This window comes from Paenibacillus sp. J22R56, assembly GCF_056269375.1.
In genome coordinates, this window is sequence record NZ_JBWDNV010000012.1 from 1 (window position 1) to 115,343 (window position 115,343).

Annotated in this window: 74 protein-coding genes, 1 pseudogene and 2 other annotated features (1 of these 77 running past the window's edge); of the genes and pseudogenes, 67 read left to right on the forward strand and 8 right to left on the reverse strand. The window is 45.7% G+C overall.

Features of this window, described 5'->3' with window-relative positions; genetic code table 11:
* Positions 1-246: 246 nt before the first annotated feature.
* Complete coding sequence (locus AC0YNT_RS26130; protein ID WP_475807244.1) at positions 247-1,137, reverse strand: helix-turn-helix domain-containing protein; 891 nt, start codon at positions 1,135-1,137, stop codon at positions 247-249.
* 120 nt (positions 1,138-1,257) lie between these two features.
* Here AC0YNT_RS26130 and AC0YNT_RS26135 point away from each other — a divergent pair, with 120 nt between their 5' ends.
* The 4 genes from AC0YNT_RS26135 to AC0YNT_RS26150 are packed head-to-tail and all read left to right on the forward strand — an operon-like array spanning position 1,258 to position 6,397.
* Positions 1,258-2,202 (forward strand): aldo/keto reductase, encoded by a 945-nt coding sequence (locus tag AC0YNT_RS26135; protein WP_475807245.1) that lies wholly within the window; start codon positions 1,258-1,260, stop codon positions 2,200-2,202.
* Between the two features lie 16 nt (positions 2,203-2,218).
* Positions 2,219-3,235, forward strand: a complete 1,017-nt coding sequence (locus AC0YNT_RS26140; RefSeq protein ID WP_475807246.1) for a zinc-binding alcohol dehydrogenase family protein — start codon at positions 2,219-2,221, stop codon at positions 3,233-3,235.
* A gap of 28 nt (positions 3,236-3,263) precedes the next feature.
* Complete coding sequence (locus AC0YNT_RS26145) at positions 3,264-4,106, forward strand: amidohydrolase family protein (RefSeq protein WP_475807247.1); 843 nt, start codon at positions 3,264-3,266, stop codon at positions 4,104-4,106.
* 2 nt (positions 4,107-4,108) lie between these two features.
* Positions 4,109-6,397 carry a glycoside hydrolase family 95 protein gene (locus AC0YNT_RS26150; RefSeq protein ID WP_475807248.1) on the forward strand — a complete coding sequence of 763 codons (2,289 nt, stop codon included), beginning with the start codon at positions 4,109-4,111 and terminating at the stop codon, positions 6,395-6,397.
* 69 nt (positions 6,398-6,466) lie between these two features.
* Here AC0YNT_RS26150 and AC0YNT_RS26155 read toward each other — a convergent pair whose 3' ends face one another.
* Both AC0YNT_RS26155 and AC0YNT_RS26160 read right to left on the reverse strand, forming a co-directional pair.
* Positions 6,467-7,645, reverse strand: coding sequence for a glycoside hydrolase family 130 protein (locus AC0YNT_RS26155; protein WP_475807249.1), 1,179 nt, complete (start codon positions 7,643-7,645; stop codon positions 6,467-6,469).
* 33 nt (positions 7,646-7,678) lie between these two features.
* A complete protein-coding gene (locus tag AC0YNT_RS26160) occupies positions 7,679-8,884 on the reverse strand; it encodes an AGE family epimerase/isomerase (RefSeq protein ID WP_475807250.1) in 1,206 nt (401 codons plus the stop codon).
* Positions 8,885-9,143: 259 nt separating this feature from the next.
* Between AC0YNT_RS26160 and AC0YNT_RS26165 the strand changes: the two genes are divergently transcribed.
* The 5 genes from AC0YNT_RS26165 (at position 9,144) to AC0YNT_RS26185 (ending at position 18,527) form a co-directional block, all read left to right on the forward strand.
* Entirely contained in the window at positions 9,144-10,202 is a 1,059-nt protein-coding gene (locus AC0YNT_RS26165) for a LacI family DNA-binding transcriptional regulator (protein ID WP_475807251.1), read from the forward strand.
* A 424-nt stretch (positions 10,203-10,626) separates the two neighbouring features.
* Positions 10,627-11,667 carry an NAD(P)-dependent alcohol dehydrogenase gene (locus tag AC0YNT_RS26170; protein ID WP_441894516.1) on the forward strand — a complete coding sequence of 347 codons (1,041 nt, stop codon included), beginning with the start codon at positions 10,627-10,629 and terminating at the stop codon, positions 11,665-11,667.
* Between the two features lie 99 nt (positions 11,668-11,766).
* Entirely contained in the window at positions 11,767-12,147 is a 381-nt protein-coding gene (locus AC0YNT_RS26175; protein WP_167277006.1) for a MerR family transcriptional regulator, read from the forward strand.
* 276 nt (positions 12,148-12,423) lie between these two features.
* Positions 12,424-16,095, forward strand: coding sequence for a glycoside hydrolase (locus AC0YNT_RS26180; protein ID WP_475807252.1), 3,672 nt, complete (start codon positions 12,424-12,426; stop codon positions 16,093-16,095).
* Between the two features lie 236 nt (positions 16,096-16,331).
* Positions 16,332-18,527 carry a carbohydrate-binding protein gene (locus AC0YNT_RS26185; protein WP_475807253.1) on the forward strand — a complete coding sequence of 732 codons (2,196 nt, stop codon included), beginning with the start codon at positions 16,332-16,334 and terminating at the stop codon, positions 18,525-18,527.
* Between the two features lie 54 nt (positions 18,528-18,581).
* On the opposite strand, the gene AC0YNT_RS26190 is transcribed toward AC0YNT_RS26185, so the two are convergent.
* Positions 18,582-19,073 carry a pyridoxamine 5'-phosphate oxidase family protein gene (locus tag AC0YNT_RS26190; RefSeq protein WP_475807254.1) on the reverse strand — a complete coding sequence of 164 codons (492 nt, stop codon included), beginning with the start codon at positions 19,071-19,073 and terminating at the stop codon, positions 18,582-18,584.
* A 198-nt stretch (positions 19,074-19,271) separates the two neighbouring features.
* Between AC0YNT_RS26190 and AC0YNT_RS26195 the strand changes: the two genes are divergently transcribed.
* The 8 genes and pseudogenes from AC0YNT_RS26195 to thyA all read left to right on the forward strand — a co-directional run bounded on the left by AC0YNT_RS26195 (position 19,272) and on the right by thyA (position 29,265).
* Entirely contained in the window at positions 19,272-21,656 is a 2,385-nt protein-coding gene (locus AC0YNT_RS26195) for an alpha-L-arabinofuranosidase C-terminal domain-containing protein (RefSeq protein WP_475807255.1), read from the forward strand.
* Between the two features lie 33 nt (positions 21,657-21,689).
* Entirely contained in the window at positions 21,690-22,625 is a 936-nt protein-coding gene (locus tag AC0YNT_RS26200; RefSeq protein ID WP_475807256.1) for a glycosyl hydrolase, read from the forward strand.
* 60 nt (positions 22,626-22,685) lie between these two features.
* Positions 22,686-22,938: a binding site (T-box leader), on the forward strand.
* A gap of 143 nt (positions 22,939-23,081) precedes the next feature.
* On the forward strand, positions 23,082-24,755 hold the full coding sequence (locus tag AC0YNT_RS26205; protein ID WP_475807257.1) for a glutamine--tRNA ligase/YqeY domain fusion protein: 1,674 nt from the start codon (positions 23,082-23,084) through the stop codon (positions 24,753-24,755).
* A gap of 94 nt (positions 24,756-24,849) precedes the next feature.
* Positions 24,850-25,487, forward strand: a pseudogene (locus AC0YNT_RS26210) (DUF2332 domain-containing protein).
* Positions 25,488-25,505: 18 nt separating this feature from the next.
* Positions 25,506-26,765 (forward strand): serine hydrolase domain-containing protein, encoded by a 1,260-nt coding sequence (locus tag AC0YNT_RS26215; RefSeq protein ID WP_475807258.1) that lies wholly within the window; start codon positions 25,506-25,508, stop codon positions 26,763-26,765.
* A 194-nt stretch (positions 26,766-26,959) separates the two neighbouring features.
* Positions 26,960-27,724, forward strand: coding sequence for a hypothetical protein (locus AC0YNT_RS26220; RefSeq protein ID WP_475807259.1), 765 nt, complete (start codon positions 26,960-26,962; stop codon positions 27,722-27,724).
* Positions 27,725-27,991: 267 nt separating this feature from the next.
* Entirely contained in the window at positions 27,992-28,396 is a 405-nt protein-coding gene (locus AC0YNT_RS26225) for a hypothetical protein (protein ID WP_475807260.1), read from the forward strand.
* Positions 28,397-28,431: 35 nt separating this feature from the next.
* Positions 28,432-29,265 carry a thymidylate synthase gene (gene thyA, locus AC0YNT_RS26230; RefSeq protein ID WP_475807261.1) on the forward strand — a complete coding sequence of 278 codons (834 nt, stop codon included), beginning with the start codon at positions 28,432-28,434 and terminating at the stop codon, positions 29,263-29,265.
* An 87-nt stretch (positions 29,266-29,352) separates the two neighbouring features.
* Here thyA and AC0YNT_RS26235 read toward each other — a convergent pair whose 3' ends face one another.
* Positions 29,353-30,183 (reverse strand): alpha/beta fold hydrolase, encoded by an 831-nt coding sequence (locus AC0YNT_RS26235; protein ID WP_475807262.1) that lies wholly within the window; start codon positions 30,181-30,183, stop codon positions 29,353-29,355.
* Between the two features lie 148 nt (positions 30,184-30,331).
* On the opposite strand from AC0YNT_RS26235, the gene AC0YNT_RS26240 reads away from it, so the two are divergent.
* From AC0YNT_RS26240 to AC0YNT_RS26355, 24 genes are all read left to right on the forward strand, one after another.
* Positions 30,332-30,775, forward strand: coding sequence for an Lrp/AsnC family transcriptional regulator (locus AC0YNT_RS26240; protein WP_475807263.1), 444 nt, complete (start codon positions 30,332-30,334; stop codon positions 30,773-30,775).
* Positions 30,776-30,934: 159 nt separating this feature from the next.
* The gene (locus AC0YNT_RS26245) at positions 30,935-31,438 is read left to right on the forward strand and encodes a phosphotransferase (protein WP_475807264.1); all 504 of its coding nucleotides are present in this window, start codon (positions 30,935-30,937) and stop codon (positions 31,436-31,438) included.
* A 98-nt stretch (positions 31,439-31,536) separates the two neighbouring features.
* Entirely contained in the window at positions 31,537-32,640 is a 1,104-nt protein-coding gene (locus tag AC0YNT_RS26250) for a stalk domain-containing protein (RefSeq protein WP_475807265.1), read from the forward strand.
* A 341-nt stretch (positions 32,641-32,981) separates the two neighbouring features.
* Positions 32,982-34,700: a cache domain-containing sensor histidine kinase gene (locus AC0YNT_RS26255; protein ID WP_475807266.1), complete on the forward strand. Its 1,719-nt coding sequence runs from the start codon at positions 32,982-32,984 to the stop codon at positions 34,698-34,700.
* Positions 34,697-36,298, forward strand: coding sequence for a response regulator (locus AC0YNT_RS26260; RefSeq protein ID WP_475807267.1), 1,602 nt, complete (start codon positions 34,697-34,699; stop codon positions 36,296-36,298). The genes AC0YNT_RS26255 and AC0YNT_RS26260 overlap by 4 nt, the downstream gene beginning before the upstream one ends.
* A gap of 106 nt (positions 36,299-36,404) precedes the next feature.
* A complete protein-coding gene (locus AC0YNT_RS26265) occupies positions 36,405-37,754 on the forward strand; it encodes an ABC transporter substrate-binding protein (RefSeq protein ID WP_475807268.1) in 1,350 nt (449 codons plus the stop codon).
* Between the two features lie 128 nt (positions 37,755-37,882).
* Positions 37,883-38,818: a carbohydrate ABC transporter permease gene (locus AC0YNT_RS26270; RefSeq protein ID WP_475807269.1), complete on the forward strand. Its 936-nt coding sequence runs from the start codon at positions 37,883-37,885 to the stop codon at positions 38,816-38,818.
* Positions 38,819-38,822: 4 nt separating this feature from the next.
* A complete protein-coding gene (locus AC0YNT_RS26275; RefSeq protein ID WP_475807270.1) occupies positions 38,823-39,668 on the forward strand; it encodes a carbohydrate ABC transporter permease in 846 nt (281 codons plus the stop codon).
* Between the two features lie 94 nt (positions 39,669-39,762).
* Positions 39,763-40,116, forward strand: a complete 354-nt coding sequence (locus AC0YNT_RS26280; protein ID WP_475807271.1) for a hypothetical protein — start codon at positions 39,763-39,765, stop codon at positions 40,114-40,116.
* Positions 40,117-40,568: 452 nt separating this feature from the next.
* Positions 40,569-40,877 (forward strand): hypothetical protein, encoded by a 309-nt coding sequence (locus AC0YNT_RS26285; RefSeq protein ID WP_475807272.1) that lies wholly within the window; start codon positions 40,569-40,571, stop codon positions 40,875-40,877.
* Positions 40,878-41,225: 348 nt separating this feature from the next.
* Entirely contained in the window at positions 41,226-42,662 is a 1,437-nt protein-coding gene (locus AC0YNT_RS26290; RefSeq protein WP_475807273.1) for a glycosyl hydrolase family 28 protein, read from the forward strand.
* A 316-nt stretch (positions 42,663-42,978) separates the two neighbouring features.
* A complete protein-coding gene (locus tag AC0YNT_RS26295) occupies positions 42,979-44,106 on the forward strand; it encodes a glycoside hydrolase family 88 protein (RefSeq protein WP_475807274.1) in 1,128 nt (375 codons plus the stop codon).
* Positions 44,107-44,150: 44 nt separating this feature from the next.
* On the forward strand, positions 44,151-45,113 hold the full coding sequence (locus tag AC0YNT_RS26300) for an ABC transporter permease (RefSeq protein ID WP_475807275.1): 963 nt from the start codon (positions 44,151-44,153) through the stop codon (positions 45,111-45,113).
* Positions 45,114-45,131: 18 nt separating this feature from the next.
* A complete protein-coding gene (locus AC0YNT_RS26305) occupies positions 45,132-46,004 on the forward strand; it encodes a carbohydrate ABC transporter permease (RefSeq protein ID WP_475807276.1) in 873 nt (290 codons plus the stop codon).
* Between the two features lie 74 nt (positions 46,005-46,078).
* The gene (locus AC0YNT_RS26310; RefSeq protein WP_475807277.1) at positions 46,079-47,662 is read left to right on the forward strand and encodes a type 2 periplasmic-binding domain-containing protein; all 1,584 of its coding nucleotides are present in this window, start codon (positions 46,079-46,081) and stop codon (positions 47,660-47,662) included.
* Positions 47,663-47,754: 92 nt separating this feature from the next.
* Positions 47,755-48,657: a glycoside hydrolase family 43 protein gene (locus AC0YNT_RS26315; protein WP_475807278.1), complete on the forward strand. Its 903-nt coding sequence runs from the start codon at positions 47,755-47,757 to the stop codon at positions 48,655-48,657.
* 102 nt (positions 48,658-48,759) lie between these two features.
* Complete coding sequence (locus AC0YNT_RS26320; protein WP_475807279.1) at positions 48,760-50,268, forward strand: response regulator; 1,509 nt, start codon at positions 48,760-48,762, stop codon at positions 50,266-50,268.
* 5 nt (positions 50,269-50,273) lie between these two features.
* Positions 50,274-52,010 (forward strand): sensor histidine kinase, encoded by a 1,737-nt coding sequence (locus AC0YNT_RS26325; RefSeq protein ID WP_475807280.1) that lies wholly within the window; start codon positions 50,274-50,276, stop codon positions 52,008-52,010.
* A gap of 33 nt (positions 52,011-52,043) precedes the next feature.
* Positions 52,044-53,594, forward strand: coding sequence for a DUF3502 domain-containing protein (locus tag AC0YNT_RS26330; protein ID WP_475807281.1), 1,551 nt, complete (start codon positions 52,044-52,046; stop codon positions 53,592-53,594).
* A 268-nt stretch (positions 53,595-53,862) separates the two neighbouring features.
* Complete coding sequence (locus AC0YNT_RS26335) at positions 53,863-59,433, forward strand: galactose-binding domain-containing protein (RefSeq protein WP_475807282.1); 5,571 nt, start codon at positions 53,863-53,865, stop codon at positions 59,431-59,433.
* A 271-nt stretch (positions 59,434-59,704) separates the two neighbouring features.
* Positions 59,705-61,087 carry a glycoside hydrolase family 30 protein gene (locus tag AC0YNT_RS26340; protein WP_475807283.1) on the forward strand — a complete coding sequence of 461 codons (1,383 nt, stop codon included), beginning with the start codon at positions 59,705-59,707 and terminating at the stop codon, positions 61,085-61,087.
* A 15-nt stretch (positions 61,088-61,102) separates the two neighbouring features.
* Complete coding sequence (locus tag AC0YNT_RS26345) at positions 61,103-63,868, forward strand: beta-galactosidase (protein ID WP_475807284.1); 2,766 nt, start codon at positions 61,103-61,105, stop codon at positions 63,866-63,868.
* A 188-nt stretch (positions 63,869-64,056) separates the two neighbouring features.
* On the forward strand, positions 64,057-65,898 hold the full coding sequence (locus tag AC0YNT_RS26350) for an RICIN domain-containing protein (protein ID WP_475807285.1): 1,842 nt from the start codon (positions 64,057-64,059) through the stop codon (positions 65,896-65,898).
* A 126-nt stretch (positions 65,899-66,024) separates the two neighbouring features.
* Positions 66,025-67,065, forward strand: a complete 1,041-nt coding sequence (locus AC0YNT_RS26355; RefSeq protein WP_475807286.1) for a LacI family DNA-binding transcriptional regulator — start codon at positions 66,025-66,027, stop codon at positions 67,063-67,065.
* Between the two features lie 59 nt (positions 67,066-67,124).
* On the opposite strand, the gene AC0YNT_RS26360 is transcribed toward AC0YNT_RS26355, so the two are convergent.
* The gene (locus AC0YNT_RS26360; RefSeq protein ID WP_475807287.1) at positions 67,125-67,730 is read right to left on the reverse strand and encodes a TetR/AcrR family transcriptional regulator; all 606 of its coding nucleotides are present in this window, start codon (positions 67,728-67,730) and stop codon (positions 67,125-67,127) included.
* A 232-nt stretch (positions 67,731-67,962) separates the two neighbouring features.
* Between AC0YNT_RS26360 and AC0YNT_RS26365 the strand changes: the two genes are divergently transcribed.
* The 6 genes from AC0YNT_RS26365 (at position 67,963) to AC0YNT_RS26390 (ending at position 78,307) form a co-directional block, all read left to right on the forward strand.
* A complete protein-coding gene (locus AC0YNT_RS26365; RefSeq protein WP_475807288.1) occupies positions 67,963-69,471 on the forward strand; it encodes a DHA2 family efflux MFS transporter permease subunit in 1,509 nt (502 codons plus the stop codon).
* Between the two features lie 189 nt (positions 69,472-69,660).
* Positions 69,661-71,925: an AraC family transcriptional regulator gene (locus AC0YNT_RS26370; protein ID WP_475807289.1), complete on the forward strand. Its 2,265-nt coding sequence runs from the start codon at positions 69,661-69,663 to the stop codon at positions 71,923-71,925.
* Positions 71,926-72,191: 266 nt separating this feature from the next.
* Complete coding sequence (locus tag AC0YNT_RS26375) at positions 72,192-73,823, forward strand: ABC transporter substrate-binding protein (protein ID WP_475807290.1); 1,632 nt, start codon at positions 72,192-72,194, stop codon at positions 73,821-73,823.
* Between the two features lie 74 nt (positions 73,824-73,897).
* Positions 73,898-74,812, forward strand: a complete 915-nt coding sequence (locus AC0YNT_RS26380) for an ABC transporter permease (RefSeq protein WP_475807291.1) — start codon at positions 73,898-73,900, stop codon at positions 74,810-74,812.
* Between the two features lie 29 nt (positions 74,813-74,841).
* The gene (locus AC0YNT_RS26385; protein WP_167277132.1) at positions 74,842-75,741 is read left to right on the forward strand and encodes a carbohydrate ABC transporter permease; all 900 of its coding nucleotides are present in this window, start codon (positions 74,842-74,844) and stop codon (positions 75,739-75,741) included.
* Between the two features lie 31 nt (positions 75,742-75,772).
* Positions 75,773-78,307, forward strand: coding sequence for a LamG-like jellyroll fold domain-containing protein (locus AC0YNT_RS26390; RefSeq protein ID WP_475807292.1), 2,535 nt, complete (start codon positions 75,773-75,775; stop codon positions 78,305-78,307).
* A gap of 263 nt (positions 78,308-78,570) precedes the next feature.
* Here the strand turns inward: AC0YNT_RS26390 and AC0YNT_RS26395 are convergent, their stop codons facing one another.
* Positions 78,571-80,565 (reverse strand): beta-galactosidase, encoded by a 1,995-nt coding sequence (locus tag AC0YNT_RS26395; RefSeq protein WP_475807293.1) that lies wholly within the window; start codon positions 80,563-80,565, stop codon positions 78,571-78,573.
* Positions 80,566-80,810: 245 nt separating this feature from the next.
* Between AC0YNT_RS26395 and AC0YNT_RS26400 the strand changes: the two genes are divergently transcribed.
* The 15 genes from AC0YNT_RS26400 to AC0YNT_RS26470 all read left to right on the forward strand — a co-directional run bounded on the left by AC0YNT_RS26400 (position 80,811) and on the right by AC0YNT_RS26470 (position 105,240).
* Positions 80,811-81,782: an ABC transporter permease gene (locus AC0YNT_RS26400; protein WP_475807294.1), complete on the forward strand. Its 972-nt coding sequence runs from the start codon at positions 80,811-80,813 to the stop codon at positions 81,780-81,782.
* A gap of 128 nt (positions 81,783-81,910) precedes the next feature.
* Positions 81,911-82,795, forward strand: a complete 885-nt coding sequence (locus tag AC0YNT_RS26405; RefSeq protein WP_167277146.1) for a carbohydrate ABC transporter permease — start codon at positions 81,911-81,913, stop codon at positions 82,793-82,795.
* Positions 82,796-82,934: 139 nt separating this feature from the next.
* Positions 82,935-84,527, forward strand: coding sequence for an extracellular solute-binding protein (locus tag AC0YNT_RS26410; RefSeq protein WP_475807295.1), 1,593 nt, complete (start codon positions 82,935-82,937; stop codon positions 84,525-84,527).
* A 166-nt stretch (positions 84,528-84,693) separates the two neighbouring features.
* Positions 84,694-87,030, forward strand: coding sequence for a helix-turn-helix transcriptional regulator (locus AC0YNT_RS26415; protein ID WP_475807296.1), 2,337 nt, complete (start codon positions 84,694-84,696; stop codon positions 87,028-87,030).
* Positions 87,031-87,250: 220 nt separating this feature from the next.
* A complete protein-coding gene (locus AC0YNT_RS26420) occupies positions 87,251-89,851 on the forward strand; it encodes an exo-rhamnogalacturonan lyase family protein (RefSeq protein WP_475807297.1) in 2,601 nt (866 codons plus the stop codon).
* Positions 89,848-90,537 (forward strand): DUF1961 family protein, encoded by a 690-nt coding sequence (locus tag AC0YNT_RS26425; protein WP_475807298.1) that lies wholly within the window; start codon positions 89,848-89,850, stop codon positions 90,535-90,537. The genes AC0YNT_RS26420 and AC0YNT_RS26425 overlap by 4 nt, the downstream gene beginning before the upstream one ends.
* A 30-nt stretch (positions 90,538-90,567) precedes the next feature.
* On the forward strand, positions 90,568-91,365 hold the full coding sequence (locus tag AC0YNT_RS26430; protein ID WP_475807299.1) for a polysaccharide deacetylase family protein: 798 nt from the start codon (positions 90,568-90,570) through the stop codon (positions 91,363-91,365).
* A 110-nt stretch (positions 91,366-91,475) separates the two neighbouring features.
* Positions 91,476-92,741: an FG-GAP-like repeat-containing protein gene (locus tag AC0YNT_RS26435; RefSeq protein ID WP_475807300.1), complete on the forward strand. Its 1,266-nt coding sequence runs from the start codon at positions 91,476-91,478 to the stop codon at positions 92,739-92,741.
* A gap of 19 nt (positions 92,742-92,760) precedes the next feature.
* Positions 92,761-93,867 carry a rhamnogalacturonan acetylesterase gene (locus tag AC0YNT_RS26440; protein ID WP_475807301.1) on the forward strand — a complete coding sequence of 369 codons (1,107 nt, stop codon included), beginning with the start codon at positions 92,761-92,763 and terminating at the stop codon, positions 93,865-93,867.
* 327 nt (positions 93,868-94,194) lie between these two features.
* A complete protein-coding gene (locus AC0YNT_RS26445) occupies positions 94,195-98,643 on the forward strand; it encodes a fibronectin type III domain-containing protein (RefSeq protein WP_475807302.1) in 4,449 nt (1,482 codons plus the stop codon).
* 131 nt (positions 98,644-98,774) lie between these two features.
* Positions 98,775-99,587 carry a helix-turn-helix transcriptional regulator gene (locus AC0YNT_RS26450; protein ID WP_475807303.1) on the forward strand — a complete coding sequence of 271 codons (813 nt, stop codon included), beginning with the start codon at positions 98,775-98,777 and terminating at the stop codon, positions 99,585-99,587.
* 77 nt (positions 99,588-99,664) lie between these two features.
* The gene (locus AC0YNT_RS26455) at positions 99,665-100,609 is read left to right on the forward strand and encodes a proline dehydrogenase family protein (RefSeq protein ID WP_475807304.1); all 945 of its coding nucleotides are present in this window, start codon (positions 99,665-99,667) and stop codon (positions 100,607-100,609) included.
* Between the two features lie 32 nt (positions 100,610-100,641).
* Positions 100,642-101,559, forward strand: coding sequence for a sugar phosphate isomerase/epimerase family protein (locus tag AC0YNT_RS26460; RefSeq protein ID WP_475807305.1), 918 nt, complete (start codon positions 100,642-100,644; stop codon positions 101,557-101,559).
* A gap of 249 nt (positions 101,560-101,808) precedes the next feature.
* Positions 101,809-104,475, forward strand: a complete 2,667-nt coding sequence (locus AC0YNT_RS26465; RefSeq protein WP_475807306.1) for a discoidin domain-containing protein — start codon at positions 101,809-101,811, stop codon at positions 104,473-104,475.
* A gap of 108 nt (positions 104,476-104,583) precedes the next feature.
* Positions 104,584-105,240 (forward strand): DUF2238 domain-containing protein, encoded by a 657-nt coding sequence (locus AC0YNT_RS26470; RefSeq protein ID WP_475807307.1) that lies wholly within the window; start codon positions 104,584-104,586, stop codon positions 105,238-105,240.
* Positions 105,241-105,283: 43 nt separating this feature from the next.
* Here AC0YNT_RS26470 and AC0YNT_RS26475 read toward each other — a convergent pair whose 3' ends face one another.
* Complete coding sequence (locus AC0YNT_RS26475) at positions 105,284-106,135, reverse strand: helix-turn-helix domain-containing protein (protein WP_475807308.1); 852 nt, start codon at positions 106,133-106,135, stop codon at positions 105,284-105,286.
* Between the two features lie 124 nt (positions 106,136-106,259).
* On the opposite strand from AC0YNT_RS26475, the gene AC0YNT_RS26480 reads away from it, so the two are divergent.
* The 5 genes from AC0YNT_RS26480 to AC0YNT_RS26500 all read left to right on the forward strand — a co-directional run.
* Positions 106,260-108,569: a beta-galactosidase gene (locus tag AC0YNT_RS26480; RefSeq protein WP_475807420.1), complete on the forward strand. Its 2,310-nt coding sequence runs from the start codon at positions 106,260-106,262 to the stop codon at positions 108,567-108,569.
* A gap of 361 nt (positions 108,570-108,930) precedes the next feature.
* Positions 108,931-109,194, forward strand: a binding site (T-box leader).
* Between the two features lie 73 nt (positions 109,195-109,267).
* Positions 109,268-111,007: a biosynthetic-type acetolactate synthase large subunit gene (ilvB, locus tag AC0YNT_RS26485; protein WP_475807309.1), complete on the forward strand. Its 1,740-nt coding sequence runs from the start codon at positions 109,268-109,270 to the stop codon at positions 111,005-111,007.
* A gap of 109 nt (positions 111,008-111,116) precedes the next feature.
* Positions 111,117-111,476, forward strand: coding sequence for an IDEAL domain-containing protein (locus AC0YNT_RS26490; RefSeq protein WP_475807310.1), 360 nt, complete (start codon positions 111,117-111,119; stop codon positions 111,474-111,476).
* 607 nt (positions 111,477-112,083) lie between these two features.
* On the forward strand, positions 112,084-113,811 hold the full coding sequence (locus AC0YNT_RS26495; protein ID WP_475807311.1) for a sensor histidine kinase: 1,728 nt from the start codon (positions 112,084-112,086) through the stop codon (positions 113,809-113,811).
* Positions 113,812-115,343, forward strand: the 5' portion of a protein-coding gene (locus tag AC0YNT_RS26500; protein ID WP_475807312.1) for a response regulator. 121 nt of this gene lie beyond the right edge of the window; 1,532 of the gene's 1,653 nt are visible here — the first part of the coding sequence; the start codon lies at positions 113,812-113,814; the stop codon falls past the right edge of the window.

A 115,343-nucleotide genomic window follows, 5' to 3' on the forward strand; every position in this document is an offset into this window, starting at 1 on the left:
CTTCGAAAGCATGGGCTTAAATGAATTGCCACACAAAAGGTAGGGCATCTACCGTTTGTGGTGATTCATGCTTCGAAAGCATGGGCTTAAATGAATTGCCACACAAAAGGTAGGGCATCTACCGTTTGTGGTGATTCATGCTTCGAAAGCATGGGCTTAAATGAATTGCCACACAAAAGGTGGGCATCTACCGTTTGTGGTGATTCATGCTTCGAAAGTTAATGTTTAATAAATGTTATGGCTAAATTACCGATGACTGCGCTTATAATCTGACGGCGTCATGCCAGTGACCAGCTTGAATTTCTTATAGAAATAGGACTCGCTTTCGAACCCGCATTGGATACAAATCGTGCTGATCGTGTCCTCAGTATCCATAAGCAGCTCCTTCGCAAGCATGATCTTTTTCACGAGAATATATTCGGTTACGTTCATACCTGTCCATTGTTTAAACACTCTGGAGAAGTGGGAAGAGGTGATTGCTGCCTTGGAAGATAAAGCGGCAAGATTCAACTCATCAGACCCAATATTTGCTTCAATATAGCCTAATATGGATCTGATCCAGGCAGGCTCCGAGCTTGAGTCACGACGACGGTGGCCTTCAGGTTCTGAATCGGATAAAACCATACGGTTTAAGGTTAATAGAAAATCATGAAGCCGAATTAAGATAGCTACCCGGTAATTCGGAAGCTGCTGATTCTGTTCTTCTTTCATCGCCTCAATGTGCTGGATAAGCACAGCTTGCTGATCATGCGGCGGTTCCATCTTATAGCTTTTTGTCTTTCTAACTTGCTCGAAGCAGCGCAGCAACGAATAAGATTCACCAAGCTCCATCGGCTGAATTAATTGCGGAGCAAAAAAGATTGCGCTAGATGTTACAGGGCACTGCTCATCAGGAAATGCCCGATGCACGGTGTTGCCTGGAATGAGGAACAGGGCTCCGGGGTTCATTTCATAGAAAGTATGGTTGATGAAAAAGGTTCCTGTACCCGCATAGACATAGACGATCTCATACCAGTCATGCAAATGATCCGGCAGCTCCGTCTGTGGTGACTTGGTGTCTTGATACACAAGGCTGAACGGGAATTTGGCCGGGTCCTCGAATCGTTTCTGTACAGCTTTCACAGCTGTAATCACCATCCTTGTTATAACCTCTCTTTAGATGATAGCAAATAAGAGCATAAAATAACAGAATTAGAGCGTTATCATGTGTGATTATGCTAGTGTAAAATGGAATTAATTCATCTTGGAGGTACCAATATGCAATATAGAAAACTAGGTAAGACAGATCTTGACGTATCAGTGCTTAGCTTTGGCGCTTCATCGCTTGGCTCCGTATTCCGTGAGACGGACGAAAGCGAGAGTATTCGTACCGTTCATGCAGCACTGGATTCAGGTATTAATTTCATTGATGTGTCCCCATATTATGGGCTTACGAAGGCAGAGGCCGTACTGGGCAAAGCGATTCAATCGGTTCCGCGTGACCGGTTCTATTTGTCAAGCAAGGCCGGCAGATATGGAGCTGACAGCTTTGATTTCTCCAGCGGCAAAATAACGGCGAGTGTAGATGAAAGCTTGCGCCGATTGAATACGGATTATTTGGATATTCTCTTCCTGCATGATATTGAGTTCGTGGAGCCCCGGGTCATCTATGAGGAAGCGATTCCGACACTTCATAGGCTGAAAGCAGAGGGGAAAATCCGTCATACAGGCATTTGCGGCTTGCCGCTGAACTTGTTCGAAGAGTTCCTGCCCAAGGTGGAGATTGATGCCATCATCTCGTATTGTCATTATTCCTTGAATGATACAACACTGGAGCGGCTGCTGCCTCTCTTGGAAAAGCATCGGATTGGACTTGTGAACGCCTCTCCGTTATCGATGGGGCTGCTTAGTACACGCGGCACTCCGGAGTGGCATCCAGCAAGCCCGGAGGTGAAGGCGGTATGTAAGCGAGCGGCCGACTATTGTGCAGAGCAGGGCGAGGATATCGCGAAGTTAGCCGTTCAATTCTCAACGATGAACAGTCGGATTCCAACTACCTTGGTAAGTACAGCTAATCCTTCGAACATTGTGAACAATGCCCGTTGGATTGATGAATCTATTAATTCGGAGCTGCTCACAGAAGTTAGGGGAATCTTGGAGCCTGTATTTGATCGGACTTGGGAAAGCGGCATTGCTAGATATAATACTAATCTGAAGTTGTAACAAGGAGATGCAGGCTGTGAAAGGGATTGTATGCGAGGATATTGAAAGATTTACATTCACTGAGCTCGAAGAGCCGACGTTTGCTCAAGGCGAGGCAATTGTCCGGATTAAACGGATTGGCATTTGCGGGACAGATCTGCATGCCTTTAAAGGGAATCAGCCTTTTTTTACATACCCGCGTATTCTTGGTCATGAGCTTTCTGGGATTATTGAACAGATTGGAGCGAATGAAGCGGGATTACAAGCCGGAGATCAGGTAAGCATTATTCCTTATTTGCATTGCGGCTCCTGTGTCGCTTGCCGATGCGGGAAGACAAACTGCTGTACCTCTATTCGGGTGCTTGGTGTACATACTGATGGAGGGATGAGGGAGAAAATTTCTGTTCCAATCTCCCATCTGCTCCTGACAAACGAGTTAACACTTGAGCAAGCTGCAGTCATCGAGCCATTAAGTATTGGGGCACATGCCATCCGTCGCTCAGGACTTTCTGCAGGAGAAACAGCGCTTGTCATTGGAGCGGGTCCTATTGGATTAGGCGTCATGGCGCTAGCGAAGCATCTTGGTGCAAAGGTCATCGCTATGGATATTAATGATGAGAGATTAAGCTTCTGTAAGCAGTGGGCGCAGGTGGATCATACGGTTAATGCGCTGCAAAATCCGGCTGCTGAGCTGGAAGCTTTAACAAGTGGAGATTATCCAACTGTTGTATTTGATGCCACGGGTAATGCTCAGTCGATGTCTGGTGCCGTTCAATATGCTGCCCATGGTGGGACTCTTGTCTATGTTGGGCTGGTAAAAGGTGATCTTTCGTTTAATGATGCAGAGTTTCATAAACGTGAGTTAACGATCATGGGGAGCCGTAATGCAACTAGAGAGGACTTCAATCACGTGCTTGCTGTGATTAAGGATGGCGGTATCGACTTAGACCGTTATGTCACTCATCGGGTACCGTTTGAGCAGATGATTAATCAATTCGAGAGCTGGCTAGATCCAGCCTCCAAAGTGATAAAAGCGATGGTTGAACTAGACTAAAGCCTTTGCGTACAGGGAGGACAACAGGATGAGAATCGACGCCCATCAGCATTTTTGGATCTATAATGAACATGATTATAGCTGGATGTCTGAGAAACATATGGCCATTCAACAGGACTTTCTTCCACAGCAGTTAAAGCCGTTATTACAAGAAAGTGGATTCGACGGCTCTATCACCGTTCAAGCCAGGCAGTCACTGCAAGAAACCGAATGGCTCCTTTCACTGGCCGGCGAGCATCCCGAAGTGAAAGGGATAGTCGGCTGGCTGGACTTATGCTCCCCACAAGTGGAACAGCAGCTGGAGCGATATGCCCGTAATTCGCTGCTGAGAGGAGTGCGTCATGTTGTACATGACGAGCCAGACGATGCTTTTTTGCTAAGGGAAGATTTCCGCAGAGGTATTGCCGCACTTGAACGGTTTGGCTTAACTTATGATCTGTTGATCTTCCCTAAGCATCTCCCCTATGCCGTAGATCTTGTGAAGGCATTTCCTAAGCAGCGTTTTGTCTTGGATCATATCGCGAAGCCGGATATCGCTCACCGAATTGTATCGCCGTGGGGGGAAGAGCTGGCTCAACTAGCTGCTCACCCGAATGTCTATTGTAAGCTTTCTGGCATGGTGACAGAGACCGCTTGGGGGAATTGGGAAGAAGAAGATTTCAAGCCTTACTTGGATCTTGTATTCGAATGCTTCGGAACAGAACGGGTGATGATTGGCTCTGATTGGCCGGTCTGTACACTTAGCGGAACCTATGAGGGAACGATGAACATCGTCAAGCATTATATCAATCGGTTCACAGCCAAAGAGCAAGCTCAAATACTAGGCGGGAACTGCGCCGAATTTTATGGAATCGGTCAGGGGGAAAATTAAAGATGAGGAATCGATTATGTTACGACAAGCCGGCGAAAGAGTGGAATGAGGCCCTTCCGGTCGGGAACGGCTATATCGGCGGGATGATTTTTGGAGATCCATTAACGGAACGGATTGCTTTGAATGAGGATAGTGTCTGGTACGGCGGACCTCGAGATCGGAATAATCCGGATGCCTTGCAGAATCTTGATCGTATACGGGAAGCACTTCAGGCAGGACGTTTAAAAGAAGCGGAAGATCTGTCGGTGATGGCGTTAACTGCAACTCCTGATACCCAGCGGCATTATTTGCCCCTTGGTGATCTTCGGTTAAAATTAGATCATAGCGGTCCAATCTCGGACTACCGTAGAGAGTTAGATGTGGATCAAGGGATTGCTTCGGTATCCTACCGTGCTGGAGAACAAGCCTTCAAACGGGAAATCTTCTGCAGCTACCCCGATCGGATCATGGCTATTCGCTGCGAGGCGGAAACGCCAGGAAGCTTGAATCTTACTGTTCGGTTAACCCGTGGGAATAACCGGTACATGGATGAGATTGGCCGGGCGAATGAGAATACCCTAGTTATGCGCGGAGAAAGCGGCGGGGCTGGCAGCCTTTCCTTCCGGGCTGCTGTACAGGCGGATGCGATTGGTGGAGAGGTTCGTATTATCGGGGAATATATGGTAATCAGCGGTGCAGATGCGGTTACTCTACTATTCTCGGCTGCTACAACTTTCCGCGAAGAGGATCCTGAACAATGGTCCATTGCTAGGCTGCATGATGCTGCGGAGCTCGGCTATTCACAGCTGCGTGAACGCCATATCCAAGATTTTATTTCCTTAATGAATCGGTTCTCCATTCGTCTGGGAGATGCCGTGCAAGCGGAAGAACTGGACAACCAGCCCACCGATGTGAGACTGGAGCGGATGAAGCAGGGCTTGGAGGATAACAGTCTGTTAGCGTTATACGTACAGTATGGTCGTTACCTTTTGCTCTCGAGCAGTCGTCAAGGATCACTTCCTGCAAACCTGCAAGGTATATGGAATGATCAGATGCTGCCGCCTTGGGACAGTAAATTTACGATTAATATTAATACACAGATGAACTATTGGCCGGCTGAACCACTAGCTTTGTCCGAATGTCATCAACCCTTGTTTGAGCTGATTGACCGCATGCGTGAGCCAGGAAGGCATACGGCGCAGGTGATGTATGGCAGCAGAGGCTTCACGGCCCACCATAATACAGATATTTGGGCGGACACGGCTCCTCAAGATATATGGCTGCCGGCAACGTACTGGCCGATGGGGGCTGCTTGGTTATCTCTTCATTTGTGGGAGCATTATGAATTTGGCCGCGATAAGGACTTTTTAAAGTTTGCGTTCCCGATCTTGCAGGAGGCCGCTTTGTTCTTCGAAGATTTCCTTACCGAAACGGAGGATGGGAAGCTAGTTACCTCTCCGTCCCTCTCTCCTGAGAATACGTATATTCTTCCAAATGGAGAATCCGGCGTATTATGTATCGGCCCATCAATGGACAGCCAGATTTTATACGAGTTATTCTCCGCTTGTATAGAAGCAGGGCGCCTAACCGGACATGAAGAAGAAGTCAGCAAATGGTCGCAGCTGCGGGACAAGCTTCCGAAGCCAGCTATTGGCAAGTATGGTCAACTTCAAGAGTGGCTTGCTGATTACGAAGAGGAGGAGCCGGGTCATCGCCACATCTCTCACCTGTTCGCTCTGCATCCGGGCAGCCAAATTACAACCAGAAGGACACCGGAATGGAGCGCTGCCGCAAGGGTAACCTTGGAACGGCGTCTAGCGAACGGAGGTGGACATACCGGCTGGAGCCGAGCTTGGATTATTAATTTCTGGGCAAGACTCGAGGATGGAGAGAAGGCATTCGAGAATTTGCAGGCGCTGCTTACTCATTCTACACTGCCTAATTTATTCGATAATCATCCGCCATTCCAGATCGATGGCAACTTTGGCGGAGCAGCCGGTGTATCCGAGATGCTGCTTCACAGCCATGCCGGCGAGCTGCACTTGCTGCCTGCTCTCCCATCCGCCTGGAAAGAAGGAGAGGTCAGCGGCCTTCGTGCCCGCGGCGGATATACGCTTCGTCTGCGATGGGAAGATTCTGCGTTTGCCGAGGCAGAAGTTCATGCTGCACACTCTGGTGTATGTGCACTCCGAACAAAGGCTCCTGTCCAGGTGTTATGTAATGGGCAGGTCATCTTAGCAGAGGACGGTCCAGATGGAACAACGAAATGGGAAGCGGAGAAGGGCTGTACGTACCGAATCGTTCCGGTGTAGGTGACGGTCGTAACATAAAAATGGGCTATCTTAACGTCATATTCATGACGTATAAGATAGCCTTTTCCATTAGTTCTTCAACTGTAGATTACGGTCAATTAAAGCCATTCTCTGCTCGACACAAGCATACGAGCGAAGCGGGTCTTCTGGCGTATGCATAGCATAATCCAGCAACTGATCAACCGTTGTTGTTGCCACATGGCAGCGAGTATCCGAGGAAGCGTAATAGATAAACACATCACCATTATCCTGCGCAATGACACCGTTGCAGAATACAACGTTCGAAACGTCGCCTACACGCTCAATGCCTTCAGGTGCGATGAAATGGCCGCCTGGACGATGAGTGACAATATTCGGACGTTCCAGCTCAGACAGGAATACATACAGGACATAACGTAAGCCAGCAGCGGTGTTGCGGACACCGTGAGCAATATGCAGCCAGCCTTTGTCTGTCTTAATTGGTGCAGGACCTTGGCCGTTCTTGACTTCCTTAATGGTGTGATAATGACGCTGGTCAACAATTGTCTCCTTCTCGATAACAGCATTCTCGATCGAATGGGACACCCCCCAGCCAATCCCGCCTCCAGAACCGGCATCAATAAATCCGTCCTGCGGTCTTGTGTAGAAGGCATATTGACCATCAATAAATTCGGGATGGAGAACAACATTACGCTGCTGATTGGAGCTGGTTTTTAAGTCTGCAAGACGCTCCCATGATTTTAAGTCCTTGGTACGGACAATGCCGCATTGGGCGATTGCACTGGAGAGATCGCCGGGAGGAGCTTGCGGGTCCTTACGCTCCGTGCAGAACAGGCCGTAAATCCACCCGTCCTCATGCTTGACCAGACGCATATCGTATACGTTCGTATCAGGCACTTCCGTTTCTGGCAGCACAACAGGATGGTCCCAGAAGCGGAAGCCGTCTACGCCAGTAGAGCTTTCGGCAACGGCAAAGAACGATTTTCGATCATTGCCTTCCACACGGGCTACCAAATAAAATTTACCGTTTAACGCGATAGCACCAGGGTTGAATACACAGTTAACGCCAATGCGCTCCATGAAATAAGGATTGGTCTCCGGATTAAAATCATATGTCCAGATGAGAGGAGCATGTTCCGCTGTTAGTACGGGATTCTCGTAACGGTCGAAGATACCGTTGCCAAGGGCGGCCTTCTTGTTCGGAAGGGAGATTAGTGCTTCATACTGGGAAGTAAGGTTTTCTTTGCGGCTCGTAAACAGATTGTTCATGATAGGATTCCTCCAGATTATATAATAGTTGGATTAATGGGCAAGGCGTTCAATCATCTCAAAGCAAGCTCTTCCGTTGTGATAAGGACATTTCCAAGCGCCAACCTTCTGGTGACCATCGGTTGGAGTACCGTCCTTTGTGACGCTCCAGTACCATTCGCCATTCACTCGGTCGATCAGGAAGTTCTGGATGAATGTCCAAGAAGCTTTCGCCGCCTCGGCATATCGTTCATCTCCTGTTAATTGGTAGGCATTGTAGAAACCAACAACGGCTTCTGCCTGCGGCCACCAATCTCTATTTGAGTCGATTAAGCCAGAGCTGTCAGCTTCATTAGGGACACCGCCGTCTTCATCGATTCCTTCACGAAGTGTTGCTTCGGCCATCTGTACGGCAACCGCTTTAACCTTCTCGAGTAAAGCTTCATCACCAAGCACTTCTGCTGCTTCATGCAGCAGCCAGCTGCCTTCAATATCGTGGCCATAGGAAATATGCCCGGATTTGCTATCCCATTTTTCGTTGAAAAAGAGCTTGAAATGGCCTGTGCTTTGATCTACGATGTGGTCCATTGTGACCACAATAAGCTCGCTGAGCGATTGACGAAGCGCTTCGTCCGGCCATACTCGGTATAGATTCGTATACCCTTCGAGCACGTGGAGATGAGTATTCATCGATTTCTTCTCATTTAAGTCTTTGTTGCTGAGGCTGAGCTCGCTGGTCTCGCTCCAATCCTCGGCAAGTGCTTCAATATAGCCAAGATGTACGGAATCCCGTCCATACTTTTCGATAAGTTGATACAAGCTAACTGCTTCTTCCAGCGCTTCTGTGTTCCCAGTTGCCCGGTAATACTCAGACCAGGCGTAGATCGCGAAGGCTTGGCCATAGATCTGCTTCTTGGAAGATACTGGATTTCCTTTTCTATCCAGCATCCAATAAAGCCCGCCATGAGACCGATCGATAAAATGTTCTTTAATATACTGATAAGCCCGATTAGCAGCAGCTAAATATTCTTTTTTTCCGAACAGTCGATAAGCAGAAGAGAAGGTCCACAGAATTCTTGTATTTAAGACAAGGCTTTTATCAGCCTCAGCTGTAAAAGTCATATCCTGCATGATTTCTCCAACAAATCCTCCGAATTGCTCATCAGACGTATGCTTCAGCCAGAAAGAGAGGATATTCTCGTCGAGTTCCTTCTGAATCTCGGCCGCCCATTGCTGTTTCTTCTGTGTTGATAAGGTCATGCTTTTGATTCCCTCCTAAATTTGTTAGCATAACAAAAATATATTTGTTATTATGATTAAACCGTATAAAATAAGGTTTGGCAATAGGTTTTAAGAAAATTTAACGAGTGGATTGATAAACTGAGGTTGGTTCGTTATTATTTGTTATTATTATCATGCTAACGAACTAACTTTGCTAACAGTAATAACAAAATCCTTTGAATACTAACAACTTATCGTATAATGGAAAGAACGGATTAAGCGACGGGGGAAAGTGAAAGTGACGAAAAAAGTTACGATGCAGCAAATAGCGGATCATATAGGGGTATCTAAATATGTGGTTTCCAAGGCGCTCTCTGGTAAAGGAGGCGTCAGCGAAGCGACGAAGGAGCGGGTTATTGAGGTTGCTTCCCAGCTTGGATATTTTGCTCAGAACAGTGGGTATGTAAAGCCTGGCAAGCCGGGGCAAGAGGATAACAAGTCTTCAGAGGCAACGCTTAAACAGTCCGTACTTGTGCTTATGCCTAATATCCGATTCCAGACAAGAGAGTCGGTATACTGGGGGCGTATTCTGGACGGGATAGCAAGCCGGCTGGAGGAAAAGGATATTGGTGTCGTGATCGTAATGGAGCAGAAAGTCGAAGGTTTTATGCAACTGCTGAAGCCGGAAGGTATTCTAGGCATGATTGGGGTTGGCGAGATTGCTTCATCCATGTTGTTAGAAGTTCATCGCCTTGGCGTACCGATGGTGCTGGTCGATCATGAGGATGCACTAATCCCGACCGATACGGTATATGTGAACAATTATGATTGTATGTACCGGATGACCAAGCATCTGATTGGTCTTGGTCACCAAAGGATCAGTTTTATCGGCAATGAACGATACTCCCGCAGCTTCTTCGACCGCTGGAACGGGTTCCGCCAAGCGATGGAGGAATTTAATCTTTGGGACAAGCAGGATCATCTGACCGAGCTGGAGATCATGGAGCATTATGACGAGCCTATCCAAGCATGGCTGCATCGCCGCAAGAAACAGCAGCAGCTGCCAACTGCCTTGGTCTGTGCTAATGACTCCATTGCAATTGACTCTTATAGAGCGATGCGTGAGCTGGGAATTGAGACGCAAAGTCAGATCTCTGTGACTGGCTTTGATAATATTGATGATTCCGCAAGGCATTCCCCTACTATTACAACCGTAAATGTACCAAAGGAATGGCTTGGGTCACGTGCTGTCGATAAGCTGCTTGAACGAATAGAACGGCCGAAGGATCCGCTTGAGAAGCTTATGATCCTTGGCGATCTGGTCTATCGGCAGTCTATAAGTGCGGTGAAACCATAGTTAGCATTGATGGGGCTGTCCCAAAAGCCGTTTACGGCATTGGAGCAGCCCCTTGTGCGTGTAGAGAAACACTTGCTTACGCACCAATGCAGCTAACGAATCTACATCACGCTATTTGCTCAAAATAGCTGGTTTCGAAATTCTAACGAATCCTCATAACGCTATTCTCTGCACAAGTCCAACTTTTTACCACTAACTAGCCAAATAGCGATACCAGGATTCGTTAGATCTGTGAAGCCGCTGTTTTTCGCCAAATAAGCATCTGACGATTCGTTAGCGTGGGTGACGACTATACCAGGACAAGTGGTCCCTGAGTCGCTATTTTTGCTAATCGGCTTGACTTGGAGTTCACTCCAGCATATATACTTCATCTGTAACACTTTTCGATGCAGTTATTCTTAAAAAATAGAGGAGTAGTGAAACCATGTGTCAATCTCATGTATTAAGTGTCTCACATTCAAAAGCACCATTTGAAAAAACGACCATCGAGCGCAGAGCCTTGCGTCCAGATGATATTCTTATCGATATCAAGTTCAGCGGCATTTGCCATTCCGATATTCATACCGCGTTTGGTGAATGGGGCGAGTCGATTTTCCCACTGGTTCCTGGTCATGAAATTGCAGGTATCGTAGAAGCCGTTGGTTCTGCTGTTAAAAACTTTGCTGTTGGCGATCGTGTTGGTGTAGGCTGCTTCGTGGATTCCTGTGGGGAATGTGAATACTGTCTCCAAGGCGAAGAGCAATTTTGCACGAAAGGTGTGGTGAGTACCTATAATTCACTAGACTATGATGGCCAACCAACTCATGGCGGCTACAGCCAAAAAATCGTAGTGACGGAGCGATTTGTTGTCCGTATCCCAGATGCTTTGGAGCTTGATGTGGCAAGCCCACTGTTATGCGCAGGCATTACAACATACTCACCTCTTAAGCATTGGAATGCTGGTCCAGGCAAAAAAGTAGCTATCGTAGGTATGGGTGGACTCGGTCATCTGGCTGTTCAATACGCACATGCTTTGGGCGCAGAAGTAACTGTACTCAGTCAGTCGATGAGCAAGAAAGAAGAAGCACTGGTCTTTGGTGCAGATCATTACTATGCAACAAGTGACCCTGCTACTTTTAAAGAGCTGGCAAACCACTTTGATCTGATTCTGAACACCGTATCCGCTAATCTGAACGTGGATGCTTATCTCTCGTTGCTTCGCGTAGATGGCACGTTAGTTAATGTAGGCGCACCTAGCGAAGCAGATACCTATCATGCATTCTCCTTGATTATGCAGCGCCGCAATCTTGCGGGTTCGCTTGTTGGCGGGATCCGTCAGACGCAGGAGATGCTCGACTTCTCTGCTGAGCATGGCATCAAGCCGCAAATTGAGCGGATTAGCGCGGATCAAGTAGATGAAGCGTATCAGCGTGTGCTGAAGAGCGATGTCCGCTATCGGTTTGTTATTGATATTTCTACGCTATAAGCTGGGAAACAGAGGGGATTGACGGTCAAGTCTTGACTTGGAGTCCACTCCAGGCGGTAAACTATAAGAAATAGATTATTTCTTGGAGGGACAATCCGTATGAGAATGGCCGAAGTAAGCGCTAAGTATGAGCTGTCACAGGATACGCTCCGTTATTATGAGCGGATCGGACTCATTCCTCCTGTTAACCGCAATAATAATGGCATTAGAGAATATAACGAAGATAATTTGAGATGGGTTGAATTCATTAAATGTATGCGGAGTGCAGGTCTTCCCATTGAGGCATTGATTGAATATGTAAACATGTTTCAACAAGGGGATAGCACCTTAAGTGCAAGAAAAGAGCTGCTTATCGAGCAGCGTGAGCAGCTTCGTCTCCGAATAGAGGAGATGGTCCAAACAATGGGGCGGCTTGACTCCAAGATTCAGAATTATGATCAATCGTTACATGAAACAGAGAAAACATTATCCAGACCTTAACGAACGAGGTCGGTTGAAAGCAGCCCCTGGCTGCTTTTTCTTTTTGTTCTTTCTTCATTTTTTCTGCACAAAAGCCCAAAAACAGACAAAAATAGCGACTTAATACTGGTATTTTTGGGAGTTAAGTAGGATGTGAAGGGATAGTGCAGGAAGTAAAATCGGAAGCGTGGAGCCTTTATCAGATGAAGAGCTCCACCTTTTTGAAGGTTTAAGAAACCGGTTTCATGAAACCGTTTTCTTAAACGTACGAATTCATCCATTTAAGGGGGAAGACGATTGAAACCGTTCAAGCTTAAGAAACGCACCGCTGCTGCGCTGCTCGGTACTGTAATCAGTGTTACCTCATTCGGAAGTCCAATTTATGCTGTAGAGGCAGCGAAACCGTCAGTCACGTATGATGCTGTGGTTAATGTGGACGCCTCAAAAACGTTCCAAACGATTGATAACTTCGGAGCATCTGACGCATGGTCAATGGAACAGCTCGGGAAGAATTGGACAGAAGCAAATAAATCACGTGTGGCGGATCTGCTTTTCTCAAGAGATAAGGGAATTGGCTTAACTGCTTGGCGTTTCAATATTGGCGCCGGCTCTACGGAGACGGACAAAACCATTATCACAGATCCATGGCGTCGTGTGGAAACCTTCAAATCTGCGGAGAACGCAGCTTATGATTGGAGCAAGCAGGCCGGACAGCAATGGTTCCTAAAGGCAGCTAAAGATAGAGGTGTTGATACTCTCATTGGCTTCGTTAACAGCCCGCCGGTATGGATGACGAAGAATGGCCATGCCCAGCCAGATTCAACAGTTGGTTCAACGAACTTGAAGGAAGGCTATGAAGATGAGTTTGCTACCTTCCTGACAGACGTTATTGAACATTTCAAGAAGCAAGGCATTAATCTTAACTACATCAGTCCGATCAATGAACCAACCTGGGATTGGAATAAAGCCGGCCAGGAAGGCAACCGATATAACAATGACGATATTAAGCGAGTTATTCTTGAACTCTACAGCCAATTGAAAGCTAAAGGGATGAATACACAGATCAGTGCACCGGATGGTGTCGAAATTACGGCTCTGCTAGATGATGAAGTATTCAAATCGTTCTCAGGGCAAGAGAAATATACGGGTGGTTCAAACAGCCTTGGCGTAGGCAAATATCGTGAATACATTAAAGATCTGCTTGGTGATCCAGAGCTTCAGGAAGCGGTTGGCCATCATATTGCTGCTCATTCCTACTGGGGCGATTACAGCAAACCGGGTGATGACCGATATGGCACATTAAGAGATCTGCTGTTCTCCAATTTGAACAAATATGATCAACAAGCGGTCTATTGGATGAGTGAATATTGTATTCTTGGGGATTACGGTCCTGGACGGGACCTCGGCATTGATCCTGCTCTCTATATTGCCAAGACCATTCATTTTGATCTGTCCAAAGCGAATGCCTCCGCATGGCAGTGGTGGACGGCTGTATCTGCAGGGGATTACAAGGACGGTCTGATCTATACTGACTACCATAACCCAGGCGATGAACAAAATATTCTTACTTCCAAAATGTTCTGGACGCTTGGCAACTACAGTAAATTTATCCGTCCTGGCGCTGAGCGTATCGCATTAACTGGACTCGATGAAGATGCTCGTAACGGAGCATTACTCGGTTCGGCGTACAAACATGACAAAGAAAATACAGTCACGACAGTATTCGTCAACGATAGTGCAAAAGAGCAGCATATTAAAGTGGAATTAAGCGGTATCGATAAACATGAAGAGGTTAATGTGCTGAAGCCGTATGTGACTTCGGCTGACAAAGATTTGACGAGAGGTGCAGATATCCCTGCTTCGGCAGACGGCTCATTTGATGCTGTGATTCCTGCTCGTTCAATCGTAACGTTGAATGGCGATGTTGTGAAAGAGAATAAGAAACCGGATGCTCCACAGATCGTAAATGTTCAGACGCTGAACAAAGGACTGAAAGTGGATTTCAAAGCTCCAAAAGGCGCTTATAAATACGAAGTGGAATACGGTATTAAGAATGACAAAAATGTACTGAAATTAGCGAACATGACGACGGATTCGTTTATTCTGCAAGGTTTGAAGAACGATGAACAGTATGATGTGACAGTCCGTGCGGGCAATGACGATGGATTTGGCCCTTCATCCAAACGTATGTATGGAACGCCTAAACTGCTTGCCCCTACTGGTGTTAAAGCTGCGGGGAATGATGGTGGTTTTACCATTACGTACGATACACAGATTGGTGTACCATCTTACCGTGTTCGTTATGGCACTAAGCAAGGGGAGTATGACAAGCAATATGTAACTCAAGAAATCAATGGCAAAATTCAAATTAATGGACTTACAAACGGATCCATTTATTACGGCGTAGTGGAAACGGTAGACGGCAAGGACTCAAGTAAACCAACATCTGAGTTTAAAGTACAACCGGATATTGCGGCGCCAGGTAAGCTTGTCGTTATACCGGGCAACGGGGAAGCTCTTCTTACCTTTGGTTCCGTCGAAGGAGCGACTGGTTATACCGTGCAAACTTCGCTGAACAATAATGTCCAGCAGATTAGCAGCAACAAGACGGTACTGACCGGCTTAACAAATGGTAAAGCTGCAACCATTCGCGTATCGACAATTGGCAAAGGCGGTAAAGGTACTGGCTATACCGAAACGTCGGTAACACCAGCTAATAGTGAAATCCGAATAAAGGATGATTTTACAAGTGGTGATCTTGCTGGCTACAAACAGGATGTAAGCAAGTGGGTTATGGAAGATGGTCTGCTGAAGCATGTTTCCGGCGGCAACAATCGTGGTGAGATTGGGGTTAACAATCTGTCGGTGATTGACGGGACAATTACAGCAGTTGCGAAGCATGCTTTAGGTGAAGCGGATTGGGGCGTTACTTTCCGCGGCAGCAGCTACTCGAAAGGCTACATGTTTGGTTACGAGAACGGCATTCTGGTCCTTCGCCGGGATGGTCAGAACCTAGCCGATGCTGTTCCTTTCTCAGCAAAATTAGGTGAGTATTATAAAATGGATGTCCGGTTGGATGGTCAGCATATTCAGGCTTATCTCGACGGGAAATTGATCTTTGATGTAAAAGATTCGGTGTACACGAGCGGACGTGTTGGTCTTCATAGCTGGGCTGATGCACAATTCGCTTATCTGCAAGTAGCAAGAGAACCACAAAATCTGACTTCAAGCCCGGAAATTTACCAGATCAAAGAGGGCTCTGAGCAAGTTGTCTTGCACTTTAGAGAGGTCGACGGAGCAGACTCCTATGTGATCCGATATGCTCCAGTTTCTGGAGGAGCCTCCACAGAAGTTGCAGCTACTCCCGGGTCCTCTATTGTAACGGATCTCCAAAATGATAAGGCATATTCGTTTAAAGTTGTTGCGATTCGGGGCGCGGTAGCGTCGGAGTCAGCAGCAATGGAAGCCACGCCAAACGAGAATAATAATGTCGTATACTATGCGGATGCTGGTGACGGAACTCCAAGTCAGATTGAGGACGGCGAAGAGCTTGGCATTCTTCAATCGCAAGAAGAACAAGAATACAGCATTGATCCAATCACAGGCATGAAGTGGGGTTACGAGGCAGATAACGGACAGACATGGGCTCAGACTTCTCCTGTAGATGCTTATGAAACTATCCGTCAATATGATGGCAATGAGAATGGCAAAGGGATCGCTTACCGCTTCCAACTGCCTAACGGTACGTACAAGGTGACAGTTGGCTTCTATGATCCGTGGAAGTCTAGCGACCGGAATATGAACCTGACGATTAATGGAGAAACGGTATTGACCAATTATGTCATTGGCTCGAATCGTGAATCGAAAGAGTACGATAATATTACCGTGACTGGCGGCGAGATCATTGTAAAAGCGGTTAAAGCAGGCAACTCCAAGCCGATGATCGCCTGGATCAAGATCGAGAAGTAAAACTTAATCATTCATGGAAGAGGCATGTGCCGTTAGAGACAACTATTTCGGTTGAAGACGAAAATAGTTGCTCTGCAGCACATGCCTCTTTTATTAGTGAAGATTTTCAACCAGCTTCTGAATTTAACGGCATGTTGCCTTATGGAAGGTTCAATTACAATTAAATGGAAAGAGAAAGGAAGGAGGCGTAATCGAACATAACTCGTTCACAACTAACCAATGGGAGGTTTAGGAAAGTGAAAAAGCTGAATGTTTTTGTAAGCGCTATTATTTTGGGGACGGCCATCGGAGGTATCGTTCAGCCGAAGCTGAGCTATGCGGCGAATCAGCAAATGACTGTTGATTTATCGGCAGGTACAGGGGCTGTAAAGCATGGTGCTGCAGGGTTTCTGTATGGACTTGGTGATGAGGGGATTCCAACAGATAACATGCTTGCTCCAATCAAACCGCAAGGTACCGCGCAGAAGGCACCAGATGGACTTCAGCATCCAAATGGTGATGCTCTCAAGATTGCTCCGCAATTTTTACGCAATGGCGGTAAAGAAATTCAGATCTATATGCAGGATATTTATCAACAATGGCCTTATGAAAACTTGGGGATCAACGATTATCTAACTAAGGTAGATACGATAGTGAACAAGGTGAAGGCCGATCCGAACTATGGCAAATACGTCTATGTTCCTTTTAATGAACCTAATGGCAACTGGTATCCGAATTTGCTGAACTATTCTGCAAGCAGCGGAACGACGGCTCGTAACCAGTTCTTCAGCGATTGGAAAGCGGTGTTCCAACGGATCCGTTCCCTTGACGCCAATGCTAAGATTGCCGGACCTAACCTCACCCATTACGACGGACAATTCCACACGGACTTCATGACCTATGCCAAAGCTAATAATGTCCTCCCGGATGAATTTGCTTGGCATGAGCTTCAGAACAGCTTCTTCACCGACTACTACAACAACTACAACCACTACCGGAATATCGAAACAACACTAGGCATTTCAGCTCGTCCAATCGTCATTAACGAGTATGCCAGAAGCTCGGGTGATCTTGGCGTTCCAGGCAACTTGGTGCAGTGGATTACACGCTTTGAGAATACGAAGGTTGACGCTTATCTTGCTTACTGGACTACTGCTGGTTCACTAAACGATCTTGTGATGGAAAATAATAAAGCTACTGGCGGTTGGTGGCTGTATAAGTGGTATGGGGAGATGACGGGGAATACGGTACAAGTAACGCCTCCTACCCAAAGCGGCTCCCTGCAAGGTGTGGCAGCACTCGACAGCTCGAAGAAGCAGGCGAGAGTGATTTTCGGAGGCTCACTGAACAGCACGGATGTCTTTAATACTGATCTGGTTGTAAAAGGTTTTGGCTCCGCCTCTTATCTCGGCAGCACCGTTCATGCCACAGTCTGGGGAGTAGATAATACCGGCCTTAATGCTTCGAGCGGCCCGTATTATGTGCAGGAAGCGGATTATGCCGTGACGAATGGACAAATCAACGTTACAGTTCCTAATATGAAAGCCTTGTCGGCGTACCATATGGTCATTACACCAAATAAGGATTTAACGACGGTTAACAATGCATCTCGATACGAAGCGGAATATGCGGATCTATCGGGTTCGGCAAATGTCACTTACGGCTCAAATACAGGCTACTCTGGCACAGCCTACTCTGAAGGCTATGGAGGAACTGCTAACGCTGGTACCAACTTTGTTGTAACGGCTGCAAATAATGGCTACTATAATGTAACTATTCGTTATGCGGCTGGGCCATACACGGGCGCCCCAGCTAATCGCTCCGTAAAGATGATGCTAAATGGCAGTGTGCTTCAAAATGTGACGCTGCCAGGTACAGCAGATTGGAATACTTGGAACAGCGTAACGGTCAAGACCTTCCTGCAAGCAGGAATTAACCGCATTTCCCTGCAAGCGTACACGTCCGACGATTCGGATGCTGCGAACTTCGATTACATCGACGTTGTGTCTACCACCGGTACCATTACAAGCTATGAGGCGGAAGCTAGCACCAACACACGTGCCGGAACGGCTGCCGTAGGCTCGAATACAGCAGCATCAGGTGGTCAATTTGTTGGTTATATCGGACTAGGAGCGGGCAATACGCTTCGGTTTAACAATGTGAATGTCGCAACAGCAGGTACTTACCGGATGGTCGTAACGTATGCGAACGGCGAGCTTGGAGCTGGTGCAAGCAACTATAACTCCAATATTGTCGACCGCTCCGCAGATATTAGCGTTAACGGCGGGACAGCCAAGAAAGTGTATTTCCGTAATACACTCGGCTGGTCTAACTTCCGGACTACAGTGGTTGATGTTACGCTGTCAGCGGGGAATAATACCATTACATTCTCCAATTCTTCCACTTATGTGCCTGATATTGATAAGATCGCGATTGCGGCTCCTACGAATTAAAAATAAAAGCTTGTTGAGTTCTCCTCAACAAGCTTTTGTTTGTGTCTGTCTAGCTTATAATTCCACAGTCTGATTGAGCTCCGTACCTTCTGTATTTTTCCCCATCAGTCTATCGAATAGGAATTTTACCATCTTGAACTTATTGCCGGAATCCCAATACTCGGCTGTTTCGGCATTGACCTTGATTAGTACGAGGTTCGGATCATCATAGGTGGTTTCGAGTAACTCCTCGTAGGCTTTATTCCAAAACTCTTTTACCTTTTCAGCGCTTTCCACGAGTTCGGCTTCACCTCGGATAGATACGAAGGATTTGTTGGCATAAGCTACGTTAACTTGCTTGTTCCGGAACAGCTCATGGAATTTCCCAGTATCTTTCTTTGTAAGAAACCACAGAGTGCCATCAAACTCGACATCCTGCGTTTTCATCGGGCGCGAGACGAGGCCCTCTTCCGATACCGTTGTGAGCATCGCGATTTCTATGTCTTTAATTAACTCACGGACCTTTTCAACCGCTTCTTGGTGGTTTGTGTTTGTATTCATTCTCATCACCTCGTCAGAAATTTATTTATCGATATAGTATTACACAAGCTGAGCTGGTCCAAACCACATGTCAGTTAAAAGAGATGAGGAACTGGTTTGAATGTAAAGCACGATAAGTTAGTTTTTGAACATGATAATGAATTGTTTTAGGAAGAGCATGTCCTTAGAATCGTAAGAAAAGAGAGCAAAGGAGATTCAAATGAAATGAGCTCCAAACCAACTTTAACGGTACATACAAGTGAACATGGTGCTGAATTAGGCGACTTGTTCGGCATTTTTTTCGAAGATTTAAATCACGCGGCCGACGGTGGGCTATACGCAGAATTGGTTCAGAACCGATCCTTTGAATTTGATGCCATTGATCATCCCGATTACCATGCTTTAATGGCCTGGGAGAAGGTCGAAAGAGGCGGCGGCAAGGCTGAAATATCTATAGAGGAAAAGAATCCCTTGAATGCACGTAACCCTCATTATGCAGCTATTGAGATTATTTCTGAGGGCAGCGGCGTTGGCCTTATGAATCATGGATTTAACAGCGGTATTCCCGTGAAGGAGGGGGAGAACTACCTGTTCTCCGTTTATGCCCGGCGTGATGCCAGCTTGGATGAACCTCTTATCGTAACGATTGAAGGGATAGATGGTCACATACATGGCGAGGCAACAATTGCTGTGAATGCTACTGAATGGACGAAATATGATGCTGTGATTGCGGCAAATGCAACAGATACAAGCTGCCGCTTGGTTCTTGTAACAAAAGGGCAAGGAAAGCTGTATCTCGATATGGTATCCCTATTTCCTGAGAAGACGTTCCTTGGCCGGCCTGGTGGATTGAGAAGAGACATTGCTGAACGGCTAGCGGAACTAAAACCGAAATTTATGCGCTTTCCAGGTGGATGTCTGGTGCATGATGGTTCTTTGAACCCAGATGACCGGAATTCGATGTACCGGTGGAAAAACACGATTGGTGCAATCGAGCAAAGACCAGCGAGAAGGAATAATTGGAGCTATAACCAGACGCTTGGACTTGGTTATTATGAGTATTTTCAGCTGTGCGAGGATATTGGCGCCAAGCCGATCCCGATTCTGCCAGGCGGATATGATCCTCATCATAATCGGATTGTACCGATTGAAGAGCTGTCACCATGGATCCAGGATGCATTGGATTTGATTGAATTTGCAAACGGCGATTCATCAACTACATGGGGAGCAATACGTACGAAGCTGGGTCATCCGGAGCCATTTGGTCTGGAATATGTGGGGATTGGAAACGAAGAAGTGGGAGAGCCGTTCTTTGAACGCTATCCGTATTTCCATCGAGCCATTAAGGAGCAATATCCAGCTATTAAAGTCATTAACTCTGCGGGTCCATTTGCAGCGGGAACGGAGTATGAGCGCGGGTGGAATTCGGCTAAAGAGCATCAATCGGATTTGGTGGACGAGCATTACTACAGTTCGCCGGAATGGTTCCTAGCCAATTACCACCGTTATGATAACTTCAAGGCTGAGGATCCGAAGGTGTTTTTGGGCGAATATGCATCTTGGGGGAATACGTATTATAACGCACTAGCGGAAGCTGCTTTTATGACAGGTCTGGAGAAAAATGCCCATGCAGTAGGACTGGCCTGCTATGCGCCGCTGCTATGCAATGTAGATTATGTGAACTGGAAGCCTGATCTGATATGGTTTAACAATCATGAGGTTTATGGCACTCCAAATTATTATGTACAAAAGCTGTTTATGCATCATCAGGGCGATCAGCTCTTGCGAATGGAAGCAAACGGTCTTGAGCAGCAAGAAGTGGCTGCAATCAAACCGATTAATGGAGCATTTGCTCTTGAGACAGATCGCTGCTCCTTCCGTTATTGGGATATGCTGCTTGTGAATAACGATACTGGTGAAGAAAAAGTGTTGAACGGCGGTTTGCTGGGCAGCTTGTCTGATACGGATGAAGACCGGCAGAACGGGACATCGATTCGAGCACTGGAATTAGGAGAAACCGATTGGGAGAACTATACTCTAACTTTGAAAGCCCAAAGAATCTCTGGCCCAAAAGGGTTTAAGCTCAAGTTTGGACAAAGAGATCAGAGCAATTTATTGATCTGGGAGTTTGGCGGATGGCAAAATCAGGATTCTCTTATTGCTTCCAATGTGGATGGCAGAGGTTCTGTTCTTACCCAAAGCATTTTTAACGTAGAAAATAATAGAGAATATACATTGAAATTAGAAGTATCGGGAAGACAGATTCGCGCCTGGATTAACGGGGAGTTATTCCATGACACAGAAGACAAGCTTCCAGTAATCGAGCCCCTCTATTACTCTGCGAGCTGCGACCGTACAACAGGAGATACTATAGTGAAGGTTGTTAATGTGCAAGACAGCGGTGTTACTGCCGAGGTTGTGTTAGCTGACTTGAATAAAACATCTTTGCGTGTTGGGGTTCATGAGATGTCAGGCCATTCCCTGGAGGAAGAGAATACATTTGAGGCACCTGATCGGGTATCGCCGAAACAGAAGGAATTCACTATCGATGGCAGTCGTTTTGAGTACGAATTCCCTAAACATTCGATTACGGTATTTAGAGCAAGATAATTTTTGAGCTTGAACATAGAGAGGATGAAAAGGATGAGGGCACCCTTATTCAGGGATCCGATATTTGACGGCGCGGCTGATCCAGTCGTTGTATGGAACAGGGAAGCACAGGAATGGTGGATGATCTATACCAACCGCAGAGCGACAGCAGAAGGAGAAAAATTCGCCTGGGTGCATGGTACGGATCTTGGTGTTGCTTCTTCCCGCGACGGCGGTAAAAGCTGGCTTTACCGCGGCACGCTGCCCGGGCTAGATATCGAATGGGGGCGCAATACATTCTGGGCGCCGGAGATTTATTGGCATGACGGATTGTACCATATGTACGTCAGCTATATACAGGGAGTACCAACTACTTGGGCGGGCCATAAGCGCGATATGATGCATTATACGAGTCCAAACTTGCTGAATTGGACGTTCTGTTCCAAGCTTGAACTGAGCTCGAATCGGGTAATCGATGCCTGCATTCATGAGCTGCCTGGCGGCGGCTTTCGTATGTGGTACAAGGATGAAGCGAACCAGTCACATACTTACGCGGCAGATAGCAAAGACCTGTACCATTGGGAGGTTGTTGGACCGGTCATTACGGAGCGTGGCCATGAAGGGCCAAATGTGTTCTGGTTCAAAGGCTCTTACTGGATGATCGTGGACGAATGGAGAGGGCAGGGAGTATTCCGTTCAGACAACCTGGATTCATGGGAGCGGAACGGTCTCATTTTGGATCAGCCGGGTACACGCGAGGATGATGGTACGATTGGCTTGCATGCCGACGTCGTTGTGCAAGGGGAACAAGCTTATATTTTCTATTTCACCCATCCGGGAAGGAAAGAGGAGCTTAATCAAGAGGGAATGGAAGGCAGATATGAAAGCCGACGTTCTTCCATCCAGGCTGCCAGACTTGACGTCGTTGATGGCGTACTGATCTGTAACCGCAATGAACCATTTGAGATCGAGCTTCTACCAGAAGGCTAGGCTATGAGCGGAATATCATTTACAAAAAAGGGAATTATTCGTATTATAATAATCAACTATTCAAAAGCAATGAAGAGAAGAGTAAGGGAGTAGCGTACTCATACAGAGAGCTCCGGCCGCTGAGAAGGAGCAGAGAACCTTTCCCCGAACCAAGTCTCTGAGCAGCATGCTGGATCCTTCACTGGTGATAGCATGACGGGTGCTCCCGTTACAGGGCTAGAGTATAAGCATTGCAAGCAATGCCGTACTTGAAGAGTTTAATATGGCGACATATTAATAAACTGGGGTGGCACCGCGAAACTTCGTCCCCAAGACATAACTGTCTTGGAGGTGAAGTTTTTTTTGTTTTGTTTCTGAGTCTCAGTTGTTTCTATTCCAAAAAAGTTAATGCTTTCGAAGCAAAAATCATCACAATAAGCGAGAAGTATGTGATCCTTTTTTAAGGAGGAATATGCAATGGATCAAGCGGATCACCACATGTTTAGACTTATCAATGAGGAGCTGGAGCAAAAGCCTTTCAGCAGGGAAATGTGTACACGGTTTCCACCTGAGCCTAATGGTTATCTTCATATCGGGAGCGCCTATGCGATCCATATGAATTATTCGATTGTTGAACACTATAACGGTGCTTTTCATTTACGGTTTGATGATACCAATCCCCTTAAGGAAAATATCGAGTTTGTGAAAGCGATTATTGAGGACATCAAATGGCTTGGATACGATCCGAAAAATCACATTTACTATGGATCGGATTACGCAGACGTGATCTACAAGACAGCAATCTCGTTAATTGAGCAAGGTAAAGCTTATGTTTGTGATCTAACTCCTGACGAATTATCAGAGTATCGCGGGACATTAACGGAGCTAGGGCGTAACAGTCCTTATCGGGATCGTTCGGTAGAGGAAAATCTGGAGCTGTTTGAGCATATGAAAAATGGAGCTTTTCCAGCTGGATCCAAGGTTTTACGCGCAAAAATAAATATGGCCTCGCCGAATATGAATCTGCGAGATCCGGTTTTATATCGGATTATTTACGCCGAACATTACAGAACCAAGCATGATTGGTGCATTTATCCGATGTACGATTTTGCCCATCCGATACAAGATGCGATTGAAGGGATCACCTATTCTTTATGTTCCATTGAATTTAAAGATCACCGTCCCTTGTACGAATGGGTACTAAATGAGTTGGAGATCGCAGAGCCTCCACGGCAAAGAGAGTTTGGCCGTCTAAGCTTAACAGGCGTAGTAACGAGTAAACGTTTTTTGAGGCAGCTGGTGGAAGGCGGTTACGTTGATGGCTGGGATGATCCTAGACTTCCAACCATTCGAGGCTTAAGACGAAGAGGATACACCTCAGAAAGCATACGTAGCTTTATTGAGGAAATCGGGAGTATCCGAACGCAAAGTACCGTAGACATTTCGCTGCTGGACCATTTTGTCAGGCAGGATCTGAAAGGGAAAACGGTCAGCATCATGGCTGTTATGCAGCCTTTAAAGGTTGTCATTACGAACTACCCGGAAGAGGAAGTAGAGTTGTTATCGATTGAAAACAACAGCGAAAACGAGGCTCTGGGGAAGAGAGAGGTTCCTTTCTCAAGAACGATTTTTATCGAACGGGACGATTTTATGGAGGAGCCAGTCAAAGGATTTCACCGGCTTAGTCCAAATGGTGAGGTAAGGCTTAAAGGAGCTTATTTTATCAGGTGCGAAGAAGTAATGAAGGATCCCGATACAGGTGAGATTATTGAGCTGCGTTGTACCTACGATCCTGCTACAAAGAGTGGATCAGGATTCACTGGGCGTAAAGTGAAGGGGACGATTCATTGGATCTCGGCAAACCATTGTATGAAGGCGGAAGTTAATCTTTACGAGAAATTGCTCTTAGATGAAGACATTCCGAAAGATAGTGAAGATTGGACAACAAAGCTGAATCCTGAATCATTGGTACGAAAAAAGGATGTTCTTATGGAAGCATGGGTTGAACATGCCCGCCCCGAGGAAAAATTTCAGTTCTTACGTCATGGATATTTTTGCGTCGATAGGAAGGAAGAGAATAGTGATAGTGATTACATTGTGTTTAATCGGATCGTACCATTAAAGGATTCTTGGAACAAACCTAAAGTTTGATAAACAATATCTATAAATCAGATAAAAACATTAAAGCATTGTTTATCAACCAAACATGATATCATACCACTATCTGGAAAAGGTGGTGTGTGTTATGGATCTCCATGGACTTTCCGATCGATTTAAACTTTTTGCAGAAAGAGAATGCAAGGATTCAAGTCGTCTATATGAACACTTGGCACGTCATATTGCTAATGAACCCTGGCTTCTAGAGCTTGCCGCTCATTCGAAGCCAGGGCAACTGAGAATGAGATTATTCCTATCCTGGAAACCAAGCTGGTCCAGACGAATGAAGTACGACGCTGCGCTTATTTGTATCCTAGTTTTTGCTATATTCATAGGCTCACACGAAAGCCGTTATCCCTTATAGAAATTGGTACAAGTGCAGGGTTACAGCTGCTCTGGGATAAATACAGCTACCGGAATATAAAGAAAGAATTGCTTATTTCCAAGCAGCTGCTGAATGTTTAACGAGATACCAAGTTGAATTAATGGAGGGAGACGGAGTGGCGCTTCTTTCATACGCATGTTGCTAATCAAATTCCAACTGAAACGAAGATTCAACTGAGTGAATATATCGAGGCGCTTGGTAAACAAAGAGATGTGTTTCACCTTTATAACAATATGTGGGATATGGACCTTCATCTCGATTATTATTTTAATGGTATAGAACATAAGATCACACTTGCTGAAACAGAAGGTCACGGCCGATGGTTTAAGTGGAAAATATAATGCAGAGGTGAGATCAACGTGTTGTCTGTCAATCAGAAGCTGGAACAATATATTAGCAGCTATATGGAATTGTGGGATGTCTTTGGTGTTGTTCAGGTGATTAAAAGAGGCGAAGTGTTGTTTGAACAATCGTATGGCTATGCAAATTTGGAGTGGGGAATAAAAAATGATATTCATTCCTGCTTCGCTCTTGCTTCCATATCCAAACAGTTTACGGCCTTTGCCATAATGCTTCTATACGATAAAGGATTAATTGACCTAGATAAATCTGCACAGTTGTACCTTCCATCAGATATGCAGATCAATGAATCAATTACCGTTCATCATTTACTGTCTCATACTTCCGGATTGTATAACTTTTATAATTTTGAAAATGACTTTTTTGATCAGTACAACAGATTGGAATACTCCCGACATGATTATTATGAGCAATACATCAGTAAACAGCCTGTAAAACCAGCAGGAGAGGTATTCGATTACAACAACTCCAACTATAATCTGCTTGCATGGATCATTGAACACGTATCCGGAGAAAAGTTTGAGGATTACATTCACAATCATATCTTTGCTCCCCTGCATATGTGGAACAGTGTTGTTGATGATAGCAGCAAACTAATTAAGAATAGGGCAAGTAATTATACGAAAGACTTTAATTCCACCGTCAAAATTCCCTATCATAACGAAAAGTTCAGTATTGGTGCAGGCGCTATCGTATCTAACTGCGAGGATTTATTGAAATGGTACAACTGTCTGCGGGATCGTAAGCTTTTATCAACGGAAACGTATACGAGGTTCTTCCAAGAGAATAGCAACCATTACTGCTATGGCTTGGAGCATCATCATATGTACGGAACGGACAAGTATTCCCATGGGGGAGATCATCTCGGGGTGGCCACCTACATGCAGCATTATTATGACGAAGATATTTGTATCATTATTCTTTCTAATAATGAAGAGAGCAATCAATATAGGCTCGGTAACGCGATTTCAGATATTTTACATCAGGTTGAGGTAGAGGCTCCTGCTAAACATAAAGAGATTCCGATTAGCGAAAATATGCTTAAACCATATTGCGGAACTTATTTGAAGGATAAGATCCAGATTGAACTTATTAATCAGAAACTATATTTTACGAGATTTGCAGGAAACCATCATATCGAGATTTACCCCGTAGGCGAAGGATTATTTGCCCGTAGATATTCGGATCAGATTCATCCGTATAGAATTGCAAAGAATGATGAAGGGGAAATGATGTTTTTTGGCTATAGTAAGGATTAAGTCCTGAGGTTGACGAACGGAGCATCGTTATATAACTAACGTAAGACAAGGTTGTAATCAAAGGAAGCAGCTGCCACGGCAGCTGCTTCCTTTTTTATTGCGCTCTACAAGCAGGGTTCTAAAAAAGTTAGAACTGTTTGGCAGATCAGCGTGCTGATAACTTAGAAGTAAGGAAACTAAAGAGGGGGATTATTATGATGCAAAGATGGACGGCGGCTGCAGCTTATGCGACCTCAAAAATAGCGGCAGCAGGACTTGTTTTTCTTGGATTTCTCGTTATAGTCGGCGGTTTTGATGCTTATCAGATGTCTCAGCTAACTCACGAATTACCATTGTGGCAATATATCTATGGTTATGCCATCTTGTTTTCTGTGTTGGTGGACATGGCGCTATACAATTGTAAACCAGACCCGTACAAAAAGATGATCATGGTGCTGCTTTATATACTAGGAGGGTATGTTCCTTTTTTGTTCTGGTTTCCAAATCAGTGGATGTTGAGTCTAATCGCTGGGCTGTGTGGAGTGACTTGTTCGCTTGCGTTTCTTGTTGCGACTTACTTATTTCGCAGATGGCGGCTTTACAAAGCAGTTGCAGCTACAATGCTTCTAGTCGTTGCGGTCTATGTATCTGTGTCTGATTTCACAGAAGTTAAGCGGTGGTCAGAGACGAGAACCATAGATGGTTATCATGCGGAATTCTCTTTTTTTAATGGGCAGAAAAAGATTCCAATTACCCTCGAAAAGGGGCAAACATTATCCTATCATATAGATTGGAAGGTCACGAATGGAGGCGGCTATGGCACATACTTAGATGCAACGGGAGGCAATTACACTAGCAATACCACTGATAGTGGAGATTTGATCACCTATCAAGTAGAGGTGCCATCAACAGTTAGCATCGTCGTTAGCGGTGATCAGGCACAAGGCGCACTCACGATAAAATGGAAAATAACAAACTAATAATTGGTATAGTATGCAAAATATGCGCAACCTCCCTAGTGGATTTAGCGTTAAATGAATACAAGGGGGAAACTATGACACGAATTGGTTGATCGAATTTTGGAACTTGAAACCGGGAGATCAACTCCATCTTGTATTCGAAGTGACTCGAGTAAAGGGACAAATTTTTAAAGGAAAGGGCATCGCCGCGGTAAGCAATGAATTAGTTTGTGAAGATGAAATTATGTTTGCATTCAGTTCAATCTGGTAATTAAGGAGTTTAAACTTTTGAGGAAAATAATTGGTACGTCTTGCCTTCTACTGTTCATGCTTCTTGGATTAGCAGCGTGTGGTAATAATAGTGAGCCGACGATGATTACTTCTGATGAAGTGATCCAAGATGTTGAAGGGTCTGCTCATAATATATATTTAGGTATCGCAAAGGGGAATGATGAGAAATTTCTATTGTCTACGTTGATTATTGATGACAGTGAAGTGACGATGACGAAACGGAAAGAAAAGTTAGACGTGAAGATAACTGCTTTTATTGGTGATAGCAAGTGGAGATCAGAGGCCGAACAGACCATTATTGCTCATTACGGAATGGATAAATCAAGACAGTGGGTGTATGAGGGATTAAGTGTGAAAGACCCCGTCATCCCAGTCGAATTACGTTCCGTAATAGCTGAATAGAAAACGCAGATAAAAATTGATTTGGGGGCTCAAAGATGGGAAAGGCTGATTGGATTTATAGTGAATTAGTAAATGATATTCTTGAACATGGGTACTGGGACAAAGATTTGGATGTTAGAACAACATGGGCAGATGGTTCCCCAGCCTATACAAAAAGTCTAATTTCAAAGCAGTTAATATTTGATAACTCAGAAGTGCCAATTCTTACAACAAAAAGAGTGCCATGGAAATCGGCTATTCATGAATTGCTATGGTTCTATGTAAAGAGAACAAGTGATTGTACCTATTTGGATGACAACAAAGTGAAGATATGGAAAGAGTGGACGAATACGAATAATCATATTGGGAAGGCGTATGGTTATCAGTTAGGAAAACCCATTATGATAAACGGAAAAATCACAAATCAAGTTCATAATCTAATCGATCAACTCATAAATAATCCAGCATCAAGAAGACATGTCATTTCACTTTGGAACATCGATGACCTGGATCAAATGGAGTTATATCCGTGTGTTTGGAATAACCAATGGCTCATTAAGCAAGGGACGCTTCATTTAGTGGTTAATGCTAGATCAAATGATATCGGATTAGGTAATCCATTTAATGTCTTCCAATATTACGTTTTACAACGAATGATAGCTCAAGTAACGGGATACAACCTAGGATCTCTTACGTTCAATATTAATGATGCACATATTTACGAAAGACACGTAGATCCTTTAAGGGAACAGGTCGATCGTCATCCCTATCCAGCTCCTGAACTTTGGATCAATCCTGAAATAAAAAGGTTTGATGACTTTACTATAAATGATTTCGTTTTAAAAAATTACGAATACCATCCAAAAATTCAGATGGAAATTGCGATCTAACTTTTTAGACTGCTGAAATCATAATGATACATAAAAGGAGCAGATTGCCACAGCAGACTGCTCCTTTCTCATACGGATCGGATTTCTTTATTTCGTTTGAAGGAATTCGAGCACAGCCCCTAGGAATTCGGCTTGGTACTCCACATTGGAGAGATGAACGGAAGGAAGTATAACGAGCTTTGCATTTGGTACTGTCTCGGCAAGTAATTCGCTGTGGCTTGGAAGAGTTACGGTATCATACTGGCCGGCAATGACAAGAGTGGGACTGTTAATTAGTGCCGCTGTACGGCGCATATCCATGTCGCGGATCGCAGCCCAGCTGCCTGCAATTCCCTGTGGGCGAGTAGCGAGTACCGTTTCTCGGAATGATGCGACGAGCGCATTATCTGACTCGAGCATATGCAAAGGGAACCAATTGTTCATGAACATATCGGCGAACTCAGGTAGTTTCCCCGGTTGAAGTACAGAGGTGATTAAACTCTCCCATTGATCAGCCGGCCCGAGGTAAGAGGAAGTATTGCTTAAGATTAGCCGGTCAATCCGCTCTGGAACGTAGATACCAAGCCATTGTCCGATAACACCACCAAGCGACAGACCAAGAAAGTGTACATGATCAATGTCAAGTGCATCAAGTAATTCGATTACATCCCGCCCTAGTCTGTCGAAAGAATATGGACCGTCAGGTGTATCCGAGTCGCCGTGCCCCCGATAATCATAGCGAAGGACTCGGAAGTGCAAAGATAATTCTGCTAGCTGGCCATCCCACATGCTCATCGAAGTGGCAATGGAGTTCCCAAGCATCAGTACCGGTTTACCTGCTGAGCCATCGATTCGATACGCAATCCGAATACCATCACCAGTCTTGAAAAAGTTTACCCCCGCCGTTGTTCTGCTTTCGTCATTTATTATGTTTTTCATCGTCCTCAATCCCCTTCATTGGTTATTAGTGACATTTTATTGGAATCGACTTACAATTTGAATGGGAATATGAAGGCGTTTGGTGCTTGAAAACTTAATTCTATCGTTGTTACCCGACCTATACTTATAAATTTGAGGTGCTTAGTACATGGATCACATTGATTACAAAATATTATCAATCCTTCACGATAACGCCAGGATTACGATTTCCGAGATGAGCCGAATAATTGCAATGTCACAGCCTGCGGTAACGGAACGACTTCGGAAGCTGGAGGAGCAGGGGGTTATAACAGGCTATCGAGCGGAGATTTCCCCTTCTAAACTGGGCAAATATACGACCGCCTTTGTTCTTTTTAAATCAAATAACTGCAAAGAGTTTGAAGTCTTCGTCGAAGCTGCTCCAGAGATCGTCGATTTCTACAGAACGAGTGGGGAATATAATTACCTATTAAAGGTTATTACCGAAACTAGCGAAACGTTAGAAGCCTTTCTTGAAACTTGTAATACATTTGGATTTTCATTAACTAACGTTGTTCTCTCCACACGATTCGAGCATAAAAGCCTTATCACAAGCCAAGATGGACTTATCTAAATGGATTGAGGGATAAATAATTGAGTGACAGACAGTATAATCTGAACTTTGAAAAACTGTGTGCGACGTTACAACTAGGTGAATTGGTTGGTACACCTGAGGTGCTGACTGGCGGACTTTTACATCGAATGTATGCTGTTGAAACCACTGAGGGGAAATATGCCATTAAAGCATCTAGAACAGCTTTACGACTGGAATGCAAAAGCTAATGATGCAGTAAAACAACTAGAATCCAATACGGTGATTAGCCATCTAGATTTGGATGCTAAGAATGTGATGTGGAACGCAGACAATCCCATCCTTATTGATTGGGAAGCATCGGGGCATATCCATCCGATGCAAAGCTTGACTGAAACCGCAGTTTACTGGTCAGAGGATGATACAGGAACGCTGGATAAAGAGAGATTCATGGCTTTTGTCAGAGGGTATAAAATGAAATACGGAGCCATTCAAGCGAATTGGAATCAGGTATTAGAAACCGGGTTCGCAGGAATGTTAGGCTGGCTGGAATATAATTTAAAGCGGTCATTATGGCTGGAATGCACAGACGAGCAAGAACAGCAGATGGGAACGGATCAGGTTACAGTAACCATAAATGCTTTAGTACGTTATGCAGATCGAATTTCTGAAATCGAACAGTGGCTCGTTGACGAGAGTAAATGAGAGAAATTTTAGGAGTATATGAGTTCCAACATATGGTAGAGTTAGGGAGGTGCTAGGTTGTAAATTATGGAAATAAAATGATCTAGGAGGCGGAAAGGATGAAAATAACGATCAAACGAAACACAGCAGTACTTTTATCATTTCTATTACTACTACTATCCATGCAATTAGGAGAGAAGAAAGCATTTGCTGATTCTCCTATAACATCGACTCCCTTTTATCAAGCTTATCTCGATATTGATATTGTAGCCGCAGCACACCGTTCAGGATATAGCAAAGAGATTGCCGAGTTTTTAGCAGCAGAGAAAAATCCACTTGATCAAAAGGCAGCAGTGATGAATGCGATCTATTCCAGCTACAGTAGTTGGGATGACCGCGATATTATGAATCAATATGCAAAAGACATTTATGGAAAGGAAGCAAACTCACTTAACTTTAATCTGCTTCGTGGAGATGAAATATTTGTACTTGGGTATCTGAAGGTGCTCGATCATTACATGAACCCGGATACGAATTGGATTGGACAAGCCAGTGAAGCTTTGCCGAACAGCATGACTGTAGCTCTGGTTAACTCTCTTGCAAGATCGCAGGGGTCGTCTGAAGCTATGGCGCTTAGTTATTGTTATATGGAGAAGGTACTTGCCGATAAAAGCCTGGTCCAAGATATTCGGCAAGAAGCCATTGATATTATTACAGATTATATCGATCTCTATAAAAAAGATGTAGGATGTCGCGACGAAGTAACAGAACTAATGAATAACTCGATCGGACTGATTATAAATAAACCACACGTATTAGTCTTTGGTCAGCAGCAAACGGTTGACTCATCAAATGCTAAAGTCGCACCTTATGTCAAAAAAGGCACAACTTATGTTCCGTTGGTTTTTATCTCCCATGCTTTAGGGGCTACCGTTAATTATGACAAGAAGCAGGAAAAAATTACGATCGAACATGCATATTTGGAAAGCATGCCGTCTCATAATCTAGTATTTAAACTAAAAGATTCGGCGAACAAGTTTGAGATTCGCAATGACCGCGCATTTGTTCCGCTTCGTACAATTGCCGAAGCATTACATTTGCAGGTTTACTATAGCAAAGGATTAATCATCCTTTCGAAGGGCATTATCCTTCACCCTCAGCTTGCCCATGATCAACAGTTAGCTAACGAAATCAGAGCCCAAATCGAACACCCTCAATATTAATTAAATTATTGCTGGGGAAATATTAATAAATTAATAATAATTAAAACCACCAATCCAATGGTGGTTTTTTTATTTTGCCCGCCCCCCCTCTTAGCAGAGGGAGAAAGTGGGCAAACGGAGCAAGTGAATGTTCTGTACTGCCGACCGGATTGTACCCGCTCAGCGGGCTAACCAATTCAAAACAATCCGGCGGCAATGGCGATCGAAAGAACATTCACTTGCGCAGCTGCCCTTCACTTTCTCAATCTGAATATTTTCAACATTACTGCTAACAAATCCCCCTTGAACCTGTAAAATAAAAGCAACTACAATAGATGCACCATAGAGAGGATGGCGCCCTGATGTTTACACGGATCCGCATGAAAATATTTCTCGCCATGATTCTGACCACCGCGCTTCCCTTGTCCGTTACGTCAGGTATTATCCTGTATCAAGTGTCACAGGACATCCAGAAGGATATCGATTTCGCCCGCAGCCGTGTTGATCAGGATCTGAAAGGGCGAATTGAGGAATTTACGCATTCGCTAGATGAAACCGCTTACCAGATTTATTCGAACCCGGATTTAATAGAGAGCATAGCGCTCAAGAAGGAGTTTCTGACCGATAGCCGCACTTATGATACGGTACGTGATATTCATGAGTTTTTCCTATCTGTCTATAATCAATCTCGCGTGAAGGACATACAAGGCATGTACATTATACGGTCCAATGAGGAAGTGCTTGGCAACTTCTTTCCCAAGCTGTATCCGGATATGGATGCCTCCTATTTCCACTCCCTCTTAATGGAGTCCAAGCGTGCAGGGGATAAGCCTAAGACACTGATCCGTTACAAGAGCCTATATAATGAGCCGATCATTCAATTTTTGTATCCAGTCCGTTACCGTGGTGCTCCAACTGGGCTGCTTGTTATTGACTTGAAGGAGCAGGGATTCCGACAATTAGTAGAATCTTATAACTCATTCTATAAAGGTCAGATAGCCATAACCGATCCTTCGGGGCTGATGGTCTATCACACCAATTCGGCAGCAGCTGGGAAAAAGGTTGTACCAGAGCCAAAAGCCAGCCGTACGAATGCCATCGAAACGGAATTAGGAGCATCAGGCTGGCAGCTTCATTATACGTTTGAAATCAATCCGAAGCAGATTTTGTACCGGAATGTAGCTATTCTAGTCATTGTTGTAACAAGTCTTCTGGCCATCGCCATTTCGCTCTGGCTCAGTTATAACATGACGAAGCCAATCGTTCATATGCATCGCAAAATGGCGAGGATTCAAATCGGTGATTATGATGCGAGGGTAGAAGTCAGGACAAGTGATGAGATCGGTTTCTTGGGCAACCAGTTCAACCGAATGGCCGAGAAAATACAGCAGCTCATCGAACATGATCTGAAGCTCCGGCTGATGAATCAGGAGACGCAGATTAAAGCGCTGCAAGCACAAATCTCGCCACACTTTTTATTTAACACCTTACAAATGATGGCTGGTATCGCGGAGGTCAACAATGTGCCGGATCTAAAGCTGATCTGCCGGTCACTTAGCAGTATGTATCGTTATAACATGAACATTCAGAATGAATGGGTCCGGATCCGTGATGAAATTATGCATATCCGTAATTATCTTGTCATTATTAACAAGCGTTTCCCGGGCAGTTTCCGTATTCAGATTCAGATTGAGCCAGAGGTCGCCAATATTCAGATTCCGAAGCTAATCCTGCAGCCTATTGTTGAGAACGCGGTCGAGCATGGTCTGATTCCAAGCCATAAGGACCGGAAGCTGCTCAAGTTGTCTGCGCGAATTGATCGGGAAGCAGGCTGCTTGTATTTATATGCGCTGGATAATGGGATCGGGATGGGCGATATGGAGCAGCGCGGCATTGCAGAGATTCTTAGCAAGGATCAACCGCCGGCAGGTGTAGAAGAAAGCTCGATTGGATTGTTTAATGTTCATTCACGCATCCGCATGATCTGTGGAGAAGAATATGGGATTCGAATACGCAGCAAGAGGACAAAAGGAACTTGTGTCATATTCCGATTGCCTTGGAAGGAGGCACCTGCCGAATGAAAGTAATCATTGTTGATGATGAAACGGCTATTCATGAGCAGCTCATGAAGATCATCCCATGGGACGAGCTGGGCTGGGAGATCGTTGGGCATGCCTATAACGGAGAAGAAGCACGACAGTTGACGGAGGTGCTTCGTCCGAATTTGATTTTGACCGATATTAGAATGCCGCTTATGGATGGACTTGGCTTTATGGAGTGGCTCAAAACCTCCGGACAGCAAGCGAAAGTGATCGTACTAAGTGGTTATGGCGATTTCGAATATTCACGTACCGCTTTTAAACTGGATGCTTATGATTATTTGCTTAAGCCTGTTCAGGAGGCTGAGTTATTAACTGCGCTTGGCAAAGCGGTAGAGCAAATTCAACAAGAATCGAAGAAGCAATCGGATCGCATCAACGAGAAAGCGGTGCTCAATCAGGGGCTTACTCTAATGCAGGATGAATTTTTTACACAAGCAGCTGGTTCTTCTCAATTGGAGGAAAATGAACTGTACGTTCGAGCAGAACAGCTGATGATTGATCTGCCGCAGGGCGGTTATTCGGTTGTCGCCGTCAAATTTATTGCTGCGGAGGAGAATGTCCAAGAGAGGTATAAAGGAGACCGGTCCGTCTTTTATTTTGCCGCCAGAAACATTATGAAAGAGACGCTTGGAGGAATCCCTGTATTCCGGTATTTACACAAAACAGCCGAATTCGTCTTTCTCTATTCGCATTCATCGAAGCATGCAGGTGTTTTCCCTCAGCTGCTCTCCAGGCTCCATCATTCTCTGGAAATTTGTTTGCGAACACACGCCAGAATTGGAGTGAGTTCGACCAAGCAGCGAATTAGTAAATTATCTGCGGCCTATACAGAAGCGGTACAAGCGCTGGAGTCGCTTCATTTCGGTAACGAAGAGGATATTGCCTATTATGGTAAGCAGGCTAACGCAAAAATAACGGACAGCGGTTCAGCAAGCGGCAACTGGAAAGAAATTGGCCTGCTACTCGACATGCTACTGGGGACAGGGACTATTCGGGATGGCGAGGTTCTGCTTGCCAAGCTGGAGGAGGCTTTTTGTGAGCAGTCCGTGTCAGTCATGAGTGGTGCAGAGTGGAAGAAGGCATCATCGGAGCTGCTGGAAAAGCTGGAGAGCCATATGAACGATGAAGATTCGATCATGCTTATGAACGAGGCTAGAGCGGGTATCAGGGAGCTTCGCACTGAACAAGTGAAAGAGTCGCTGAGCAGGATCATTAAGAGCAGACTGCAATCGGCTGCTGGTGAGACGAAGACGAAGAATGGCAAGCAGCTCATTGAAGTCGTGAAGAAATACATCGATGTCCATTACAAATCGGTCTCGCTTGAGGGAGTGTCAGCACGGTTTTATTTGAACAAAAACTACTTCTGCTCGCTCTTCAAAAGTGTTTCAGGTGAAAGCTTTGTTGAGTATGTAACGGCGCTCCGCATGGAGCATGCGAAACGGCTGCTGATGACAAGTGAGTTGAAGGCCTATGAAGTGGCTGAGATGGTTGGTTATTCGGATCAGCGTTATTTCAGTCAGGTGTTCCGTAAAGCGACAGGAATGAAACCAACCGAATATCGGCAGTCTCAATCTTAATATTTTCAACATGTTCATGAATTCCGCGGCATACCGACGGGTCAACAAGCGACTTAGAATAAAGATGTAAGCAAAACAAATTCCGTCATACGGAGAGGGGTTCAACATGTTAGCCAAAAAGAGAGTTTTCGCAATGGCCGCTATTATGATTTTATCTTCAGCTCTTGCAGCCTGTGGCAACAACAGTAATAATGAGCCAGCAGAATCTGCAGCTGCAAACAATGGAGCAGCAAGCGAAGCGCCTAAGACTGAGAATACTGAAGCAGCAAAAGATCCGGTAACGCTTGATTTCTGGGCTGCCCTTGACCCAAGCACAGATGAAGGGAAATCGATTCAAGCGAAAGTAAAAGAATTCGACGATGCTCATGAAGAGATCAACGTAAATCTTCAAGTCATCACGTACGATATCATGCATGACAAGCTGGTAGCTGCGATTAATGCGGGTGATGCTCCGGATCTTAGCTGGGGTCTTAGCGAGTGGTTTGGTGAGTTCAACAAGATGGATGCGCTTCAAGACTTAACTCCTTATGTAGACAAATGGGCAGACAAAGCCAACATTTATCCGAATGTGCTGGAAGCTTTGACGGTTGACGGTAAAGTAAAGGCGCTCCCGAACTATTTAGGTATCCGCGCTCTGCTGTACCATGAGGATATTTTGAAAGCAGCAGGTGTAACCGCGCCGCCAAAAACTTGGGATGAGCTGCTGGCGATGGCACCAACAATTAAGGAGAAAACAGGCAAGGAAGCATTTGGTATCGCAGGAGCGGGCGTTCGTTCTCCGCAGGAATTGATTATGTATCTGGCGCAAAATGGCTTAACCGTTGCCGACAAACAAGCAGACGGTAAATACAAGAACACATGGCAGGATAACCCGGATCAACTGGCCAAAGCGGCTGAAGTGTTCAAATTCTATCAAGATATGCTAGCGCAAAAAGCGATTAAAGCAGATGCAAAAACATGGGGCTGGGAAGAAGAAGACCAGAACTTTGTGCTTGGTCAATACGCGATGGTTGTTAACGGCCCATGGATTGAAGGACGCAGCAGTGAAAATCCGGATGGCATGAAGGACGTAAAAGTCGCAGCTCCGGTATACAAAGCACAGCCGGCTACTTTCATGGAAATTGCACCTCTGTATGTGTACAAATCGGATGCGCCGGATCAAGCATGGGAATTTGCATCTTATTTGATGGGCTCGGATTACCAGCAAGCGGTTAACCCAGGTAAAAATCCGCGCAGCGACCTTGTCAGCGACAGCGGCTGGGGCAAAGACTTTATGGCTCTGGCATCCCAAGGTGTTGTATTCCCTGCCGTATCGCTTGGTGGAATTACAAAAGCAATGGAAGATTCGCTTGCCCGCACGACTCTTAAGAACGATAAGCCGGAAGATGTAGCGGTGTGGCTCTCGCAGGCTATTAATGAAAGCCTGAAGAAAACCGGCGAGTTAAGCGGCAGCTAATTACAATTCAATTGAAATGGAACTGGCAGGCATAGGCCGGAACGCGGCGGAGTGGAGAGCTCTGTGGCCTATGCTTGCTTTTTTTTTACCCAAAAAGCCTTATATCCTGAATAAATGTGGTGAATGAGATGGAACCGATCGAACTGGAACCAGTGAAACGAGCAGCAAAAGTTGCAATGACGACGAGAGAGAAAAGAATAAAACGGCTCGCTTATCTATTTGTCCTGCCGGCGCTGTTGTTTTTCCTGGTCCTCAATGCCTATCCGTTGATTAACGTCCTGGTGGACAGCTTTCAGTTCAAGAACCTGATGAACAAAGCATTAAGCGGATTCGCGGGATCAGCTAATTATAAAGAAGTAATTCATAACGAATATTTCAAGACGGCACTATGGAATACGGTCGTTTGGACGGTTCTGTCTGTGGCCGGAGAATACGTACTTGGATTAATCTCAGCTCTTGCATTGAACCAACCGATTAAAGGAAGAACGTTGTTCCGTGCGATCATCATCGTTCCGTGGGTTGTTCCCATTGTTATTGCGGGTATGACCTGGACATGGATGCTGACGCCGGATTACGGCATTATTAACTTGTGGCTCGTTAAGCTTGGGCTGCTCAAAGAGCCTTATTATTGGCTTGGCGAACTAAACACAGCTCTGATCACTGTTGTGTTCGTTAACGTCTGGAGAAGCTTTCCTTTCTATACGATCAGCTTATTGGCTGGTTTACAATCGGTTTCTCGGGATATCGTGGAAGCGGCTGCCATTGATGGTGCCGGGATTAGACGCCGGTTCTGGCATATTATCCTGCCGCAGCTCAAGACGGTATCACTGACGATCATTTTCATCCATGTTATTTGGACGGCGATTAATTTCGATTTTATTTGGGTCATGACCGAAGGCGGGCCGCTGTATTCGTCAGAGACACTGCCCATTATGATTTACCGTTACGCTATGCAGGAATATAACTTTGGCAACGCCTCCGCGCTTGCTTCTATGATGCTTGGCTTCATGATCAGCGGATTTATTCTATATTATTTCTTCAGCGTCAGAAAAAAAGGAGGGTAATGGAGTGCTTATAAGTCGAGGCAAGCAAAGAATTCTCATGTTGTTAACCTATGCTGTTCTGGTTGGATTTGCAGTCTACTGCCTCTTCCCATTTCTGTGGATGCTGGCGACGTCACTCAAGCCGGATGAGGAAATCCGGACCGTGAATCCTACCTTCTGGATCAGTAAGCCAACTTGGGAGCATTTCGATAATGTTCTTCATGGCTCAGCGTTTATGACTTTCTTCAAAAATAGTGTGTTCATAGCCGTCGTAACAACTGCAGCCTCGCTGCTTATCTCTATCTTTGCGGGGTATGCGTTAAGCCGATTTGTCCGGTTCCGTGGAGTTAAGGTGTTCAGCATCGCGATGCTGCTGTCGCAAATGATTCCGGGTGTGCTTCTGCTTATTCCGTTATATCTGTTGATGAAGAACATGTCTCTCATTAACACGTATATGTCTTTAATTCTTGCCTATACGACGTTCACCGTACCACTGTGTACGTTTATGATGAAAAGCTTTTTCGATACCATACCTTATGAGATGGAAGAGTCGGCGGAGATCGACGGCTGCTCCCGTGTGGGGATTATTTTCCGGATCTTAATGCCGGTTTCGCTGCCAAGTCTTGTTGCTACCTCGCTGTTTGCATTCCTGAATGCGTGGAATGAGTTCATGTTTGGCTTCGTGTTCATTAACGATGAGGCGCACCGAACGTTAACACCAGGGATCAGCTTGTTTAAAGGGTTGTACCAGACCGATTGGGGCAGTATGATGGCATCCTCGGTTATGAGTGTGCTGCCAGTTGTGCTCATCTTCGTATTCCTGCAGAAATTCTTGGTTGAAGGAATGACGGCTGGGGCGGTAAAGGGGTAAGTGGATAATTAGTGCTAGAGGGCCATCTTTCGTGATGGTCCTTTTCATTTGTACATAGAAGCTCGTATATTTAAAACAAGGAGGCGAGCTCTAAATGAAAAATACGGCTGATAGAATACAGGGTTTTTATCAGAAACATTACAAGCTTTGCTACATACAATCCTTTAATCTGGTACGTTGTGAGAATGAAATGGGGATTTTGACAGATAACTTAATCATTACGCTTAGTTCACTTCCGCTAGTGGAAGAGGGGCAAAAAGTAATCATTACTTTTGAGGATGTTAAAGATCTAAAAATAAGCAGCTTCCAGGGAGTATTCCGTGTAGCAATAAACATTCAGGATATTTCAGAGGAACAACTTGAGGATATAAGCTTTAGGGTGAAAGAAGAAGAACATGATACCTTCGCATTTGTGTGTAGAGCCTTTGATTGGGTAAGAACGTACTAGAAATTCTATAAGGCATCGGTTGTGTAGGGATAACTCTAGCAACTGGTGCTTTTTTTATGAGAACGAAACTAATCACGTATTTAAGTCGTCTAACAACTAGAATTAAATCCCTTATAATGGAATCTACGATCTTAGAGGTGAGTTAATATTAAGCTGCAGAAACGAACGATAACCAGGATAGCTATCATTATTTTAGTTATGATGTGGGTTGTTAGCTTCTTAACCCCAGAATTGACGATCCGCAGGTATATGCTGATCCGCATACACCTTGGAAGTGTATTTACATCAAACATAACCGATATGAAGCAGTATGATCGTCATTATGGACATTGGTACGATGTAACCAATTACGTAGACAGGGCTACTGGTGATGAATTATTTGTTTTCTATCTTAAGAGATTTGGGCCTTTCTGGCTGTCTATTTGGGTTTCTACATATGGATCCTGCACAGTGTGAAAGAAACGGTAACTTCAATCTATATGAACGGGAAGGACGGTATTCAGCTTGATGAGTTTCGTGTATCAGAAGCGGTAAATAACAAGTTCCTGCAGTTTATTGATTTTCCGAATCGTGAAGCGGATGATGAGATTTATTTCGAATTAAGTATGGGACATGTTTTCCATACTTTCTTAAAAGGTACGGTTTGGCTACAGTACACATATGAAGGAAGAGGTTACGGAGCATCCAAAGTTCCAATTAAGATGAAGGTGAAGCTTGATCATTGGAAATGGGTGATCACAGATAAATATGAACAACCATAACAAACAACCACTTTCGTTTCAGAAGGGGAGTGGTTGTTTCGTTTTGAAAAATCGGCTTGCCAATAATCTCTTCAATTGGCTTAAGCAGATTGGCTTTACGTATCGTTGTACTAAGAATCAAATTATCTCTTGGTACTGTAATGACAGCTAACTGTTGACCTTTCTCCACGGCAGCGGTAATAATCGGTCTGCCTGTCTAAGTTTTCGTGATCCAACCTAATCCATCTGTCCTATGCGTGTCATTATTTACAAGAAATCTAGCAAAATTACGATAGTCCACGCTAATGGGGATGAGTAGAATGAAGAAATAAATGTATAGGCAATAAGGCTGTATGGAGGAATGTTCAATTGACTAAAATAGTGGTTAACGATTTGAGAACGTATTCTATTCCAGACACAATACCGAAAAATAAAGATTTTAATGTGCAGGTACGTACACCGGATGGGGAATGGATGGAGCTAGAGGTATTACTTGTAAAAGTAGATATGCATAACGTCAGGGAAGCATCGCTGTTAAAATTTGATTTCAGCGGTGAAGTTGAGGTGAAGATCTTTTGTAACCGGGAACTGGTGAAAGAGGCCGCGATCCGTCCTCTCTCAAAGGGCATATCTGCAGAAGTAATTGATGAGCAAACGATCCAGTTCATCTTAACCAAGCCAGAAAAGCTCTCCATCGAGATCAACGGAGATCGGTTCCATAACCTGCATCTCATTGCGAAAGAGCTGGAGGAGGATCGCCCTGATTCGATCGATCCTGGTATTGCATTCCTCGAACCCCGAATTCATCGTGTGGAGGACTTGCAAGAGAAACTAACGTCGGGTCGCTATCATACGTTATATTTCAAACCTGGTATGCATCATATTGAGCAGGTCATCATTAACCTTCCCTCCAACAAGAAGATCTACATCGAAGGCGGTGCTTACGTAGCCGGATCTTTTGTCTGCGATAAGGTGGAAAATGTGCAAATCTCAGGTCGAGGAATGATCTATTTAGCGGAGTTTGGACGCTTTTCTGCCTTCCGTGGGGTTCGGGTGATGTACGCTCAGCATATCGACATCTCTGGAATATCCTTTATCGATCCGCCGCATTACAGCGTTTATCTTGGGCAATCCCAACATATCCGAATCTCCAATTTCGAATCATTTAGCACACGAGGCTGGTCTGATGGTATCGATATGATGTCCTGCTGCGACGTTGAGATCGATAACGTGTTCATGCGCAATTCGGATGACTGCATCGCCATCTACGGACATCGATGGGGCTATTATGGTGACACACGCAACATTACAGTGAGAAATTCAACGTTCTGGGCAGACGTAGCCCATCCAACGATGATTGGAACACATGGGGATTATGATGCAGAAGGTACTCTAATCGAAAACATCACTTTCGAAAATATCGATATCCTCGAGCATCATGAACCTCAGGATAATTATCAGGGCTGCCTGACGATCAACGCCGGGGACAAAAATACGGTGCGGAATGTAACCTACCGTAACATCCGGATCGAGCCATTTGAACTCGGGCGGATTATCGATATCCGTGTCATCTGGAATCCTGACTACAATCCGTTCCCAGGCAACCGGATCGAGCAAATAACATTCGACGGCATCTATTACAATGGCAGCGACAACGCGATTTCCCGCCTCAGCGGTTTCAATGCAGAACGCTGCATAGACGGAGTCACAATCCAAAATTTCTTTATCAACAATCGCAAAATCAACGATTCCGCCTCCGGCAATTTCGAGCTGGGAGAGCATGTTAATCGACTTAAATTTGGTTAGGTTTTAATTTACTATCATTGAATGGCTGTACGGATTAAGACCGTACAGCCATTTTTTTGTTCGCTCACAAAGTGAAAACGGAGCAATCGAATGATTCTGAAGAAGCGTAGCGCCCACCTTTGCTCTGGGATTCCAACCTTATAAATATATAATCAAGGAATTCCAGAGCAACAGTGGTCGAAGAACATTCGATTGCGCAGTTTGAACGGGAAAATTACAAGGAATCTTGTAAAAGTGTGATATTTTCATTTTTTTGATGCGCTTACAATTAATTTAGCAAGAGGAAATGTTAACGACAGAGAGTAGGAGAATGGGCATGGATAAAGACAAGATTCAGCAGTGGATCGACAGCACATGGGACAAAATCGAGCTTAAGATGTCTGCGCAATGTGACCGGATCGGTGATCGAATCCCTTATGTACCGGAAGGCGGGGTATACCGCGAGGATATGGGAGAGAGTGACATATTCTGGTGGACAAACGGTTTTTGGCCGGGCATGCTGTGGCACATGTATCAAGCAACGAAGGAAGACAAATATAAAGCTGCTGCAGAGGGTGTGGAACGCAGACTGGATGCGGCGTTTGACGGCTATGACGGATTGCATCATGATGTTGGGTTTATGTGGCTGCATTCCGGAGTAGCGAACTATCGCTTTACTGGAAATGAAAGAGCAAAGACAAGAGGTATGCACGCAGCCAATCTGCTGGCCGGACGTTTCAATCCGAGGGGCAAATTCATCAGAGCCTGGAATGATGACTGCACAGGCTGGATCATTATCGACAGTATGATGAACATTCCGCTCCTATATTGGGCGAGTCAGGAATCAGCCGACCCAAGGTTTCAATATATCGCAACTGATCACGCGGATACAGTGCTCCGGCACGCAATACGGGAAGACGGTTCTAGCAATCATATAGCAATTCTGAGTCCTGAGAACGGCGAGTTAATGGAAACGCCAGGTGGTCAAGGTTTTGCAAGCGGTTCCTCTTGGTCGAGAGGTCAGGCATGGGCATTATACGGGTTCGCATTAAGCTACCGTTACACGAAGGATGAACGTTACCTGAACGCAGCAAAACGTATCGCACACTACTTCATCGCTAACGTATCTGCCACAGGATTTGTTCCTGTTGTTGATTTCCGCTCTCCGAAGGATCCTGTGAAATGGGATACAACAGCAGGCGTATGCGCGGCATGCGGACTGCTCGAAATCGCCGATGCGCTGCCGGAGCTTGAGCAGGATTTATATCGACATGCAGCAATTAATATCCTGCGTGCGACGGATGAACGCTTCTGCAATTGGAACGTAGGTGAAGATTCTATCGTGAACGGCGGAACGGCAGCTTATCACGGCGAGAGACATACAGAGGTTCCAATAATTTACGGCGATTACTTCTTCATCGAAGCAGTAATGCGTTTGACAGGCAAGCATGTGCTCATTTGGTAGAAGAAAGCATCGAATGAGAGTGATAGGGAAAGGAGCACATCGTAATGGAAAATGCACATCCTGCAATAATTGAAAGCGCTTCTGCGAAGCAGTCCAATATTAGGCGCACTTGGAGAGAGTATAAGAAAAGCAAGTATCTTCTCCTGATGCTGCTGCCGGTTCTGATCTGGTATGCGATTTTCTGCTATGGACCGATGTACGGCATTCTGATTGCTTTTAAAGATTTCAGTCCGGTTCTGGGAACTTGGGACAGCCCTTGGAACAACTTTACCTACTTTGATTACTTGTTCAATCAGTCACCTGAGTTTCCTCGAATTTTAAACAATACCGTTATCATAAGCGGTCTAAATATTTTATTCGGATTTCCAGCACCGATCATTTTAGCCCTTTTGCTTAATGAGCTGCGAATCACCTGGTTTAAGAAAATTGCGCAGTCGATCTCGTACCTGCCGCATTTCTTCTCGTGGGTTGTTCTATCAGGTATCGTCTTCCTGATGCTTTCGCCTTCAACTGGTCCAGTTAACTATGTTCTTGGATGGTTCGGTATTGATCCGATCTACTTCCTTGGGGATACGAGGTATTTCCGATTTAGTCTAGTTGTGACCAACATCTGGAAAGAGGTAGGCTGGGGAACAATCGTATACCTCGCTGCATTGTCGAGTATTGATCAGACCTTGTACGAAGCTGCGCGTATGGACGGGGCGAATCGCTGGAAGCAAACGTGGCATGTCACTCTTCCATCGATGCTGCCAATTATATCGATTATGTTTATTCTATCGCTTGGCGGCATTCTGAACGCTGGCTTTGATCAAATCTACAACCTGTACAGCCCAGCTGTTTTTGAGGTTGGGGACGTCATAGACACCTATGTTTACAGGCAAGGGATCGTGAACTTCCAAATGGGATTAACGACAGCAGTTGGCTTATTCAAAAATGTGGTCGGGATCACACTGGTCCTTGGCACGAACTATATTGTGAAAAAAATGGGTCAGGAAGGCGTTCTGTAAGGAGGGGAGCAAGATAAGATGAAAATGACAAGCGGTGAAAAGATTTTCCAAGTAATTCTTCTCGTGTTTATATTAATGCTTTGTGCAATAGCCATCTATCCATTCATCCATATTGCATCCATTTCCTTCAGTGCTCCTAAGGAAGCTGGCCGCTTTGGGTTCCATTGGTTCCCAAGAGACATTGACCTCTTCTCCTGGAAGCAGCTGCTGACACAGAAGAAGATTTGGATCGGGATGCGGAACACAACGCTTCGTACGATCATTGGTACTGTGCTTAGCCTCATTGCAATGGCGCTGGCGGCTTATCCGCTGTCACGCAAGCATCTGCCGCATCGCAGCTTCTATACGATGATCATTGTATTTACGATGTTTTTCAGCGGCGGATTAATTCCAACTTACTTGCTGATCAGAGACCTGCATCTCTTGAACAATTTCTGGGTGTACATCCTGCCTGGATTAATTCCAACATTCTCTATGCTCATTATGCGCAATTTCTTTATGACGATTCCGGTAGAAGTAGAAGAGTCGGCCAAAATCGACGGTGCGAACGATATGCGGATTTTATGGAGTATCATTCTTCCACTCTCGAAGCCGGTTCTAGCGACTTTAGGATTATGGGCAGCTGTTGCGAATTGGAATGCTTGGTTTGATGCCATTATCTACGTCACTGACACAGATCTGAAGACCATTCAATTCTTCCTGAGGGAAGTTGTTGTAACAAGCGCGGATGCCGAAATATTCGGCAGAGTTACAGGGGCGGCTAATCTTCAGTATGAGACCTCGATCAAGGCAGCTACTGTCATCTTCGCTGTTGTACCTATTCTAATTGTGTATCCGTTCCTGCAAAAATATTTCGTTAAAGGGACGATGGTGGGTTCTCTGAAAGGTTAATACAGTGTGATTTATCCGGATCTCTTACTCCGTTTAAATAATAGTCTATTACATGATAAAGGGGAGCAATAAAAATGAAGCATGGCAAAAAAGTGGTATTAGCGTCCGTATTGGCACTATCCCTTATGGCAGGCTGCAGCAGTAACTCGAACAATACACCAAGCAACACGGGCACCAATGCATCCCAGACGAATGATGCTAAAGCTACGGATACAGCGAATGAAAAACCTATCGAGATCTCCATCGGTTCGACATGGAATCTGCCATCGGCAGACGGCAATGCAACTCAGAAATATCTTGAAGAGAAATATAATGTGAAATTCATCAACATGAATCTAACGGATGAGAGCTTTAAGCTGAAGCTTGCTTCCAACGAGATTCCGGATATTTTCCCAGGTACGCTTCAAGAAGCAGATATGGCTAACTACGCAAGACAAGGGATTATCGCAACCATCTCTACGGATGAGATCAAGCAATATATGCCGAAATATTCGGCCGATATCGATGGAATTGACACTGCGGCATGGGGAATTGCACTTGTTGATGGCAAAAACTACGGTGTACCAAGAATTTGGCTGAATGGCCGATATGGATTTATCCCTACTTTTAATGGAGCTTGGCTGAATAAAATTGGCTATACAGAAGCACCAAAAACATTAGAAGAGTACGAGGATGTGCTGACGAAATTCCGTAATGACGATCCGGATGGCAACGGCAAGAAGGATACTTATGGCATGACAGGCCGCGGAAAAGCGGCAAGAAATCAGCTGTTTAATGAAGTATTCGCTTCGTACGGGGTTAACCCTTATCAATTCATGCTGGCAGCGGACGGCACAGTCACTTGGGGCGGTATTACAGACCAAGCCAAGGAAGCGGCTAAGAAAATTAATCAATGGTATAACGCTGACCTGATCGATCCGGAATTCCTGACAGACGATAATGATCAAATTACGACGAAATGGAACAGCCAGAAAATTGGTATAAAAGATACCTTTATGTACCATCATCTATTTGGCATGCTGGAGCAGGACAAAGCGAACGGCTTCCCGGTAGTATATGGAAAAGGTCTCATGGGTCCGGCAGGTAAGACATATGTCATGTCGAACGGTCCTCTTCAAACCCCGCTTATGTTCGGCAAGCAGCTCGAGAAGGATGACAAGAAACGGATTAAAATCCTGCAAATGCTTGAAGATCTAGCAACTAATGATGAAGTGTATCTCAAAACGACTTACGGTGAAGAAGGCGTTTCGTACGATATGGTAGACGGCGTTCCTGTGTGGAAGAAAGAATATTTGGATACTCCGCAGCTTCAGAACGATCTGGGCACAGGTGGTTTCTATAATCCCTTCGTAGATCGCTCGCTCTCCAATGCGAAGTTCCAAATGCCTGCCGACAAACAAGCATTCTCGGATAAGCTGAATACCGGCAATGAAATCATTTCCGATCTTCTTGGACCAACACCTTTGGAAGCGAAAACGCAATATTTGGCTAACTTGAATACACTCGAGGATTCTTTCTATTCCAAAGTGATGGTAACAAAAGGCGACGTGGATAAGGAGTTTGAATCCTTTAAAGCGGAATGGCTGAAAGCGGGCGGTCAGCAAATGCTGGATGAGGCAACCAAAGTATATCAAGAGCGTCAAGCGGCGTTAAAATAATAGGCCAAAGGAAGGCTTCTGAACGATCAGAAGTCTTCTTTTTTGCAGCTTAACAGCCTTTTAAATTTCACAAAAGATAGAGGGTAGATGATGTGGCGGATAACTATGCGGGCTATTTGTTTGCCTATTTCAAGGGCAATGAGACAGCAGATGAAGAGCAGGTATACTTTGCGCTAAGTAAAGGGAATGATCCACTGCATTGGCTGGAGCTAAATGGCGGACGTCCTGTTCTGACATCCAGATTAGGAGAAGGCGGGGTAAGGGATCCGTATCTGGCAAGGTCACCGCAAGGGGATAAATTTTATCTAGTGGCAACGGATCTGAGTATTTATAGAAATCCGGGCTGGAACCGTGCGGTAACCTCTGGCAGCAAATCTATTATGGTGTGGAATTCCTATGATCTTATCCATTGGTCGGATCAGCGAATGGTCGAGGTTGCTCCGAGTGATGCAGGCTGCACTTGGGCACCGGAGATCTTCTATGATGCGAGGCATCAGCACTTTAAAGTATTCTGGGCTTCTATGGCAGACAGCTTCCCTGGCCGTTATCATCGGATGATGTATGTAACAACAAAAGATTTTGTGCAATTCAGTAAGCCAAAGGTATATATGGATTATGGCTATTCCGTTCTTGATGCGACTGTAATTGAACATCATGGGCACATTTATCGGTTTACCAAAGGGAAGAACATTATCCAGGAAGTTGGACTGGGCTTCGAGCATGAGAAGTATACGATGATTAATCATCAGGTAGAGCTTGATTTTATGGTTCGAGGGGAAGGACCTATCATTTTCAAATCCAATGTGGAGGAGAAATGGTATCTGTTTATCGATGAATTTGGATTCAGAGGGTATATTCCGCTTGTTACTTCTGATCTGTCATCCGGTACCTGGCAGATGCCCGCTCATTATACTTTGCCTGATCGACCGCGTCATGGCTCTGTTATCCCGGTTACGGCACTGGAATATGAGAGATTACTGCAGGTTTATGGATAGATGTGAGAATCTATCCTTTCTATTTAAATTTGCGACAAGATCATATAAACTTTAAGAAGTTGCAAGCGTTATCATCATGGTAGAAAAGGGGCGGGATGACTCATGCGGCTGCTAATTGCAGATGACGATGATTACACCCGGGAAGGCTTAAGCGAGTCGATCGATTTCGAGAAATTTGGCATACAGGAAGTGTTCCTCGCATGCGACGGGGCTGAGGCATTAAAGCTCGCTGCGCTTAAGAAGCCGGATATTGTCCTGACCGACGTCCGTATGCCTAAGCTCAATGGCATCGAATTTGCTGAGAAGCTTGCCGAGACATCTCCGGGATGCCAATTATTATTTATGAGCGGCTACATGGATGTGGAATATTTGAAGAGCGCCATTAAGCTTTCCGCTGTTGAATATATAGAGAAGCCGCTGAAGCTGGCGGAAGTAGAACAAGCCATTCTCAAATCAGTTCTTAGCATTCAGAGTAAACAGAAACAAACGGCGGTTCTAAATCAGAAAAATGAGCTGGAGCGGCAGCGGCTGGTCGGGTTATTACGCGATACCGGAGCAGATCAGGACACCATTAAGGAGCTATGCCAGGAAACAGGTTTTCCTCTTGGCAAACGTTACGTGGGGATGATTCTGTTTAGCAGGAATGAAGATGAAAGCAACCGTGCCGATCTGGATCTCATCAATCGCTATTGGAGCAGCAACGGAGTAATGGCGATTGGAGAGCAGCTTGAACGATACCGATGCTTTGTTATCGCCGCGTATGACAAACAGGATTATAAGCGGGTTAATTTCTTGGCAGACTTGTTTGTACGGAAAAATGAGACATACAGCATCGGAATGGGAGTGGCTGCTAACCGGTTGGAAGAGCTTCCGGAGAGCTATCGCTGGGCTTGTATTGCAGCGGAGCGATCTTTCTATTATCCAGAGATTCGTTTCTACTCGCAGCAAGAGGAGAGAGAACAGAGCAAAGCTTTTTTCACGAATCTGCTCCCCGAATTTTATAAGCGTAAAGAAGAACATCCCGATCAGCTTCTGCAATGGGTGGATACCACATGCAGCATGCTGAGAGATCATGAATGTATAGACCGCGCACGAATTATTGCTTTATTTGAGACTGCTGCGTTAGCCTTGGTTGGCGGAAATCAGAAGCTGCTTATTCAACTGGAAAATGATTATGGCATTCGGAATGTGGAGCAAAGTCTGAGGGAATGCAGGACGCTTGATAGTTTGGAAATGATGATGCGAATAATCTGTACGACCTATATGGAAGAGGTTCAGGAGTCCTCTCCTTATTCCCGTCTCGTGCAGGATGTGATTGGGTATATCGCAGCTCATTACCGGAATCCAGACCTTGATTTGCGGACCATCGCCGACCAAATGCATCTGTCGACGGCTCATCTGGGGATGTTGTTCAAGCAGGAGACAGGTACATCCATCAAACAGTATATTAGCGATTACCGAATAGGTCTGGCAAAGAAGCTGGTCATGAGTGAGCATTATAAAATGAATACGATTGCCGAGCTGTGCGGATACGCCAGTGCGAGCTATTTCGCCAAGGTGTTTAAGGCTTCAACCGATTTGTCGCCACTTGAATATAGAAAGAAGACCTGATCAGGATGAACCTTATCCATACCGTCAATGACATGCCTTTGCGCAAGAAGATTATTATTTTATTCGCTTTAATCGGGATTGTACCGCTCATTATCACCTTCTTTATCTCTTACGGAGAGATTCGCAAGCTTGTTGTTAACGGACAGAACTATGCGGAGAATCAGAGCTATGAGCAGACGCTGACCACCTTAAACCGCAAGCTGGAGCATATTGAGGAATTATCCTCGATGCTGATCGTCAACAAAGATATGGAAACGATCCTATCCAAAGGGGCTGCACGTATGAGTGTTGCCGATCAGATTGAGGTCTACGGCAATATCGTGGATTATACACAGATTATGGTGTCAAGCTCGGACATCGACAACATCGTATATTTTGTGGATGATAACTATGCCTTTACAGGTGTAGATACCCTCTTCCGGCGTATGAACAGCATTCGACAGCAGGATTGGGCGCAGAAGGTAATTGATAATAAAGGCAGCCCTACCTGGACGTTAAATAAAGATATTGATACTCGTACAGGCCTGTCCTATCTGTCGCTGAACAAGCTGCTGTGGAACCCGGAAGACTATACCTCTGCGATTGGTATCGTATCTCTTAATGTGGAATTAAAGCAGATTGAGCAGAGCCTCACCAAATCCAACCCAGAACAACTCGTTTATGTGGAGACCGCAGCTGGTGAGCTTGTCGCAGGCAGCGGGAAGAAGGAGCTTGAGACGATGCGGCTCGAGGGGCCTTTTGACAGTAAGGGCTCCTATGTCAACGTATCACTTGCAAGCGGATCCTATATGGCAAGAGGGCAGGAGATTGGGGATACCAACCTGTATCTGATGTCTGTCATTTCCCACCGTGCTGCGGCAGATAGCATCAATCAAATTAAATATCAAATGGTCATGGTTTATTTGATCATTTGTCTTGTTCTTCTCTTATTTATTTTTCCAGTTGCCAAGTCTATTACACGCCGGATTTATCTGCTGATGAACAAAATGAGCCAGGTGAGGCAGGGCCGTCTGAATGAACTGGACATCCGTCCAAGCAAGGATGAAGTTGGCCAGCTGATCTTAAGCTATAACTATATGATTAATAGTGTGCAGGAGCTAATGGTCGAGCAATATAAATTAGGCCAGGAGAAGACGCAAGCGGAGCTGAAGGCACTCCAATCCCAGATCAATCCCCATTTTCTGTACAATACGCTTGATATGCTTAACTGGATGGCGCAGAAGGAAGAACGGGACAATATTCAGCAGATTATTTATGCCTTATCTGATTATTACAAGCTGATTTTGAACAAAGGTCATGATTTTGTAACGGTCAAGGATGAGCTCAAGCTGAGCACAATCTATATGGAAATCCAGAAGAAACGGTTCAAGAACCGGATTCAGCTTGAAGTTGAAGTTGATGAGCAGGTAATGGACTGTATGCTTCCTAAGATCACTCTTCAGCCGATTGTCGAGAATGCGATCCTTCACGGAATTTCTGAGAAACCGGGCGGAAGAGGGACGATTCGGATAACAGGCCGCATAGACAGTGACCGTCTCATTATAAAAATATATGACGACGGTGTTGGCATGCCGGAAGAGGGAAGCAATCACCAGCGCAGGCATCATGGAAGCGGCTATGGCATCAGTAATATTATGAAGCGGCTGGATCTATATTTTGGTCAGACTGCAGAGCTCACGCTGCAAAGCACGCCAGATGAGGGGACTTGTGTCACGATTGATATTCCGGTCACTCACCGATAGAGAGATGTTTGGTTTCAAGGGGGTTAGTATAGTATGCGATTACTTCGATTAATGCCGGCTTTGCTGGCTATTCCTATATGGATGAGTGGTTGTTCGGGGCAGGAGAATGATGCGCCTGATGTTACAGGTGTAAACGAGGTTATTAAGCCGGTTATTCAGCTCAATGCGATTACGATGGGCAGCCCGCCTGCGAGTGGTATGGATTCCTTTTATAAGCAGCTTGATGAATTGACCATACGGGATTTTGGAGTGAGGGTCCGATTTGACTTTATTCCTTGGGATGAAGAAAAGAGCAACATCGGCATGGCGATTGCCTCAAAGAAATATGATTTCTACGTGGGTGGTTCCTGGTCGGACTTCAAATCGTTTGCCGCCAAAAATGCATTCGTTAACTTGACCCCATTATTGAATCAGGTGCCAAAGCTGGTCGATCACTACCAAGGTATATTGGAAAAAATGAAGATTGATGGGAAGCTCTACGGCATTCCGCAATTAAATGTACCCGGGGCAGGCCGTGAAGGCATGTTTTATCGGGAAGATTTGAGGAAGAAGTGGGGATTACCTCCAATTAAGGACTTTGCAACAATGGAGCAGTATTTGTATAAAGCAAAAGGGGAATACCCGGACACGCCAATGATTATTGATAAGCGATACAGTGATAATTTGTGGTTTTCCTTAACCGGGGATAAATACTATAAGATAACCGAGTTCGCGGTTGCACCGGTTGATGACCCCTATAACGTGATGAGTATGTTTGATACACCAGAGTATAAACAGATGGTATCAAAGGCAAAGCAATGGTATGACGACGGAATCGTCGACCATGATATTCTTGGCGCGCAAGAGAACGAAACAACAAAGACACTAGGCTTAATGAAGGACAATAAGAAGCCGCTGGAATTTAACAATCATTTTGGAGCGGTCAGCAATTCTTATGTTTCAACCCTGCAATCTGCTTATCCCGAGCAAGAATACGGCTGGTTTGACTATATGTTTGATATGTTCCCGGGCACTGTTTTTATGCCAAGTACGTCTGTTAACGCCACAACGCAGATTTCGATAGGATCGAATTCCCGCTATCCTGATCTAGCGCTTAAATTTCTTGAAAAAGCCCATACGGAGCAAGACTACTACGATCTGCTCATGTATGGTGTAGAAGACGAGAATTATCATTTAAAGGACGGTAAGATCTCTTACGAAGGAATTAAGGATGAGAATAAAAAACAGTCTTGGACAGGCGTATTAGATGGTTATATGAATGTTCCAATTCGCTATCCTGATGAGTGGCAGAAGATCGTAGATAAGCTTACAGTAACGGAAGGACCTAAGCTTGCAGAGAAAAATGGCACCGATCCGTATCAGGATTTCCTGTTTGATACGTTATCCCTTTTCGAACAGCTGTCGAATCTGGAGACGGTCCAGGAACAGTACATTCAGCCATTAAATCTTGGAATCAGCACGGACATCGATCATGACCTTGCGGTTCTTAAGGAGAAGCTGAAGGAAGCGGGAATCGACTCGTATATGAAGGAGCTTCAAGCGCAGCTGGATAAGGTGAAGCTCAGCAAAAGCAAAAGCAAATAGGGAAGTGTAACGAATGAAGGCTATCCATGGAACAATGTCATTAAGGACTAAACCTAATGACGTTGTTCCATGGGGATAGTCTTTTTTGACTTCCTATCATCAAACAGTGAAAAGTTAAAGGAATCTTGCAAAATTGTGATAGGAGCGATGAAAGCGGCGCTCTATAGTTAAGATAGATGGAACGAAGGAGGGAATCTACTGTTTCAAAATTACAAGTTACAAGCCTAATTGAAAGCGGTGTCATTTATATTCGAGGAGGAGTTTATTGGTGCGAGATTTACTTTTAAGTAAAGTATGGATGCGTTTGATGTCCGTCATTTTAACCGTGAGTATGGTAACAGCGTTTTATCCGCAAGGTAAAGCCGCTGCGGCAGATGATGCTGATGAGGTGATCAGTTCAGGCTATACGGTAGACATCCAAGAAAGTATTAGCAGTAATGGATTTACCCATCCAGGTGCCGGATTAACGAAAGAGACACTTGAGAATATGAGGTCACAGGTACTGGCGCAAAAGGAGCCATGGTATTCCTATTACAAAGGAATGATAGCATCTACCCAAGCTTCCAAAACGGTCTCGATTAAAAATCAAAGCACAACGGATCCGATAAAGCCGGCTGCCAATTATTTCAACAGCCAGGGTATCCAATCCCGATTTATTAGTGATGCGCTGCTGGCATATACGCAAAGTATTATGTATTTCATTACTGGCGATGTAACTTACCGGGCTAATGCGATGCAAGCGATCCGGATCTGGTCCCAGATGGATCCTGCACAGTATGCATATTATACAGATGCTCATATTCATACAGGAATACCGCTGAACCGAATGGTTACGGCAGCAGAAATTCTGAGATATACAAGCAGCCCGATGCCTGAACTTGAATGGACGGAGCAAGATACGACGAGCTTCACGAACAACCTGATAAATCCGGTCATTGAAACGTTCCAGCACAGCAATAACTATTTCATGAACCAGCATACGTATCCACTGATAGGAGCGATGGCCGGTTATATCTTTACCAACAATAAAGAGAGGTACAACGAGGCAGTTGAATGGTTCACCGTGAATAAGACAGCGAATGATCAAGGCTTTAATGGATCAATCCGCCAGATGTTCCGAATGGTGGATACGAATGATTTGACAGGTGAACCGGTAACGCCGCATGCCCAGCATTTGGAGATGGGACGTGATCAGGCGCATGGCGGCGGAGACTTGACGAATGCCGTGACGATTTCCCGAATGCTCCTAGCTCAAGGAACAAAGGTGGATCCGGAAGATGGCACCGTGTCTGATAGCGCTGATGCAGTAGGGCCTTTTGAGTTTTTAGATAATCGTATTCTCGCAACCGCTAATTATTTCTGGCAGTATATGCTTGGCTATGATACCCCTTGGACACCGGTGGCGTATGCGATTTCACCGGACGGCACGATTAGAGATACGTATACCCATATTGCGAGCGGCTACAGAGGAAGGTTTAATACCGCAAACTTCTGGGATCTCTACTACTACTATACTTATGTGAAAGGGGAAAATGTGGCCGAGAAAGCACCGTATTATTATGAGGCTTTTAAGAAGAGAACCCCTCTTACTTTCTATTACGGCGGCGCCCTTAATAACAACTGGGATAACGTAGATGGCGGCGGTGACTTTTGGCTTTATATCCCTAAGGAAGCCGAGTCCGAAGGAGCAGCGAATCTGCCCAAGCAGCAGACAAGTGCATCCTTGCTTGAAGTGGAAGAGCGCTATACCTCGTTAGATAATCGTACGGAAACGGTGCAGGAAGGAGATACTTCCTTCGTAAGAATGAACGCAGCAGAAGCGGGAACAAAGATTGCCTTCCTAAGCTCAGGTTACGCTGCATCACAATCCTTTGGATTAAAGATCCGGACGAATGGTACAGCGACATTGGATATGCTTGGATCGTTATGGACATTGCCTGATACGAAAGGGCAGTGGACTTATTTCACCGTAACGGGAACGATGGGTGACATTGCTTATTTGACGTTAAAAGGGGCAGCTGGTTCAACCGTCGATATAGATCATATTAACGCACAGGCAGGGGCACAATTGACGCCGCCGGTATTTAAATCTGGCCGCACTGATTTGAACGTATTTACTTACGTGGGGACGGCACTGAACCTTGATCTATCTGCTGAGGATGCAGGCAGTACGGATGTTATAACTTATAAGCTTCAAACTTCTCCTGAAGGCTCGGCGATTAATGATGAGACAGGTGCGTTTACCTGGAAGCCGGAGCAAGCCGGGACTTCGTCCTTTGTTGTTACCGCATCAGACGGTATAACAGTGACAACTAAGAAAGTAACCGTAGTGACAGCTGGCGACAGGGCGTCTGCAGTAGAAGCAGCTATAACGCCATATGAATCAGATGAAGTTTACGTCTCCACCTCACTTGCTCATTATCAGTCTGTTTATGATGAGACGATGAGCTTGATCGGAACAGCATCGGATGAAGACTTTAACCAGCAGCTGGGAGAGCTTAGAAATGCAGCTGAGAGTCTGGAATTAACGACTCCTATAAGATCGGATGGCAGTATGCATTACTCCGATGTTGTTTACTGGTCCAGCTGGGGGACCGATGTGACCAAGCAAGATGATTTAAACTATGATACAGGCGGCTATTATGGACTCGCTCTTGGAACACCACCGCATCTGTACCATATTCTTGACTTTGGACCGGATTATAAGGTTTCTGCGAACAAATTTGGATTCCAAAGTAATATTTTCGCTGATCGTCTAGCTAATTCAACCGTCTATGGCTCAAATAATGGGGAGAACTGGACACGTTTGACACCTGGTGTTACGCGAATGACACAGGAATTCCAAACACTTGATGTAGATGCTGCTTATCAGAATGAAAAATACCGGTTTATCAAGCTGGAAATGATTCAGCCCTTGCCTGATGTTCTGTACGGCATCGTCAGAAATTTCCTGGAGCTGCCCGAATTCAGAATTTATGGCACACGTTATGAGATTGACAATAAACTCGAATCGGTCTCCATGAGTTCGGATCAGAGCGTAAATGGCAAGATCTCAACAGGGTATACGGTCAAATTAAACATCCAAGCACGTGAAGTTATTCAGAACGTGAAGGTTCGTATCCAAGGTCAAGATGCTGTCGTCAGTAAGCTAGATGATAAGAATTGGACGGCGGAAGCTAAAATGGAACCAGGTGCACCAACCGATCCTGTCAAATTTACAATCGATTATCTGAAGAGTGATGGTACAAACGGAGACACTGCGTTTTCAACAACGGACAGCTCTTCTCTATTCCTTGTTGACGGGACGACTTATCTTGATGTGACCAAGCTCGCCAAAGTAACAGCTTCCGATCCACAGTGGCCAGGAACTGGTTTGACAGCTGATCAAGTAGGCTATTTGTTGTTTGATGGAGATTCAACTACGTATGGGGACCTTACCAATAGTACAGGAACGTATACCGTTGATTTTGGAGAAGGTGTATCCGTAGAGCTGAATGAAATTGTCCTTATGCCAAGATCAACACATCCTGCCAGAATGAATGGACTTATTATTCAGGGCTCTAATGATAATGTGAATTGGACGAATCTTACGAAAGCGGTAGCCTCATCTCAGGCTAACAAATGGTTAGATATTAGTAAGGATCAGCTAATAGAGCATCAAGCTTACCGTTATTTCAGGCTTTATAATAGCACCGCATGGAGTGGTAACGTAGCAGAAGTTGAGCTTCATGGCACATATACGGCATCTGCTGAAGTTGTGGCATCCACAATCACAAGTCTTGCTGTACCGGCAAAAGGGGCTACCAGCTTAACGCTGCCTAAAGTCCCTGGAGGTTATTCGATCTCTCTTGCATCCACGGCACCTGAAGGAATTATTACATCAGACGGTACAATTACACAGCCTGATATGGACACGATCGTCTCGGTCGTTCTGACTGTAACGAGTGATGCGGATGGATCTACTGCCAATACAGTTGAGATTCCTGTCGTAGTGCCAGGTAAATCTGCTCCGATCAAAATCGATGTCATGAGACTGGCAACGGTTACGGCTTCAGATAATCAGTATGTGAAAACGGGTTCCGGCCTGACGAAGGAACAAGTTGGGTATTTGTTGTTTGACGGCAATACAACCACCTATGGTGATCTGATCACTGGCCCTGGTTCTTATTACACGATAGATCTCGGTACGAACTCTTCGATTAATCTGACCCAAATCAAGCTTTTCCCAAGAGCGACGATGGGCAGCAGATTAAATGGGTTTGTCGTTCAAGGCTCTAACGATAATACCAGCTGGACCAATCTGACGAATCCTATTTCGGGTGCGTTGTCCAATACCTGGACCGATCTAAGACTAGATAAGATTGTGGACCACAATGCTTATCGTTATTTGAGGCTCTATAATGCAGAGAGCTGGTATGGAGACCTTGCAGAAGTGGAGATTTTTGGCTATTACGACTATGACATCAATTCGAAGATTGTTGCTCCTGACAGCTATACCCAGGCTAGCTATTATAACTATTTGAAAGAAATCGACAACATCAAGGATGCATATAATCAGCCGGGAGCAGACAAAATGGCCATTCTTGACCAGCTCCTGAAAGCAAGAAATCTTCTGGTGTCCCTAGCAGACATTTATCCGAAGATCACTGTTACATCGTCTATGTCGCTTGCTTCATCTGTTTCCTGGGATGGAACAGCTGATGCGGTGACGAATGGCTGGCGTGCATTTGATGGCGATACGACCACTTCACCGGATACAAAAACCGCATCAGGCTGGGCTCGGGTGGATTTAGGTGCAGGCAATGAAAAGGTTATCGGCAGCATCCGGTTTATACCGAGGAACGGTAATATTCCACGGATTAACGGTGCTCAGATTCAAGGCTCTAACGATGGGACGAATTACGAGACCTTATTTACGATTAACGGAATAACGGATTTGAAATGGTATTCTCAGCTCATTAACAGCAGCAAAGCTTATCGTTATTTGAGATACAACACACCAAGTGGTTACGCCAATATCGGGGATATTGAATTCCATGAGAAAGTGGTAGATCGCACATTACTCGAGTTGTTTATTGAAGAAGCCAAAGCTGTAGATCTTGACCCGTGTACAGCTGATAGTATCACGACCTTCCGGACGGAATTAACGGCAGCGGAAGAGATGTTTAACAAACCTTCTGCAACGCAGGAGGAGATTGATACGGAGGTTGCAAAGCTTCGGCAAGCTCAATCGAATTTGGAAAAGCAACCCGTTCTCGCAAAAGGTGCTCCCGGTAAAGCTGTATTGTCCGATAACAACGGGTATGATACAGGCATTAAGGATGGCGACTATTCCGTCACTATGAATCTATGGTGGGGAGATAACGGTACCGAATTCAATTTGTATGAGAACGGCGAGTTGATCAAGACACAGAAGCTGACGGACAACTCGCCTGAGGCGCAAACCTTCAAGGTTGATGTTACGGGGAAAGCTAACGGAACGTATACGTATACCTGCGAATTAATCAATTCGTTTGGTACGACGGTATGCGATCCGCATGTTGTAACGGTCACAGAAGCGAGCCCTGGTAAGCCGGTTTTGTCCAATGACAATTGGGATGGTGATGGGGAATACAAGATCACCATGAATATGTGGTGGGGAACCAATGCAAGCGAATACCGTTTATATGAGAACGGTCAGTTGGTAGATACTAAATCTCTTACAGCTGGTACGCCAAATGCTCAGTCTGCAGTAACAAGTCTTACAGGCAGGGAACCAGGCGAATATGAGTATGAGGCTGTACTTGTTAATGCTGCAGGAGAATCGAAGAGTGAGAAAATGAAGATTACGGTGAAATAGTTTGGATCAAATAAGGTTGTTGACGAGACTGTCCCTAGGGCAGTCTCGTTGTTACAAATGGAAGTAATAAACAAGTATTGACAGTTATGTGAACTCGGGAATATAATAAAAACCAGACGGATGAAAGCCCTTTCATAATTGGTGATTGGCTGTTTATTTGCTGTACCCGCATCAGGGTATTTATTTTTCTACTTAATGAAACCCGTTTCATGAAATAGGTTTCAGACATGACTTTTCATATCTTGGCTGCCAATTCGGAATAGGAGGATATATGAATCATTCATTCGGGTCTAAGGCCATTCCTATCGTGCCTGCAGATGGTTACGACGGTTTTGAAGGCTGGGGTACTTCACTGGCATGGTGGGGACATATTGTTGGTCAGTGGAGCAATATAGACAAGCGGGAAGAAGTTCTGGACCTTGTATTTGACGCGGACAAAGGTCTTGGCCTCAATATTGTCCGGTACAATATTGGCGGTGGAGAGAATCCTGCGATCCAGCCGAATACGCTGCGCCCTGGCGGCGATGTTCCGGGATTTCAGCCGGAGAAGGGTGTATGGGATTGGGATGCTGATGAAGGACAACGGTTGGTTATGCTTGCTGCATTCGATAGAGGAGCAACCATTGCAGAGGCTTTTTCCAATTCACCTCCTTACTGGATGACGATCAGCGGCTCGGTTACTGGCGCAGTTGATGGCGGCAACAATTTGCAGGAAGAGTATTATGAGGAATTTGCAGACTATCTGACAGAAGTAGTTAAGCATTATAAAGAAGAATACGGCATCGAATTCCGGACGCTAAATCCTCTCAATGAACCAATCTCGAATTGGTGGAAGAAAGGCAATATTCAAGAAGGCGCTCATTTCACAATAGATAAACAGATGGAGATTATTAAGCGAACGGCTAACTCCCTTCAATTCAAAGGGTTAAGCGGAACAACGGTTAGTGCACCTGATGAGAATAGTGTGGATGAAACACTTGAGATGCTGCATGGTTATGATGAAGAAACGTTTAACAGCCTTGCTCAAATCAATACCCATACGTACACCGGCGTTCAATTGTCGGAGCTTCGCAGGTTTGCGGAGGAGAAAGGAAAACGTCTCTGGATGTCAGAGTACGGCACCGGCGGAACCGAGCCTCATAATCATGAGGATCTGAGCAGTGTGCTTGAGCTGGCGGAGCGAGTTATCACAGATTTGCATCAGCTGCAGCCCGCGGCATGGGTGTACTGGCAGGCGATTGAAGATGAAAGCGCACAGAACAACTGGGGCTTTATACATACGGATTTTAGGCATGGAGACGGCAGCTATGAGCTGACGAAGCAGTATTACGCAATAGCTCAATTCAGTAAGTTTATTCGACCGGGCAGCCGGATTTTGTTCACCGGTGATGAGCGTTCTATTGCAGCCTATGATGCAGCAATTAAACAGCTTACAATCGTCACTTGTAATACCGGTGATTCAAGAGAAGTAAGTTACGACCTAAGCGCATTCCAGATAGATGACTGTGCAGCCAAAGTTTATCGCACGTCAGAAGGTGATAACCTGGCTGAATCTGAACTGTCCATGTACAGTAACGGATTTACGTTAGAACTTGACGGACAGTCTGTAACAACTGTTGTTTTGTCGAATATTACATTCACCAACCAGATCTAGGGGAGGAATAGAGAGATGCAGGAAACGTTATCCAGTACGGATGGGAAAGTATATGCTCATACAAACTTAGCCGTTCAATATGACAAGTTCAGCTACAACATTAACGGACAGCAGATTTTCCTTAATAGTGCTGCCATTCATTATTTCCGTATGCCGAAAGAAGAATGGCGGGAAGTGCTTGTTAAGGCAAAGTTTGCAGGTATGAACTGCGTAGATACATACTTCGCCTGGAATGTTCATGAACCGGAAGAAGGGCAATGGAACTTTGAAGGAGACAATGATTGCGGCGCTTTTCTTGACCTATGTCACGAATTGGGGCTTTGGGTAATTGCTCGTCCAGGTCCTTTTATTTGCGCAGAATGGGATTTCGGCGGATTCCCTTACTGGCTGAACAACAAAAGCGGGATAAAATTCCGGTCCTACGATGAGCAGTATTTGACTTATGTGGACCGTTATATGGATCAGATTATACCGATTATTCGCAAACGGGAGATTGGCGAAGGCGGTTCTGTCATTCTTGTGCAGGTGGAGAATGAATACGGTTATCTCGAAGACGATGAAACAGCACGAGATTATATGCACCATCTACGAGACATGATGCTTGAGCGTGGAGTAACTGTACCACTGATTACATGCGTGGGCGGCGCTGAAGGAACGATTGAAGGTGCGAACTTCTGGTCAGGCGCTGATCATCATTACGGAAACCTCGTTAAGAAGCAGCCTCATACACCAAAGATTGTAACGGAGTTTTGGACAGGATGGTTTGAGCATTGGGGAGCTTCTTCCGCTACTCAGAAGACTCCAGCTTTATATGAGAAAAGAATGCTCGAAACCCTGCAAACAGGCTTCAGTGGTATAAGCCATTATATGTTCTACGGCGGTACGAACTTTGGCGGTTACGGCGGCCGCACAGTAGGCGCTAGCGATATCTTTATGGTGACGTCCTATGATTACGATGCACCGCTGAGTGAGTTTAATCGGGTAACGGACAAATATAATACAGCCAAGCGAATGTCATATTTCGTAACAGCTGTAGAACGGATGCTGCTTAATACCGTCGAAGGGGATTCTGCTCTCGCTGCACTGCCACAAGGCTTTAAGGCACGGGTAAGAGAGAATGGTAATGAACGGATCTGGTTCGTCGAAAGCTCGAAGGATGAGCGCGAGACAACAAGCATGACGATACAAGGTGGCCGTACGATCCCTGTTACAATCAATGCTGGGGCAATCCTTCCGGTTATCGATAGATTGGAACTGGAACCGGGGGTACAATTGACATGTAATACGTATCTTCTCGCCAATGAGCAGATCGACGGTATCCATACTTTAATCGTGTCGGCAGACAACGGCCAGCGTTCGTATATAGAGCTCGAGTCGGAGCAGCCCATTCTAGTTGAGTATGATGGAGTTAGAAGGCAGCAGCTATTAAATGGAGATAAAAAGGTCATTTTTGATCTCTGCCATTTCCAAGAGGCACAGATAATTACGCTCACCATTGGTAATAAGCCTTATCAGATTATTGCTATTAACAAAGAAACGGCCGACCGTTCATGGCGTATCATCGATAAGAGAGGCGTGAAGTGGGCAATTGGTTATGCTGACTTTGATTTGCTGGCGGACGGCACCTTCAAGGCAGCATTACAAGATGGTGTGGAGCAACCACTTCTCCTTGGAGACTGGAACATGGAACCAAACCATCAGATCGCTCCTTACGTTTGTCTGGAGGCTCCTTCACTAGAGGAGTGGAGCTCAGAGAATTGTGAGTTATCGGCAGCACAAGGTGAGGAAGCTGCCCAGCCTAAAGCATTCTCTGAGCTTGGTCAGCCTTATGGACATTTGCTATACGAAAGCGATTTTGTGGCAGGTGACCAGACGGAAGCCACACTCATCATCTCGAGGCTTGAGGATACCGCTCGGGTATATGTGAATGGTACGGAACAAGCGCTTGTAGAGAAAGTAGGCGCTGCGGCAGTTAAGCTTCAAGTAAAGCCAAATAGCAGCAATCGTGTGCAGCTTCTTGTACAAAATATGGGCCGCCTCAATTTCTCGCCAAATTTAGGTGAGGTAAAAGGGGTAGCCGGTGCAGTCTTTGCAGACGGCCAATGCTATGACCTACTTCCGGACTGGAAGAATGAGGAGACAACTCTCCAGCTGAATGAAGTGAACGAACTTGCCAGCGGAGCGATCATCCGCAGAACGTTTACGATGGATGGCGGTTACGACCGTGCTGTCCTGGTAGGAGCTGTTAGCGGGAAGCTTAGCATTAACGGCAGAGAGATTATAATGGAAGGTTATCAAGATTGGTTCCTGCACCATACGCTTGATATTTCTGACTATATTCAGGATGGTGTAAATGAGATCACTATGGCCTATGTGAAGTCACCACTTCAAAGGCTTGAACTGCTCGTCTCTTCCTCAGAGAAGGAAATAAATAACTGGCGAATCGCAGATGTCGAGAAGCTGAAACGCGAAGCTTATGTTGGCGAAACAGGCAGACCGGTATGGCATACCGTACAATTTGCTAAACCGTCGCTCCCTGAAGAAGTGAACGCCAAGTTAAAGCTTCGTTTAACGGGAATGAGCAAAGGTACGGTATGGCTTAACGGCTACAATCTAGGCCGCTATTGGCAGGTAGGTCCTCAAGAGGATTACAAGATCCCAATGGCATGGCTTAAGGATCGCAATGAACTGGTTCTATTTGATGAAAGTGGAGCAAGTCCATCCAAGGTACGTCTGCTTTACGATAAACAATCCAATAAACGCTGGATTTCGATCCAATAAGATAAAGCATAGTTAATAGGTTATAAACCGCTGCTTAGATGATGTTCATTATTTTGAATAAATCTGCTAGGCAGCGGTTTTTGTTTGGTCAGTTTGTAACCGTTTACATGGAAAGGAGTGATGCCAAAACGTCCATCTCAGCGAGAATCGTCATAAGACTGAGGAATCTCAAATAAGGAGAGGAAAACATGAGAAAGATGAAACGATTATTGGCCGGAGTTGCGGCAGGCAGTATGCTTGTGGGCAGCTTTGGAATGACTGCATCTGCGGCAGGCTCTTACACAGCAGCTGCTGATCCATCTCAGCAGTATCAGACGGTAGAGGGCTGGGGAACATCCCTCGCCTGGTGGGGAAAAGTAGTAGGCGGCTATTCGAACAAGGATGAGTATGCGGACAAAATGTTCAGCACGACAAGCGGAATTGGCCTAAATGTCCTTCGATACAATATTGGAGGCGGCGAAAATCCAAGCTTGAATTACTTGGAATACCGTAAAGCAGTGCCTGGCTTCCAGACGACACAAGGTGTGTATGATTGGACAGCCGATGCCAACCAGAGATATATGCTGCAAGCAGCCAAAACCAGAGGCGCCAATGTATTCGAAGCCTTCTCTAATTCCGCTCCTTATTGGATGACTAACAGCGGTAGTGTTACCGGAGCTTCCGGGGGTGCTAACAATTTAAAAACGGATTATTATGATGATTTTGCCGATTATTTGACCGAGGTCGTCAAGCATTTCCGCGACAGCTGGGGCATTACTTTCAAAACCTTAACCCCGCTCAACGAGCCGGTATCGACATGGTGGTCACTTGGCAACAATCAGGAAGGCATGCACTTTGATCGGGCGAATCAGAACACCATTCTAAGCCAGGTCAACTCTTCTCTGGTTGCGAAGGGACTTACAGGGACAAAGCTAAGTGCTCCGGAGGAATATAGCGTTGATGATTCTTCGGTTTCCTACAATAGCTATACGAGTGCCGTAAAATCTGCTATTTCGCAAATCAATACCCATACGTATGGTGGGACGAATAGGGCGGCTTTCCGTAATATCGCTGCCTCGAACGGGAAGACTCCTTGGGTTTCGGAATACGGGGACGGGGATGCCAGCGGCTTGACGATGTCCCGCACCATCTTGAAGGACATGAAGAACATGGGAGTAACCGCTTGGATTTATTGGCAAGCCGTTGATAGCGCAGATGGCTGGGGCTTTTTCAAAAATGTTCTCAATAATACTCAAACGACAAGCTATACCGTGAACAAGAAATATTATGTCATGGGTAATTACAGCAAATTTATTCGCCCGGGTTACAAAATTATTGGGATGAGCGATGCGAATACGCTTGCGGCGTATGATGCGGCATCCAGCAAGCTGGTGCTCGTAACGACTAACAGCGCAACAACGGACACGTCAGTTACCTATGATCTGAGCAAGTTTACGGCAACAGGCAGCTCAGCAGCAGTATACCGTACATCATCCACTGAGGATCTTGCCCAATTGTCGAACGTAAGTGTAACGAACAAGACGTTCACGGCTAACGCTAAGGCAAGCTCGGTCAACACGTATGTCATCTCCAATGTGACGTACACCGGAACAACGGGCTATCCTTCGACTGCCATTTACAAGCTGGTAAACAAGAACAGCGGGCTTGTCATGGATGTGAACAACGCATCCACAGCGAATAGTGCTGCTATTCTTCAATACACAGATAATGGCGGCAACAATCAACGCTGGCAGCTTGTTTCCGCAGGTAATGGCTACTATAAGATCAAAAATGTAAACAGCGGCCTGCTCCTTGATGTCAATCAAAGCTCCACGACAGGGGGGGCTGCACTTATTCAGTACCAGGATAATGGTGGTTACAACCAGCAATGGCTGCCGGTAGACGCGGGGGGGTCACTCATCTTGGTTAACCGGAACAGTGGATTGACGGCAGACGTCAATTCGGCCTCAACGGCAAGCGGAGCAGCGGTAATCCAATGGGCGGATAATGGCGGGAACAACCAACAGTGGACGCTTGTTAAAGTAAATTAGAACATAGTACGATAATTTCATAGAAAGCACGAATCAAGGCTGAATCGCTCATGAAATCAATTTCATTAGCATACAAACTTTGGTATAATTTTAGGTATATTAGTTGTACTAGAAGGGAACCAGACGATGAAGCAAGTTACCGTATACGATATAGCCAAAGAAGCCAAAGTATCTGTTGCTACGGTCTCCCGGGTGCTTAATGACACTGCTCCTGTACGCGCTTCCACGCGGGAGAAAGTCGAAGCGATTATGCAGAAATATCAGTTCCAGCCTAACGCGAATGCGAGGAGCTTACTGAAGAAAGAGACGGGGATTATTGGCGTTATATTGCCGGATATTACGAACCCCTTTTTCCCTGAGGTATTTTCCGGTGCAGAGCAGGAGGGGCGAGAGTCCGGACATACCTTTTTCCTTTGTAATACCATTGGCCTACATGACAAGGAATCTGAATTTCTAACCATGATGCAGGAAAAACGGGTGGACGGCATTATCTTTATGGGCGGGCGTATCAACTTGAAGGATTGTAAGCCAGCTTTAATTCAAGAGGTCGTCGAGCATGCGCAGAAAATTCCTTTGGTGCTCGTGAACGGGAATCTTAAGGATTCCGGTTTAATACGAGTACTAACGGATGAATATGCGGGCACCGTCCTTGCTGTCAAACATTTGATCGACATCGGCCATACGAAGATCGGATTTATCGGCGGCGAGAGTCATATGTCTACCACAGCGGTGAAAATTCGGGCATACAAGAAGACGATCAAGGATGCCGGATTGCAGCTGCATGAGGATTGGATCTTGCCAGGCAGCTTTTCGGTCGATTCAGGACGTGAGCTGATGGAGGCTTTATTGAAGCTGAAGGATAGGCCAACAGCCGTCTGCTGTGTTAATGATTTTACCGCAATTGGTGCTATTAAGGCAGCCGTTGAACAAGGTCTGCGTGTGCCGGATGATATTTCGATCGTTGGGTTTGATGATATTCCGTTAGCTCATCATGTTATTCCAGAATTAACTACGGTCTCGCAGCAAGCGAATAGTCTTGGACGTACAGCGGTTCGAGTGCTGCGTGAGCTCATGAATAAAGAGAAGGTCAAGAAGGTGTACTCGCTTGAGCCGGAGCTTGTCATTAGACAAAGTACGGCACCAGTAACAGATGGATATAAGATTTAAAAAACAGCCGTAGTAGAAAATCGCCTTCACCTGATTAGTATTCCCAGGGTGGAGGCGATTTATATGTCGTTATTCTGTGTTAAATCTTCAAGCTTGCGCAGCATAAGAAACTGCCTGGCAAGAAACAACGGGGTATAGGGCATGTCCGCCCGAAGCCAGGAAACGATTGTCCCAATTAAGGCAGCTGAACTATACCAGACGGCAATATCTTTTTGAATATTGTTTTTGGTAACAAAAGAGCTGTTTCCTCGCTTTTCAATTCCATCCGAGATGAGTTTAGTCAACAGTCTTAATAATCGATCTGTAAAGATTGTCGTACGATGGGATGCAAGAATGACCTTATAAAATTTCGAATGCTCCGCAATATGCTCGAGCAAATTAACAAGCAAAGTAGAATTAATTAATTCCGGTGAATCTGATTTTACAGTTGATTGATCCAATACGCGATGAATATCGTCAATCATGTCATCTGCCATCTTGTCCAGCATATCCGGGATGTCCTTATAATGAAGGTAAAAAGTGACGCGGTTAATCGTAGCGCGCTCTGCAAGGCGATTGACGGAAATCTTCTCAATCTCCATCTCCTCTAGCAGCTCAATAAAAGCATCTCTAAGCAGCTGACGTGTCCGTAGAATACGAGGATCTGTCCGAGTTGTTTTGTCCATTGATCAAATTCCTTTCTTTTAGTAGTAATTCCTTTAGTTGTAAACTACAATTTCATTTTTAATGTATTATTTTCGAAGGATAAACTACAGTTATTTGTATAACTGTCTACTAATTTACACTTTTGAATGGAATCGTCGCTTGTAAAGAAAGCCGCACGAGATATAATTTAATTTATACAATGTCCACTATACGACACGTTGTAAATTTAGTCTAGAGAGACAAGAAAGAAGGATGGAGCGGTTGAGTAAAAGTTTAAATTCAAGCGGCGTTTCTATCAAGAAGGGGCCAATTTTATTCGTTTTGATTATAGGCGCCTTTATTTCGACGCTGAACCAAACGATTATGAGTGTTGCAGGTCCAGAATTGATGAACGATTTCAGTATTTCGGCGGCAACGGTACAATGGCTGACAACGGGTTATATGTTGGTCAACGGTATTTTAATCCCGATTACTGCTTTTCTAATGCAGCGATTTACGACGCGTGAGTTATTCCAGACGTCGATGATTTTATTCCTTATCGGTACCATTGTATCGGCTATTGCAACTGATTTTAATGTACTGCTTATCGGTCGGTTAATTCAGGCGGCTGGTGCCGGTATTATTATGCCTCTTATGATGACGGTTATCTTGACCTTGTTCCCTCCTGAGAAGCGTGGCGGCGCAATGGGCTTGGTTGGTACCGCAATTATTTTCGCCCCGGCGATTGGACCAACTCTTGCTGGCTGGGTTCTGGAGAACTTTAAATGGGAAATGATGTTTTACGGTATGATCCCGCTTGCAGTTATTGTTATTGTGTGCGGTTATATCTTCCTTACCAATGTATCGGAACGTTCTTATCCTAAGGTTGATGTCGTTAGTATCATCTTGTCCACTATTGGTTTTGGTGCAGTATTATTTGGTTTCAGCCGGGCAAGTAGTGCCGGATGGGATAGCGTAGAAGTACTATTGTCGATTATCGTGGGCCTTATAGCTCTGGCGTTGTTCACTTGGCGGCAGTTAGCTTCAAGCAATCCGCTTCTTGAGCTTCGTGTCTTCAAGTACAATATGTATTCCTTAACAACCTTCATCAACATTGCCATCACTATGGTTATGTATGCAGATATGATACTGCTTCCGTTGTATCTGCAAAATGCACGTGGTTATACAGCTATGGAATCAGGTCTGCTCTTGCTTCCTGGCGCGCTTGTCATGGGCTTACTGATGCCTATAACAGGTAGACTGTTTGATAAATTCGGAGCGAAATGGCTGTCGATAGCGGGTATGGTTGTTGTCATCGCTACAACACTTGGTTTCATTAACCTGACAGATACAACCTCCTATACTTATCTGGTGCTCATGTCTACAGGACGCCGGATCGGCATGGCGCTTCTGATGATGCCAGTTCAAACGGCAGGACTCAACCAATTGCCTAACCGTCTGAATGCGCATGGTACAGCAATTTCCAATACAATCAGACAGGTAGCTGGTGCGATTGGTACATCGTTGCTCGTTACCATCCTGACGACCCAAACGAAATCGCATTTAACTGATGCGATGGCATCTGGTGCAACAGAAGGTGTGTCGCAACAGCAAATGATTACGAACGCTACGATCAGCGGTATGAATGATGCTTATCTGGTTATCGTAGGTATTGGTGTTGTAGGTCTCTTGCTCACCTTCTTCCTTAAACGTGTTCCACAAGCAACAGAGGAGAAAAGCACAGACACAATAGTAAATAAAGCTGCTGTTCAAAAAGGTTAATAGAAGATTTAGAAGAGCTGTCCTCGTGGGCAGCTCTTTTTTTATACCGTTTTGTCCTCCACTTTTACGACGTTTCCTGCTTTAGGCCGTAGTCCACAATCTTTTCGGGTGGTATAATAAAACAGTTAAAGAGGCTTTTTCCATCCTTTCCGTATGGTAGCTTGTTATTGGAACGAAAGGTGGCATCCCGTGAAAAAGAACCGCATGAACCTGCTGATTCAGCATCTTGTCTCTTATCTGCTGGTGCTCTTGTTTCCTGTACTGATCATATTAGCTTACTATTACCCACATTCTACAGCTGTCGTCAAACAGAAGGAGATGGACTGGAACACTCATCTGACAGAGCAAGTTATGAATTCTATGGATACGTTTACGCGTTATGTGTACAATTTGCCGTTCGAGCTCGTGAAGAACCGGGAGATCAAATTGTACAATACCGATGACAGAGACTATCAGCGGGTAATGATTGCTAATGAAATGCGCAAATATAATGCAACAGACGGCTTTATTGACAATACGCTGCTGTATCTGAAAAGCATGGGTTATTTATTCGCCAAAACAGGAAGCGCTTACAAAGAAGAGGATTTCTCGAAGCCGGGTATTGGATATTACTACGAGAATTGGCCGCAAAAACAGATGTTTGCACAGCTCAGTCATTTGAAAGCACCTATCGTGAGACCAGTAGAGGATGTTATCATACCGGGCAGTAATCATGTCCGTATGCTTACCTTTGCGCTTCCGCTGCCGATTGGCGGTTATGAAACTCCAGGAGCTGTTCTCATCATGGTTCGTGAAGATACGATAATCCGTATGCTTAATTCCATGTCTGAGATGTACAGCGGCAACTTTTTTATTATAGACACCGATGGACGCTCCTTGTTGTCTTCTAACCAGTCAGCTTACATTCCGGCAGATGAGCTTCAAGAATTTCTATCAGGTCTTGTAGAGAACGGGGAAGGAGCCGGCTTGTATAAAAAGGATGGTCATTCCTATATCGTCTCTCACACCGTCTCGGATAAAAATGGATGGCAATACGTTAGTGTGCTGCCTGTGACCGAAATGCTGCAGGGCATTCAGTCTGTGCAGCGTAACACAATCCTGCTTATTGGTTTAATGCTACTGCTTGAGTTTTTAATCATCTACATATCCATCCGCCGAAATTATCAACCGATCAAACGGCTGGTCGATTTCGCTGCCAACTTATTCGAGACGGTTGAGCGGAAGCCAATGAATGAGTTTGAGACCATCCGTTATGCACTTGGCGAGCTTGTATCAGCCAACAGCTCATTAGATGCCCGGGTGAAGCAAACGATGCGGGATAATTTATTGTTTGAGCTGGTCAGCGGGAAGACAGCATACGGACAGGATTATCTCGAGCAAGCCCGTACCTATGGCATTGAATTTCCATATCACTCGATTGCAGTGGCCGTTATCGCAATGGATTCATCCGTAAATGATGACTGTACAGCCGAATATTTACGTTCAATTGAAGGAAGACATTCAGACAAGATGACAGGCTATATGCTTAAGAGTATTTACAGTCATGAAATGATCTTCGTATGCTCACATGAGCCCTCTTATTCCATTAAACCATTCCTAATAGAGCTTTGCAGGGAGCTGGAAGAGAAGACGGAGGCCAAGGCTCATATCGGCATTGGGGTAACCAACAAGCCGGACACGACAGATACCGTCCATGTTGCTTATTTGCAGGCGATGCGGGCAATCGAGCATTTGAGGCTGCGCGGCGGTAATCCTGTTCTTGTATTCGAAGAACTTGATTCGCCCAAAACCGGGTCGATCTCCTATTTCGCTGAGCTGCTGCAATCGCTTGAGCTGGCGATTCTTAAGAATGATGCGGGGTCAGTCCAGAATATTACGGAGCGAATTAATTGCCAGCTTAGAAGTGAGGGAATGCCGCCTCATATGGTAAGAAGTGTCTATATTAACACGGTGAGTGCCCTTCTAAATGGTCTTCAGCGGTTTGGCCCTAATGATGATGGATTACTTAGACTTACCGATACAGCTTATCAGTACCGTTATACGGTTGAACAGATGACCGGTATTATCAGCGACAGTTGTATACGGCTCTGTGGAATCATTCAGAGCATGCTCCCGACTGTGCGCCATGCATCGCAAGAAGAGATAACCGACTTTATTGAGCAAAAGGGATTACATGCTGATTTTTCCCTCCAGCTCATTGCCGATCACTTCACGATGTCTGCTTCGAATTTCAGTCATCATTTCAAAAAAACAATGGGTCAGAATTTTAAAGAATACATTGATGTATTCCGTATTCAGACCTCCATTCAACTTCTGAGGAGTACGAATCAGACGTTGGATGCTGTTGCGCAGCAGACGGGTTTCTCCAATACCTCAAGCTTTATTCGCTGCTTCAAAAAAATCGTAGGAACAACTCCAGGGCAGTACCGGGAAACGCATAAGCTTATTTCCTGACCTGAAGTTGCTGCTTTACACCCCGGCCTGCCGAATTGATCGGCAGGCTTTCTGTTTGTTAAGTGGCAAGGGGCATTTTTTGAAGATATACAATAATTGAATTTAGCAAACGCTTTCAAAAATTGCTGATCGTTCGAATACTGTCCGTATACGGCTTCGTGCTGATGAGATTAGAGTGATTGTACCGGGAGCCAAAGTCCTGGCGCAGCGCTTCAGACTGATGCTGCTGCAAGTTATTAAACTTACTTATATGAGGGGGCAATGACATGCGGAAAAAAGTAGTCAGTTTCATCTCCGTCCTGCTGGCGGCAACGACATTGATGTCAGCATGCAGCAACTCGGGCGGCAACAATGGCAATGGCAATACGAATGCGGGAAGTAGCCCAACGGCTAACAGTTCCACAGGTACGGACAGTGGAAAGAAAGTTAAGCTGACCGCCATTATGACGAAGCATCCTTTGACGAAACCTCTCAAAGAAATGGAATGGCTGCAGCAGGTGGAAGACAAAGCAGGGGTCGAGATCGAATGGCAGGAGATTACGGCTGACTGGGATCAGAAGAAAGGGACGATGCTCGCGAGCGGCGATGTACCCGATCTCTTTATTGGTCCTAACGTGATTACCGATGCGGACTTCGCACAGTTCCAAGGTTTGTTCCAAGATCTGTCCGGTATGCTGGATCAAGCGCCAAATGTTACGGCGATGTTCGAAGCGAAGCCGGAGACGAAGAAAATTGCCGAGCAATCGGATGGTAAGATCTTTGGTCTTCCGAAATACCAGCGGTATTGGCCTTCCACGGCTACCCGTATGTACATTAACCAAAAGTGGCTCGATAATTTGGGTCTGACCATGCCTACAACTTGGGATGAATTATATGATGTGCTTGTTGCATTTAAAGAAAAGGATGCAAACGGCAACGGTGATCCAAACGATGAAATCCCGATGGACTGGCCGGGCGGAATCGGCGGTTATTTCAACGCTGCTTATTTACTGAGCGGTACAGGGATGACCCTCACGGACGGCAGCCCGCAAGGTTACTTTGTTGAAGATGGTAAAGTGAAAAACTATCTCGTCGACGAGCGTTATAAGACGATGGTTACTTTCCTGAACAAGTTAAATAAAGCAGGTCTCATTAATCCGGAAGTATTCACGCATGATTATACGAAATACCAGTCCGTTGCCCGCGGCGAAGGGGATATGGCGAAGGTTGGTTTTACGTTCGGATGGGTAGCCTCTGACCGGTTCGGCGAGCAGCTTGCTCCGCAATATACCTCGATGTCGCCAATAAAAGCTACTCCGGACAGCGCAGTATCTTGGAGCTATGACTATAACTCTTTGAACTATGGTATCAACCAAATTGTGATGTCGGCCAAATCGAAAAACAAGGAAGCGGTTATGCGCTTCATTAACGAGCTGTACGCTCCTGATATGGGGATGCAGGTACTCTTCGGATCCCTTGGACCAAACATTAAGGATAACGGAGATGGCAGCTATAGTGTACTGCCGCCGGCTGATACGAAAATGGATCCAGGCACATGGAAATGGACATCTACAATGGCCGATAATGGAGCTTTCTATATTCCGGATACGCTTCAACTGACGCTGGGCAAAGATATGCAGGAGGTTCTCGAGCAATCGAAGCCAATTGATGCCATTCAGATCGATGTAGATAATGACGTTTTCCCTGGTTTCCTCAAATATTCGAGTGCAGACAACAGCACGATGGGACTCAATAATACGAACGTCATGAATCTGGCGAATACCAACTTTGCCAAATGGGTTACAAAAGGCGGCATCGAATCAGATTGGGACAGCTATGTGAAGGAAAGCGAGAAAGCAGGTCTCAAGCAAAACCTTGAAATTATGCAGAAATACTACGACGAATACAAAAAGCAATAACGAGCAGGGGATCTGCTATGCCGCTTTCCAGAGCGGCGTAGCAGATCCAGCATGTAAAGGAGGGATATCAGCCTATGCGAACACGTGGAGGAGGACTTCGGATATTACGGCGGGATTATCAGCTTTGGATCATGATCGCGCCTGCTATTGCCGCTGTTCTAATCTTTAACTATATTCCGATGTACGGGATCCAGCTTTCGTTCCGGGACTTTGATTTTTCGAAAGGTCTAACCGGTGGCGAGTGGCGTGGCCTGGACTATTTCCGGCAATTTATTGACAGCTATCTGTTCTCGGATTTGATGCGCAACACGTTTCTGATCAGCCTGGCGACGATTATCGTTGGGTTTCCAGCGCCTATTATCCTCGCTTTAATCTTGAATCAGATCCGCCGTAAGCGGATGAAAACGTTGATGCAGACGACCGTTTATTTGCCGCATTTTATATCTATTATCGTGCTCGTTGGGATGATGAACGTTCTGATGTCACCGGAGACGGGTGTCATCGGTTATATGATGAAGGGACTTGGCTTAGGTCATATCAACTTGATCGCCTCCACCAATACGTTTATTCCGGTCTATGTACTCTCAGATATTTGGCAGCATTGCGGCTGGAACAGCATTATTTATTTGGCAGCGCTGTCAACAGTTGATCCGCAACTGTATGATTCGGCCAAAATTGACGGCGCGAGCAGATGGCAGCTTATCCGGAATGTAGATATTCCTGCTCTAATCCCAACAATCCTTATCCTGTTCATTCTGAGTATGGGGAATATTCTTAGCACTGGCTTTGAGAAAATTTTCTTGATGCAAAACTCGCTTAATTTGCCCGTCTCAGAGGTTATTTCTACCTATGTTTATAAGATCGGGATCATATCCAATCAATTCAGCTACGCTTCTGCTATTGGGCTCTTTAATACTGTCATTAACTTCGTATTCTTGTTTGCAATGAACGCCATATCGAAGAAGATGTCTAATACAAGCTTGTATTAAGACAGTTCTCGGAAAGGAGGGGGTCTACCTTGGCACTTAAAGGTTTAACCGGAAAGGAATTGGCTTTTCACATTGTTCTGTATGCTTTATGTGCGGTTATTTTTCTAATCATCGTATATCCGCTTTACTTTATCATTATCGCTTCCTTTAGCGATTCAACGCTGGTCTCGACGGGCAAGGTGCTGCTATTTCCGAAGGGGTCAAGTCTATTCGGTTATAAGGAGATATTCCAGGACAGCCGTGTGTGGATCGGATATCGGAACACCTTGTTTTATACCGTATTTGGTACATTCGTAAACATGCTGTTTACGATGCCAGCTGCGTATGTGCTGTCCCGGAAGGAATTTAAGGCGAGACGTCCAATCATGTTTTTATTTGTCATCACGATGTTCTTCAACGGCGGCCTTATTCCAACCTATCTATTAATGAAAGACCTTCATCTGACGAACACATTTTGGGTGTTTATTTTACCGTTTTGCGTCAATATTTTCTTTTTGATTATTGCCCGTACTTTCTTTGAAACAGCGCTGCCGGCAGAGCTGCATGAAGCCGCTGTGATGGATGGCTGCTCACATTTTATGTATTTTGCCAAGGTTGCGCTGCCTTTGTCCAAGGCTCTAATCTCTGTTATTGGCCTCTATTACTTAGTAGGGCATTGGAATGATTTCTTTACGGGACTGATCTACATTCGAGATAACAACCTGCAGCCACTTCAGATCGTGCTTCGAGACATCCTGTTGTCTAATCAGGTGTTCCAAAACGGTGCGGGTACAGGTGGTGGAGCTGCGTCGGGCGGCTATGCCCAGCGGTATGCGGACCAGATCAAATATGGCGTCATAATCGTATCGTCCCTGCCGATTCTTATGTTATATCCGTTCCTTCAGAAATATTTCGAGAAAGGGGTTATGATTGGCTCGGTTAAAGGATGATCTCATATGAAGCGAGGAGAATGTTCGAAGAATGCGAAAATCTTATAAGCTGATTTTGTCCACGTTAATTCTTACGTTAGCGATTCCAGTAACTGTGATGGGGAGCGGGGCAGCCGATGCATCTGACAAGAAGCCTGGCGCAAGTAGCGAGCCGGCTGCACCAACGTACAGCAATGTATCGGTCCATGACCCTTCGATCGTCAGAGACGGAGACAACTTCTATGTATTTGGCTCCCATATAGAGGCTGCCAAATCAACGGATCTGATGAATTGGGAGACGTTTACGAATGGATATACCACTCCAAACAATGTGATTTACGGGAATCTATCACAAAATCTCGCGACATCTTTTAAGTGGGCCGGGGAAAATGACTCCGACAGCAAAGGCGGCTTCTCTGTCTGGGCGCCGGATGTCTTCTGGAATGAGAGCTATGTCAATGAGGATGGAACGAAGGGCGCTTATATGATTTATTATTGCACCTCATCTACATACATCCGCTCGGCAATTGGTTTTGGCGTGTCCCAGAACATCGAGGGTCCGTATACGTATGTGGATACGCTCGTTTATTCCGGATTTACAGCTGGTGAGGCTTATGATGCCAACAGTGTTATTAATAAGAAATGGACAAACACGAATATCCCGCAGCTGATCGAGGGCGGGAAACTAAACGGCTCTAGCGACAAATGGTTTAATAGCGATGGCACCTTCTCCAATATTACGTATCCGAATGCGATTGACCCGCAGCTTATGTTTGATGAGAACGGAAAGCTGTGGATGTCTTACGGTTCTTGGTCAGGCGGCATATTCACGCTGCAGATTGATCCGGCAACAGGCAAAGCAATCTATCCGGGGAAAGACTCCGTAACGAAGGATGGCAGACTGGTCGATCGTTATTTTGGAACGAAGATCGCAGGCGGCTTCTACAAATCCGGTGAAGGTCCTTACATGGTCTACAACAAGCAAACGGACTATTATTATTTGTTTGATACGATTGGATGGCTGGGTGCAGACGGTGGCTACAATATGAGATTGTACCGCTCCAAGAATCCGCTTGGTCCTTTTGTAGACGCTTCTGGGAAAAGCGCTGTACTTCCAGGCGACACGGATGTGTCTGCATTTGGTAATAAGCTGATGGGGAACTTCCTGTTCAAGCGTGAAGTTGGCGATCCTGGAAAAGGCATCGGCTACGGCTATGTTTCGCCAGGACATAACTCTTTCTATCAGGACCCGGATACCGGAAAAATGTTTCTAGTCTTCCATTCCAGGTTCCCGCAGAAAGGCGAGGTTCACGAAGTTCGTGTGCATCAGATGTTTATGAATAAAGACGGCTGGCTTGTCACTGCGCCATACCGTTATTCGGGCGAATCGCTGGAGAAGGTGAAGCGCGAAGATCTAATCGGCGAATATAAATTTATTAATCATGGCAAAGGAACAACGGCTGACCTTGTAGAGTCCAGCTACATTACGCTGAATAAGAACAATAAAGTGACGGGTGATGTATCGGGGACTTGGAAGTCGATTGGTCATAACGAAGCGGAACTCACTTTGGATGGCAAAACGTACAAAGGTGTGTTCGTGAAAGGGTGGGATCCTAGCTCCGAACAATTCGTCATGACGTTTACAGCAATGTCTAATGAAGGGGTAACCATTTGGGGCAGTATTCAGGAGGATCTGAAAGACTCGCAGATCGTTGCAGATATTAAGGCAGATTTGAATATTGGAGATACCAGCCGTGTCATTGCGAATCTGAATCTTCCTTCTGAAGGCATGCGTCATGCCTCTATCACATGGACTTCCAGTAATCCGGATGTAGTGTCGGCAGCAGGTGTGGTTGTTCGTCCGGACTCTGGTTCAGCTGCTGCGACAGTAACGCTGACCGCTGTTATTACGAAGGGAACTTTGACAAGCTCGAAGAGCTTTAACTTAACGGTGCTTCCGTATGAAGATGCTACGCTTGTTGCGAAGTATTCTTTTGAAAATGATTTGACCGACTCCACGGGCAGCTTTGGTGCAGGATCGATTACAGGTAATCGGATCGACAATACGGGAGGCACTATCTCGTATACGGCTGGCGTTGAAGGCAATGCTGTGGTATTGGATGGAGCGTCTGGTGTACGTTTGCCGAACAAGTTGATTGACAGCAATCAGTATTCGGTATCGCTGTGGGTGAAGCCTGAGCAGTTGACGACCTATACAACTACTTTCTTTGGAGCAAAAGACGGCTACAACTGGGTTAGCCTGCTCCCTAAAGGGCCGGTTGGCGATAACACAATGGTATGGTCGGGCAGCAACGTCTGGTATGACGGGATCGCAGGACTAACTATTGCAACAGGCTCGTGGACACATCTAGCTTATTCCGTAGATAACGGGACTTTGTCCGTATATATTAACGGGGAACTGAAGTTTACCGGTTCGAACTTCCCGGATATTTTCACCGGAACCGATTCGGTCTTCAGCCTTGGTGTGAACTGGTGGGATACTCCGTTCAAAGGACAGCTTGATGAGCTGCAGGTATATGAAGGAGCACTGAGTCCACCTCAAATAGCAGAATTGGTGAACCCATAAGTCAAAAAAGAAAGATCGCCGGCTTAGCCTGTTTTATCAGGTGGTCGGGGATCTTTTTGTTGTACACTGGATTGTATCCAACATACTCGGTGTGTTAATCGTTAATATCGCGCCTAAGTTGGATTTCATGCAGTAAAATAAGCTTTAAAGCACCAAGTAGCATTATCTGCAATCTTTATGCTGGAGCGAATCCAACATGTGAACAAATAGAGTTGCTTAGCGATACACTCGGAAGAAAATTCGACTGCGCACGCAATTGACCGTTAACCCCCTGTGAATCTGACTACCCGATATTCATAGCTCCCAAGCGCAAGCAGGGTACCGGGAGCAAGCAGCTCCTCGCTTAACACATCGACGCTTGCACGTGGGATGGTCACACTGCCACCGATGCCGTCCATGTTGATGATAATCCATAGCTCATATCCGTCACCGCGTCTTGGAGCGATAATTGTACCGGGTGTCACATCCGAGCGCAGCGTAACACCAGCTTCATCCGCATAATGCAGGATGAGAGTTTCTAGTAAATGCTGCCCCTCGTCGCCTGTTGGCATGGAGCCAAGCATAACGATTTTACCTTTGCCATGCTGTTTCTCAGTGATAAATGCTAGGTCTGGTGTCAATCCGCTTTCAAGGGTGCCGATCACAGTGGCTCCTTCGGGCTTAAACACGCTGCTCCAAAGGGAAAGAGAAGCTGAATGTCCAAAGGCATGACCAATTGCGCCGCTGCCATCCATCGGGTAGGTGTAGACAGCTTCTACTCCAGCAAGCCGCTCCAGCTTGCCTAAGGCGGAATCGGTATGCACCGTATGCTCCTCCGTACGGCCGCCGGTGAGAGGACCGATGACCCAAATTCCACCGTCCTCTACAAATTCCGTTGCCCGATCGATAAATTCCTCTGACACGTAAGGGAGAAATGCAGTGAATAGCAGCTTATACCCGCCGAGCTCCGAGCCCTCCGGCACAACATCCCGGTGAATACCTGTGTTCAAGATCCTCGTGTAGAAGTCAGTCATGAGTCCGCGATGATTCAGCTTGCGGTGCGGCTCTGTTTTCAGGAATACCTTGGCTCGGTCCGAGTAGGTTAAAGCCACTTCCGCCTGCGCCGGTCGTGTGGACAAAATCACCGCTTCAATATCCCGCCTTGCTTGCTCCACTTCAAGCACATTCGTATATCCAACTGTTGGCTTGCCCCAAGCGCTTAGCACAGAGCCATGTGGCTGCTCACAGCCGGCAGGCTGCTGCCGCCAGAGCCAATAGCAGAAAGCTTCGGCACCTAGCGCATAAGCCGCAACAGCTTCTACCCGCAAGTAGCCGTTTGGATGAGGTTTTGCGTAGCTCTCAAGCGACCCTGCGAAGGAAGGGCTTGTCTCCATAATCCAGTAATCCCGTCCACGCTTGAAGCTGCGAAATAGATCATTGTTGATCAAAAAGGCTGGCACATGATCCGTTGTGGCGTAAGTATCAAAGGAGGCAAAATCCAATCCGCGGAATAGTCGTTCATTATCTACACTAAAAGCCATACTGCTGTTATGGGTAATTGGTGCATCGGAATACATCCGAATAATCGCTGTCTGCTCATCAGCAAACTCCGCAATCTTCTCCATCGAGAACTGCTGATACATCGTCTTAAGGGAGGAATTATGAAGAAAAGGCGCAGGACCGGGCTGAGGAACCTGATCAAAACGATGATAATATTCGCTCCAGATTTGTGTTCCCCAAGCATCGTTAAGCCGTTCGATCGTTCCGTATCTTTCCTCCAGCCAGTGATGCCATAACGTGAGACAAGTCCCGCACATACACTCGGATACATGGGCATTGAATTCATTATCGAGCTGCCAGCCAATTAGACCAGGCAAGCGGCCAACTGCCCTTGCGATATGTTCTGTAATGACAGCAGCCTTTTCCCGGAAGGAAGAATGGTTTGTACAAGCATGCTGCCTAGAGCCATGTCCCATTGTCTGCAGCTGCTCATTCACATACATTCGATCGGGATGGCCATGGCTATACCAGATTGGCGGTGTTGCAGTTGGCGTGCACATAATCGTCTCGATCCCATTCTCATATAACCGATTAATCATATGGACAAAAAAGTCCAAATCGATTTCGCCTTCATGAGGCTCCATGGTCGACCAGGCGAATTCACCAATCCGAATGACATTTATTCCGGCTTCCTTCATTAGTCGAATATCAACCTCAAGAACCTCTTCGTCCCAAAGCTCCGGATACCATGCAGCACCGTGGTAAAGCTTCTTTCCCATGTTCATCACCTATCCTTCATCATTCTTGCAGTTTCACTATAGGCGCTAGGCAACACCTGAACAATCGTACAATTTTGCTCCGTTTGACTGGGCTTTCTACTATTTTGACGGGTTTGCATTATCTTGATTTGCACCTGCAACCAGGGTTTGGAAGGGCTTACACAAAAATGTCTGATTGGCGGAAAGGCATTATCGGTTCAATAATAAGGGCATGAGAGGCAACCAATACTTGGAGGTGAACGTGGATGAAGCAGGCGGCTGCTCCAAGCCTGATCGAGATGATGCAGGAGACGAGTACAAATAAAATGAGAAGACCTAGCGTGATGGAGAGGCTCAAGAGAGATAAGTGGCTGTACTTGCTGCTAACTCCGGGCCTGTTATATTTCATTATTTTCAAATACGTGCCGATGTGGGGCGTAATGCTCGCATTCAAAAACTATCAGCCCTTTTTGGGCTTTTGGAAAAGTGATTGGGTAGGACTTGATCATTTTCATGTTTTCTTCACCAATCCTGAATTTTTCATGCTGCTGCGAAACACTTTAATACTCTCCTTATACAATCTGGTGTTCTATTTCCCGGCACCCATTATATTGGCTCTTCTATTAAATGAAATTAGGCTGGCTTTCTTCAAAAGAATCGTTCAGACGCTCATCTATATTCCGCATTTTATCTCGCTGGTTATCGTAGCAAGCTTGACCTACGTGTTTCTGACGACCGAAGGTGGTCTAGTGAACGAAATGCTGCAGAAGTATTTTGGCAGCAAAGTCGACTTCCTTTCTAGTCCCGAATGGTTCCGGCCGATGATTATTATGCAGACCATCTGGAAGGAAACCGGCTTTGGTACGATCATCTTCCTAGCAGCGCTGGCCGGTGTTGATGTAGAGCAATATGAGGCAGCGATTACGGATGGAGCGAACCGCTGGAGACAGTTGTGGCATATTACACTCCCATCGATTCGAAGCACGATTATTATTTTGCTGATCTTGCGGATGGGAGATGTACTGGATAATGGATTTGAGCAGATCTTCCTGATGCTGAACCCCCTTAATAGGGACGTAGCGGAAGTGTTCGATACGTACGTGTACATGATGGGGATCACGCAAGGCGCATTTAGCTATAGTACAGCTGTTGGTTTGTTCAAGGCGGTCATTGGTGTCATCCTGGTGCTTGGGGCGAACTGGCTTGCCAAACGTTTTGGACAGTCCGGCATCTACTAGGTTGCTTACGAAGGAAGAATTACCACCCATGGCTGCATTCTTTAAGATTTTGCTTACGAAGTAAGAATCACCACCTATGGCTGCAACTGAGCCACAAGTGTGGCAATTCTTTTTAGGAGGAGAAGCAAATGGCAAAACAATATAGAAGTGTCTCTGGAACAGCGTTTGACATCACCAATCTGATCGTACTTAGCGTAATCAGCTTGCTTGCCGTGCTGCCTTTTATATACATCATAGCGGGGTCGTTCGCTTCTGACGCGGAATTAACGAAGAGAGCTGTGTTCCTCATACCTGAGACGTTCACAATAGCGGCTTACCAGTTTATTTTCTCAACGGATACGATATTGCAAAGTGTCAAAGTGTCCATGTACGTTACCGTTCTTGGGACATTAGTCAACTTGTTCTTTACCGTAACGATGGCATATGCGTTATCGAAACGGAATCTAATGGGACGTAATACGGTGCTCAATTTGATCGTCTTCTCGATGCTGTTCGGCGGCGGTCTTATTCCAACTTATCTCGTTGTACGTGACCTGCATTTGCTAGATTCCTACTGGGCTTTAATCCTTCCTGGTGCAATCAGCGCCTTTAACTTGATCATTGTGAAAAACTTCTTTCAGGAGCTTCCAGCGGAGCTGGAGGAGGCGGCGAAGATTGATGGATGTACCGAGCTTGGACTACTCTGGAAAATAGTGCTCCCGCTCTCGATGCCAGTGCTGGCAACCTTTACGTTGTTTTATGCGGTTGGGCATTGGAATAACTTCTATTCCGCGCTCTTGTACATCAATGATCCGCAGAAATGGCCGCTTCAGGTCATGCTGAGACAAATCGTACTCCTGTCGCAGACGGCTGCTGGCGACATCAATTCGATGGATCCTAATTTCGTGGCACCGCCGGATCAATCCATTAAGATGGCGGTTATCGTCATTGGTACCATCCCGATTCTGCTCGTCTATCCGTTCCTTCAGAAGCATTTTGCTAAAGGAGTCTTGATCGGTTCGGTCAAGGGTTAATACGGATTACGATATAAGCAATGATTAAAGTAATTACTAATGTATTTATTAAAAGGAATGCTTACGATGTAAGAATCATCACGAACTGCCAAACTTAGGCTGTTTTTATGAAAATTCTTTTTAGGAGGCGCTAATAAGTATGAACAAAAAGACGCAGAAATGGGTAGCAACAGCAGCTCTTGGAACATTGGCGGTATCAGCACTTGCAGGCTGCAGTGGCAATAAGGAAGAGAGCGCAGATCCCGAAGCATCCTCCGCAGCGACAACAGAAGCTTCGGCAGCAGCAACGGCCGAGACAAACGAGAAGCCGCTAAATATCAGCATCATGCTCCCGATCTTCAAGACAAACTTCCCGAAAGACGACGGTCCTGTCGTTACGGAGATTGAGAAAAAAACCAATACAAACATTCACTTTGAATGGGTTCCAAACGCCTCTTATGGAGATAAATTCAACATCACGCTGGCTTCTACCAAGCTGCCTGAAATCATATATGTACCTGGTTCCAAAGATCCCAGCTTTGTGAATGCCGTCAGATCAGGCGCATTTTGGGAGCTTGGCCCTTATTTGAAGGATTATCCGAATTTGAGCCAGGCGAACGAGGTTATTATGAATAACTCCTCAATCGATGGCAAGAACTATGGCATTTATCGAGGCCGAGCCCTAGGGCGTAACGGTATTGTATATCGTAAGGATTGGCTGGAAGCAGTAGGCCTCTCACAGCCTAAGACCATTGATGATTTCTACAACATGCTGAAAGCATTCAAGGAGAAAGATCCGGATAAGAACGGTAAGGATGATACTTACGGTATGGTGCTGGTCAAATGGACAGGCGGCTGGGCAAGCGCCTTTGATACGATCAAGCTGTGGTTCGGCGCATCAAACAAATGGGGTGTTGTAGATGGGAAGCTTGTGCCGGAGCATCAAACACCAGAATATTTGGAAGCGCTCAAATTTATGAAGAAGCTGTATGATGAGAAGCTGATCAATCAGGATTTTGCCGTATTTGATTCAGCGAAATGGGTTGATCCAATTGTTAATGGCCAAGCCGGTGTCATTGTAGATGTTACGGATACTGCCGGCCGGATTGAAGATAAAATTCATGCGGCACTAGCGAAGGAGAACAAAGATAATCCGGATGCGCAGTACATGGATAATATGATTGGGGTAACAGGTACGGATGGTGCTTTAAAAGCACTGCCGACATCAGGTTTCGCAGGCTTGCTGGCGATTCCTAAGACAACGGTTAAGAACGAAGAGGAGCTCAAGCGTGTATTGAAATTCCTTGATCAAATGAATGATGATGACCTTACGACATTAGCCGGCTACGGCATCGAGGGTAAGCATTATACGAAGGACGGCGAAGCTCTTGTTCCAAGCAAAGATGCAGCGCTGCTGGAATCGGAAGTAGAAGGACTTAACCAAATGCTCCCATACATCCCGGCAGGACGAGGACTTACTGTACAGCAAACGCCGCTTCGTCTTCACACTACTGAAATTCAGAAGGAAGCTGAGCAATACATCGTTCCAAATCCGGCTGAGCCGTTTATCTCTAATGTCTATTCGCAAAAAGGCCAGCAGCTCGACAACATCATCAACGACGCACGTATCAAATTTATCGTTGGCCAAACCGATGAAGCTGGCCTTCAAGCTGCCTTCGAAACCTGGAAAAAATCCGGCGGCGACGATCTTGTGAAAGAAATGAATGACCTTTACACTGCTTCTGCGAAATAAACCAAATAGGCGTTGTCAGAGCACCCATCAAAACTCCAATTGGAGGATGGGTGTTTTGGCATGAGAATCTCTGATTTTCGAACAAAATAGTCTGAATTTCCTGCTTCCATTTATTCCAAATTTATTATAAGGTCAAGTTTATAATTAAAAGAAACGGGGGAATTGGATGCTCCAAGGAAGAAAAATATGGCGGAACCGGACTGAAAGCGGTAAAGGACGGTTTTTCAGAAAAAGCTTAATTATGATCTTCATCGTTTCCGGTATTCCCGGACTTATTATTGGAGCACTTGTCTATTGGATGGCCGGCGGCCGTATAGAAAGTGAATTGCTGCAGCTTCATTACCAGCAGATTGAGCAGCGCTCTGAGCAATTAGACGATCAATTAAGCAATTTGGAGCTTCTGCTTTCCCACTGGGCTTTTGATAATAAATTTGACTATAGCTTGAATGGACTTGATTTTGTTCATGAGTTTAAGAGAACGGATGACATTACAAAGACGCTGATTGCGATGCAGGGCTCAAATGCCTTAGTTAAGAAGGCAGAGCTGTTTGTTGGCGGAGACAGCAAGGTTCTGTTTAACCCTGAATATACGCCGCTGCAAACCCAGCAGGATTTAAGCATTTATAATAAGCTGATTCACGGTAAAACGGTGACCTATTGGACGCAATGGGCCTTTGATCCTACTCGTCCGGATGAGAAGGATTTAACACTTGTTCACCATATACCTGGCGGCAGTCCAAATCCGTTTGGCGTTCTGGTCTTCCGATTCGATAGTGCCAAAATCGCCAGCTTGCTGCAGACGATGACACCATATTACGAGGGTGAAGCATTCATGCTGCAGAAATCAGGGGATCTTTATGTTTCTGCTAACGGAAGCGCTTCCAATTCTCCGTTTGTGCAGGCGCTTCGTGACAAGATCGACAACATGAAGGAGGAGAGAGGTTCATTCTTCTTCGAATGGAAGGGCTCGACTTACACCGTCTCCTACGGAAGCTTGTCCAGAATTTCGGATGAATGGCTGTATGTGTCGGCTTCGCCAATTACAAGCATTATGTCACCGGTGATGTTCATATCCAAATTGATTATTACGGTTAGTCTCATCGCGCTGCTCCTTGCAGCATTGCTGTCTTGGCTGGCTTCTCATCGGATCTACTCCCCTGTGAAAAGGCTGGCTACCATGCTTGGCGGTCATTCTGGGGAAACCGCATGGAGCAGACAGGATGATGAATTTACGCTGATCGAGCAGCAATATCAGCATCTTCATAAGGAGCGGCTTGAACTGAATTCGAAGCTTGCGGAGCAGCTTCCACATGTGAAGGAAAGCTTCCTGCATCAGCTTCTGCAAGGTTATATGTACGCCTATTCCGAAGAAGATTTGCTGCGCCGAATGGAGCATTTTAAATGGGAGGTACAAGGCCGTCAATTTGTCGTATTGTTCATCCAATTGAATGGGATAGCGAATATAGACGAAACGTTCCGCAGCGGAGATGAAGGGCTGGTAACGTTCGCCGCCGTTAATATGATGAAGGAGCTTGCTTCTAAGCATTTTGAACAAAGTGATACGCTCAACTTTCATGATTTGACGGCAGGAATTGTTCTGCTTATACCGGAAAGTTGTTCCCATAAGGCAGAGCTCGAAGCGTTTAGCGAGGAGTTAACGACCTCAGTTAACCGCATCTTGAGAATGCGGGTGACGATGGCAATCAGTCGACAAACAGCACAAATTTCCGATCTTCCGAATGAATTCGAGCGGGTGAAGCAGGCGGTCAGCTACCGTAACTTTGATAACGCCAATCAGATTATTGATATGGAGCAAGGTGTGCTGGACGGAGAAGCATGGGCGGAGCCGCAGTATCCGTTTGCACTGGAGCGTGAGCTTATTCAGGCGCTTCGGACAGGCAAAGAGGAAGAAGCGTCTGAGCTGCTGCAAGCTTTTATCGGTACATTATCCTGCCAAGGTGCCAAGGAAATTGATGTTCAGCAAGGAATGCTTCATCTGCTTGGCAATGTACAGCATGCGATTATGGTGTCCGGCGTCAATCCGAACCGGCTGTTCAAAGGTGTGAATATGTATGAGCAGCTATCGCAAATTCGCGAGCCGAAGCGGATGCAGGCGTGGTTCAAGGACAAAGTACTTGCTCCGTTCCAGAAGGAGCTGAGCTGCCGCTCGAATTCTGAAGTCAAACGCCTAATTGAAGGCGCGATGATTTATTTGCAGCAAAATTATAGACATGATATTTCGCTAGATAACTGTGCGGAGCATGTCGGTACAAATCCGTTTTATCTCAGCAAATCGTTTAAAGTCGTGACGGGGAAAAATTTCATCGACTACCTCACAGAGCTTCGTATTGAGAAAGCCAAGGAGCTCCTTCGTGATTCAGAAATGAAAATTAACGATGTGGCGGAACAGGTTGGCTATCAGCACAGCTACTTCAACCGGATATTCAAAAAGCTTGAAGGCATGACGCCAACAAGCTATCGGGAGCAGAGCCAGCACTTGTAAAACAAGATCGTACAAACCGTGCAATAATGTGCAAATCGCATCCGAGTACTCCTGCAATAATGTCTCATTGAGCGTTAACAAGTGTTTTTCTAAAATATAAGAAAGTATAAATTTACTCTATACTGCGCTTATATTTCACCCGCGAAACGTAGGCTGCTCCTCCTAAGGACGGCGCAGCCGTTTACGCTTGAAATGAGACCACATGGAAGGAGATGAGGGCATGGCTTTGGACAAAACGATTCAGTTGCACAGCTTATCGCAAAAGGTGTCAATGCCGGTTGGTATGACTTGGGGTGTTCCTTGGAAGGAAGGCGAGCTTCGCCGGGATGAAGCTTTGCATCTTACACGAACGGAAGACGGAACGGCCGTTCCCATGCAGCATTGGGCAACGGCCTACTGGCCGGATGGAAGTGTGAAGTGGACCGCTCATGCAGCGGCAGAAACAGAAGGCGGTACAGATGCTTATTCGCTGACCAAAGGTGAAACCACATCTCCAAGGAAGCAGATTATAGTAACACAGACAGATGAAACAATTCAGCTTGATACAGGTGTTATGGTATTAACGCTTGGAAGAAGCGGCAGTCAGTGGCTGCGCAGTATTACCCGCGGCGGTGCTCAGGTGTGCAGCGGAGGCGAATTGATAGGCTTGAAGGAAAGCAGCAGCGAAGTATCGGGCATCAAGATGACTCGCACCGAACCATTCGAGAGCAGCATTCACCAAATGACCGTAGAGCAGGAAGGCCCGGTTCGAGCTGTTGTGAAAATCGACGGCAGACATCGTGCAGCCGGCAGTTCGAGAGTATGGCTGCCCTTCTCTATGAGGCTGTATGTCTATGCAGGGCTGGAAACGATTCGGATCGTTCATACGTTCTATTACGACGGCAATCCGAATGAGGATTTTATTAAAGGAATAGGTATTCGTTTTGCTATACCAATGAGAGGCGAGCATTATAACCGGCATGTCCACTTTGCAGGCGACAGCGGGCTATTCGCTGAATCACCCAAAACCCTTCATACACGAAGAACAAAAGGGAAGTACCGAGATCTGTTCGAGGAGCAGACCCTAGGACGATCAGTCAGCTTTGATCTAGAAGAAGACGCTTATTTTCTCAGTTTGTTAGATGACTCTGCAACATGGGATAGCTTCAAAATGATGCAGCAATCATCTGAGCATTACCGAATTTTGAAGAGGACAAGTGAAGGCTGCAGCTGGGTGAAAGTGACGGACGGACGGCGTGCAGGTGGAGTGGCTTATGTTGGTGGTTCTAGCGGTGGCCTCGCTTGTGGTCTAAGAAACTTCTGGCAAAAGCATCCCTCCGGGTTCGAAGTCCATGGAACCGCACAGGAGCAAGCTTCGCTTACGGTATGGCTGTGGTCCCCTGATAGCGAAGCGATGGATTTACGACATTATGATACGAAGACACATGTGGAATCCTCGTATGAGGGGGCGGAAGAGCTTCGCGCTACGCCATATGGCATTGCCAACACGAATGAACTGACCTTGTGGTGTACAGAGGAGACTCCGGCACCAGAGCTGCTGGAACAAATGAGGCAGGAAACAGATCATCCATCACTGCTAGTGTGCGAGCCAGCTTATTATCATGAGGCTGGGGCGTTTGGGATTTGGAGCTTACCGGATCGTTCAACCGATGAGAAGCGGGAGTTGGAGGAGCGGCTAGATGGTATTATTTCCTTTTACCAAGATGAGGTTGAGCAGCGTAAGTGGTATGGGCTCTGGGATTACGGCGATTTTATGCACAGCTATGATCCTGTCCGGCATGTCTGGAACTACGATCTAGGCGGCTGCGCATGGCAGAACACCGAGCTTGCACCAAATATGTGGCTATGGATCATGTTTCTGCGTTCGGGCAGGGAAGATATCTTCCGGATGGCAGAGGCGATGACCAGGCATACAAGCGAAGTGGATGTCTATCATTTTGGCGAATATGCAGGATTAGGCTCACGCCATAACGTTGTTCATTGGGGCTGCGGCTGTAAAGAAGCAAGAATCGGAATGGCTGGCCTGCACCGTTATTTTTATTATTTGACAGCGGATGAGCGGATCGGCGATATGATGGATGAAGTAAGAGACTCGGATTACACAACGGTTAATCTGGATCCGATGCGGTATTATTTTCCGAAAGATGAGCATCCAACGCATGTGCGGGTTGGTCCCGACTGGGCGGCCTTTAGCTCCAACTGGATGACCCGCTGGGAGCGTTACGAGGACACAGCTTACCGGGATAAAATACTAGTCGGAATCCATTCCCTCAAAGGAGCTAATTACGGACTGATCTCAGGTCCAACTTACGGCTACGATCCGAAGACTGGTGTCTTAACACCGATGGGTGATGACAACTGGGGTCGGCATTTGGCCATTTGTATGGGTGGTCCGCAGGTCTGGTTCGAGCTTGCTGGTATGCTGAAGGATCCACAGTGGGAAGAAATGATGGCCGAGTTAGGCGTGTATTATAACAAGTCCCAGGAAGAAAAGGATAAGCTTACCCATGGACAGATCAGCACGAAGCGCTTCGAGCATCCGGTGCTTAGCGCGGCGATCGTCGCCTATGGCGCTTACTATAAGAAGGATGAAGAAACCGCTAGGAAGTGCTGGGAGATTCTACAAGGTAATCCGTTTGCGACCGTTCATCTGCAAGAAGAGGCTTCTATTGTGACCCATGTCGATACACTGAAGGAAATTGACTGGATGAATACAAACGAGGCTGCGCAGTGGTCGCTCAATACGATTATTGCTTTGGAGCTGATAGCCGACTATCTTCCTAAGCAGCAAGAGCTGAAGCTGCAGGAGCAGTCCAAATGACGGAATTAAGCAGGCTCATTCCCGCCGATTGGAGAATGACTTATAACAATCCGCTGCAAACAGCTGATGATGTACGGGAGTTCCGAATGGAGGGGGACGCAGCGGTCTCCTTTCCTATGGGGCGGATGCGGCTGGAAAGTACAAGAGACGCTGCTGAAGGACAGGCAGCTAATCTCGTATTTTGGTGCCCGGAGCAGTTCCCGGCGGACCTCGCGGTAACCTGGGATTTTTGGCCCGTGCGGGAGCCGGGGTTGGCTATTGTTTTCTTTTGTGCGATAGGAAAGGAAGGACAGGATCTGTTTGATCCGAGGCTTGCCAATCGAAGCGGGATATACGATCAATATCATCATGGGGATATTGACGCCTTTCATATTTCTTACTTTCGCAGGCGATACCCGGAGGAGCGGCAGTTCCATACCTGCAATTTGCGGAAAAGCTACGGCTTTCATCTTGTCGCACAAGGAGCAGACCCGATACCGGATATCACGGATGCTGCAGGACCGTACCGGATGCTGCTGATGAAGCAGAGGACCGAAGTGTTGTTTGCGATTAACGATCTGGTGTTGTTCAGCTGGCAGGATGACGGCACAACATGGGGACCACTTCTAGGAGAAGGCAAACTTGGCTTTCGTCAAATGGCACCGCTTATTGCTGAGTATGGAAATTTACAGGTGTATGCCTCATAAGGTTCATGCATCATCTTAGGAGGAAACGGAATGTCGAGAATATTGATGTGCTTCCCCGAAGGGCGTAACAAAGCATTAACTCTTAGCTATGATGACGGCAGGGTGGCAGATCGGCGGCTGGTTGATATTTTTAACCGCAATGGGCTTAAAGGAACCTTTCATCTCAATTCTGGACTGTTTGGTCCTGCGGAAAAGGTAGGAGCCAATGAGGTGAAGTCGCTGTACGAGGGGCATGAGGTGTCAGCCCATACGCTGACTCATCCAACGATCGCTCGCTGCCCAAATGAGCAAATCGTTTATGAGATTATGGAGGACCGGCGCAATCTGGAAAGTATTGTTGGTTATACGGTGCGTGGCATGTCTTATCCGAACGGCTCATATAACCGCAGAATTAAGGATCTGCTGCCTGGCCTTGGGATCGAATATGCACGTGTTGTTCCAAGCTCTGGGAATTATGGGATGCCAGATGATTGGCATGAATGGATGCCGACCTGTCATCATAACCACGATCTGATGAAGCATGCGGAGGAATTTGTCAGCCTTCAGAAGACGCAATATTTGTACCTCATGTATGTATGGGGACATAGCTACGAATTTGATAACGACAATAACTGGGAGCTAATGGAGCAGTTCGGCCAATATATCGGCGGCAAATCGGATATTTGGTATTGTACAAATATTGAGCTTGTTGATTATACAAAGGCATTCGAAGGGCTGAGGTTCTCAGCGGGACTTAGCTTCGTCTACAATCCTTCGGTATTAAGTGTATGGCTGAATGTAGACGGGCGAACGGTTGAGGTGAAGGGCGGAGAGCAGATCAGTTTTTAAAACGAAGTAAGAATTGTCACCAAAAGCATGTGCCAATTCTTTAAGCGAATGCTTACGAGGCAAGAATTGTCACAAAAATCATGTGCCAATTCTTTTGAGGAGGGAATAAAATGACTCTACTAACAACGAAAGAACCGTTTCTTATAGGGAAGATAGATATTAAGGCGGCAGGGCCTCATTGTAAAATGCTGCTAGGCGACTTGAATGGTGACGGACGGATGGAGGTACTGCTTGTTCAGCCGGATAACCGCCAAGACGTGCGTTACATTCCTCATCAGGTCCAATGCTTGACCGCCTTCGATCTGGAAGGGAATGTGCTCTGGCAGGCAGGTCAGCCTGATCCTGGCGCAGGCCGCCAAGGCTCGGATTATCCCGCTCAAATCGCCGATATTGATGGAGATGGTAAGCTTGAGGTGCTCTGCGTTATGGAGAACCGCCTTCTTATTATTAACGGTCATGATGGAAGTGTACGATCGTCACATGAATTACCTGATCCTCATGCGCATGACTGCATTATCGTCGCCAATTTAACTGGCGGCACACATGCTGGAGAGATTATTTTGAAGGATCGTTATCATCGCTTATGGGCCTTAGACCGCCATATGAATCTGATTTGGACTTATGAGGGTAATCCTGGTCATTTCCCGTGGGTCTATGATCTGGACGGTGACGGATGCGATGAAGTGATGGCTGGTTATGATCTGCTGGATCATGACGGCATGTTCTTATGGAGCTGCCATGATCTGGAGGATCATGCCGATTGTATATGGGTTGGCGATGTGAATGGAGACGGAGAACCGGAGCTCGTCATTGGCGGCAGCGTTACCGTCATGTATGACCGTAATGGCAAGGAATTATGGCGCTATGAGGGTTCGGTTGAATCCCAGCACATTGCACTTGGACGATTTCGAACTGATCTTCCTGGCCTGCAGATTGCAGGACTGGACCGGCTCGTACGAGAAGATGACGGCAAAGGACTAGTCGGCAAGGATGCCTTGTTCCTGCTGGACAGCACTGGTCAGGAGCTGTGGAAGGAAGATCGTAAGACACCAGGCTGGCTGACGATTATCGAGACTTTACGCGGCTGGACGGAGGTTGCTCCGGACTATATTCTTGCTTTCCGGCGAGGCGGCGGTTTGTTCCCAACGCTTTATGATGGAAATATGAATCCGATTGTAGAGTTTCCTACAGAAGGTTATGTTGTTCATGCTGACTTATGGGGCAGCGGTACTGAGCAGGTCATTATTTATAACGAGGAAACGGCTGATATTTATTCCAGCAAGCCTGCTATTCTAAGTGAGTGTGTGACGGGTTCTCCACTTCCGCAGCCGAAGCGGCTTTCCAGCTCAACCTTATACCCCGGCGGGGAAATTTAGTAGAGGAGACATCAGATATATGACACAATCCTATCGCTTTGATTTTGGAACTGGAGCCCCTGCAGAGGGGTATACGAAGATAACACCACAATCGGTATATGATTCATTTACGGGATATGGGTTTACTCGGACAGACAAGGTGAATGCCAAAGATCGTGTAGAACCCGGTGCTCTGCGCAGAGATTTTTGTATCCCTGTTGAAACAGCTTTTCTGCTCGATGTAGAGGACGGCACCTATCGCGTCTCTGTCCTGCTGGGAGATGAAATTACTGCAACGGAAACAACGATTAAAGCAGGTGCTGGCAGACTCATGGTACATAAGCAGCGAACAACGCCAGGAAGCTTCTCGCGTTTAAGCTTTTCTGTCTGGGTGACGGATGGTCAGCTTAAACTGTCCTTCTCAGGGCTTGCCCCGCGAATTAATGCGATGGAGATCGAGCCTGCGCCTCAAGCCTGCACACTCTTTCTGGCAGGGGATTCCACGGTAACGGATCAGCCGGATGATGGATATCCGTATGCAGGATGGGGACAAATGCTGCCAATGTTCGTAAAGCAGGATGCGGCAGTAGCGAATTACGCATTGTCCGGCCGCAGCTCCAAAAGCTTTATAAGTGAAGGCGTGCTGGACAAGATTTGGAGCAGAATCAAGCCTTATGATTATCTGCTTATCCAATTTGGCCATAACGATCAAAAGCATGATGAAGAGCGTTACACTGAGCCTTTTACCACCTATAAACAAACACTCAAGCTGTATATTGACGGGGCACGTGAGAGAAAGGCAGTTCCGATTCTAGTCACATCCGTGCAGCGCAGGTTCTTTGAGGAGGACGGCTCTCTTCGCGATACACATGGCGACTATCTAACGGCTGTAAGAGAGCTTGCATCAGAAGAGAATGTACCGCTCATTGATTTGGCCAACTCTAGCAAAGCGTTATATGAGTCGTTAGGTCCGGAAGCAACAAAGAACCTGTTCATGTGGCTGGCACCTGGGGAGTTTATGAATTTCCCTGACGGAGTCGAAGACAATACGCATTTCCAGCAGCTCGGCGGCATTGAAATCGCGAAGCTGGTGTATGAAGAGCTGAAGGCGATGCGCCTGCAGCCATTGATGCTCTATTTGAGATAAAGATTAATAGATCTATTAATAATCAATCTATTATTCCAGCATTAACCGACAATAGAGTCGAAATATATTTATCTTTTTTAAGAAGATAGGCGGTTGCCATTTGAGGGTGGAAGGAGTACAATGTCTCCATGAAACCGCTTTCTTCTGATTTTTGCTTGTTGAAGGTAAATTAGGTTTTATTTATTTTGACTTTCATGTAACCGGTTTCATGAAATGGGTTTCTGAAAATGGGGGTGAACTGCAGAAGGATTTGCATTAATACATGGGATTTACGTGTTAGTCGTGTTTGCTCGTACTCTACTTTAATCAAAAGGGGAGATCATGAAAGTGCGGAAAAAACCGATTGCTTGGCTTCTTGTCTTATCCATTTGTGTATCCTTCTTTAATTTCTCATCCATGCCGAAGGTCTCGGCAGCTAGTGCTATTGATTTCCAAGATGATTTCTCTGATAACGATTATACGGCTTCTCCGACATGGACTGTCGCCATCGATCCTGCTACCAGCAAACCTATTGGCACTTGGGTCGTTGCTTCGGATCCAACTGATGCAAACAACAAAGTGTTGAACCAGACGGATGCAGGCGAGGGCATTATTACAACGGGTGAGAATTGGGACAATTCAACCGTAACGATGCGAATTTACACGGGGAATGGCGGAGCTTATCCGGGTATTCTGGCTCGTGTTCAAGATTATAAGAACTTCTACTATTTCCAAATGCAGACAACAACCGGTGTCGTATTATCCAAACGGATTAATGGGACAGATACAACGATCAAAACAGTTCCGTATACGCTAAGCAAAAATAAATGGTACACACTGAAGCTGGTGCTGAATGGCAGCTCGATCAGAGGCTATGTCGTTGAAAATGGCGTCGATAAGCTTTTGTTTGATGCCGTTGATTCGACTTATTCCAGCGGCAAGATCGGCATCCGAAATAAGTGGCAGGCGGTTCAAGTAGATGATGTCAAAGTTACCGGGATCCCTGCTGCAAACACATCTGCTATTCAATCCGATGAGGCTGCAAAAACGACCTCGTCCGTATCCTTGAGCTGGAATTCGGTAGAAGGTGCTGCCAGCTATAACCTTTATCGCTCTACAACTTCTGGCAGCGGCTACACCTTTGTGAGGAACACGACGAATACCAGTTATGTAGATACCGGATTAACCTCGGATACCAGTTATTATTATAAGGTTGCTTATCTATACGGCGGTTTGACCGAATCACAATGGTCTTCCGAACTAAGCGTACGAACGGTAGGTGTACCGCCAGTGGCACCTGCAGGGCAAACTGCTGTAGCAGTTGACTCATCGACCATAAATTTGAACTGGACAGCTGCTACTAAGGCAACGGGCTACAAAGTATCTCGTTCTTCGGATGCAGGTCAAACCTTCACAAAGATCTATGAAGGGACAGCTGTTAGCTTCCAGGATAAAAATTTATCGCCAAACACGGAATACAGGTATCAAATTATTGCATATAACACGTTTGGTGATTCACCAGCAGCTGCGGCACAGACTACAACCTATCTATTTGATTCCCCAGCACATTTTACAGCAAGCTCAACTGCTTCGACTGTAACCTTGAATTGGGATGCGATGCCAGGTACAGCAGTCACCTATACCCTTAAGAAATCGACAAGCGCAACGGGTACATTCACCACATTGTACACTGGACCAAACACTACCTATACGGACACCGGCTTAACGCAAGGTGCAGGGTATTTCTATAAGCTGAGTGCTGTAGTTGACAGCGTAGGTTCAGCGGAGTCCACTCCGCTTGGCATCAGCGCTACTCGAACGGCAATTGTTCCGAGTGCAATTTGGACCGATACAAAGGGACTTGCTATTGATGCTCATGGTGCAGGCTTTATGTACGATGAGAAGACGCAAAAATACTACTGGTACGGGGAATATCACAAAGGTGCTTGGCCATCTGGCGGTGTTCGAGTCTACTCTTCCACCGATCTTCTGAACTGGAAAGATGAAGGCATGGCGTTGTCACTCATCCAGTCCAAGGATGATTTCACGAATGTAAACTCTCCAGTCTATGACCTGTATAAAGACAGAACGGACACGGACAACATTTGGGCGGATATCCGTAAAGGAAGAATCGTTGAAAGACCAAAAGTTGTCTATAACGATGAAACAAAGAAATACGTCATGTGGGCTCATATCGATGGCGACAAGAATGCTGACAATGATGCCCAGAACTACGGAAAAGCTCAAGCCGGCGTCGCGATCAGCGATTCGCCAACAGGACCATTCGTCTACCAACGAAGCTATCGGATGGACATGACACCTGCAGGGCAAACGGATTATCATCCGAGCGATAAAGGTATGGCACGGGATATGAACCTGTTCAAGGATGATGACGGTACTGCATACCTCATCTATTCGTCTGAAGAGAACTTGACGATCTACATCTCGAAGCTTACGCCGGATTACTTGGACGTTTCAGGCTGGCATAAGGACGGACTTACGGATGAAGATGGAAATCCTGTTCGGGATACCACTTACAAGTCCGTTTATGGCGTTGATTATGTTCGAGTATTCCCAGGTGCTCAGCGCGAAGCACCGGCGATGTTCAAATATAAAGGCAAGTATTATATGATCACATCAGGTGCGACAGGATGGGCAGCGAACCAGAACAAATACACGGTTGCAGATAACATCTTCGGAACGTGGTCTCCGATGACGGATCCTTTCGTTCGTACATCGGCAAGTGATCCAGATCCAACGAAAGCTTTTAATACACAATCTACCTTTGTTATACCGGTTGATGCGCAGGCAGGGAAATTCATCTATGTCGGCGACATCTGGAATGGCGGCAACTTCGCTAATGATGGCGCGAAATATGTGTTTCTTCCAATCGAATTTGGAATGGGTACAGATATTGCAATCAAATGGTACTCCAGTTGGACAACAGATCTGCTTGATGCGATGGGTCAGGTGAATGTGACAACTAAATTCCCTGAAGCCGTTACTCTTGGTGAAGTGCCTAATCTGCCAGATAATGTTGAAGTGCTGGAGAATGGTGGAACGGTCTCCACTCCGGTAACCTGGTCACTCGATTCCCATGCGCTATCCGCAGCAGATTTCTCGAAGCCGGGACCGGTTACGGTACAAATGACGCTTCCGAATTATCACAATAAGGTACAAAGCGTTAAGCTGGTTGTCATTCCGGACAATACATTGTATTTCGTTAATGCGGGTGGGTATGCAACTCCCGATTACAACCTGATTGCATCTTATATGCAAGATACACTAGCGAACAAAGGAGTTGTAGAACAGGCCTATAATCAAGATGACACAACACCATGGGGTTACTTAGGGACAAACTCTGCGTCTTCCGGATCGACTAGCGGTGACATTTTCTCAACCGTCCGTTATTTGAACGGAGGCAATGTAGCTAATTCTGCAGCAGGCACTGATTTGTCTTATAGGTTCACGTTAGAGAATGGCTCGTATGATGTTTACCTGGGCTTTAACGACCCCTGGACAAACACATCAAGAAAAGCGAATCTGCTGTTTAACGATACGGTAAAGGGTGCCATCACGTTTACGCCAAGTAATGTCATGGCTTATACCGGCGTTAATATCACAAACGGATCACTGAATGTAACCGTAAGAAACACCGCTGCACAGGATCCAATGATCAGCTGGATTATGATCGTTAAACCTGATTTAGCACCATCCGGGGACACTTCCATGGGCCTCAAGGCTGAAGCAGCGTCCTCGACAAGCGTTAAGCTGACTTGGAATAAAACAACAGGAGCACTTGGCTATAATCTGTATCGTGCGGACAGTGAAGAAGGCCCGTACACGAAAGTGTACAGCGGTACAGCTGGAACTTACACCGATACTGACTTACCATCAGAACATACCTATTACTACAAAGTGGGTGTGATTGGCGGTTCAAGCACGGAGTCGGCTGTGTCTAGTGTACAAAGTATCTTGATTGAACGTACAGCGCAGGAAATTGCTGACGGTATTACAGCAATTGAAGCACCAGCGAAGGATGCAGCTACACTAACGCTGCCACAAGTTCCAGCTGGCTTCACGCTTTCCATTCTCTCTTCGGACAGTGAAGTGATCGGCACGGATGCCGTTATTACACCGCCAGCAGCTGAAGCAACGGTTCAACTGGTACTGCGTGTGACTCGAACTTCGGATAACTCGACTGCAGATACAGAAGCCATCTCTGTTGTTGTGCCAGTTAAGAGTCCAGAAGCACAGGAAATCGCAGACGGGATTACGTCAATCGAAGCACCTGCAAAGGATGCGACAACATTGAAGCTGCCTGAAGTACCAGCAGGCTATACAATTGCCATCCAATCCTCTGACAGCGCCGTAATAGGGACGGATGGTGTTATCACGCCACCAGCAGCTGCAACAACGGTTCAGCTGGTGCTCCGTGTAACTCGTACTTCGGATCATACAGTCGCTGAAACGGCAGCCATTACGGTCATAATACCTGCTGCAAGTGAAAGTACGGCACAGAAAATTGCAGACGGCATTACGTCAATCGCTGCACCAGCGACAAATGCTAAGTATGTTACGCTGCCAGAAGTACCGGAAGGCTTCACGATTGCTATCCAATCATCAGACAGCAAAGTAATCAAAACGAATGGTAAAATTACTCCTCAAAAAACAGACACGACGGTTTATCTCGTGCTTCGAGTAACAAGAATCTCAGATGGTTCAGAAGCAGATACGGTTTCTATTGCGGTAATCGTACCTGCGAAGAGCCATGGAAACTCCGACAAAAAGGACTGAGGCTCCAGTACAACCAATACACCTGTAGGAGTTAAGTATGAGGGCAATCCAGAAGCAGGCAATCTGCTGGATTGCCCTTTTTTAGTAAGCTGTTATAATAGGCCCTATATCAAGGGGGTGTACCATAGATCATGCCGGATGTAATGTTTTACCGGGATCATTCCCTTCCATTCTTGGAAGCTAAGCATTGTTTGAAGAGTGATCTTGCTTATCAAAAGCATTTCCATGAAGAGTATTCGATAGGGTTGATTGATACAGGGGAGACATATGCGTGGTGCGACGGGTCAATGCACCGGGTGGACGCAGGAAGAATGATTAGTTTTCCTCCAATGATGCTCCATGCTTGTCATCCGGAAGAAGGCGCAGACTGGAGTTACAAGATGCTGTTTATTAAGCAGGAATGGCTTCAAGGTCTGAAGCAGCAGGAGCTTGACCAGCTACATATCCCTTTTTTACTTGGAGAGGGGAAAAACAAAGCTTGCCGACTCTATTTAAATCAAACGATGGATTCATTAGCAGGGTCAGGTACACCACTTGCGATAGAAACATCGCTAATCGAATTGATGCAGGCTATTGTAAGTCCTAATATGTCCGATTTTGAGCATAGAGGCCGCAGCATGAAACAAGATCGGAAATACGTTAATCTAGTAAGTGAATATTTGCATGAGCATTATACGGAAAAGATTACGCTAGACGACCTCGAGCGTATAACGGGTATCAGCAGATTTCATCTCATTCGTTTATTCAAGCAATCGAGCCATTTGCCTCCGCATGCCTATCAGAACTTGCTGCGAATCAATCATGCTAAGACAGAACTCATGAAGAAGCAGCGGCCGATAGCAGATATTGCGGCGGAAGCGGGATTCTATGACCAGAGCCATTTTTCGAGAGCCTTTAGCAGAATCGTAGGAGCTACCCCGCAAAAGTACGCCATATCTATGTAATAGAAAGAGCAATTTTATACAATACCGCCGCTCCGTTCTCACGTACAATGAGGGCAATTGAGAAAGGGAGTGGCATCATGGTTCAATATTTGGAACTGGAACAGCAATTTACAGCTGCATTTAAAAAAATGGCAAGGCGCGCGGATCTAAAAGCCTATGTAGAGAAAACCCCGGAGTTAAACCGGATTTTGCGTCAGGCTGCTTTGCGGTATATTGCTGGAGATAATCTTCAAGACGGAATTGCTGCCGGGACAAAACTTGTAGGAAGGGGTTATTCTCTTTCCATCGAATATATTGGGGAGAATACGCTAAATGTCTCAGAATGTGAACAGGCTGCAGCAGAGATGAAAGCGCTTATCTATGAATTGAAGAAGACTGGAATCCCGGCCAGGGTATCGTTTGATTTGTCACATATCGGGCTGTCCATAAGCAAGTCGCTCGCATATTCCTGTTTGATAGAATTGGCCGAACAGGCAGCAGATACGGATATTGAGCTGTTTATCAGCATGGAAGAGTCGGGAAAAACAGATGACATATTATCCGTCTATAAACAGGCAGCAGCTGTCTTTTCCGGTATTGGCATTACATTGCAGGCACATCTGCTGCGAACACCGGATGATTTGGCAACCCTCACATCGCCTTGTCGGATTCGTATTGTGAAAGGGGCTTATCAAGAACCGGAAAGCCTCTCAATCTCCCGGTCACCTGAGTTGAACCAACGTTATTTGCAACTGGTTGAAAAGGCAATCCAACAAGGGCATCTGTTTTCTATCGCAACCCATGACGAAGTGATGATTAACTCTGTACTGGAACGTGAATGGCTGGAAATTAATCAAGCTGAAATCGAAATGCTGTACGGTATTCGTCCGGACCTGGCCAGTAGACTTCAAAAAGCCGGTAAACCCGTACGTATTTATGCTCCTTACGGGCAGGAATGGTATTTGTATTTATGTCATCGAATTGCCGAGTATCCGCCTAATCTGTATCAGGCTGTTATCGATATGGTAAGCAAACAGGAATGAACAACAACTACTAGAATGGAGTGTGTTCAATTATGGCAACGAATAATTATCACATAAATGACGGTTCCTCACTTGCGCCAAGAATAGAGCTGCAGCAGTCCTGGTGGGCCATGATCGGCCTTGGAGAGAATGGCCTGGAGTGGACGATGGAAGAGAAGTTTGAGCGGATTGCGGCTGCCGGGTTCACCGGTATAAGTGCAACTATGCCGGCTGAACAGGATTATGCGGAATGGCATCGTCTGCTGGATAAGTATCAGTTTACCTTCAGTACGGTTGCTTTCCCATCAAGTAAGAGCGACATGAGGGATATCCTGGACACAGTGAAGCAATTTGGCAGGGTGCAATATATTAACTCTCAGGTCATGGATTCATTTGTTGTTGGTGATGAGGCTGTCCAATTGCTGCAAGATCTTCTTGAAGCGTCAAATGAAGCGGGTATTCCACATTTTATCGAAACACATCGGGGAAGGATCACACAGGATTTGCTCCGGACGACAGACTATGTACGTGCATTGCCGCAGTTACAGCTGATTATTGATTTATCGCATTACATCGTTGCCGGTGAATTAGACGGTGGTGTCGGCAGCCGCGCAGAGGCAGAGTTTGATGTTCTCTTGGAACGGACGGCAGGTATTCATGCCCGCATCTCGAACGGGGAGCAGGTTCAGATTGATATCGGTAAGAGCGGCAAACATCAGATGGTAGAGAATTTCAAACGCTGGTGGCGTAAAGGGATGCAGAACTGGTATGCGAATGCAGTCCCTGGCGATATTCTCTCTTTTGTTCCGGAGCTTGGTCCTCCAGGATATGCGATTACGCGGCTGGATGAGAATGGCCGGGAAATCGAAACGACTGACCGCTGGCAGCAGGCGCTTCTCTTGAAGCAAATTGCCGAGGAGCTGTGGCAAGAGGTTGTAGCCGAAGCTGCGTATAAGAATGCTGTACGTTAAATAGAGGCAAACGCTGCTGCTCACTCATGTGGGCAGCTTTTTTTGTGTTCAAAGACAGAAATGATCAATAAAATTCCCTGTTTTGCCAATTTATCTTCTAAATGATCAATCGGAATGAAGGTTTTGCCCATACCCAGATGAAGCATAGCCGTTCTATAATTTGGGTGTTTCGTCAGGAAAAAACAGGAAGGAGAGTTCAGTGACTTGTAATCGCTATCATTTTGAATCATGAGAAGGAGGAACTAGTGGATGAAGAAATTTTTATGGATGATGACTGTTTGTTTAGCGATAAGTACCTTACTGACAAGCTCGTTTGGAAGAGAGGTGCATGCAGCTGGAGAAGCGGTGCCTCCGGGAACGATCCCGCTAGGAGCAGACGGCCGAAGCCAGTTGTATCCGGACAATTGGTACCCGGGTTATGAGGATGGAGAAGGCAGATTCCTTCATGATTTCTCGTATGCGGGTTATCACCGGGGAGAAGCACTCATTCCGAATGTAGAGTTAACGGGCAGTATAGATGTAACTAAAGCGCCGTATCTTGCGGACTCTACAGGACAGACCGATGCGACTTCGGCCATCCAGCAGGCGATTAATGATGCATCTGCCGCTGGCGGTGGTGTCGTGTATTTGCCGGAGGGTACTTATAAGCTGAACCCGCCTGAGGGACAAGCTTACGCTCTTGGCATTAACGCAAGTAATGTAGTGCTAAAGGGCGCAGGTATCGGTAAGACGTTTCTGTATAATGCATCCGAATTTATGAAGCAAAAAGATATTATTCGGATTGGCAACGGAGATTGGGTGAAGACAGATACGTCAGTGAAGCTGCGCAAGTCTGTCACGAAACCAACCGTACTGCTTCCTGTTGAGAGTACAGCCGGATTTGCGGTTGGTGATTATGTTCTAATAACCTTTGAAACAACGCAGGAATTCCTCGCGGAGCTGGGAATGCAGAGTAAATGGGCCTCACGGCTTGGGAAAGTAGAGCCGATCTTTTACAGACAAATCCTTGCTGTAGATGAGGCGCACCATACACTTACGGTTGATGTTCCTACCCGTTACCCGCTGAAGACAAGAGATAATATTACCGTGACAAAGACACAGGCTCCAATCTCGGAGATTGGTTTGGAGGATTTCTCAATTGCGAATGTCCAGAACTCCAAGAGTGGTCTAGGTGAGGATGATTATAAGGTAGAAGGAACGGCTGGTTATGAGACAGATAACGCAAAAGCCATTAACGTTATTGCAGCTGCAAACAGCTGGATTCGCAACATCAGCACGTATAAGCCAGATGGCAATTCAACCTACCATCTTTTATCCAAAGGCATCATTCTTGACCGGACGAAAAATGTAACCGTCGACAATGTGACGATGCAGTACCCGCAATACCGCGGCGCGAATGGCAACGGTTATTTGTATCAATTTATCGGCAACGATAACTTGATTACAGATAGCAAAGCGATTGGTGCAAGACATAGCTTCACCTATGCGAATTTCTCTGCGAACGGCAATGTGATGCATAACGTGTACTCGGAGAATTCCTCGCTAATGTCCGATTTCCATATGTATCTGAGCATGGCGAATCTCATTGACAATATGACGGTAAACGGCGATGGCATCTCAGCTATTACGCGGGATTATGGTTCGTCAGCTACCAATAGGCATGGCGTGGTTACGACGGAAAGTGTGTTCTGGAATACGACAGGACTTGCCGCTCACAGCAGCAAGAACGGCATTATTGTGGAATCCGAGCAATTCGGGAACGGTTATGTCATTGGAACCAAAGGTCCGGTGAACGGTGTTAATGTTCAGATTACCGGTTCGATTCCTGAAGCAGACACCAAGCCGTTTGATATGGCGGAAGGCGTTGGTGAAGGAGATCGTTTATCACCGCAAAGCTTATTCGAGGATCAATATACAAGGCGGGAAAGTCAACTGGCAACAGGACTATCCTCGCTGCTCGTGAATGGTGAACCATTGGATGGCGTACAGTTTCTGAAAACGGCATATACGGTTGTTTTGCCTTACGGAACAAAGGATACGCCAACTCTTGAGGCTACAGCTCTTGCCAGCGATGCGATCGTCAAAGTCGAACAGCCGGCAGCACCTAACGGCACGGGTACGATTCATGTCACAAAGAATGGGCAGACGCAGGACTATAAAATAACGTTCCAAGTGGCTGCTAATCCCGCTCTTCCTAAGAGTATCTCGATCTCTCCTGATCGATCTGTTCTTGGCTGGCGCGTCACTAGTGATGCGATAAGTGTTGGTCATGAAGGAACGCTGAAGTCACTCATTACGCTGAATTATGGAGAGACGATCGATCCGGTTCAGGCGGACATTAAGGTCAAGTACACTGTTGATAACAAAGAATTAGGCAGTATAAAGAAAGGTAACGTGTTTAAAGCGAAAAAGCCTGGAACGGTGAAAATTACCGCAACAACCAAGATGAACGGCACCGAAGTTTCGGCTTCAAGAACATTTACGGTATTGGAAGCAATGGCTGAGCCGGAAGGTAAGCTTGCAGCAATAAAGCAAGTGACGGCAAGTGCAAATGACGGAAACCTTCCGATCAATACGATGGATCGTGATCCGGATTCCAGATGGTCGGCCGACGGCAGCGGACAATATTTGCTCGTCGAGCTGGAGAAGGTGAAGAAGATCGATCAGGTCAGCATTTTGTTTTACAATGGCAACACTCGCTACAGTACCTTTGATATTGAGGTATCTGAAGATGGTGTTCATTATGTGAAAATCCTTGATCATCAGAAGAGCAATAAGCCTTCACCAAATGCAGCCGAAAGCTTTGTTTTCCCTAAGCCGGTCAAGGCTAAATACATCAAATATGTTGGCTACGGCAATGAACTGAATGGCTGGAACAGCATTGTAGAATTTTGGGCACATGTAGCTAAGAAATAAGCTTAATTATCGGCAGGAGAGGGATATCCCTCTCCTTTTTCATATGATAGGATGCTTCCTGCCATTTCGGGAAAGCTAATCCTAATTATGGATAAAGGGGGCTTCCGCATGACAGGCTGGTCCAAATGGCTGCGAAGCCATCTGATTCCTTTCAAGCAGAATAGACTATTGCAGATTATTATCGCGGTGTTCATCGTGTTTTGGATCATCATGGCGATCCGGCCCTCAGACTGGAAAATCTGGGCGGTCGAAAACGCACTATTGCTTGTTTTCATCATTGTTCTGGCTATCGTATACCGTAAATTTCCGCAGAGTAATTTATCGTATCTTCTTATCGCCTTTTTCCTTGCCATGCATGCTTATGCTGCACATTATACGTATCAGAATACACCAATGGATGAATGGCTGAAGCAGGCCTTTCATATCAAAAGAGGCTTTTATGACCGGATCGTTCACTTTGCTTTTGGTCTGTTTATTGCTTTCCCAGTGCGGGAGGCTGTCCAGTATTTTCTGAAGCTTCGCTCGAAATGGCCGCCCTATATCGTGACGTTTACGATGATAATGACGGCAAGTGCCTTATATGAGCTGCTCGAAATGTGGTCGGCTTATCTGTTTAACCGGAAGATGGCAGCCCAATACATTGGACTCGAGGGCGATCCATTTGATGCGCAGAAGGATATGACATGTTCTCTCTTTGGTGTCCTGCTGGCTATTGTGATCTTTCCGATTTTACATAAAACGCTAAATAAAAGACGTACCCAATAACCCCTTTCAGCTCACAAAAGCTGAGAGGGGTTATTTGCTTAAATCAATGATTTAACAGGTATTGTTTGGGTGTCTTCCCGAAGGTGCGTTTGAACATTCGGATAAAATAACTTGTCTCCATGCCCACAATTTCGGCTATTTTCTCAATCGTGATACCAGACTGCTCCTGAAGCAGCTCCATCGATTTGCGCATACGCAGCTGCAGGATATACTGCTGGGGGGTTACTCCAAATTGCTCAACAAAAAGCCGGTGAAAATGCTGGACGGAATAACCGGCCGATCTGGCGACATTAGCCAGCGCAAGACGCTCATTGTAATGTTCATGCATTAACTGGACAGCGGTTTGAAGCGCAGCATTGGCCTGTCTGGAAGGAGATTCATTCTTGTTAGCCTTCTTTGATGCGGATTGCCCTTCCAGAATCGTGAGTATCATATTGTACATTCGTTTTGACGATTCCCAGTAGGCATGCTCTCCGTTCTGACTAATCAAGTACCACAGAGATTCTAGTTGATCCCATAAGCTGTCGAAATGACGTGTAGTTACCGTATTCATGAGCAGTTCGTCCATTTGCAGCATTAAAGGTTCAGCAGTATAACCCCGGAAAGCAACAAAGCCTAATTCCCAGTTCTCCTCATCTCGTTCAGGATAATATTCATGAGACGTATTGGCAGGCAAAATAAGGATGGTTCCAGGAGATAATCTCAGCTCCTGATGTCCATCTATACGGAATCGGCCATAGCCGCTGCGGGATAGGAAAATTTGATGAGCGGGATAACCTTCGGGCCTATCCAGATGCTTTTGCGCATGGCTGCCGACACAACAGACATAGAGCGGTAGAAGCTGTTCCAGATTGGCAAATTGAGCAAGCAGGAAGGGCATCATAACGGCCTTCATTCACCTCTTATGTTAAGATTGTACGATTTCTTGATGTAACTGTTATACGGATATAAGACTACTTCTTATTATAATCAGAAATAGATACGTGGATATAACGATTATTAGGGAGGCAGTCAAGTTGGTGCAAAACGAGAAGGTATATCGTATTCAAACCGATTCATATAAGCCAAAAGAAATCTATCCATCTTCCTTAAAGCTTGGAGGAGCTCATCCAGAAGGTGACCATATTTCGTTTACAAATTACTACATGGAACTTAACGGGAAGCCATATTTTGCGGTATGCGGTGAGTTTCACTACTCCCGTTATCCGGAGGCAGAATGGGATACCGAATTGCAAAAGATGAAGCTGTCGGGGATTACGGTTATTCCGACTTATATTTTTTGGAATCATCATGAAGAGATGGAAGGGGAGTTTCATTGGGAGGGCAATCTGAACCTTCGCAAATTTGTCGAGGTATGCGGCCGGAATGGTCTTTATGTCATTCTAAGAATTGGTCCATTTTGTCATGGTGAGGTCCGTAACGGTGGTTTACCTGACTGGCTGTTCGGCAGAGCCTTTGATGTCCGTTCGAATGACGAAGGTTATCTGAACTATGTGTCTCGTCTGTACAACGAAATCGGTAAGCAGGCAGCTGGTCTATTGTATAAAGACGGTGGTCCGGTTATCGGAATTCAGTTGGAAAATGAGTTCCGTGCGGCTGCAGCTCTGTGGGAGATGACGGCAAAGCAAGGGGACGAATATATGAGCGGAGGCACAGGCGGGGCAGAGCATATTATTCGCCTGAAGGAGCTTGCACAGGAAGCAGGATTAACAGCCCCAATCTATTCGATTACCGGCTGGGGAAATGCTCCAGTTCCGGAGGATGAGGTGCTTCCTCTGTATGGCGGTTATGCTTATACACCTTGGACCGTGAACGAGAAGCAGCCACAGCAGAAGCCAACTGCAGAGTATTTATTCACAGATTACCATAACGATACGAATGAAGCCCGAGATTTCTCTCCTCCCTATGCGCGTACAAAATATCCTTTTGCCTGCTGTGAAATGGGTGGAGGCATGCAGGCTTGGTATTTAGCCAGATTCCAAGTGGATCCTGAAAGTGTGCTGGCAATGAGCCTGGTCAAGATCGCCAGCGGCTGCAATTTTATCGGCTATTATATGTTCCATGGCGGGACCAATCCGATTGGCAAGACCGGCTATCTGAATGAAAGCACGACTCCGAAAATTACGTATGATTTCCAAGCACCGATTGGCGAGTTTGGGCAAATACGGGCATCTAATCATTTGATTCGGCCGCTGCATTATTTTCTGCAGACTTTTGGCGGACTACTCGCTCCTATGGGTACGCTTCTGCCGGAAGGTGCAAGCGGGCTGCGACCGGAAGATACGAATACCCTTCGTTATTCCGTTCGAACAGACGGGCATTCCGGATTTCTATTCGTAAATAACTATCAGGATCATGTCGAGATGTCCGAGCACGAAGGTGTTCGGTTTGCTGTCGAGCTTGGCGGCAAGACGTTGGTGTTTCCAAGAACGAAGCCTCTTACGGTCCGTCCTAATGCTTCATTCTTCCTGCCATTGAACATGAACTTAAATGGCGTTCAATTACGAAGTGCGACCGCTCAGCCAGTTACGTTGCAGCAATCGGGCAATGTGAATACCTATTTCTTCTTAATGCTGGAAGGTAATGAGGGTGAATTTGTCCTTGGTGATCAGGGAGTTGCTTCGATAGAAGTAGATCATGGGGTTATGGTGCAGGAAGAGAGCGGGGAATCCATCATAACGGTGACTTCCGATACTTCGAGCCTGATCCGTATTTATCGTCAAGATGGTTCAGAAGTGCGGATTTATGCGATGACAGCAGCAGAAGCGGCATTGATGTGGGAGCTTGTTATAGACGGTGAAAAACAAATTTTGTTCTCGACGGCTGTACCCGCATGTTCGGATAAGGGAATCGAATTTGTGACGAGCAGCTCATTCACAGCGCGGGGGTATGATGGAGCAAGCAAAAACGGATTTACTTCTTATCAGGTTCATGTTCCTGAGAAAAAGTCGGAGCTTTCAATTGTCCGCACTCATGAGCACAAGGTGGCTGTACGCTTTACGCCAGACGTTATGGACGATCTGGAGGATCTCATTCTGAACATTTCATATACAGGAAATGTGGGTTATGCTTTCTCTGAAGGGCAGCTATTCCATGATCATTTCCATAACGGAGACCATTGGGAGATTGGCCTCGCGAGATTCCCTCATGTGCTGCAAGCAGGTGAAATTATCCTAGAGACAACGCCGCTTCGGATTGGGAAGACAACTTTTTCAGATGATAATAATATGGCTGCTGAGCAGCACTTCGAAGGCGAGAAAATTGCTCTTTTCCACGACATAACAGCTGTGCCTATTTATCGGGTTAGGATGAATTTGGGGAGAAAATAGGATTGAAAACAAGATTTGCGTATGCTATGATGTGCAAAAGCGTTGAAGAGAAATACATGCAAGCCGCTTATGTTCAGAGAGCAGGGGGAACGGTGAGACCTTTGCCTTAAGCGATGTATGGAGTCGTCTCGGAGCTGTTGACTGAAGGCTGCGTTCGAGTATTCAGCTGTGTAGGATCAACCGGACTGGCACACGTTATCGTGCAGCAGGTAAGAGCAATCTTACTTCATGAGACCGGCATCGCAAGATAACCGGTAAATCAGGGTGGTACCGCGAAGAGTTAACCCCTTTCGTCCCTAGGTTAGATCAGCTATGCAGCTGAGGCCTAGGGAAGAAAGGGGTTTTTATTATTTATATGACTTTAGAAGCAATGAAGAGAAATAGCGACAAGCTGCTTATGCCCAGAGAGCAAAGGAAAAGCTGAGACCTTTGCCATAAGTAATGTCCGCGGTCATCTCGGAGCTGTTGATCAAAACGTCTCTTTAGAGTCGGAGTAGGTTCAACCGGAATAGCACACGTTATCGTGCTGCAGGTAAGCGCATAGTCTTACCTCTTGAGACCGGCATCGTAAGATTTCCGGTGAACCAGGGTGGTACCACGAAGAATAAACCCCTTCGTCCCTTATTGGCTTAGCAGCCTAGCTGCGTCAGTCGATAAGGGATGATGGGGTTATTTTAATTTACAGGGGGCTGCCGATTATGGAACAAACCATTCAAAAAACTCAAGCAACTCAAGCAACAGAAACGAAACAAACATGGATGACAGGTTCTGAAGCATTGCTGCAAGGATTACTGGATGAAGGTGTAGATACGGTATTTGGTTATCCAGGCGGAAGTGCCTTATATATTTATGACGCGATGACTCGCAATGCGGAGTTCAAACATATTCTTACCCGGCATGAACAAGGCGCTGTGCATGCTGCTGACGGTTATGCAAGGTCGACCGGAAAGGTTGGCGTATGTATTGCCACTTCCGGACCCGGGGCGACTAACCTTATAACGGGCATCGCGACAGCTCATATGGATTCCATTCCAATGGTTATTATTACGGCTAATGTCATGACATCTTTGATCGGGACGGATGCCTTCCAAGAGGCTGATATTATTAGCATTACGATGCCAATTACGAAGCATAGCTTTTCGGTACGTGATGCTGCGGACATTCCTAGAATTTTGCATGAAGCCTTTTATCTAGCCACTACCGGGCGGAAAGGTCCCGTGCTCATCGACATTCCGAAGGATATTTCCAATTCGAAGCTGTTGTATGAGCCTTACAAGGCAGAGGTTCAATTACGTGGATACGTGTCGAAGCCGGCTTTGGATAACGAGAAAATTGAGCAGTGGCTGGAAGCAATCGCCGAGGCCAAAAGACCAATTATTATTGCTGGCGGAGGGATTGTCCACTCGAATGCATCCGATGAATTAATCCAATTTGTTAATCAGACGCAAGTTCCTGTTGTAGCAACCTTACATGGATTAGGCGGATTTCCCAGCGGACATGAATTAGGGCTTGGCATGGCTGGCCATCATGGTAACTTCGCAGCGAATATGGCCATTCAGCATGCAGATCTCATTATCTCACTTGGTTCACGTTTTGATGACCGGCTGACGATGAAGGTCGACGGATTCGCCCCACAGGCGAGACGAATCGTTCATATCGATATTGATCCAGCGGAGATTGGGAAAATCATAAGCACAGATATTGGCATAGTAGGCGATTTGAAGGACATTCTTGCTTATGCCTGCACCAAAGCTAAGCCTTCTAAAGCGGCAGGCTGGATAGAGCAATTACGAAAGTATCGGTCGCAGCATCCTTTGCGCTATAACGATTCAGACACGGAAGTGAAGCCGCAATTTGTTCTTGAGATGATTCATGAAGCTTCGCATGGTGATGCAATCATAACGACGGATGTTGGACAGCATCAAATGTGGACAGCACAATTCTATAAGTTTAATCATCCGCGCTCGCTCCTGACGTCCGGCGGTCTTGGAACGATGGGCTTTGGTTTCCCGGCGGCGATTGGTGCGCAGATTGGCAATCCCGATCGATTGGTTGTCTCGATTAACGGGGATGGCGGGATGCAGATGTGTGCGCAGGAAATGGCGATCTGCGCCGTGCATCAGATCCCGGTTAAGATTGTCGTTCTTAACAATCGTGTACTTGGCATGGTGCGGCAGCAGCAGGAGCTGATGTATGAGAATCGGCTTAGTCAGATCGATCTTGCCGGAAGCCCCGATTTTGTTAAGCTGGCTGAGGCTTATGGCTTGAAGGGACTACGAGCAAGCAATAAGGAAGAGGCAATCGCTGCCTGGAAGGAAGCGTTAGAGACACCAGGGCCAGTGCTTGTTGAGTTTGTAATCCCAATGGATGAGAATGTTTATCCAATGGTTCTTGGGGGTACTGCTTTAGATGAGATGCTTTTAGGTGATTTCGAGTAAAAATAATAAACCAGGCGTAAACCAGTTGACAGCAATAACTGTATACATTATTATAACAGTAATAACTTAAGTTACAGTTACTCACTTTCGATTAAAGGCGGTGATGACCGTGAATTTTGAAGTCAGCGATTGGGTGCAAGGTCAAACGATCAGCGGCGAATTTATTTTCGGCTATGTCGAGCAGATAGACTTGGAGCAAGGTGTTGCAAAGGTTTATGTTGTAAAGTCGGATAACGAGGATTCTGCCGGTCGAATCGCGCTTGCTAAGTTTCATCATCTGAAGCAGCAGGCACAATGGTCTCCTGAAGAGGAAGATCTTCGTGGTCTTATTGATCTGGCTTTAGAGACGCAGGATCAAGCGTGGTTTTTGGAGCTCAGCGATCAGTTGAAGGATACGGTAAAAGGCGATTCCAAAGGTCGCAGCGTATTCTCGAAAAATAAAGTATCCCGGTTATCGACATATATTTAAGTGTTATAGGAATAAAAAGTGGCCGTGCAGGTTCAATTGAACTGCATGGCCACTTTTTGTTTTTTTTTTTCGTTAATTCGTACCCGTTAACGTTGTCTTTTCTGTTTTCTATTTTGTAATTTGCGCAGTCCTGTAAAATCACGGCAGCAGCAAAGATTACCGTAAACTTGACATCCCCCTTGCATACAACTCTCCGCTTGGCTGGGATCTATCTCAATACATATGACCCTATTCGGACTGTTACCAACACACGTAAGCAATGGGACAGACAACATGCCATTCCCAATTCGGCTACTAACCATGGGAATAGTTGATTTGCTGCACGACTTTTTGTAGTGCTTTCCTCTACATCCACATGAACATGACAAAGGGGATACACCGCCTTAATTGAAAGTTTAAATGGTGTATTGTATGCGTTAACTTGTAACGGTGCATGGACGACAACTATCAACAATGAGGTCGTTAACCAACTCGGATATTCCTACCCTGTCGCCGGGACTATTCGACTAGTCTTCCTTTATTTGCTGGCCATTCCTCAAATGCTCGTATTATAATAACGTCAATTCAGTTTCATGAAACCGCTATCATGGTTAGAAGGGGCGTTATTATGTTTTTTAAGAAATATCCGTGGAAGAAAAATGCGTTAAGAAGATTGATTTTCTCTTTTATTTGTATTCTTTTGCCACTCTATATTCTAAGCATGATTATCTACAGCTGGGGAGTCCGAACGCTGCAGGATGAGATTTCGAAATCAATGATCTCCCAAGTTTCTCAGTATTTCAGCGGGATGGAGGAGGATTTCAAGCGAATTCAAATTTTGCAATATGATGCTCTGAACGATGATAATTTGAACCGGCTTGGGGCGATTCCAGATTCGCTTAATGACATCGAAAAGATGCAAAGCATCCTTAGGCTTCAACAACGGCTTAACGCCATTCGCAACAGCAGCACTTATATAAAAGACGTATACGCTTATATTCCGGCCATACAGAAAAATGTTTCTGCGCTAACGATCACAACTTTTGATCAGAAGCAGTTTGATGCTTTAAGTCAATTCCCATTCGAGAAAGACTCTCCTGTGATGAATCTGAATGGCGGGATGTTCCTAAGTGCGGTGTATCCATTCACGAAGCCAAATAGTACGAGAGAGCCGTTGTTCATCATCGCGATTGAACTAGACGAGGGCAAGCTTGCAGAAAAGCTAAAAACGATGGTGAATTCCAACGAAGAGGGACTGATCTATCAAAGTCCGCAGTTTGTTATGACAACGAGTCAGGAGCCCTCTGTTAACAATGCCATTTCTGCCCATATGAACGAAGAGAAAAGCAGTAAATCCGTCAGCGTTAATGGCAAACACTATCTTGCTGTTTACACATCCTCTCCATACTTTGGGGCGGTATTGAGCAAATATGTGCCAGAGAATGCCGTATTCGAGCCGCTTCGCAAGTATCGGAATTGGTTCCTCATGCTGGCAGCGGTCTCTTTGATTATCATTGTTATCTATTCGTTATACGTCTATAAGTACATCCATAAGCCGCTCGACAAGCTGGTTAAAGCTTTCCGCAAAGTGGAATACGGTGACTTTAATGTTCAAATCGGTCATAAGCACAATGATGAATTCCAATATATTTACACCCGGTTTAATGTCATGTTGGACAATTTGAATTACTTGATTGATCAAGCCTATAAGCAGCAGATTCTAACTCAAAAGGCGGAGCTGAAGCAGCTGCAGTCTCAGATTAATCCACATTTCTTATATAACAGTCTCTTTATTCTTAACACGATGTCGAGGCTTGGAGACTATGACAATCTCGAACAATTTTCGAATCAGCTTGGCGAATATTTTCAGTTTGTCACCCGTAACAGCTCCGATGAAGTGCCGCTTGAACGAGAGGTGAATCATGCGAGGGTCTATACGGAAATTCAAGAAATGCGCTTTTCCAATCGGATTCGTATCGATTTCGGCGAGCTGCCGGATCATACCGGACACATCATGGTGCCGAGGCTTATTTTGCAGCCTATTATTGAGAACGCCTTTGAGCATGGACTTGAGAAGAAAGCAGAAAATGGCTTGTTGATGGTTCAATTTAAGAAGAATGATCAAGGGGTACAAATTATTGTAGAAGATAATGGCGGGCATGTTGAGGCTAGAAATCTTGAAGAACTTAAACATCGCTTAAACTATCCGGAGGATACAGAGACAACGGGTCTATTAAATATTCATCAACGAATACGGCTTAAATTTGGACAAGACAGTGGATTAACGGTGGAATCAAGCGAGCAGGGTGGCCTGAAGATCATTATGACAATGAATACCTTGGATGGAGGGGTATAGATGTACAGACTTTTGGTTGTGGATGATGAAGTGATTATTGCAAATGGGGTTAGTGAGGTTCTTCAGAATGTTGCTCATCTGGAGCTTGATGTGTATAAAGCTTATTCCGGGAATGAGGCGGTTAAGTTATTTGACCGTACCCGGTTTGATATCGTATTGACTGACATCCGTATGCCGGAAATCGATGGTCTGCAGCTATTGGAGAAAATCCGGGAGCGATGGCCGCAGTGTAAGGTTATTTTCTTAACAGGTTATAACGAATTCAATTATGTATACTCCGCTATTCAATACGAGGGAGTCAGCTATATTCTGAAGACCGAAGGCTATGATAAAGTGATCCGAATCGTCGAGCAGACGATAGCGGAAATAGAGACCGAACTAAAGGCGGAATCCTTGCTTAAAAAAGCGCAGGAGCAGCTGGAAGCAACGCGAGGTCTGCTCCAGAACGATTATGTATTGCGAATCTTGAAGGAGCAGCTTAATTTGCAGGAAATTAATCAGGAGCAGTTCGATGAGCTCGCTATTCCGCTGCGTGCCGATTGGCCTGTTCTTATTCTAATCGGACGAAATAACAGCCTATCAGAACGATTGACTTATTCGGAGAAATCCCGTCAGTTATACAAAATTAAATTAATTGCTGAGCAGTATTTGTCAACACATGCCTCCATAATCGCTGCGGTGAATGAGAATATGGATTTGGTCTGGTTAATTCAGCCTCTCAGGGAGCAGCAGAGTGGTGAAATGGAATGGGAACGTATGCTTACCTTCGTGAAGGGTCATCTGGAGCTTATTCAAGCGGGATGCCGAGAGTCTGCTGGTGAGATTGTATCCTTCGTCTTGGATGACAGCCCAGTAGAATGGGCGAATGTAGCCGATCGGTTTGCAACGCTAAATATGATGATGAATTACCGCATTGGACAGGGCTCCGGGATGCTGCTTCTCGATAAGCTTGTCATTGAGAAGCAGTCCGCAGGAAACCATCGGGATAAAGTCCGTCAATCGAAGTTAAATCTGCTTGCTGAGCAATTGGACAATGGACATCGAGCCGAATTCCATAACAGCTTACAAGAATGTGCGCTGCCTCTGCAGCGCATATCCAGCATGCATGATGTACCAACTCAAGAGTTTTATTATTCGATTGGCCTTATCTATCTATCTTATATGAATCGCTGGCATTTGGTAGAAATTGTGGCAGCTGAGATTGGCCTGCACAAGCTGATGCAGCCGGGCGAGCATGACAGTTGGAAAACCGCTTTTGACTATTTGGGGCATGTAGGTGAGATGTTATTTAATCTCCAAAATCAGGAGGAAGAGAGAAGGGCAAATGCAGTTATTACGCTCATTCAGAAGCATATTCAGGAGCATCTGCATAATCCGGATGAGCTGTCGTTAGTCCGGCTTGCGGAGCTTGTTTATTTTAATCCTTCCTATCTTTCTCGATTGTTCAAGCAAGTAACGGGAGAGAATTTATCCGATTATATTTCATCCGCTCGAATGATGAAAGCAAGGAAATTGCTCGAGAAGCCAGAGTT

What these genes read in the sequence shown, in the direction of transcription:
- AC0YNT_RS26130 (WP_475807244.1), bottom strand. Translation starts at nt 1,137, where the DNA reads ATGGTGATTACAGCTGTGAAAGCTGTACAGAAACGATTCGAGGACCCG.
- AC0YNT_RS26135 (WP_475807245.1), top strand. Translation starts at nt 1,258, where the DNA reads ATGCAATATAGAAAACTAGGTAAGACAGATCTTGACGTATCAGTGCTT.
- AC0YNT_RS26145 (WP_475807247.1), top strand. Translation starts at nt 3,264, where the DNA reads ATGAGAATCGACGCCCATCAGCATTTTTGGATCTATAATGAACATGAT.
- AC0YNT_RS26150 (WP_475807248.1), top strand. Translation starts at nt 4,109, where the DNA reads ATGAGGAATCGATTATGTTACGACAAGCCGGCGAAAGAGTGGAATGAG.
- AC0YNT_RS26155 (WP_475807249.1), bottom strand. Translation starts at nt 7,645, where the DNA reads ATGAACAATCTGTTTACGAGCCGCAAAGAAAACCTTACTTCCCAGTAT.
- AC0YNT_RS26160 (WP_475807250.1), bottom strand. Translation starts at nt 8,884, where the DNA reads ATGACCTTATCAACACAGAAGAAACAGCAATGGGCGGCCGAGATTCAG.
- AC0YNT_RS26170 (WP_441894516.1), top strand. Translation starts at nt 10,627, where the DNA reads ATGTGTCAATCTCATGTATTAAGTGTCTCACATTCAAAAGCACCATTT.
- AC0YNT_RS26175 (WP_167277006.1), top strand. Translation starts at nt 11,767, where the DNA reads ATGAGAATGGCCGAAGTAAGCGCTAAGTATGAGCTGTCACAGGATACG.
- AC0YNT_RS26190 (WP_475807254.1), bottom strand. Translation starts at nt 19,073, where the DNA reads ATGAGAATGAATACAAACACAAACCACCAAGAAGCGGTTGAAAAGGTC.
- AC0YNT_RS26195 (WP_475807255.1), top strand. Translation starts at nt 19,272, where the DNA reads ATGAGCTCCAAACCAACTTTAACGGTACATACAAGTGAACATGGTGCT.
- AC0YNT_RS26200 (WP_475807256.1), top strand. Translation starts at nt 21,690, where the DNA reads ATGAGGGCACCCTTATTCAGGGATCCGATATTTGACGGCGCGGCTGAT.
- AC0YNT_RS26205 (WP_475807257.1), top strand. Translation starts at nt 23,082, where the DNA reads ATGGATCAAGCGGATCACCACATGTTTAGACTTATCAATGAGGAGCTG.
- AC0YNT_RS26220 (WP_475807259.1), top strand. Translation starts at nt 26,960, where the DNA reads ATGATGCAAAGATGGACGGCGGCTGCAGCTTATGCGACCTCAAAAATA.
- thyA (WP_475807261.1), top strand. Translation starts at nt 28,432, where the DNA reads ATGGGAAAGGCTGATTGGATTTATAGTGAATTAGTAAATGATATTCTT.
- AC0YNT_RS26235 (WP_475807262.1), bottom strand. Translation starts at nt 30,183, where the DNA reads ATGAAAAACATAATAAATGACGAAAGCAGAACAACGGCGGGGGTAAAC.
- AC0YNT_RS26240 (WP_475807263.1), top strand. Translation starts at nt 30,332, where the DNA reads ATGGATCACATTGATTACAAAATATTATCAATCCTTCACGATAACGCC.
- AC0YNT_RS26245 (WP_475807264.1), top strand. Translation starts at nt 30,935, where the DNA reads ATGCCATTAAAGCATCTAGAACAGCTTTACGACTGGAATGCAAAAGCT.
- AC0YNT_RS26250 (WP_475807265.1), top strand. Translation starts at nt 31,537, where the DNA reads ATGAAAATAACGATCAAACGAAACACAGCAGTACTTTTATCATTTCTA.
- AC0YNT_RS26255 (WP_475807266.1), top strand. Translation starts at nt 32,982, where the DNA reads ATGTTTACACGGATCCGCATGAAAATATTTCTCGCCATGATTCTGACC.
- AC0YNT_RS26260 (WP_475807267.1), top strand. Translation starts at nt 34,697, where the DNA reads ATGAAAGTAATCATTGTTGATGATGAAACGGCTATTCATGAGCAGCTC.
- AC0YNT_RS26265 (WP_475807268.1), top strand. Translation starts at nt 36,405, where the DNA reads ATGTTAGCCAAAAAGAGAGTTTTCGCAATGGCCGCTATTATGATTTTA.
- AC0YNT_RS26270 (WP_475807269.1), top strand. Translation starts at nt 37,883, where the DNA reads ATGGAACCGATCGAACTGGAACCAGTGAAACGAGCAGCAAAAGTTGCA.
- AC0YNT_RS26280 (WP_475807271.1), top strand. Translation starts at nt 39,763, where the DNA reads ATGAAAAATACGGCTGATAGAATACAGGGTTTTTATCAGAAACATTAC.
- AC0YNT_RS26295 (WP_475807274.1), top strand. Translation starts at nt 42,979, where the DNA reads ATGGATAAAGACAAGATTCAGCAGTGGATCGACAGCACATGGGACAAA.
- AC0YNT_RS26300 (WP_475807275.1), top strand. Translation starts at nt 44,151, where the DNA reads ATGGAAAATGCACATCCTGCAATAATTGAAAGCGCTTCTGCGAAGCAG.
- AC0YNT_RS26305 (WP_475807276.1), top strand. Translation starts at nt 45,132, where the DNA reads ATGAAAATGACAAGCGGTGAAAAGATTTTCCAAGTAATTCTTCTCGTG.
- AC0YNT_RS26310 (WP_475807277.1), top strand. Translation starts at nt 46,079, where the DNA reads ATGAAGCATGGCAAAAAAGTGGTATTAGCGTCCGTATTGGCACTATCC.
- AC0YNT_RS26320 (WP_475807279.1), top strand. Translation starts at nt 48,760, where the DNA reads ATGCGGCTGCTAATTGCAGATGACGATGATTACACCCGGGAAGGCTTA.
- AC0YNT_RS26325 (WP_475807280.1), top strand. Translation starts at nt 50,274, where the DNA reads ATGAACCTTATCCATACCGTCAATGACATGCCTTTGCGCAAGAAGATT.
- AC0YNT_RS26330 (WP_475807281.1), top strand. Translation starts at nt 52,044, where the DNA reads ATGCGATTACTTCGATTAATGCCGGCTTTGCTGGCTATTCCTATATGG.
- AC0YNT_RS26340 (WP_475807283.1), top strand. Translation starts at nt 59,705, where the DNA reads ATGAATCATTCATTCGGGTCTAAGGCCATTCCTATCGTGCCTGCAGAT.
- AC0YNT_RS26345 (WP_475807284.1), top strand. Translation starts at nt 61,103, where the DNA reads ATGCAGGAAACGTTATCCAGTACGGATGGGAAAGTATATGCTCATACA.
- AC0YNT_RS26350 (WP_475807285.1), top strand. Translation starts at nt 64,057, where the DNA reads ATGAGAAAGATGAAACGATTATTGGCCGGAGTTGCGGCAGGCAGTATG.
- AC0YNT_RS26355 (WP_475807286.1), top strand. Translation starts at nt 66,025, where the DNA reads ATGAAGCAAGTTACCGTATACGATATAGCCAAAGAAGCCAAAGTATCT.
- AC0YNT_RS26360 (WP_475807287.1), bottom strand. Translation starts at nt 67,730, where the DNA reads ATGGACAAAACAACTCGGACAGATCCTCGTATTCTACGGACACGTCAG.
- AC0YNT_RS26365 (WP_475807288.1), top strand. Translation starts at nt 67,963, where the DNA reads ATGGAGCGGTTGAGTAAAAGTTTAAATTCAAGCGGCGTTTCTATCAAG.
- AC0YNT_RS26375 (WP_475807290.1), top strand. Translation starts at nt 72,192, where the DNA reads ATGCGGAAAAAAGTAGTCAGTTTCATCTCCGTCCTGCTGGCGGCAACG.
- AC0YNT_RS26380 (WP_475807291.1), top strand. Translation starts at nt 73,898, where the DNA reads ATGCGAACACGTGGAGGAGGACTTCGGATATTACGGCGGGATTATCAG.
- AC0YNT_RS26390 (WP_475807292.1), top strand. Translation starts at nt 75,773, where the DNA reads ATGCGAAAATCTTATAAGCTGATTTTGTCCACGTTAATTCTTACGTTA.
- AC0YNT_RS26395 (WP_475807293.1), bottom strand. Translation starts at nt 80,565, where the DNA reads ATGGGAAAGAAGCTTTACCACGGTGCTGCATGGTATCCGGAGCTTTGG.
- AC0YNT_RS26400 (WP_475807294.1), top strand. Translation starts at nt 80,811, where the DNA reads ATGAAGCAGGCGGCTGCTCCAAGCCTGATCGAGATGATGCAGGAGACG.
- AC0YNT_RS26405 (WP_167277146.1), top strand. Translation starts at nt 81,911, where the DNA reads ATGGCAAAACAATATAGAAGTGTCTCTGGAACAGCGTTTGACATCACC.
- AC0YNT_RS26410 (WP_475807295.1), top strand. Translation starts at nt 82,935, where the DNA reads ATGAACAAAAAGACGCAGAAATGGGTAGCAACAGCAGCTCTTGGAACA.
- AC0YNT_RS26415 (WP_475807296.1), top strand. Translation starts at nt 84,694, where the DNA reads ATGCTCCAAGGAAGAAAAATATGGCGGAACCGGACTGAAAGCGGTAAA.
- AC0YNT_RS26420 (WP_475807297.1), top strand. Translation starts at nt 87,251, where the DNA reads ATGGCTTTGGACAAAACGATTCAGTTGCACAGCTTATCGCAAAAGGTG.
- AC0YNT_RS26425 (WP_475807298.1), top strand. Translation starts at nt 89,848, where the DNA reads ATGACGGAATTAAGCAGGCTCATTCCCGCCGATTGGAGAATGACTTAT.
- AC0YNT_RS26430 (WP_475807299.1), top strand. Translation starts at nt 90,568, where the DNA reads ATGTCGAGAATATTGATGTGCTTCCCCGAAGGGCGTAACAAAGCATTA.
- AC0YNT_RS26435 (WP_475807300.1), top strand. Translation starts at nt 91,476, where the DNA reads ATGACTCTACTAACAACGAAAGAACCGTTTCTTATAGGGAAGATAGAT.
- AC0YNT_RS26440 (WP_475807301.1), top strand. Translation starts at nt 92,761, where the DNA reads ATGACACAATCCTATCGCTTTGATTTTGGAACTGGAGCCCCTGCAGAG.
- AC0YNT_RS26450 (WP_475807303.1), top strand. Translation starts at nt 98,775, where the DNA reads ATGCCGGATGTAATGTTTTACCGGGATCATTCCCTTCCATTCTTGGAA.
- AC0YNT_RS26455 (WP_475807304.1), top strand. Translation starts at nt 99,665, where the DNA reads ATGGTTCAATATTTGGAACTGGAACAGCAATTTACAGCTGCATTTAAA.
- AC0YNT_RS26460 (WP_475807305.1), top strand. Translation starts at nt 100,642, where the DNA reads ATGGCAACGAATAATTATCACATAAATGACGGTTCCTCACTTGCGCCA.
- AC0YNT_RS26465 (WP_475807306.1), top strand. Translation starts at nt 101,809, where the DNA reads ATGAAGAAATTTTTATGGATGATGACTGTTTGTTTAGCGATAAGTACC.
- AC0YNT_RS26470 (WP_475807307.1), top strand. Translation starts at nt 104,584, where the DNA reads ATGACAGGCTGGTCCAAATGGCTGCGAAGCCATCTGATTCCTTTCAAG.
- AC0YNT_RS26475 (WP_475807308.1), bottom strand. Translation starts at nt 106,135, where the DNA reads ATGAAGGCCGTTATGATGCCCTTCCTGCTTGCTCAATTTGCCAATCTG.
- ilvB (WP_475807309.1), top strand. Translation starts at nt 109,268, where the DNA reads ATGGAACAAACCATTCAAAAAACTCAAGCAACTCAAGCAACAGAAACG.
- AC0YNT_RS26495 (WP_475807311.1), top strand. Translation starts at nt 112,084, where the DNA reads ATGTTTTTTAAGAAATATCCGTGGAAGAAAAATGCGTTAAGAAGATTG.